Raw genomic sequence first — 103,520 nt, 5'->3', positions numbered from 1 at the left:
ACAATATCTAAGTTAAGTGGCCGATGTAAAATATTCTTAAACAGAAACTAAATACTGTTTATCTGTATTTTTTGGCTTGCTCTAGAAAGTTTACGAATCGCAGGATCGTTAAAAAAGGCGTTAAGTTCCTCATCAGTAATCGAATCGAGCGGTTTATTAAAATAATGACTGAGTTTTAGTAAATGTTCACAGTAGCTTTTACATGTACTTTGCGAATAACCACGATAGGCTATTCCAGTTTTGACTTGTTCAATGAGTGTATTCATGACTTACCTCCAAGTTATGGGATAACCCCAAGGTAAGTGTGGCTCAAATGATAAGAATAGGATCTCCGCGTAGCGGCTTAGTTCAACATTTTAATAGTGCGCTCATCGCGCATATTTCTGCCGATATAACGCTCATTTACCTACTTTATGTAGTTTTAACAAATAACCTAAGGTATTACTATCACTAAGTTTTCTAAAACTTTAAAGAAAAGTTAAATAGAATAATATGCGCGTGCCGCTCATTTTCATGAATATATGCGCAAAAAGCAGTTTAACAAATCAATTAACGACGATATTTAGCCAATCTTAATGATCGCTTTTCGCTCACAGCCGAACTTCGCAAAAGTGTCAACTTTAGTCATTAAGGACTCTCTCGTTTATGCTTAAAAAGTTGTCGAAAATACGACAAGGAGGGCTTTGTACGATATCACAATAACGTGGTCAAAAAGGTTAGCAGGCAAACACAAGGGAATGGACGAAGTGCATATTTTATTCAGGCGCTTAAATGTAGAAATACCATTGTTAATTTAATAAGATAGGCTACAAATTTAGAACCTTAGTTTCTGTTAGCTTAAATTATTGAGTCGACCGTCACTCTTACCTCTCGATCGAAGATGATATTTAAATTTACCAAAAACTGGCTCTCTCCAAATTTTGTTATGGTTGTTTTGTTCTCTATAATATCCATCCTCTCTACCTATTATTTACATGACTCTGAGTCTGTAAAGATAAAGGCTGCTTTGTTTGTTTCTCCTTTTTTTATTTAACAGGGCTCTATTACTTTTTGCATTTATTAACAACTCCCAATGAAATTACTTTAGGCAACAACAGTATCGAAATTGATGGGAAGGTTTATTCGTTAGGCTTAAATACTAAGTGTAGTGTTTTATTTAATAAAGCATCACAGGCTGAATTCGAAATAACCATAAATAATAAAAAGACCGTCACAACGTCTTTTTTTTATAAATGTGATTTTAATGAGGAAGAATTTATCAGCTATTACACTGATAATGAATATGTGTTTGCAGGCTCAATGGTATTTAATTAATGGATAGTATCAAGCTGCTTTTAGTTAAATGCACACCTGTCGGTTCCCGTTGATAGTAATGACAGAACTAACTTAGATTTTGCAGTGACGAGCTAAACTCATCCCTTATGGCCCATACCTACATGCTAAGTTTTGATCTAATAGTCAAAACTCAGCACGTAAATTAAGGGTTATTGCTCATCAGCGTCGCGAATGCGTTCTTTACGTTCTTGTTCTTCATCAAAGGCGGCTTGAATTTCGTCAAGTACTGAGTCTACATCTGCAGCTTCGCTGTCGTCTTCAAATTCGCCACTGAGTTTTGAGTGCGGGGTTAAGTTAGCATCGGCAAACAGTGCCCACATTTCTTTGGCGTATTGCGTGTGCAATAACGCAGGTGCAAATTGGCCATAATAGCGGCGCATGTTATTTACATCGCGAGCAAACATCGCCTCGGCGCTATTATTAGCAGAGGCGTTAACCGCTTGGGGTAAATCAATAATTACTGGGCCGTTGCTATCTACAAGTACGTTAAATTCAGATAAGTCACCGTGAATAATCCCTGCGCACAGCATGAGCTTGATGTAATGCATCATTAATGTGTGCTGCTCAATGGCTTGTTGCTCGGTTAAATCAACCGCGCCAAGTTGTGGTGCAACATCGCCTTCATCATCGCTTACAAGTTCCATTAGCAATACACCGTCAATGCAGCCGTAAGTTTGCGGTACCCGAACACCTGCTGAGGATAAACGCGAGAGTGCGTCAACCTCGGCATTTTGCCAAATTTCTTCTTCTAATTGACGGCCGTAACTTGAACGTTTACCCATAGCACGGGCTTGGCGGCCACCACGTACTTTTCGCCCTTCTTGGTACTGTGCTGCCTTTTTAAAACTGCGCTTACTGGCCTCTTTATAAACCTTAGCGCAGCGAATGTCATCACCACAGGCGACCACAAATACATCGGCCTCTTTACCGCTCATTAAACGGCTGATCACTTCATCAATAAAACCATCATCAACTAATGGCTGTAAGCGTTTAGGTATTTTCACAGTGGGGCTACTAATTTAAATGAGTAAGTAATACTGACGTTGCTTAGTGCTTTTGATATATGAGTATTTATGTGGTTCAAACGAAGTGTTACCTTTGCAGATTATATGCGGTGATTTAGTAGCAGTGCGTTAATAGTTAAATTTAACTGTAATTTTAACCAACTACCTGTATGCCGCTAGAATAAGCGACTCTAGCGTAAAAGCCAAACGCATTTTCTATTTTATAAACAATTATTAGCTAAGGCTGCGCACTATTTTTACTTTAAGCGCGCGGTAATATTACAACTACGGTAAGAGTTAACCAGCGTGCAAACTTGTATAGCAAAGCAGGTTGAGTTGCACGCTGAACACTATTTACTCCGCTTTATTCACTATTTTTTGCAGGTTTTCGTGAATTTTAAACAGTACGATAAGTAGCTCACACCAAATTCTAGCGCCAATAGCACCACCAATAACAATACCTAATCCAGCCCAAAAACCACCACCATAATTAGCAAACATCGTAGTAATACCTGAAACTAGTGCACCCAATAACATTAACCAATACACAAAGGTAATAATTTTAGGTGTCAGCATCGAGTCAAAGAAAAATATATCTTTCATAATTAAACTTCCTTTATAGCTATTTTTGTTTTTAATTGATTTGTTTTACTTATTTAAATTTTCGAGCTCTTTTTCAAGCTCTTTCATCGCTTTTTGCGTTTTAAACTCTTCATAAAGCGCTTCACGCGAGTTCGGATCTAAACGCTTACCTGATTGATCAACAAGATTGCTGAAAGTCTCTTGCGTGTTGTTCATAACTACAAAGGTACATAATTGTTTTACGCCATCTAGCTTTGCAAAAGCAACTTCTTGCGGTACTGCACCCACCAAGCTCTGCTGAGCAACTTGCTTGCTGACTTGTTCAAATGTCCCGCCCGCGTTTAGCTCATCATTACTTTGTGCTTTGCGAAGGTATAGTTTATCCATTACGCTAGCTTTTATTTGTATTTGTTGTGATAAATCAGCGCGTGCTGCTGCAATTGCTTGCGCTCTATCTACAGCCATACTTCCAGACCATGGCACACATGATGATGAAGCTAAGCCTTTTTCTGAAACTGGTAGTAATACCCAGCTAGGTACCGAGTCATTTTTAGCAAGCGGCTGTGATTGTGTGTTTTCAGTGCTTGAACACGCACCTAGCGCCAAAGCGGCGAATACTGGTAATAACTTTTTCATCTTTAAATTCCCTTCAATTGCTGTTGATAATAAGCGGTGCGTTTAACCACTTTTTGTAGATAGTTACGGGTTTCTTGTGCTGGTAAATTATTCACCATGAAATCATAAATTTTATCTGGCGACATAGTGTTCGCTGCTATGCTGGCTTGGTTAAGTGAATTAGAACCACTAAGGGTTTTAGCTACGTTGCCTGGGCCGGTATTATAAGCTGCAATACTCATATAAAGCCGAGATTGCGCGTTACGTACATGTTTAAAGTAGCGATTAGTTAGCAAGTGTATATAGGTGCTACCGGCTTCTACATTGTTATCTGCCTGAAACAAATATTCAGGGCTAAGTAATAACGGTTTACCTTGTAAAAACTGACTAACATCTTTGCCTGCCGATGTTGGCACTATTTGCATTAAACCAAACGCTGGGATTGGCGAGCGTGCCAGCGGATTAAAGCTCGACTCGGTATGAATTATTGCTAACAGTAAGGCAGGCTCTAGGTTATAGCGAACAGCTTGCTGCTTCACTTCAGGTAAGTAACGCTTAGCTTGGCTAGATAAAGTGTTTGTAGGCAATGTGTAGCTAATAGTTACTCTTTCTTGTTGCTTTGTCACTTTAGGTGGTTTGCTGGCAAGTGTTTGTTTAACCATTGCTTTAGTCAGTACACTTTGTTGTGCTAGTTGACTAGTGACTTGCGGTGCTTTTTTGATAACTTTCGCTCTAGCTGCCTGCGGCTGTCCACTGGTGTGCGCCGTCACTTTATTTTTGTTCAAGCTATAATTGGCGGCAATATAAACAGGGTCTTTTGCTAAGGTTTCATCAACACTCACCTGCGACAGCTCCGTTAACTGCTGCTGTGCATAGGCAATGGCTTGTGTGTCGTCTTGATTATTAAGTAACTCGACCGTTACTTCACCACGTTCGAAGTCTACAGTGGTGCGATTATTTAAATCGTCGCTATATTGCACCCACACTTTTGCGCTAGGTAAATTTGGATCTTTCCACTTTTCAGTTACTTGCTTTAAATACGCCGCTTGAGCATCTCGCCAAGCACTCACAAATGCAGCAAACTCTTGCTGTTGCTGCTGCTCATACTGGCTAAATTCGCTATGCCGCTGCTTCAAAAACGCCGCAAAATCACGCTCATCACTGTTATCTGCTTGGCTAGTTAAACTTAACAACAGGCACGTTATTGCTGTTAACCTTAATAAGCATTTACTTTTTACCCACACAGTTTATATCCCTATAAAAATTAAAAATAACTGCTTAAATCATCGGCAGTTTGCTGCTCATACTCAGCCTTTGCTGCAAAGTTTAACCGCTTGCAGTTAATACTTTCACACTGCTGAGTTAGCGTGAGCACTTGTTTATAGCGTTGATTAACAAACCATATTTGTGCAACTGCTGCTTTAGCCGCATCAAGTTTTAATTCGTTAGGTTCTAAGTATTTATCAAGATAGCTTAAACGCTGTTCTTTGGGTGACTGTGCTGCAGCGAGTGCCACCGCATCAGACATTGTGGTAGGGTGATTCATCGCCACACTAAGCAAAGAACGCAAATTAGATTTATCTTTTTGATTACCAACTTGCCAAGCAGCTCTTATTGCTAGCCCAGCTTCGTTAATATCATCCGCTGCGGGGGTAACAATGCCGCTACAGGTGAGCCAGCCTTGTTGTTTTTGCTGCTTAAACTCACTAACTTGCGCTTCAATAAAGCTTACCGACTCAGGCAAGCTAATATTTAGCTTATTCGCAAGTGCCTGCTTTATTTTATGACGTTCAGGCAAGGTGAGAGCATTACGACACGCTTGTTCAAGTGCACTAGTGGCACTGGGCTTTAATGCCATTACACGGGCATATTGTCCAATCGCCTGGCTTTTAAAAAAAGCAGTTTGTTGTTCGATTGTTTGCTCAGAATCAAAGGTGGCCGAAGCCACCATCGAAAGCCCTATAATAGGTGCTAGCATTAAAGTTCCTCTTCACTCGCTACTTTGCCTGACGCACCTTGAGGATTAGCCGCTTTCTCGTTTAAACCACCCACTGCTTTTATTTTTTTGCCCGAACGGCTCATACCATTAACCGTATTGCCGTTATTACCCGCCATTTCTTTTGCCGCTTGGCGTGCCGTCGCTTCTAAGCTTGGCGCATAAACAGCCACACTGTATTGCCACATTCCATCATCACTTGCAAAGCTCTTAACACTCACACCCGGTGGTAATTTACCTTTAGTAATTGTGGCGTATTCATCAGAAGTTTTTAATTGATTTAAAAATGTATTGCGATCTTCTTCAAGCACTTGAACTTGCTGCGGATCATTCAGGTTAGGATCGTCGTACTCAAATTGTTGAGTGCCTTCCATTTGATTTTCATCAAAGCTACCTTGCCAATAAACCTCTTCACCTTGCATCGTGGCAAGTAAAGCTGAACGAGCGCGGGTTTGCGATTGAGACTTAGCCACACCTTTTAGTTTTCGTGCTATTTTATTGTTTTTATTACCACGAATAATCGCTGAACCATACCCTAATACAATAACTTCACCACTATCGGCATGGGTAAGCACCTTAGCACCAACCGGGGGTAATACCCCTGATTTAACATCACTAATTACTTGTTTAAAAATAGCATTGGGCTCACTAGTAACCGCGACGGCACCGCGATTACCTTGAATTTGAGAGCGTGTTTTAGGTGTAGAAATTAGGCTTACGCGTACTAATTTCTCATCATTATTGTCATACACATCATAGGTGACAAAGCCGGCTAACGAGCCTGATACTGACTCTTTACACGCTTCCATCATATTCGTTTGCTCATTAGCAACACCTTCAACACCCGTGTCTATTACATCCATGGAAGCCGTAACTACATTGCCACAACGCTGTTCCACGCCTTTCATGTTTTCTATTAGTTGTTTTTTAGCAATCAAATAAGCTTGATTATATGCACCACGCTTTGAAAGCAAGGTCGCATTCATATTGTCATAGGTGTTATAGCTGGCAGTACCAATAGATAAAATACCGGTGCCACTGCCTACTTGAATCATCTTAATGCCATCTTCGTCGTCATCAATCAGCGACTGATGCGCAACAGCAACAGCAACATTAGTATCTTTTGCTACTACAACATCGCCAGATACTGTTGCTTGTTCAGCACCCGCAACTTGCGCACCAGGGCGTGCAGGGATCATATCGGTTAAGCTAAATTCTTCAGCAGCTACAGGCATAGCTAAAGCCATTGCTAATGTTAATATTTTTAATTTCATCATACTTCCTTATTGGTACCTGAGTGTAAAATCATCTTCTACGATAATTTTTGATAGTGTATTTGCAGTAATGGTTGCCATTGCTTGTTCTACTGCATGAGCGAACTCACCAGTATCACCTTTGTACCTGAGACTTGCTACGGTATAATCACTACGTTTATGAATCGATACATCGCTCACACCGCCTAAGGTGCTAAGTACATCATATAATTTTTCTGGCTGCGTAAGCTTTTTACTCGGTAATAATACCTCTCTGACTAAACCGCCTCGTGCAACGACTTTTGTAAACGCCCCAGTTAATGCCCGATGCAATGCTGCCGATTGTGACTCACTGGCTAAATGCACAGCCATTAAATCAGTCTTAACATTTTCGTCGTTAGGTAATGCCATTAACGAAGGGTCGTTTTGCCACTTCCCATAAATATTGCCAGCTAAATCACGCACATCAACAATTAAACGAAGCTGTCGGTTATTGTCTCGCTTAACTAGCTCAGACCTAGCATACAGTTCTAAACTGGCTGCAGCGCCCACCTCAATACCTTGCTCATTTAGCCATGTTTTAAGTTCTGTTTTTAAAGGCTCAGGTGCAATCACATGCACGCGAGGCGAACCTATCATGCTCAATAATTGCGAAGCTTGTTGAATTAAAGGGGCTTTTTCAACCACCGCCATAATAGTAATTTCCACCCCGCCATTTTCTAACTGCTTACTTTGGAGCGTTTGCCACTCTTTAATCAACCCTTCGCTATGACTTGATAGTTGCTGGCCAATTAACTCTTGCATAGTAGTTGATTCATTATCATCACTAATACTTAAGCTGGTGCTTGATGACTGGGTATGCTGTTGTGTAAGCCAAACCCCAACCACCTGCGATACCGCACGCTGTAATGCATCTTGCTCAGCATTGCTGAGCGCAGTCTTACCTTGCTTTTGCCAGCCTTGTCCTATCACCGTAACGCTAATATTTTGCGTTGCTTGCTGCCAATTTTGCTCTACCGGCTCACCTAAGTTTGATGGATTTAGGCTCACCGTCATGCAGGTATCGTTGCCATTGAGTCTTGGCACGCTGTAATTTAATGGTACCGCCCCCGCATTTAAGCCCTCTAGCATTACACTACGTTGCTGCTCATAAAGGCTTGTCGCGTCATCGGTTAAATCTGTGGTTAACTGCTGCTGCGCACTTTGCATTGTGAGGCTTTTGTTCCCTTGTAAAAAGCGTATCAGCTCTGCACTGGCTTGTGCTTTAGCACCAGTAATAGCGGTACTCCCGCGCCCATAAGCACACGCCTGGGTTTGTAATGTACCATCTGCAAGCACTTCTACTTGTGCTTGTGCACTTAACGAACATAGTGCTAAAACACCAAGCTTTTTTATCATGTACGGCTCTCCAAAAAGTTAGCTGGCGTGCCTACCGATACAGCAAAAATTTTGGCGCCACTGGCGGGGCGATATATGCCATTCTCGGCTTTATTTTTTACGTTATCAGCCATGTTCGAATCTTTCCAGCGAATAATCTCACCATTAGCGCTATTACGTGACGGGTTAACATTTGCAACACCTAGAGGTTCCACAAAACCAGCTTCATAACTAAATATAATCATGGTTTCATTGGGTAATACGCCAGCATTTTGGCCACGGTCAAGGCTAATTTTGTTGCCTTTAATGCCTAACACTTGCGCTGTGGCAGGCATTTCACTGAGCATACGGGTTAATAAAATATCAATACCCCGCGAACCCATATCATTAAATACCGCGTTTACATGCGCGCTATCATCATAATGAAAACCCGTATAATAACGACCACTTAATCTGGTAAATTGAAGCTCAGAACGCTCACGTACGTCTTCTGACTTAACCCGTATTTTACCCAAATTTGGGTGTGAAAGCTTTTCGCGAGTTTGTGGGTTAATCACCCCGGTGGTGAGCTCTAAGGTATAATCTGCCCAATCGCTATAAGCTCCTTCTGTTTTAATGGTTCTCAGGGAATCTATTTTTACAATAAAATCCGGCATTAACGCTTTTACTTCGGCGCGTTTAGCTGCTGCTTTAGCACCTTGTTGCTGTAAAAATATTTGCTGCTCTTTTGAAATAGTGTCGTCATCACGGGTAATAATTCTAAAGCGATTAATGCCGGCAAATTGATTTTCAACCATCAATAGTAAGTTATTATTATCGAACTCTCGCATGGCATCTACGCCAATGCCACTTCCAGTTACTTGAGCTAGGTCAAAATACATACGTACGATAGGCTTTTTTAACGGGCAGCTATCGGTTTCGTTATTAACATCAAACGTACAGCGCTCTAGCCCTTGAGTATCAAAATAAGCAGGAATAGTAATATCGTGGTCTTTAAAGTCGTAGGCGCTTTTAGCCACTTGCGCGTTAGAGGCACGATTACTTACTTTGGCCACTTGTGTGCTACTACCCGGCTTTGTCTGACAACCCGCTAATAAAGCGACAGTGATTGCTGAAAGGGTAATTTTTTTATGAGTTTCATTATTATTCCTAAATATCGAACAGCCATGTACTAGGTGGCGCTTTAAGTTGTTGAACTAAATTTTGAATCACTTTTTGTTTCGCAGCATTCGTTGTTGCCCCCGTTTCTTGGGCGTGTAAATCGTGTTGTAATAACACCTTGAATGGGCTACTACTGCGGGTAAGTGCTAAAGATAAAATCGCTTTTGCGCTGTGGCTATTTTTACTGTTAGCATAGTACCAGCGTAATTGCGGGCGCATCCACAATTGAGTATTACCACTGTGGGGTAGGGCATCGTTTAAAGCCGACTTGATTTCATGGGCGCTCAGTGCACCAACCACATCGCATGCAACGTCATTTAGCGCGCTTGACTGATCCGTTAATAAGGTATTTAAGCGAGTTCTAATTAAAGGTTGAGCCCCTGACAAGTACTCAAGTACCGCGAGCTTTTTTGTTGCATCACTGAGTAAACCACTATACTGCAATGCCCAAATAAAGCGTTGTTCACTATTTTTGTCGCTCGGTGACACGCGGAATAACACTGACAAATCAGCTTTTACCGTGTTAACAATGACTGATTTTTTCACACCGAGTTGTAGGGCAAACAAATTTGCCTGCTCAGCGCTATTAAGCTCCTCTGTGCCCGTAAGGGTAAACGGCAAGCTACTAAGGGACGTAGTTTGCTGAAAATAACCTGTTGATTGAGTATTTTGCTTGCTTGATAGCTGTACTTGCTCGGTACTTACATCAACACTCAGTTGCGTTACTATGTCAGCTAGAGCCGCTTGCTTTGCAGTTAAGCGACTTTCACCAATACCTACAGCTGTAATATATTCATCACTTTGTTGAGACTGAAGTACCCAAGCAGGCCAACTTTGTGCTGAAGTAATACAAGCAAATGCCAGTAACAAGACAAATAGGCTTGTTTTCATTAATTTTTCGCTTCTAGCGTAAGCTGCCGCTCGTTAATTGATGCTATGGTTGCTTGTTCAAGTTCAATAATTTCATTCGCTTCAAGTGCTAACGCAAGTTGATCTTTTGCTTTTAATAATGCGACACCAATATCCTTTGGGTTCTCAGCTTCATTTTCATCATCTGCGAACATACTCATTACACTACTGCCTGCACTTAGTGTTAAAGCCGCAGCAACTTCGTTTCGATACTCTGTTAGTAACAGTGCAGATTTAGCGGCTTCAATAGTTAGCTGTGTGGCAAGCTCAACGTTTTGTTGATAAATCGCTTCATTAGCTTCGTTGTAAGTAGCAAGTTTATGACCTATCTTTTCGTCTTCATTTTTAGCGCCCGCATCAAACTTTACAATGGCTGCCTCTAGCTCTTCAGGTGAAGCATCTTTATTGGCGTATAAGAATTTTCGTGCATCAAGATGATCAGTCGATGTGCGGTACTGCGACATAACTTTATATTGGCGCTCTAGCACCATGGCCGATGCATTTAAAAATTCGTTAATACCAGGCACAACATCTACCGGGTATTGATAGCCAAGAGTATCCATACGGGTAGTTAATTCAGCAACAACTGCGTTGCGGTCTAAGTCACCAGAATTATCTGCAGTAGACACACAGCCTGCGAAAAGAGGAGCAAAAATCAGCGCGGAAAGAATGGTTTTCTTCATGTGGAAATTTCCTATAAGTTTAAAAGGCAAGAAAGCATGTAGCTAAGCTATTGACTTAATTCATTCTTCCTTGAATTGCCCTTATATAGTTGCTGAATTTAAGATGAATTGCAACACGAAATTTCAAAATTTATACGCAGTTTTCGCAAAATAATAACAAATGTAACTACAGCTAGGCATTATTTTAGAAATGATGACTACAAAGTAATTTTAAATCTAAAGAGGTTCATTTTCTAATTACAGCAAATTTAGTATGGTTGATTTAATTATCAATCTATAGCTAACCAAACCCCCACTAGCACCATTAAACTTCCCGCAATACGATTCATCCACTGAATGTTATTGCCTTTGGTTAAAAATAACCGCAGGCTTTTACCACCTGTTGCGTAAATCATCATACAGATAAACTCTGAGAGTAAAATAATGGCCACCAGCACCGCTAATTGGGGCGCAACACTGTATTGTACGCTAATAAAAGGAGGTAATAAGGAAATCATAAACGCCCATCCTTTTGGATTGGCAATGGCGGTTACAAACCCCTGTGAAAATAATGAATATCGGCTCACGGCTGTTGTATTATGCGTATCAACCGACATTTTTCCTTTCGCACGCCACATATTAATGCCAATGTAGATTAAATAAGCACCACCTAGCCATTTTAAAATATCAAATGCACTGGGGTAATTAAGCATAACACTGGCTACACCTAGCACCGCGGCTACCGCAACACTGGCGACACCTAATAGCTCGCCAATCATCATCCATAAAGTTCGGCGCACGCCTATACTCATGCCTAAAGTCATGGCCAGTGTCATGCACATACCCGGAGTAATAGACACAAAAAAGAAGGTAGGAATAAATACCGCAAGTGCAGCTACATCAATCATTTAAAGCTCGCAATAGGTTAAAAAAGTAGTGTTAATTTTGAATAAAAGGGTAAAGGAAAAATAGCTATCGGTAAATTAGAAATAACAGCATCGAGAGTCGGGCTACGGGCAATGGGCAACGAGCTTAGCCCGAGTTAGCAGCGCAGTATTTCGCGCCGCCAAACCTCGAAGCCCTGAGCTCGAAACTCTTAGCAAATTAATTTACTGTTGTTTCAGTGTCTACTTCGTTATCACTTAACAAGTACTTATCAAGCCACTGCTCTTGCTCCCACAGTACATGTAATAAGCTTTTACGGGCACGGTAGCCGTGGGCTTCGTAAGGAAGCATCACTAAACGCGCTTCTTTACCCAAGCCTTTAAGTGCTGCGTACATACGCTCACTTTGCATTGGGAAAGTTCCAGAATTAGGGTCCTCTTGACCGTGGATCATTAACATAGGCTCGTCAATTTTTTCAGCATGGAAAAACGGCGACATGTTAGCGTACACACTTTGTGCTTGCCAAAAATCACGTTCTTCACCCTGAAAACCAAACGGCGTCAATGTGCGGTTATACGCACCACTGCGGGCAATACCTGCCTTAAATAAATCGCTATGCGCTAATAAGTTAGCCACCATGAATGCACCGTAAGAGTGCCCTGCAATGGCAATATTGTTTTTATCTGCAATGCCCTTTTCAACGAGTACATCAACCGCTGCTTTGGCGCTAGAAACCAGCTGTTTTCTAAAGTGATCATTTGGCTCACTGCCATCAACACCTACAATCGGCATTTTAGGATCGTCGAATACTGCAATTCCTTTAGCTAAATAAGGCATTGGACCCCAATAACCAATGTAGGTAAATTCGTATTCTGATTCGCGCACCTGTGAGGCAACCGCTTTATCTTTATATTCAAGTGGGTATGCCCACATCAATACAGGTAAAGGCCCTTGTGTTTTATCATACCCTGGCGGTAAATAAAGCGTACCCGATAGTTCAACACCGTCATCGCGGGTGTAACGTAATTGCTCTTTAGTCACCCCTTTAAATGCTGGATACGGATGCTCAAACTGAGTCAGTTGCGTTAACGTATCTCTATCTAAATCACGAATAAAAAAGTTGGGCTGCTGCGTTTTAGACTCGCGAATAGTAATAATGCGCTTACCTTCATCGTCTAATAAAGCACGCACCCGCTCATAGTAAGGTGCAGCCGATTGCCATAGTCGTTTAGTGCTGTTTGTTTTTACATCGTATTGATCTAAAAATGGAATATTCCCTTGCTCAGATGCACCATCACCACGAAGGTAAATGTAACGTCCGCCTACCACTTTTATAACACGCGAACCTAAATCATTACGCTCATATATGGTACTGCCAGGATCTTTGTAAGCATCATTGTAACTACGCTCTGAAAACAGCACACGGTTGCTATCGGCATTACGGGGTTGAATAACATAAGTACGTACTTGTCTGTCACTAAAGCGCCAATCACTTAGCATGGCAATGTTGTCATTACCCCACTCTATACCCGCAAAACGGCGCTCTACCTTTGCAAATAATTTAGGTTCGCGTTTAAACGGTGCACGTAAACTATAAAGGTAGTCATGGTGCTCAACCTCAGTTTTCATATCGCCGCCATCTTGCGCTTCGGCCCAAATAACCTCTGCGCCCTGATCGGCACGCCACTCAAAATTACGCCGTCCAGTGCGAACACTGTCATACCCTTGTGGAATGTTGTCGGCAAGGGGTTGCTTAGCAAGCTCTAATAATGCAAAACCACGCATCCCCCATATTTCCCATGTGGTTGCAAAGCGGCTGTAAGGTACTTGATACGAAAATGGCTCGTCTATTGTAGCAACCAATAAATTAGTAGAATCAGGAGAGATTGAAAACGATTTAAATAAACCGGCGTCGCCAATCTTCTGCGCTTTACCATCTAAGGTGATATAGGCTAGCTGCCCTTGTCCGTAAAACTTAAATTGCGCTTCATCAAACGGACTAGTTAATAAGTTTTGATAAGTGCGCGCTGGGGCTTTTTCACCGGTACTTTGTTGAATAACCGGTACTGTGCTTTGAGTATCATTGGTTAATCTTGGTTTGTCTAAGTTAACCGCTAAATTAGCCACAATCGCTGTGCTATCGGGTAACCACTCATAAGGGGTACTTGTTAAAGTAGAATTAAGTGGATACTCACTTAACTGCTTTGCTTGTTTACTTTTAACATTGTAAATCCAAAGTCGTGCATTTTCTGGCTGTTCCACAATAAACGCTAAGTACTCGCTAGTTGCAGACCAACGAGGGGAACGAATAATACCCTGCGGCAAGTTATTTACGTTAACCACCGTACCACTTTGTACATGCTTAAGCTCTAAAGCACTGTACTTTGCACTTACCCGTGAGCGAGAAAAGTTAGCAGGGTTTAACTTAATACCCGCTAATTTAAGTTCTTCTTTTGCAAGCTCATCTAACGAGACCACTCTTTTACGTTCAAACAAAGCCAACCACTGGCCATCGTTTGATAAAGAGCTAGTAGGGGCTAACTTAGCATCGACTAATGCAGCCAGTTCTGGGGAAGGAGTTTGATATCCTTGCTCTGCATAGCTTGCAGGTAGCAAAACAATACAGCCAACAAAGGCAATTAACAGCCTAAAAGCATTCATGTTTTATCCTTTTTATTTTTGAATATTACCGGATATATAAACACGTTTTGCACCATTCATAAAGTGTTAAGCTAAGTAATGACTTAAGTAGCCTGAATACGCTAAAATACACGCCTATTTACTCAACGCTAAAATTGGTTGTTTATGTCCATTAATTTGCAGCATTTTAGTTTTTCGAAATCATACTCTGCTTTTTAAATACCGTTACAGCTTTTAAAAATATACCACTGTGTTTGAGTCTGTTTTTCCATCAAATAATTAGAGAATCTAGCCAATGAAAAAAGTGCTGGTAATTGGCTATGTATGGCCAGAGCCCAATTCGTCTGCTGCAGGTACGCATATGATGTCGTTACTTAATGCATTTAAAGCGCAAAACTGGGATGTTGAATTTGCCACGCCTGCACAACCTACCGATCACATGGTTAACCTTACCGACTTTGGTATCACTAGCCAAAGTATTGCCCTAAACTGTGATAGCTTTGATGACTATATAAAAGCTTACAATCCCGATTTAGTGATGTTTGACCGTTTTATGATGGAAGAGCAGTTTGGCTGGCGCGTAGATAAGCATTGCCCTAATGCGCTTAAAATTTTAGATACCGAAGATCTACAATGCCTTCGCAATGCTCGCCATGAAGCGCATAAAGGTGAGCGTGAATTTAACCACAGCGATTTACTATCAGACATAGCTAAACGTGAAATAGCCGCTATTTTACGCTGCGATCTCAGCTTAATTATCTCAAGCTATGAGATGGAGCTACTCAATGAAGTGTTTAATGTTGAGCCTAGTGTGTTGCATCATTTACCATTTATGGTTGATTTAAGCGCCTTACCTGAGCAAACTAAATCGTATCAACAACGCCAACACTTTATGACCATTGGTAATTTCAGACATGCCCCAAACTGGGATGCGGTGCTTTATTTACAAAAAATTTGGCCGCTTATCCGTAAACAACTGCCACAGGCAGAACTGCATATTTATGGTTCATACCCGCCACCAAAAGCCACCGCACTTAATAATCCTAAAACCGGCTTTTTAATTAAAGGCTGGGCCGATGACGCATATGAAGTAATGCAAAGCGCACGTATTTGCTTAGCCCCTTTACGTTTTGGGGCGGGTATTAAAGGTAAACTATTAGAAGCCATGATCATGCAAACCCCAAGCATCACCACGCCTATTGGCAGCGAAGGTATGCACAACACATTACCGTGGCCAGGTGTGGTAACAGCAGATGCGCAAGCTTTTGCAGATGCCGCCGTCTCTTTATACAACAACGAGGCTAAATTTAGCGAAGCGCAAGCCGCTGGCAACCTTCTACTTAATACCCTGTATGACAAAGTGCAGTTAAGTGCTCAATTAATTGAAAAAATCGACTCAATAAGCAGTAATTTAGATGCTCACCGGATGAAAAATTTCACAGGCCAAATGCTCAAACACCATACCATGCGCAGCACACAATATATGTCGCAGTGGATAGCAGAAAAAAATAAAAAATAACATTAAAAATCACTAGACAGGCGGCGATTTGTGTTTAAAATCGCCGCAAATAAACTTGGGCAATTTTAGCATTATTGCCTATATTTTTAGCTTAGTTATTTAATAGTTGGTTCAAAACAAATTTGAAAACCGCAACGTTTACTGAAAAACGCAAATTTATCGTTAAATTGGGCAAGATGCTCCATAAATACGGTACACCTGCCTATCGCTTAGAAGCCCACTTAATGGAAGTGGCGACTTATTTAGGTCTTAAATCCTCGTTTGTTATGTCTCCAACGTCGGTTACCTTTGTTATTTGGACGGATGGTCATGAAGATGAATATACCCATGTTGCCCGGGTTGACCCAGGCGATCACGATTTAGGTTCACTTGCGGATACCGATGACCTAGTTAATAAAATGCTCAATGGTGAACTCACGTTGCAAGAGGTTGATCAGCAACTTGATATCATTTTTGAGGCGCCAAACCCTTATAACAAAATCATAACCGGTATCGCTTTTGCCACCTCTGGCGGTGCATTTGCAATGCTAATGGGCACCAGTTGGAATGATGTTATTTGGTCTGGTTTATTAACCTTTATTGTTTACTTATTTGTATTGTGGTCGGCCCGTTCGAAACGTGTGGCTCACATGCTTGAGCCACTAGTGGCGATAGTGTCGGCCATTCTTGCTTGTGCTATTAGCGTTCATTTAGATGCACACATTAATATTCGGTTAATTGTGCTTTCTGCCATTATTGTGTTTATACCCGGTTTAGCCCTTGCACTTGGCTTAGCTGAACTGGCAGCCCGGCATTTAGTCTCGGGCACAGCACGCGTGATGGACTCGTTTATGTTGCTGTTTAAGCTCTATTTTGGGGCTTTTATTGGTATTGCTATTGGCTTTGCCTTATTTGGTCAAACCGATTTCGTACAACCTGAGCCGTTACCAAAGTGGACTGCATGGTTAGCCATATTCTTACTCTGTAGCAGCTTAATTGTGATATTTAGAACCAAGTTTAAACACGCAGCCTGGTCTATAGCCTCTGGCTTTATTGCCTATGGCACTAGTATTGGCTCTGCCATGTACTTAGATTACACACTGGGTACCTTTGTGGGCGCATTCTCTGTAGGTGTGTTTAGTAACTTATTTAATCGTGTTGCCAATGCCCCGGCCTCTATTGTGGCTATGCAAGGCCTAATTGTATTAGTACCTGGTAGCAAAACGTATATTGGTTTGAACTCACTGATTGAAGGGCAAGATTTTGTTTATGCAGAGCACATTGGTCAACAAACGTTTTTAATCTTTATGTCGCTGGTGGCCGGACTCATTTTTGCTAACGTAGCACTTCCTCCTAAAAAAAGTCTATAACATTAAGCGCGGTTTCACACCGCGCCATAGCATTATTGCCTTCATTAAACGCCCTCTTTTGAGGATTAATCGCATTTTTTAGTATATTGGGAACACCTTGCTATAATGGCTGAAATCTAATAAAGCAAAGGAAATAACAATGCTAAAAACTAGCTTAGCGATAGCAATTGGGCTTTCAAGCTCACTTGCATTTGCGCAATCAGCAATCACTGTTGAAGACATTCCAAAAGTAAAATCGGTAATACAAACAAGCGTTAGCCCCGATGGCGACACTGTTGCATTTACTCGTTCGTTACCTCGCACGCTTTACGTTGACGAAAATGGCAGTAATTACAGTGAGCTTTACGTTGTTGATGATGAAGGTGTTGAACGTCCTTTTATTACCGGCTCGGTTAATATTAAAAGCCTACAATGGTCAAACGACAGCAAAACAATTTACTTTTTAGCGAAATTAAAAGACGACAAATATACTTCGCTTTACCAAATACCTGTTGATGGCGGCCAAGCACAAGCGGTTATGTCATTAAAAGGCACATCTATTTCAAGCTATCAGTTAAGCCCTGATAACAAGCAAGTTGCTATTTTAGCAATGCCAGCTGCTGATAAGTCAGAAAAAGAACTAAAAAAGCTTGGCTTTAAAGCAGAAGTGTACGAGCAAGGCCTTAAAAACAAGCAGCTTTTTATTGTAGATTTAGCTAAAGCCGACAAGCCACTTACTCCAACTGCACTCAATGTTGATAACTACGTAAGTGACGTTAATTGGGCTGCTGATGGTGAAAAGCTACTGGTTAAGACTCAACCTACAGCTTTAATTGACGACAGATACACAAAATCAATGTGGCATTTATTTGATATTGCTAGCAATAAAGTTACCTTGTCATTTAAAACTGAAGGTAAATTAGGCGATGCTGAGCTGTCGCATGATGGTAAATACATTGCTATTTTAGGTGCAGAAGATAAGCACGACCCTGCAACTGGTCGTTTATTTATTGCCGATACTAAAACTGCAGAAATCACAGAATGGTTACCTAACTTTATGGGCCACGTTGTCGACTTTGAATGGTCGCACAAACGTAACACCCTTAACTTTATTGCCAATGTAGGCACTGAAAGTTTTGTTGCGAGCATTAAAACTGGCTCTAACAAATACAAGAAGCTCGTAAAAGAAGGCAAATTTATTGCCTCACAGCTAAGTGTTTCTGATTCAGATAAAACCCTAGCACTTCGTGGTAACACGGCAAAACACCCTAACGAAGTCTTTATTGTGCGCAGTAACAAGGCAAAGCGTTTAACAGATTCAAACAGCTGGTTAAACGACAAACGCTTTGCTAAACAAGAAACAATTACCCTTAAAGCGCGTGACGGTGTAGAACTTGATGGTGTACTAGTTTACCCACTCGATTATGAAAAAGGCACACGCTACCCACTAATTATGTCGGTACACGGTGGTCCTGAAAGCCATGATAAAAACGGCTGGGTAACTAACTACTCGCGCCCTGGTCAAATGGGTGCTGCCCGTGGTTACGCGGTATTTTACCCTAACTACCGTGGTTCAACGGGTAAAGGCGTAGATTACTCTAAACTAGGTCAAAACGATTACGCAGGTAAAGAGTTTGACGACTTAGTTGATTTTAAAAATCACCTTGTTGATATGGGATTAGTTGATACTAAACGTGTTGGTATTACCGGTGGCTCATACGGCGGTTATGCATCAGCGTGGGGCGCAACAAAGCTAACCGAGCACTTTGCTGCCAGCGTTATGTTTGTGGGTGTAACTAATCAGCTATCTAAATTTGGTACTACTGATATTTCAAACGAAATGAACCTAGTTCATGCGCGTTCATACCCATGGGACAAATGGCAATGGTACTTAGAGCGCAGCCCTATTTACTGGGCAGGTCAATCTGAAACGCCACTGCTTATTATGCATGGTAAAGACGATCCTCGCGTTCACCCTGCACAATCTATGGAACTTTACCGTTACATGAAAGTGCAAGGTAAAGATGTACGCCTTGTTTACTACCCAGGCGAAGGCCATGGTAACCGTAAAGTAGCAGCACAATACGATTACAGCTTGCGTTTAATGCGCTGGATGGACAACTACTTAATGGAAGGCAAAAAAGACATGCCTGCATTTGAAATTGACCATGCCGCTAAGTTAAAAGCAGTGAAAGACGCCAATAAATAAGTATTAGCTTAATACCAAAGGCCAACATAAATATGTTGGCCTTTTTGTTTGTATTACCGGGCATGCTTAGTGGCACAGCAAAGCTTATGTTACACTCTGACTCATTATTCTGTTAACTGCTAATCACACCATTGCCATGTCAAACCCTGCTAGCTGCTTTACCACTTTTAATGAAAATATAGATAATCTTGCACTGCCTGATCAGTTTACATTTCCCTTTTATTATAAACCCCATCCGCTGGCCATTGCCGCTGCAAAACAATTACAACTACAGTTAAACAAGCTAGATAAGGCTATTTTAGATACAGATGATATTGATGCCGGTAAAATGTTTGGCGTATTGGTCGTTCAAGATAAGTCGCAACAGCTAGGCTTTATTAGCGCCTATTCGGGGCAAATAGCGGGGATAGATGAGCAACTGCATTTTGCGCCAAATGTGGCACTTAAACATATAGACGATGCAGAATTTAGTCAGCAGAGCCAAGTGATTAACGATATTAATGCGCAAATTACAGCCTTGCAAAACAGTGATAATTATCAACAAATTGAGCAACAGTTAGTGACTGCTCGCCAACACTATGAGCAACAACTTATCGCCAAGCAGCAAGCGATGCAAGTAACTCGAAAACAGCGAAAACAGCAACGGCAAGCCGCCGGCGAACAACTCAATAATGATGAGTTTGAAAAACTGAAGAACCAATTAGCTGGGCAGAGCATTGTTGAGAAAAAACAACTACAAGCATTAAAGCAACAGTGGCAAACACGTATTACTGCACTTGAACAAGCCCAACTAACAATAAATGATGAAATTAACGGATTAAAAAAACGCCGTAAAGTGCTCTCTAAAAACTTACAAAAAAAGCTATTCGCTCAGTACCAGTTTTTAAATGCAAACGGCGAAGTGACCGATTTAAACGCCATTTTTGCCAAACTGCCCGAGCACACACCGCCTTCAGGTGCGGGAGATTGTGCAGCGCCAAAATTATTACAATATGCCTATAAACATAATTTAAAGCCGCTGGCTATGGCCGAATTTTGGTGGGGCGCACCGCCTAAATCGGCAATCAGACATCATTTACATTATTACCCTTCGTGCTACAGCAAATGCCAGCCTATTTTAGGGCATATGCTAGAGGGATTAAATGTTGAAAACAACCCGCTCTTGGTCAACCCTGCACAGGGAAAAGACCTAACGATTGTTTATCAAGACGATGATTTGTTGGTGGTAAATAAACCTGCTGAATTTTTATCTGTGCCAGGCATTAATATTGACGATTCGGTATATATGCGAATCAAAACTCAGTTCCCACACGCTTCGGGGCCACTTATTGTGCACCGATTAGACATGTCGACTTCAGGGCTGTTAATGATTGCGTTAAATAAACGGGTGCATAAAGCACTGCAAAAACAGTTTATAGAGCGTAGTGTAGAAAAACGTTATGTTGCTTTAGTGGCGGGTAATATTGCTGCTGAAAGTGGCAGCATAGAGTTACCTTTAGTGCTTGATTTTGATGATAAGCCACGGCAAATGGTGTGTGACAAAACAGGGAAGCCGTCATTAACAACATGGCAGGTACTGGAACGTAAAAATAATACCACCCGCTTACAACTCTACCCAAAAACAGGACGTACTCATCAGTTGCGTGTTCACTGTGCCCACCACTTAGGGTTAAATACACCCATTGTGGGCGACACTCACTACGGTAAAAAGGCAGAACGACTGCATTTGCATGCCGAGTATTTAGCTTTTACCCATCCTATTAGTCATGAACGATTAGAATTTGAAGTAGCCGCTGATTTTTAAATCAGCGCTGCTTTTAGTCGAATCGGATTCTAAAACAGTGCCATTTTTTCATATTGCAAAGTAGGTAACTTTTACCGTTGCAATATAGAAAAATTTACCTGCATTATGCAAAGCCACAATCCAAAAAATATAAATACCAATGAAATTCAAGTATTTAAAAATTGGCATTAGCTTTGCTTTTATTATTGTACGTATTTGTTACAGCAACTTAAAGCACCAATAAGTGCTTTTAGTCACACACAGTAAATGGCTTGCTAAGCGCTTACTGTGTGCAACAGAACTTCCTACACTCCCTGTGTACTTTATTGGTTATAGGCTAACGCTTATAACCATTTTTTTTGCTTATTATTTAACAGTAAATTTTACGTCTTGATCGCGTAATAAATAAAGCGCAAAACACGCAGCCCACATCGGCCATGCTGCAAAAAACAGTAAATTATTAAAGCCATCAATGTACTGGTTGTAAGAAGACAGCGTTGATAGTCCATGCATTATAAAAATAGCACCGTAAGTAATACGTTTTTTAAAACCGACTAAAAACGCTATCACTAGCGATAATTGCAATGTACCTAAAATATAAGCAATCGTATCGGTAGAGCCACTGATCCCATAAAAATGTTCAAAAATACGGGCGCTATGCCCCGGATTTACAAATTTATCCAGTGTCCACATTACCATCACAATAAAGACCCCTAATCGCAGCGATAAAAGCGACCATTGCAAACGAGTTTGTACATCTGTATTGATTGAATCTGTCATAAAATTTCCTTAAAAAAGATATAAATAAACTAATTGGCAAGTAAGACCGTATAATCGTTTTTTTATTTTCAAATAAATTAAACTCTTTACAATAAAAGCACTATTATTTAACCGCTAAGATAAAAAAATAAAAACATTAGCAATTGATTGAAAGATATTTGTACCTGTCTTGGTCTTTTGTGTACATCAACATAAAACAATAGAGAAACACGATTTGAAATACACGTATTTAGCTTTAACCCTCGCCCCACTATTAAATGTAGCTTTAGCAGCTCAGGCTACAGAGACAAAAAGCCCAGACCCCATTGAGCGAATTGAGGTGGCAGGGCAAGCGCTTAAATATAAAAACCTCTCTATTAAAAACACCACAGTAAATGGCCCTTTTGGCGACAACCTGGCTTTACAAGACATAGCTCGCTCTGTGACCCCTATTTCTAAAGACTTAATTGAGCAATTAAATATAACAACATTGCACGATGTGCTCGCTGTAAGTCCTAATACATACGCGGCCAGTGGTTTTGGTGCACCAAGCTTACCGACTATCCGCGGCCAGTTAGGTGAGTTATTTCAAGATGGTACTCGACGTCAAGCAGGTAATAATGGTTTTGGTGTGCCGTTGTCGTTTAATGCGATAGAACAGATAGACGTAGTTAAAGGTGCACCACCTGTATTGTTTGGTTCAAGCCAACGTAACGGTGGCTTTGTAAACTTACACTCTAAAACAGCCTCAACTGATCAGCGTAAAGGCAATGTGAAAGTGTCTGCAGGAAGTTGGGATAAGTATAGCGCCCAAGTAGATTACAACGCACCGATTGTTGAGGATAAAATTGGCTTACGTGTTAGCTATGAGCATATTGATCAGGGCAGTTATTATGACTACTCAGCCACACAAAGTGATAGCTTGTTTGCGGCATTAAAAATTTTACCGGATGACAAAAGCAGTTGGGACATTAACTTTGAACTGTACCAAACAGAATTTACCGATAACGCTGGTATAAACCGCCCTACCCAAGCGCTTATCGATCATAATCTTTATATTACTGGTCAAGGGTTACAAGCGAATGGCAGCACAGTTCCTAGCGCAGGGTCTATTATATCGCCTACAGGACAAGTCAAAATAGATACCAGCCGTGTGCTTACCGACCCTGATAATCTCAATCAAGCGACCACTTATTTAGTTCATAGTATTTATAAGCGCGCACTGTCTGATGTGATGTCGATTAAAAACATTAGTTACTTTCAGCATTTGCAGCGCGAAGAAATAGCACAAAATAGTTTTGTTGAAATAATTGATGGCGCCGATACCGCACAAAACCGCACTGAACTTACGTATCAATGGAGCAATGAGCAGCAAACCTTATTCGCCGTTGATGTTCGCTACAATAAAGTATTGGGTTACAGCCAATTTACTACTGAAGCCGACACACCTATTGATTTAACCGGCCCACTTTCAAACCGCCGCATTCCATTAACTGATGCACAAAAGGCACGTTTGGTAGAGCTGCGCCCAGGTGTATATGTATCCCCTGGTGGTCAGTACGATATCAACAATGATGGCAGTGGTGATTTTAACTTATCAGACACTACAGATTCACGCTCATGGCAAACCGGCATTGCCATTCAACAAGACTCACAATGGACTGACAGCTTACGTACTAGTGCTGGTTATCGTGTTGATTATTATGATGTAGAAGCACACGACCCCATTGCGCCTCAAGGGCAAATAGCGGCTAGTGATAGCATTAACGATACACTGCAATCAGCGCAGTTGAGCGTTAATTACTCAGTAAATGACGATTTAACCACTTATGCGGCAGCAAGCTATAACGAAGCCACCTCTAACAGCATGGCTGGCGGTAATACGTTAGGTGGTGATAATACAATTAGTGCACAAAATTTTGCTACGGAAAATACTTTAGTCGAGTTAGGGGTGAAATATGCGCCAACACAAAGCGACTGGTATGCAGATGCTGCTGTATTTAGCCAACGCCGCAGCTTACGTAATCGCGATGGTAGCAATACCGGCATTCGTACAACCGGTTTCGAAAGCCAAGTATTTTATGATGCTTACCCTTACTGGGTAAGCGCAGGCTACAGTTACATTGATGCCCGTTATGACAACTCTGCGACAGGCCAAGATTCAGCGCAAATAGCCGATGCGTTTGATAATTCGCGCCCCGACATTATTGCGGGTAACAGCATAGGTGCACCAAGTTACACTGCTTTTGCGCCCTCAAACCGTCAAGTTCAAGGGATCCCAGAGCAATCATTAAGTTTAAACGCTAACTATACAATTACCTCTCAGTGGCAAGCTGGATTTTCTGCCCTGTATACTAAAAGCTACCCTTTAGATTTTTTGGCTACCGTATACATTCGCGATCAGCATACCTTAAATGTTAATACCAGCTATGCGTTTACCTCAGCGACTAAATTAAGACTCGATGTAAATAATATTACCGATCAGCAAAACTGGCGTCCTGTATTTGAAGGTGGCTATTTTGGCGCGACACTTGCGTTCCCAGAATTACCAATTAACGCTAAGCTCACACTTACCCATAACTTTTAAACCGTTTGAGAGATAACATGTTAAAAAAACTAAGTTTGTTATTACTGGCGGCGATAGGTGTCGGCTTATTCTTTTTTTATGACCTAAACCAGCTCCTTACCCTTGACGGGTTAAAAGGATCAATGGCGCAATTTGATCAGTACAAAGCTCAATCACCGTTTTTGGTGATCGGGGGGTTCTTTTTACTTTATATATTAGTGACCGCGCTTTCACTGCCTGGTGCAGCTATTTTAACGCTAGCCGCTGGTGCATTATTTGGTTTGGCTCAAGGGTTATTAGTTGCCTCGTTTGCCTCAAGCATTGGTGCTACGTTGGCATTTTTAGTGTCACGTTATTTATTGCGCGATACCATAAAAAAACGCTTTCCTGAACGTTTAGCCGCTATAGATACTGGGGTTGAAAAGGAAGGCGCATTTTACTTATTTACGCTGCGCTTAGTGCCTGTTTTTCCGTTCTTCTTAATTAATTTATTAATGGGTTTAACCGCTATTAAGTCATGGACTTTTTACTGGGTAAGCCAAATCGGGATGCTGGCGGGTACCTTTGTATTTGTGAACGCTGGTACCCAATTAGCACAAATAGATAGCTTATCGGGTATTTTATCGCTGGATTTAATTTTGTCGTTTGCGTTATTAGGGGTATTCCCGTTAATTGCAAAAAGCCTAATAAATGCAATAAAAAAGCGCCGTGTTTATAAAAACTACACTAAACCTAAAACATTCGACCGCAACATGATTGTTATTGGTGCAGGCGCAGGCGGCTTAGTCACCAGCTATATTGCTGCTGCCGTAAAAGCTAAAGTTACCTTAATTGAAGCCGGAGAAATGGGCGGCGACTGCTTAAATACTGGCTGTGTACCTAGCAAAGCCATTATTAAAAGTGCAAAAGTAGCCCAGCAAATGCGCCAAGCTGAAAAATATGGGCTACAAAACACGACACCGCAGTTTTCGTTTAAAAAAGTAATGGCACGAGTGCAGCAAGTGGTTGCCGATATTGCCCCACACGACAGTGTTGAGCGCTACACAAACTTAGGCGTAGAAGTAATAAAAGGCTACGCCAAACTTATCGACCCGTGGACGGTGGAAATTAAATTAAATGATGGCGGCACGCAAACACTCACTGCCCGTACTATTGTTATTGCCACTGGCGCACGCCCATTTGTACCGCCACTACCTGGGATTGAAGAAACCGGCTATGTAACCAGTGATACGTTATGGAGCAAATTTGCTAAGCTTGACGATGCACCTAAAAAGCTTGTAGTACTTGGCGGTGGGCCAATTGGTAGTGAATTGGCACAAAGCTTTGCGCGTTTAGGTTCAAATGTTACACAAATTGAAATGGCTAAACGCATTATGATCAAAGAAGACTTAGAGGTGTCTAAATTTGCTCACGAAGCGTTAACACAAAGCGGCGTAAACATTTTAACCTCACACCAAGCACTGCGCTGTGAAGCACGCAACGGTAAAAAATTCATTGTGGTAAAACACAACGACAATGAAATCGATATTGAATACGATGAGCTACTTTGCGCCGTAGGGCGAAGCGCACGCTTGGAAGGTTATGGCCTTGAAACGCTCGGCATAGAAACGAGCCGCACTGTAGTCACAAACGAATACCTAGAAACACTCTACCCCAATATTTTTGCCGCAGGCGATATTGTAGGTCCGTATCAGTTTACTCATGTAGCCGCTCATCAGGGCTGGTACGCTGCAGTAAATGGCTTATTTGGTCAGTTTAAAAAGTTTAAAGTAGATTACCGTGTTATTCCTTGGACCACATTTATTGACCCAGAAGTAGCACGGGTGGGCATAAATGAACAAGAAGCGATTGAAAAAGGCATAGACTATGAAATCACCCGCTTTGAATTTGAAGAGCTAGACCGCGCCATCACCGAAAGCGCTAACAATGGTTTTATTAAAGTGATCACCCCTAAAGGTAAAGACAAAATACTCGGTGTTACTGTGGTTTCTGAGCACGCTGGCGATTTAACTGCTGAATTTGTACTAGCAATGAAACACGGTTTAGGGCTTAACAAAATATTAGGCACCATTCATAGCTACCCAACATGGGCCGAAGGTAATAAATACGCAGCAGGTGAGTGGAAACGCGCTCACGCACCTGAAAAAGTACTAAACATGCTGGAAAAATACCACGCCTGGCGCAGAGGCTAATATGTTTAAAACACCTTTAAAAGCGCTATTGTTAGGTTCTGCTTTGCTTGCAACATCGTTTGCAAGCAAAGCTCAAAACATGCATGACAGCTGGAATGCATTATTAAACAATCATGTTGTAGCTATTAATCATGGCCACAGCACAGAGGTTGATTACACAGCAATAAAAGCTAAGCGCAAAGAACTTAAAACCTATTTAGATTCGTTATCGGCTGTTACGCAAAATGAGTTTGATACATGGGAAAAACCTAAGCAGCTGGCGTTTTTAATTAATGCGTATAACGCTTTTACTGTTGAGCTAATATTAACAAAATACCCAGATCTTAAATCAATTAAAGATTTAGGCAGTTTTTTTAGCTCACCGTGGAGCAAAGAGTTTATTTTTCTGCTGGGTAAAACTCGTAGCTTAGATAACATAGAGCATGACTTAATCAGAGGTAGCGGTAAGTACAACGATCCTCGTATTCATTTTGCGGTAAATTGCGCCAGCATTGGCTGCCCTGCTCTTCGAGAGGAAGCCTACACCGCAAAAAAACTAGAGGCCCAATTACACCAACAAACAGTGCGTTTTTTATCTGATACGTCACGCAATAAACTACAAGGCAACACCCTAAAGCTGTCTTCTATATTCAAGTGGTATAAAGGTGATTTTACCAAAGGGTTTGGAGGGGCTAATTCATTATCACAGTTTTTATTACTATATGTTGATGCGCTCAATTTAGGGCCTGCCCAACAACAAAAATTAACAAGCGGCGACATGAAAATAGACTTTTTAGACTATAACTGGGATTTAAATGCGCGTCGTTAAGGCCTTTACAGTGTGCTTGCAAAGGTGTTTTTTTAGTATCGCCATTTTTATGTGCCTACTCACCGCTTTTAGTGTATTTGCTAATGATGCGAGTAATACTGTTTGGCAAAAAATCCAAAACCAAGGCAAAAACCAATCGGTGTATTTTTATGCGTGGGGCGGCGATGCGCAAATAAATGCCTATATTCAGTGGGCTGCGCAGCAGGTAAAAGCTAAATATAACATTAACTTAGTACATGTAAAACTCAGTGATACCAGTGAAGCAGTAAGCCGCGTGCTTGCTGAAAAATCAGCAAATAATCATACCCAAGGCAGTGTCGATTTAATTTGGATCAATGGGGCTAACTTTGCTGCTATGAGTAAACACGGGCTTTTACTAAAAGACTGGGCTGATAAATTGCCTAATTTTATTTACACCAATCCAGAAAACAATCCCAGCGTGCTGTTTGATTTTGGTTTACCCACTCAGGGAATGGAAGCCCCCTGGGGGCAAGCCTCACTGACTTTTTATTACGATACGCTAGCAACGAGCGCTCCACCTCAAACCCTTAATGAGTTATTAAGCTGGAGTAAAGCAAACCCAGGACGATTTAGTTACCCCAAACCCCCTGACTTTTTAGGAATGAGCTTTTTAAAGTATGCATTAGTGGTATTACACCAACATAGCGATGCAATGCTACAAGCAAAATTAAATCAACCCGCTACCGATGAAAACACAGCCCAAGTGCTTGACTCTTTGTGGGCATTTTTAAATAAATTGCACCCTAATCTTTGGCGTAATGGCGAGTACTTTATGCAAAGCGGCGTACAAATGCGCCGTTTAATAGACGATACAGAGCTTAGTATTGGCTTTACGTTTTCGGCACCAGAAGTACCGGCTGCGGTAAAGCGTTATGATTTACCAAAAAGTATACGTAGCTACGCAATGCAAGATGGCAGCTTAAGTAATACTCACTTTGTCGCTATTCCTTATAATGCAAGCCATGCACAAAGTGCGCAATTAGTGGCTAACTTTTTATTAAGCCCCGCAGCGCAAGCGCATAAACAAAAACCCGCTATATGGGGTGACAAAACGGTATTAATTCAAACGAGCTTAACCGCAGAGCAGCAGGCATTATTTAAGGCCGTGAAGCCGCATCCTAGCGCACTACCTCTTAATAGTATTAAACGCACACTCAGTGAGCCACACCCAAGCTGGGTAGAGGCGATTAACACTGGCTGGGAAGCTCGTTATGGAACAAGCCAATGAGTAAAGTACTCCATACAGCTGATTTATTCTCACGCCTAGTCAAAATAACCCCTTACTGTTTGCTGGCACTGTTAACAATACCTGTATTGGGCGGCCTAATTGGAGTAATGTTGCCTGCCTTTGGCTGGGCGCCTGTCTTGAATAAAACCAACATGAGTTTGGCTGGGTTTAATGCTTTATGGGATACGCCGGGGCTTTCACAAATGATAGGCTTGAGTATACGTACCGGACTAATTAGTACATTAATAGCGTTTGCACTCATGATTATTATGCTGGCTGCATTTTTTAATAGTGTATGGCTAAAACGAATTGAACACCTATTGAGTCCCATACTGGTTATTCCCCACGCTGCAGCGGCGATTGCAGTAAGTTTTTTAATCGCACCATCGGGATTATTCACTCGCTTGTTTTCGCCTTGGTTAACGGGCTGGCAATTGGCACCTGAGGGCTCATTACCATATGATACTTTTGGCTGGAGCATTATTATTGGGCTTGTACTTAAAGAGCTGCCTTTTTTATTGCTCATTGCATTGGGTATTTTAGCGCAGCCTGAACTTGGCAAAAAGCTACGAAAGCAGCATCAAATTGCGGTTAATTTAGGTTATTACCCTATGGTGGCTTTTTTTAAGGTGGTGCTACCCAATTTATACCCACTGTTACGTTTACCCATTTTTGCAGTACTTGCTTATGCCAGTGCCAGCGTTGAAATGCCACTCATACTTGGGCCAAATACCCCCCCGACTTTAGCCGTTGCTATTATGCATTGGTTTAATGATGTTGATTTAACCCTGCGAATAAAGGCCTCGGCGGGTGCTCTGTTACAATTAGCGATCACTGTTGGGCTACTGCTAATTTGGCTATTACTTGAAAAAGTCATTGCTATAGTTTTTAGTCAGTCACTCATCAACGGCCGACGCCATTATGCTCACCAACTTGTTCGTACTTTTACTCATGTCTTTACTTGCGTAATTTTAGCCTTTATTGCAGCTGCGTTAATTGGGTTAGTACTATGGTCAGTGGCTGGTTATTGGCGTTTTCCGGATACTTTACCCTCCAGTTTGGTATTACTGCACTTTGAAAATGCTTTTACACACATACACACTCCTTTGTTTAATACTTTTGTTATTGGGCTTGTTAGCACGGGTTTCGCCACTATTTTGGTACTGTTATGCTTAGAAGCAGAACAAATAACAGCTAAACCTTTGTCGAAGTGGGCACAGATAATTATATACCTGCCATTGCTGGTGCCCAGTATTGCTTTTTTATTTGGTATTGTGTGGCTACAGCAATTGCTAAATAGTCAGCATGCTTTTTTTAATGTGATATTTGTACATTTGCTGTTTGTTTTACCCTATGTTTTTTTATCTATTGCGGATAGTTACAGGCGTTTAGACCCAAGATTTGCGCGTGTTGCTGCAAGCCTAGGTGCCAGCCCATGGAAGGTGTTTTTCCAGGTTAAATTGCCACAGTTATTTGCGCCTATATTAATTGCAATGGCGCTGGGGCTAGCAATAAGCTTTGGCCAGTACTTATCAACCCTGTTAGCCGGTGGTGGCCGAATAGCCACCATAACCACCGAAGCCGTAACGCTGGCAAATGGTGCGAGTAGGCGCACCAGTGCTGTGTATGCAATACTACAAATGGGCTTACCCCTACTCGGCTTTATACTAGCGTGGGGATTACCTCGGTATGTTTTTAATAACAAGCAGCTATAATTTCAATATACTAAAGGGCGTTTAATGCAGCCATCATTACAAATTAAAAATTGTCAGCTTTATCGTCAAAACGAATTATTACTGAGTTTAAATGAACAGGTAAAAGGTGGTGAAATTCTTACCATTATGGGGCCATCAGGGAGCGGTAAATCTAGCTTATTAAATTGGCTTACTGGCACATTACCTACGGGTCTTAATGCGACTGGCGAGGTGTGGCTAAATGATACTAATATTAGTTGCTTGCCCAGCCATTTACGCCATGTTGCTGTGCTATACCAAGACCCATTACTATTTTCGCATTTATCGGTTGGCGGTAATATTAGCTTTGCCATGCCAAAAATGGATAAAACACAACGCCAGCAGCAAATAGATCAAGCACTTACACACATAGGGCTAAAAGGTATAGCCAAACGCCATCCAGATACCCTCTCAGGTGGACAGCAAGCCCGTGTTGCTTTATTACGGTTATTGCTGAGTAAACCCAAAGCGATTTTACTCGATGAACCCTTTAGTAAGCTTGATCAGCAATTACGTATTGAAACCCGTCAGCTGGTGTTTTCACAAATTAGGGAATATCAGTTACCCGCCATTATGGTCACCCATGATGAAAGTGACGCAATAGCCACAAATGGCAAAATCATCAATCTAAACGTACAAAGTGATATGAATGTTAGATAAATTTATTACCCCACTTATAAAACCGGTGCTTACTCCGTGCGTAAAACAGCTGCACAAAAAAGGAGTGAGTGCCGATCAATTAACCTTAATAGGTTTTTTAATTGGTTTGCTAGCCGTTCCACTGATTATTTTTGAATATTGGTACGGCGCATTAATCGTAATTTGTATTAATCGCATTTTTGATGGTCTTGATGGCGCACTCGCGCGTTACGCTCAGAGCAGTTCAAGCGCAGGGGGATATTTAGACATTACCCTCGACTTTTTGTTTTATGCGCTTATTCCTTTTGCGTTTATTTTAAGTAGCCCTGAGCAAAATGCATTGGCGGGGTCATTATTACTTGTGACTTTTATAGGCACAGGGTCGAGTTTTTTAGCGTTTGCGATTGCCGCCGAAAAATTTAAACTCGATAAACCGCAATTTAAATACAAAAGTTTTTACTACTTAAATGGCCTAACTGAAGGCACTGAAACCATTGCCTTGTTTATTGCCTTTTGTATTTGGCCGCAGTATTTTTCAATTCTTGCTGTTTTATTTGCCATTGCCTGCGCGATAACTATTTTTACTCGTATATATGGAGGTTACTACACCTTAAAACAGCAAGAAACCGCATTCCACGAGGTAAACCATGAGTCATGAAATGTATTGGCGACTCGGCTTTTTTTTCAGCGTACTGGCAATAATGATGCTGCTTGAATGGCGAAAACCTGCACGCCAATCAATAATTAAAAATAGGTCACGTTGGTTGGCTAATTTTGGATTAACCCTTACCTCTACCCTGCTCTCACGCCTAACCGTACCGGTTGGATTAACCGCAGTTGCTATTTATTACCAGCAGCATGGAGTTGGGCTATTTAATCAACTTAACGTTTCATCACTCATCGCAGTGATACTCAGCTTACTTTTGCTTGATTTAATTATTTACTGGCAGCATCGGCTGTTTCATACCACTGCGTTATTGTGGCGACTACATCGTGTGCATCATGCTGATGCGCATATTGATACCAGTACGGGTCTGCGATTTCACCCTATTGAAATTGTACTCAGCATACTTATAAAATTGATTGCCGTTACTGCTTTGGGTGTACCTGCTATTGCAGTACTCATATTTGAAATTGCACTCAATGGGTTAGCATTATTTAACCACGCAAATATTCGCTTGCCAAACGCAATAGAAAAACCACTGCGCCTAATCCTCATCACCCAAGTGCTGCACCGCATACATCACAGCCAAAACCCCGAAGAAACAAACAGTAACTTTGGCTTTAGTGTAACCTGGTGGGATAGACTTTTTGGCAGCTATAAATCACAGGCAAGTCAACCTGATAAAAATATTGCACTTGGTTTGAGCCAATATCCAAACCCAAAACAAAATTCATCCTTGTGGCAATTGTTAATAATGCCATTTAAAAAATAGCAATACGGCTGAGTAAAAACGCCCATGCATACCTTTTAACCCTTTATTTATAACATTACTTAGGCGTTTAACCGTTCCTGTTAACAAAAAAAAACCGTTAAAAGTAAACCAATTGTAAATTATTTAAACAAATTCTTGACCCAGTTGAGAATCCCCCATATTATTTGTAAGCGCTTACATTTATCACACATGAAAATGTAAGCGCTTACAAAATGAAAAATCAACAAATACACTATATTCTGACAATAATCAGTTGAACGGGGTTCAGTTATGAACATTGAAACAACACGCATTACTCGTCTTTTGGCTGCTATTTCATTAGCATCTTTGGCGGGCTGTGGCGGCGATGCTGCAACAACATCCAATTTTGAAAAAGTAGATCCTGCCCAGCCAGTTTCAGATTGGCAAATGGTTTGGAGTGATGAATTTGATGGCACAAGCATTGATGCTAACAAGTGGAACTTTGAATTAAACTGCGCTGGCGGTGGCAACAACGAAAAACAATGTTACACCGACAGCGAAGAAAATGCCTTCATTAAAGACGGTGTACTAAATATAGTCGCCTTACCTGCAGAAGAAGGTGCAGAAAAACCATACACGTCAGCCCGTTTAAACACCCGTTACAACGCCGACTTTACTTATGGCCGTTTTGAAATGCGTGCAAAGTTGCCTTCTGGTCAAGGTAGCTGGCCCGCATTTTGGATGATGCCAACCGATGAAGTATATGGCACTTGGCCGCGCTCTGGCGAAATTGATATTTTAGAAGCTGTTAATTTAAAAACAGTTGCTGAAGATGGCACCGTTGAAGCAAATATTCATGGCACACTTCACTATGGTCGTGAGTGGCCAAATAACTCAAGTTCAGGTAAAGCTTATGCCTTACCTGAAGGTATGAACCCCGCAGATGACTTTCATACTTATGCAATCGAATGGCAAGAGGGCGAAATTCGCTGGTACGTAGACGGCTATTTATACGCTACACAGCGTCGCTCTGAAGTTCGTTACAACTCTAAAGACGAGCCTGTTGGCCTTAAACATAAAGGCTGGTTTGCTGAATACTTTGAACAAGGTAACGGCGAACTTACTACTCACTGGGATAATGCCCCATTTGATAAAGATTTTTATCTTATTTTAAACCATGCTGTTGGTGGCGATTGGCCTGAGAACGTAAATAATTTAGGTATTGATGCTGCTGCATTTGCACAAGGTCAAAGCTTTGAGATTGATTATGTTCGCGTGTACGAATGTGCCTCAGATCCGGCCACAGGTAAAGGTTGTGAAACAGTTCGTCCTGGTTACGATAGCCTAGACGATGCACTTGTAGAAGGTAAAGCCCCTGTACCTACTCCACCAAGTGATGGCGTTGCAAGAAACCTTGATATATTCAATGGCACATTAAACGCCAACTGGATCGCATGGGATTGTTGTGGTGGAACCACACCAGAAACTATAACCGATGCTGATAAAGGCAACGCTATTAAGTTTAACATTAACGATAATAACGGTACTGTTTTAGGTTTTTCAACTCGTGGTGGTCACTTCCCAGGTGATTTTACAGGCACCTCATCTCCATTTGACGCTTCACTCCTTCTTGATTTAAATGGCCGTGTATCATTTGATATGAAAGTGGTAACCCCGCCAACATCTTCGACAACCTGGCTATTAAAAGCTGAAGCGGGTGATGGTGGCCCTAATACAGGCGACGTAGCCCTTAGCGATAGTGTTGAAGGCGTAACACCGGTTACAGGCCAATGGCAAACCTATACATTCCCGCTTTCTCTACTACAAGAAAGAGGCTTAGATTTAAGTGCTATTGATGTATTAATGGTGTTCCCGGCATGGCAAACAGGTGAAGGCGCAGAATACTTAATTACCAATGTGGTTATTGAAGGCGACTTACCAAAAGTTGATCTTTTCAGTGATGAACAAAACTTAAATTGGCCAATGTGGGATTGCTGTGGTGGTTCAACGCCGGTTGAAGTAGTAGATGATGAAGAGCACGGTTTAACGGCTGAATTTTCTATTGGTGCAACAGCAACAGTAATGGGCTTTAATAATAGGACATCTGCAGGCGGAAGCGGTGAAGCATTCGATGCCACCTCTATATTAGAAAACGGTGTAATAGCGTTTGAGTTAAAGGTGATTTCAAAACCAAATAATCTTGATTCAGTTTGGACTTTCAAAGTGGAGTCTGATAACGGCAGCTCAGCTGTCGAAATTCCATTAACTAACAGCAACGAAGGTATAGAACCTACGGTTGGTGAATGGCAAACATATACCTTTAACCTAGCTGATTTAGCAGGTGCTGGTTTAGATGTTAGTGCGTTAGATGTAGTGATGATTTTCCCAGCTTGGGACACAGGTGAAGGCGCTGTTTATCGTGTAGATAACGCTTTCATTGGCGTTCCATAATTAAAAGTCACTTAATTGTAGGTGTATATGTGCACCTACTTACCGTAAAATTTAGTTAAAAAGCAGAGCAATTATGAACACATTTAATTTTAAAAAAAGCCAATTAGCGGCTTCTGTGTCACTTATCATCACTGCAAGTACGCTTAATATCGCTCATGCAGCAGAACAGAATACTGTTGAACCTGAAATCGAAGTAATACAAGTTAAAGGTATTCGAGGTTCACTTATCCGCTCTATGGATATGAAACGCGATGCATCAGGGGTAGTCGATGCTATTTCTGCTGAAGAAATGGGGAAATTTCCTGATACTAACTTAGCAGAGTCACTGCAACGTATTACGGGTGTGTCGGTGAGTCGTGCAAACGGCGAAGGTAGCCAAATTACCGTACGTGGTTTTGGCCCCTCATTTAATTTGGTAACACTTAATGGTCGCCAAATGCCTGGAACGGGTAACTCACGTTCGTATAATCTGGAAAACATTGCCTCAGAAGGTGTTAGTGCCTTAGAAGTATTTAAAACAGCCCGTGCTGATGTGCCCAGTGGTGGCTTAGGTGCGACGGTTAACATTTCAACAACTCGACCTTTGCAAAGACCTGGACAGCACTTTTCGGCAACAGCTAAAGCTATTCATGATTCATCAAATGAAGCGGGTAGCGATGTAACACCAGAAGTATCGGCTATTTATAGCAATACCTTTAGCGATGAAATGTTTGGGATTGGTTTTTCTTTTTCGCATCAAGAACGTGACTTTCAGAAGCAAAGCGCCAATATTCAAGGTTGGCAAGCTAATGTAGACCTACCAACTCTTGCTGAAGGTGATTTTATTGATCCACGCGCAGTAGATGCGCAAGGAAATCGTGTAGGTAATCACTTTTTTGCAAAAGACATGAACTACTCAATTGAAGATTTACAACGCGAGCGCACTAATGGGCAAGTCACACTGCAATTTGCACCCACAGATAATTTTGTAGCAACCCTTGATTATACAGCAAGTGAGGCTACAACAGGCTCAGAAACACTCGGCTGGGGTATTTGGAACGACTTTGGTAGTAACATCAACGGCTACGAGTTAGATGAAAATGGCACAGCTATTTATGCAGATATAAGTGGTAACGATGCATCATTTACCTCGAGTAAAAACACCACAGAAGTTAAAGCTCGTTCTATTGGCTTAAATTTAGATTGGCAAATTAATGAAACATGGCAAGTTGAGCTTGACTACCACGACTCTAAAAACGAAACAGATAACGGCGCAGACAAAGGCCTGGGTAGTGATGGCCAAGTTATTTTAGGCTCTGATCAACTTGTAAATAAAATTTATGATTACCGCACTGGCGAAATTCCACATGCGCAAGTTAACTGGAAAAACGGTACTAGCGTATTAAGTCCTGGTGAAATTGATTCAAACTTTAGCCAGTTTATTCATTCACCTGGTGAATCGAGTATTGAGCAGCTGCAATTACATACAACATGGATAAACGATAGCTTTGACATTGGTTTAATTGAAGTGAAGTTTGGTGGTTCGCGTACAGAGCAAAATACTGGTGGTTATGAAGCATGGAGTGGCTTAGTTGGCGGCCCGGGTTTTAACCCTTCTTACACCGAGATATTCCCTGATGGTATGTTTACCCTTAACAACACTTCTGGACTATTAGACCAATTTGCCGGTGGTGGTAGCGATTTACAACCTAACTATTATTACAGCTTTGATTTTGATGAAGCTGTAGCAAGACAAATGGCATACCTTACCGCTGATGTAACCGGTGGCGATGCCTATGCGCCTAATGCCTATCTTGATGGTATTGACAGTCAAAGCGCTGTTGAAGAAATTACCAACAGTATTTATGTTCAATCACGTTGGGAATTTGAAGTTAGCAATTACTACATAAAAGTAAATGCTGGTCTTCGTTATGAAGAAACCGATGTAACTAGCTCTGTTCGTCAACGCGTTGAGCAACAAGTAAATTGGATCAGTGCTTCAGAGTGGATCACTCAATATGAAGCTGGCGGCGATGACAACTTCTTAGCTCAAGAAGGAAGTTACGATATTTTACTACCATCAATCGACCTAAGTGTTGACGTAACCGATGACTTAGTTGCTCGCGTATCATGGGGTAAAACTATGTCGCGCGCGCCACTGGGTGATTTAGCCGGTGGTCGTAACCTAACAGGCAGCCCAAAACCAGGGTCACGAGTAGGTAGCCAAGGTAATACAGGATTATTGCCATTTGAATCAACAAACCTTGACCTATCATTAGAGTATTACTATTCAGAAGGCAGCTATGCATCAGTAGGTTACTTTAAAAAGGACGTTGATAACTTTATTCAAACCACCATTACTCCAACCACCATTGAAGGCTTACATGATATTTTAAATGGCCCACGCTATTTACAAGCGGTTAGTGATATTGAAGCTCGTGGTGATCAAGCAACAAGCGATGCTATCTTTGCACAAATGCTTGCTAATGGTGATGGCAATGCAAACGGCCAAATTGAACCAAATAGTAATGATCCACTTATTACTTGGAATATTAGCCAACCACAAAATACCGATAGTAAATCAGTCGATGGTTTTGAAGTAGCAGTACAACACTTAATTGGTGAGACAGGCTTTGGGGTCGGTGTAAATGCAACGTTTGTTGACGGCGATGTTGAATTTGATACAGACAGCCTAGACCAACAAGCTCCATTAACAGGATTAAGTGATTCAGCTAACTTCCAAGCGTTTTACGAAAAAGAAGGTTTATCTGTAAAAGTAACTTACGCTTGGCGTGATGCATATTTAATTGGTGTAGGCCAAGCGCAAGGCTCTGCTGATGCACCACCACAATACGCCAAATCATATGGTCAATGGGATATGAGCGTAAATTATGACGTTAATGAAAATGTGACGGTATTCTTTGAAGGTATTAACCTTAATAATGAAACCGAGCAAGGGTATGGCCGTTACGAAGAGCAGTTCTTATTTGCTCGCCAGTATGGTCCACGCTACGCAATTGGCGCCCGTTATACGTTTTAAACTAACCCCTAGTTAGAAAGTTAAGCCGCCTGTTACAACAAGCGGCTTTTTTTATAACAGTTTAATTTTTTCTAATAGCTTATCGGTTGTCCAATCAATATCGTTATAGGCAATATCAGGTTTGTAGTAATCGCCCTTTCCTCTTGCTCTATTAACATACACTTTATTAGGAACTATCACTTTACCTAACCCTGAGGGTAAATCGGCTAATCGAACATCCATATACAGTGAATCAGCACTACTTGGCGCGCCAAATAACTGAGTGTTTGAAAACTGCTTAAATACATCAATGGCGTCAAGACAGGCACTTGCACACTGTGGCGTTACAATAACATAAACCTGTGTTTTAAAGTCACTCACTGGTAGCGTACTTTCGCTTAGGTTTGATTTATTTTGCAGCTCTTCAATGTAAAATGGCTTATTATTTTCAAGTGACTGCCCCATACCTGCTGCTATTTCTTTAATCAGTTCATGGACTTCAGGTTGATCTTTTATCACGTCAATTAACGATTTAACATAGTTGGTATTGTCTTTTGACGCTCTCCACCACACCCGGCTATTTTGTGAGTAGCTTAGGGTTTTAAAAAACAAAGCGCTGCAATAACGCAGCGCTTTCATTACTTATAGGTTGTTTGTTTAAACTAAAACGCGTTATTAAAAGAAGCCAAGCGGATCTTCACTGTAACTTACTAATAAGTTTTTAGTTTGTTGGTAATGATCGAGCGCGAGTTTGTGCGTTTCGCGACCTATACCAGACTTTTTATAACCGCCAAACGCAGCGTGTGCTGGGTACATATGGTAACAGTTGGTCCATACACGGCCGGCTTCTATTTTGCGACCAAAGTGATAAGCGCGGTTCATATTACGGCTCCATACCCCTGCGCCTAAACCAAATTCAGAGCTGTTAGCCAATTCGAGTGCTTCGGCTTCATCTTTAAAGGTCGACATTGAAATAACGGGGCCAAAAATTTCTTCTTGGAACACGCGCATATCGTTAGTGCCTTTTAATAAAGTAGGTTGAATGTAATAGCCACCATTTAGCTCATCGCTAAGTTGCTCAACATGGCCACCACTAAGTACTTCAGCCCCCTCTTGTTTGCCAATATCAATGTAACTTAAAATCTTATCAAACTGTGCTTTAGAGGCTTGCGCGCCTACCATAGTTTCGCTGTCTAGCGGGTTACCGCGTTTAATTTGCTTAGTACGTTGTAAAATACGTTCTATAAATTGCTCATAAATGTCTTCTTGAATGAACAAGCGTGATGGACAAGTACATACTTCACCTTGGTTAAAGTAGGCAAGAATAGCGCCCTCAATTGCTTTATCTAGGTACGAGTCGTCTTTTTCCATAACATCGCTAAAGAAGATATTAGGTGATTTCCCCCCAAGCTCTACCGTTGAAGGAATAATGTTATCGGCTGCACATTTTAAAATATGTGAGCCCACAGGGGTTGAGCCTGTAAAGGCAATTTTAGCTATACGCGTATTGGTTGCCAGTGCTTCACCAGCTTCTTTACCAAAGCCATTTACTACGTTTAGCACGCCGCCGGGCAGTAAATCACCAATAATTTCCATTAACACTAATATTGATGCGGGAGTTTGCTCAGCAGGTTTAAGTACCACACAGTTACCTGCTGCAAGTGCAGGCGCTAGTTTCCATGCAGCCATTAAAATTGGAAAGTTCCACGGAATGATTTGCCCTACAACCCCTAATGGCTCATGAAAATGATACGCCACCGTGGTTTCGTCTATCTCACCAATGCTGCCCTCTTGAGCACGCAAGCAACCGGCAAAGTAACGAAAGTGATCCGCAGCAAGTGGAATATCCGCCGCGAGGGTTTCGCGAATTGCTTTACCGTTATCCCATGTTTCGGCCACTGCGAGTAGCTCTAGGTTTTGTTCAATGCGATCGGCAATTTTTAATAAAATATTGCTGCGCTCGGTAACTGAGGTGGTGCCCCACTGCGTTTTTACGGCATGCGCTTTATCAAGTGCTAAATTAATATCGTCTTTATCAGAGCGAGGAATTTTACAAAACACTTTGCCATTTACAGGGCTAATATTCTCAAAGTATTGGCCATTAACGGGTTCAACCCATTCGCCGCCAATATAGTTACCATACTGCTGTTTAAATGTGATGAGTGCATCTGCTGAGCCTGGATTTGCGTAAATCATATGTGTGTTCTCTTGTTGTTGTTAGCTAAAAGTCTAAGCCGAAATATCAGCAACTTGTTAGAGTAATGTAGCAAGTTGCTTTATATTTAATCGGTATTGATTGACATTAGACTATTAAGCGCTTAAAAACTTGATTAGCAGTCCAAAAAAATTGCCTGTGAGTCCAAACGATTTAATCATTAAAAAGGCTGATTATGTATTCGTCGCAGTTAAATAAAAAACGCCAACAACTTGATGTGCTTATTGAAAACAAAGTGAGCTTTGCTGCCGATAACAGCGAACTGAGTATTTACGATACTTATAAAAGTGCGCAAAAAGTGGCGCTGCATTCAAACGAATTACTGTTTTGTGCCATGCTAAGTGGCAAGAAAATTATGCATGTTGAGAGTAGTCAGTATCATAAAGCGTTTTTGCCCCACGAATCGTTTGTGTTAGCGCCTGAGCAAGGGGTGCTGATTGATTTTCCACAGGCAACTATCAACTCACCTACCACCTGTTTAGCGATTGAAATTAGCACCGATAAAATAAGTAATGTGGCTAGTGCGCTTAATATGCAGCAAAGCTTTGCTAGTGATACCTTGTTTGAATACAGCCCTAATTTAGTGCACACCCAACATAATACGCAAACACAGCAGTTATTAGAGCGCATGGTGCATTTATTTAGTGAGCAAGGCGCTGAGCGGCACTACTTAATTGATTTATCGTTAAACGAGTTGGTCACCCGTTTACTGCAACAACAAAGCCGTGATTTATTACTGGCAAACTGCAATAAACTGCGCCTAAAAAGTAACGTGAGTGATGCACTGCATTATATCGAAGAGCATTTAAATGACTCACTCGACATAGACACCTTGTGCAAAATAACCTGTATGAGCCGTAGTAAGTTTTACCAGCAATTTAAACTTGCTTTTGGTACAAGCCCTGCGCTTTGGCAGCAACAACTTAGGCTTAAAAAAGCCCGTACGCTTTTATTAGAAGGCCAAGCTATAAGTAAAGTGTGCTATGACCTTGGTTTTAATAGCGCCAGCCATTTTAGCCGCTTGTTTAAGCAAACCTTTGGTATTGCCCCTAAAGCGTGTCGACATTAACGCAACACAACAGTTTTTGTTATATTAAACAGCCTAATATGTTAATTTACTAATTCCCTGCTAAGTAGTTAAGAGTCGCCGATGAGTAAACCCACCCGCTGGACATTAAAAAGTATCGCCAAAGAGTTAGGTGTGTCTAATGCTACGGTATCAAATGCGTTTAATCGCCCAGATCAACTCTCGGCTAAACGACGCGAAGCCATACTTAAAGCTTGCAAAGAGCTCGGTTATTATGGCCCTAACAAAGCGGCGCAATCTCTGCGAAGTGGCACGTTTAATATTGTTGCTTTAGTGCTGCCAGATAGCGTGGAATATATGGTGTCAGACCCTGTCGCCAGTAGCTTTATGCGTGGTGTAACCTCAGTGCTTGAAAAAAACGGCATTAATGTTTTATTGTTTTCAGGCAATAGCGACAATCTCAATAACGTTGTTGATTTTGTTGATGGCTTTATTTGTTATGGTCGCCCGCGAAATAAAGCACTGGTAGAGCAACTAAAAACAGTACAAAAACATGTGGTTACTGTGGATTTTGATATTGCCCGCAACGCATCAATTAACATAAACAACGAACAAGCCAGTTACGAAATAGCCAAACATGTTTTGCACAGGGCAACTGATAACGTGGCAATATTGGGCTTGAGATTACTCGATGAAAATGTATTGTGCCGAGTTTACGAACATCATGAGTTTGAAACGGGTCAATCTATTTCTCACCAACGCTTACGAGGTTATCAGCGTGCGTTAAATGAAGCGAATGTAACGGTAGCCGACGACCGCATTTGGAATATTCCTGAAAGTAGCGAGCGTTTTGCCAGCATAGCTGCAAAAGAAGTATTAAACGCCTCACCACGCCCTGATGTGATTATATGTATGAGTGATTTAATCGCCCTCGCCACCATGCGAGAAGCAATAAAACAAGGGATAAAAATAGGGAATGAGCTACGTATTGTTGGATTTGATGGCATAGAAGAAGCAGCCCGTTTTGTGCCTCGCCTTACGACTATTCATCAAAATAGCCAAGAAAAAGGTGTAATAGCTGCTAACTTATTTATTTCTAAAGAAGAAAAACAACACGAAGTAGGTTACGCACTCGATATTGGTGCAAGTAGCTGAGCGCTGTTAGTAGCTCAGATAAAAAAGCCAAGCTTAAGTTGCTTGGCTTTTTGGTTTTCAACAAATAAAGCTATTTAAACTAATAAACTTTGTAAGTTTAAAGTGTTTTCTTGAGCACCATTAACCTGCGTAATAAGTGCAGTACGGCTAGCAAAATCAATACTCAAAGAAATTGACTGTTGTTCAAGCTTCCACATTAAACAACATACACTTGCGCCACCTTGAGCAGTAAATTCACCAGCAAATGCAGGGTGTTCATTACGTATTTTAATTAACGCTATTAATCCTTTTACTACCGGCTTATTTAGCGCTTCATCTATTTTAGCGGCATCTAAATAAGGGCGATTAATATCACGACCAACGTTCGTGCTCGCCAGAAGCTCCATATCATTTTTGCAAGCAAATAAACCACCGTAATATACTTGTGGTACACCCGGTGCAAAAAATTGAATGGCGCGAGATAATAAGTAATCAAAATCATTTGCGCCCAATGCATCGTAATACGTACAGTTAACTTGATATAGGTCGACGTTACTTGCAGCTGCACCTGTTGCTTTACGGCTCTGGTTATTGCTGTTGGCATGCATGGTTTCTACTAGATTATCTATTTGAGATGCGTTCAACAGCCCAGGTATATCGCCCATTGGACCCGCGTCAATAATGCCAATGCCATCATGGGTGTCTAGTACAGTTAAACAGTTACGCGGTGAAATTTGTAACCACTTAAGCAGTGCGTCTACGTCATTATTAAATAAGCTATGTAAAATAAGCGGTGGTAGGGCAAAGTCGTACACCATGTTTACGCGCTTAGCCACGTCAACTTGAGTTTGATAATGGCTATGAATTTCAGCAATGGTTTCCATGCCTAAATCATTTGCCTGCTTTGAGAGTTTATCTAAATAGGCAAATGTTTCATCCAGCATAAAACAGTTAGTACCTGCTTGCTTAATGGCATAACCCGCTGCATCTAAACGAATAATGTTTACGTTGTTAGCAGAAAATTTAGTAAGTACGTTATTTAAATAGGCAATGCCTGCTTCTACTTTTACATTTATATCAATTTGGTTGTCAGTAAAGGTGGTCCAAAAATCATACGTTTGACCATCACCGCATTTCATTGGTGTAAAACAGCTTCCAGGCCGTGGACGGTAAATGGCTTGTTGTTCTTGGTTGCTCATGCCATTAGGGAATACGTCTTCTTTAGTTAAAAATAAATCCCAAAATTCAGAGGCTTTGCCTTTGGCCAGCACATCCTGAAATTGAAACGATTGCGCCGATACATGGTTCACTATTAAGTCGGCCATTAAATCATGGTCTTTTCCAAGTACTTGAATATCTGACCAAGTTCCTATTCGGGCATCAACTTCACTGTGATCAATTGGGTCAAAACCTGCATCGCTACCATCTATTGGGTTATAAAATGGTAATAAGTGTACCCCTGCAAAAACGTCTTTAAGTGGACCCTTTAGAAGTGCTGTTAATGCGTTTATATCTTTACCGGTGATTCGATCAGCATATGTGATCAATTGAACTTTATTCTTCATCATGTGTGATTACCAAGTTGAAACTTAATCGATTAAGATATATCTTTAACTAGCAAGTGAGAATTTACAAGTAATTTTTAAATATTTTACATACAAATATCGTGGCTCGATTAATACTACAATAAGTTACTGACAACTTAATGTGTGTTACCAAGCATTTAACGAGGAAAAGCAAATGACAAAATCACACACACACGTAAGCAGCGATCCGTTGCAACAAATTCGTTGGCTCACATACATGATGTTTTTTATGTTTGCCATGACCTCTGACGCCGTTGGCATGATCATTCCCGAACTCATAAGTGATTTTGGATTAAGTATGACCCAAGCCAGTGCGTTTCATTATGCGCCTATGGCCATGATTGCAATAAGTGGATTATTTCTAGGCTTTTTAGCCGATAGCCTTGGCCGTAAAAAAACGATTATGCTTGGATTATTAATATTCTCTGCAAGTTGTTTTTTGTTTGCAATTAGTAGCAGCTTTATATTTTTTGTTTTTTTACTGTGCTGTATTGGCCTTGCCATTGGTTTATTTAAAACCGGTGCACTGGCGCTTTTAGGCGATATTTCTAATAGCAACGAAGAACACACCAAAACCATGAATAAAGTAGAAGGTTTTTTTGGCATTGGTGCTATTGTTGGCCCTGCTTTAGTTGGCGTGCTGCTGGTTCAAAATGTAAGTTGGACTTACCTTTATATTATTGCTGGCATTATGTGTTTAATTTTGGCATTGCTTGCTTGGCGTGCCGATTATCCTGCGGTAGTAAAAAGTACAGGCAAACCAGCCTCACTAAAAACGACCATGAAAATGGTTAAAAACCCTTATGCACTGGGTTTTTCTCTTGCAATTGCTTTATATGTTGCCACCGAAGTCGCCATATACGTGTGGATGCCTACCCTACTAAAAGATTACACCGGCTCATGGCCGCTGCTCGCCACTTACGCACTAACAATCTTTTTTGTGTTGCGTGCTGCAGGGCGTTTTATTGCGGTATGGTTACTTAATAGGTTTAGTTGGCAAGGGGTTATGGCTTACTTAAGCTTTGGCATTGCGCTGTGTTACGTTGGCACTCTTTATGGCGGCGTTGACTGGGCAGTGGCTTTATTACCTCTTTCAGGTTTATTTATGTCGATGGTTTACCCTACTTTAAATTCTAAAGGAATATCGTGTTTTCCTGTTCATCAACACGGCGCAGTAGCCGGTGTTATATTATTTTTTACTGCACTGTCAGCCGCCTTAGCACCTTTATTTATGGGTATGATCAGCGATTACTTTGGACACGTGCGCTACGGGTTTTATTTAGCAACGGGTTTTGCAGTCATATTATTTTTGGCTATGTTATTTAATTACTTCCGTGACCCATCAGCAACTGCATTAGAGCAAAGTAACTTAGTCGCTGAATAAACAAACAACGCTAATGCTATAAAAAACATTATAAAAATCAATGCTTGAATAAAAAAACAGCAAATAATTAACAAAACAATTTGCTTATTGTAAAAACTTTGTTATTTTTACTTAATCGATTAAGTAAAAATAACAACTTTCCTTCGGGTTTAAAACGAGGCGTTCACATGACAACACACAACACACCTTTATATCTGATCAGTGCTTTAGCGCTCGCCGTTAGCCAAGGCGTTAATGCACAACAACAAGAGCAAAATACACAAGCGCAAGCCAACAAAGGACTAGAAACAATTGTTGTTACCGGTGTACCCCGTCGTACAACGATAATGGCGTCAAGTTCTTCTGTGAGCAGTGTGTCGCTTGAGCAAGTTGAGGTGTCTACGCCTCGCTCTACTGCAGAGGCATTTAGAATTATTCCCGGGGTTCGTTCAGAATCAACCGGCGGTGAAGGTAACGCCAACATTGCAGTACGTGGTTTACCAGTTGCCTCTGGTGGTGCTAAATTTTTACAGCTCCAAGAAGATGGCTTGCCTGTTTTACAATATGGCGACATTGCATTTGGTAATGCTGATATTTTTATGCGCTTAGATAATACAGTGCAAACCATTGAATCTATTCGCGGTGGTTCAGCCTCTACCGCAGCCAGTAATGCACCGGGTGGCATAATTAATTTCATTTCAAAAAATGGCGAAAACGAATCGGGCAGCGTATCAACTACACTTGGTCTAGATTACGATACTATTCGAACTGACTTTGAATATGGCACATATTTAAATGACACTGTACGCTTTCATGTTGGTGGTTTTGTGCGTCAAGGTGAAGGCCCGCGCGAAACAGGCTATACCTCAAATAAAGGTGGGCAAATTAAAGCCAATCTAACCAAAGATTTTGAAAATGGTTACGTGCGCCTTTATTACAAACATTTAGATGATAAAAGTGTGGGTTACTTACCTATGCCAATGTATGCAAATGGTGACTCAATCCCTGGGTTTGACGCACAATCAGATACCCCACATTCGGCATTATTTACTAAAACAGTGCGCTTAAACGGCGAAAATCAAATAAGCAATGGCGATATTCGCGATGGTATGAATCCGCAAGTTGACTCAATCGGTTTTGAGGCTGCATTTGATTTAGACAACGATTGGCGTATTGAAAACCGTTTTCGTAAATCATCTGTAAGCGGTAATTTTAATTCGTTGATCCCCGCTGAAGTTGGTGATGCATCAGCTATAGCGCAAAGTATTGGTGGTGTGGGTGCAACGCTTAGTAATGCAACCACTGGTGCTGCATTTAACGATGATTTAGCCATGCGCATTCACACGTTTGACGTAACCATGAACGACTTTGACTCGATTGTTAACGACTTCAAACTGACTAAATCGCTAAGCGATGATACTAGCGTTACTTTTGGCTATTATGCGTCAACCCAAAATATTGCCATGTCGTGGTTATGGAATTCCTACCTAATGGAGCTTAAAGGTGATAACGCTGCGCTATTAAATGTAACAGCCGCCGATGGGACTGAATTCTCTGAAAATGGCTTATACGCTTATGGCACGCCTTTTTGGGGTAACTGTTGTCAACGTGATTACGACACAGAATATGACACTCGTGCACCCTATGTTGCATTTTCAACTAAGGTGGGTGACGTAAGTATTGATGCTAGTGCCCGTTATGACAGCGGTGAAGCACGTGGTAACTATGCAGGCGCGGTTACCTCAACCGTTGATATGAATCGCGACGGTGTGATTTCTGTTCCTGAACAAAATGTTGCAGGTATTGACCTTGCAAATGCCAGCCCTGTTAATTACGACTGGGATTACGCATCATATTCAATTGGTGCCAATTACCAAATTGACTCAAGCCTTGCAACGTTTGCACGATTGAGTAAAGGCGGTCGCGCCAATGCTGACCGACTTTTATTTGGTAAAGTTCGCGCCGATGGCTCAGTAGCCGATGAAGATGCCGTTGATGAAGTAAACCAGTATGAGTTTGGTATTAAAAAGCGCTTTGATTCACTGTCAGTTTTTGCCACGGCATTTTATGCACAAACTGAAGAGCAAAACTTTGAAGCGACATCACAAACCTTTTTTGACCGCGAATATGAAGCAAAAGGGATTGAGGTTGAATCAACCTATTTTATTGATGCATGGGATTTTCGTGGTAATTTAACGTGGACAGACGCTGAAATTGCAAAAGATGCACTTACCCCTGAAGTGGTTGGTAATACGCCTCGTCGCCAAGCTGATTTAATTTACTCATTAATGGCACGTTACACTTATGAAAAAGGCTCTGCAGGCCTAAGCTTTATTGGTACTACCGATGCCTATGCTCAAGATAATAACGATCTTAAGTTTGATGGTTACACTCAAGTAAATGGCTTTGTAAGCTACGATTTATCAGAAAATCTTAATATTGCGTTAAACGTAAATAACCTATTCGATACGGTAGGTATTACTGAAGCAGAAGAAGGCTCAATACCTGATAACAACATTATACGCGCACGTGCTATTAATGGCCGTACAACGTCATTGACGTTTAAATACGCGTTTAACTAACCAACTTTAGTATAACAATCGCTGAAGCTATGTTTGTTCAGCGATTGTTACACTAGTTTTAATAATTCTCCCTTGAATTTTGACCTAGCCATGCTAGGTTTTTTAGGATTTACACTATGACCAAATTACTTAGCCTTGGTGAACTGCTTATTGATATGCTGCCTCAAGACTCTCAAAACAGTGCTTATTTGCCCATTCCAGGAGGTGCTCCAGCTAATGTGGCAGTAGGTTACGCAAAGCTCGGCGGCAAAGCTGCGTTTTGTGGCGGTATGGGAGATGACTATTTTGCTAAACAATTAACTAATGCGCTTGAGCAATATAACGTAGATACTGAGTATTTATTTACCATAGAAGGCGCGCAAACAGCTATGGTTATTGTCAGCCTAGATGAAAGCGGCGAACGCAGCTTTAACTTTTATCGTCATCAAACAGCCGATTTACTGTTAACGAATGAGCATTTAAAGCTTATTAATTGGGATAAATTGAGTACCCTACACTTTTGTTCAAACACCTTAACCAATACAGCTATAGCAAAAACTACTGTGTGTGCTTTAAAGCAGGCTAAAAACAACCAAAAAATCGTTAGCTTTGATGTAAATTTACGCTACAGTTTATGGCAAAATAGCAATGACATTGAGCAAAACGTGCATGCATGCTACGCGTATTGCGATATTGTTAAGCTCTCAAGTGATGAGTTAAATTTTTTAGCAACGCAACGCCAACAATCAGTTGAAGCCTACTTACAATCACTGCTTGAATTAGGCGTCACGCTGGTGTTTTTAACCGATGGTCCGGCACCAGCGACTGTTTACCATAACGCTTTTACCCTCAGTGAAGCAGCTCCAACAATTACCGCTGTAGATACCACCAGCGCCGGTGATGCTTTTATTGCTGGCGTACTGTACTACTTAAACCACAGCGATAATGCAGTGCCACTTACTGATAAGCTAAATGATGAGTCAATAGTAAAAAAAGCGCTTCACTTTGGTCTTCGCTGTGGCTCAAAAGCTTGCTTAGCTAAAGGCGCTTTTCCTGCGCTTCCCACGCAGCAAACACTTTCGCAATAAACCAAGATACTTACAAAAAAGGCCACTGTTGGCCTTTTTTATTAAGCGTCATACATTATTGGTTTTTAACCACTCTAGAGCGGTAGTGGCATTTTCAAAGTATTGTATTTCACCCGACATAAACCAACTGCCTAACTTAGCTATGGTTGATTGCCACTCTTTATTGCCGTAAATCGCTATTTTTTTAAACTCTTTGTTGTGCTTTAAGCCAAGTTTTAAATCATCCCATGCAGCTCTAAGCTCCCAACCATCTAACTCGGTGCCATCTATTAATACATTAACAATAGGATGTTTAACTTCGCCTAACGCTGAATCGATCATCGGGGTGATCACTTCATAGTCTTTGTGAGTTAAGGTACCAATTGCCTTAAGTGTTAAGAAAAACTCACTGCCTGAGCGCTCAATACCAATCGACAAACCATGTGTTAAATTAACCATAACTCAACCCTTTAATGAAAAGAGCTTAAATTATAGGCAATAGTTAAAAGCTTTTACTTGAAGCAGATCAAAAAACAGCCAGTTAATGCTGACTTATCCTTTGAGCTAATTATGTTTCTTTAATCGATTAACTTGGTTTTCTACATCATTTAAATAGCCGGTCTTTATCCATACTCTTGCGCCATTGTTACCCGCTGTGGCGTTAATTTGACTATTAACAGGCACTCTAAGCCAACTGTGTTTTTCAAGTGTGTCGTTATGCTCTTGTAAAGTGCCATCCAAAACCAACAACTCAGCGCCACCACTTACCGTGAGCGTTAAAGATTGATTAGCATTAAACTGCACAATACTCACTGTTTCATATGCATCTTGATATAACAAAATGGCATTTAGGTCATTAAATTCGGGATTTTTCTGCCCTTGCATATGCTGTGTGTGAATACACACGTGCTGGCGATCTTCTGGCTGAAACTGCCACAGTTTTACAAATATAATGCAACCGTCTTTTGAGCCTGGAGTATGTTTTGATTGCGGAGGATTACGAATATAGGCACCTTCTGGGAAATCGCCATGCTCATCTTGAAATACCCCATCGAGTACTAAAAACTCCTCGCCCCCAGTATGAGTATGTGGGCTAAAGTGGCTGTTTGGCGCATAGCGTACAATACTAGTGGCACGAGCAACTTCGTCGCCCACTCTGTCAAGTGGACGTCTATCAACACCTGGCATGGGCGAAGCTATCCATTCAAGTGACTCGCTATGTACTACGACACGTTGACTAAAGTCGGCAGCAATTTTCATAGTTGGCTCCAAATTATTAATTTTTAGCAGCAATACTTGGACGCTGAGCGACCTTTTGTTGCCATGCAATTAAGTGCGTGAGTTCAGTAGGAATAGCAATTTGTGCAAAGCCTGCAAACACAAGTCCTGCGTATAAGGTAATATCTGCAACACTAAATTGTTCACCTGCCACATAAGTTGAGTTTGCTAATACGCTATTAAAATAAACCAAGCCTTGCTGTGCTTTTTCAGCTTGCTTTTCACCCCATGCAACATTTTGATAGGTTTCAAGTTCAGGTCCTAATCCATCAGTAGCATGATGAAAGTAAGTGGCAATTGCATCAAGTACCATCGACTCAGCACGTTTTTGCATCATATTAATTACCGCGCGTTCTTTTGCCTCAACACCAGTTAATGAAGGGCCTGCAAAAGCGGTATCAATGTATTGTGTAATTGCAGTGCACTCGGCAATAAAAGTACCATCATCAAGCTCTAGTACAGGTACACCTGCCAACGGATTCTTTGCCAAGAAAGCCTCACTGCGGTGCTCCCCATTTAATAAATCAACAGCAACAAACTCTACTTTATCAGTCGCATTTTTTTCAGCAAGTGCAATACGAACCCGTAATGGGTTAGGGAAATTTTCTACGTCATAAATTTTCATAATTATCTCTTATATTTTTAACAACAACCTAGGGTCTGTTGACCTTTGCGGATTATAATTTGTTCAAACTAAGGGCGGTTTAATCGCGGCGCGAGATTTGTAACCTAGTGGGCTAAGTAAAAACCGAGTAACAAAGAGTAAATCGCCCTTAGGCAGAACCCTTCGGGCAGCGCCTGTTTGGTATTGATGCTGCGTTATCGCCTATTTATGGGGAACAACCACACCACATAGGCGCTGCCTTGCCTAAATGCCAAACAGACTGCTGCAAATTTAACCTTGAAAGGTCAACAGACCCTAATTAATATTAGCAAATCAAGCCTACCTACTGATAGGTAATTTATAGCAAGCGCTTAGTGTTTGCAAACTAAAAATAAAAGAGCTTGAAAATAACTACCTACTGGTTGATAATTTTTTCAGATAACAGCAAGGAAATATCAAAATGAGTAAAAAAGCAGCCCTCCTACAAGCCGCAGAAAATAAAGTGCGACTGGGTGGATATAGCAACTTTAGCTTTAGAGAACTTGCTACTGAAATAGGTATAAAAAGTGCCAGTGTACATTATCACTTTCCAACCAAAGCTGATTTAGGTGCAGAGCTTGCGCATCAATACACCAACGCTTTTATGTTGGTACTTGGCGATCCTGACGCCCTAAAAGCCAATGGTAAAAATCCTATTGATATTTATACTCAGTTATTTAGAAATGCACTCGTGATAGACAAAAAAATGTGCTTATGTGGCTTGCTCGGCGCAGAAAGCGACAGTCTCCCTGATAAAGTGCGGGTTGAAGTTCAGCGGTTTTTTAATAAAAATCTAGCGTGGTTAACCCAAGCACACGCTGCGAATGGTGAAGAAAACCCTGCTCGCGCGGCAATACAAACAGTGAGCTTATTAGAGGGTGCGATGATTATTAGTAAAACCCTAGATGATATTAGCTACTTCGAACAAGCCACTTTTTAAATGCTTATATAAAAAAAGCGAGCTTAAATAAAGCTCGCTTTTTACATTAGTAGCTATGTGGTTTTAAGCTGGACGCACTTTATGTTTTGAATGCACAAAGGCTAATACAATAAAGCCTATAACCGCCACTACTACTCCAATTGGCTTACCTAAATCACTTGATAAGTTTAACCCAATTGCCGCAGTCATAATGTAAGATAAGGTCACTGCGGTTGCGATCACGGCGGGTATACTCGTGATCCAGTGGAATGTACCACGGTCAAATAGGTACTTGGTTGCAAGCCACAACACACTGGTAGAAAGCAGCATATTTGAAAACGCAAAATAACGCCAAATAACAGAGAAGTCGAGCTTAGTCATAAAATAAGCAATGGTTAAAATTGGCAGTGCTAACAACAAACGATTGCGTAAACTTTGCGGAATACTAAACGCATCAACCACCGTTAAGCGCAGAGAGCGGAACGCCGTATCACCTGACGTGATAGGGAAAACAGCAACAGCAATAATAGCCATGATACCGCCAAATACACCTAAGTAGCTATTTGCGATATGGTTAACCACTAAGCCAGGACCGCCTAAATCAAGCATCGATTTTAAACCCGCGTACCCTTCTGGGAAGGCTGCAATACCAGCAAGTGCCCAAACACAACCTACAATACCTTCACACATCATCGCGCCGTAATAAACTGGGCGTACATATTTTTCATTAGTTAAACAACGGGCAATAATAGGTGCCTGCGTAGAGTGAAAACCACTAATAGCACCACAGGTAATGGTTATAAATAGCAACGGCCAAGTGGGCAGTCCATCAGGATTGGGTGCTAAAAAGTCGTGAGCATGATCGGCCTCAAAGTATGCTAAAAAGTCGCCAGCCACAGGTAAATGAGGTGCATTAATTAACAGTGATACCGCAATAGCTACTGTCATTACAATCATTAACAAACCAAAAATAGGGTAAAACTTAGTGATGATTTTATCGATTGGTAACAACGTGGCTAAAAAGTAATACGCTAAAATAGCCAAAACCCAAAATGTATTGCTAGCAAAAATGGTGCCTTCAAATGCATCTAAGTTACTCAATAAGCCTGCAGGGCTCATAATAAATACTACGCCAACAAAAAATAACAACATAGCGGTAAATATAAGCATAAAGCCTTTAAATACAACGTTGTAATAATGGCCTGCAATTTCAGGTAAACTTTTACCATCTTCTTTAATGCTCATAACGCCAGAAAAGAAGTCATGTACTGCACCGCCTAAAACGTTACCCAGTACAATCCACACTAATGCTACGGGGCCATACAATGCGCCCAAAATAGGGCCAAATATGGGGCCTACTCCTGCAATATTCAAAAACTGAATTAAAAATGCACGAACAGGGTGAATAGCAACGTAGTCAACACCTTCGCTAAAGCGCTTTTGCGGTGTGTCTACGGTTGAATCTAAACCCGCTTGTTTTGCAACAAACGGGCTATAAAACTTATAGCCTAATATTAAAATAGTCAGGCAGATAAAAAAGATGATCATAAAGCACGCTTCTCTTTTTGTATGTGTTTATAGAGCGCTATTTTGCCGCCCCACTTTTTAAAATAACAATTGAACGTAGCATATGAAAAAGTAGCCAACAATGAGACGTTTGGCTAATGCGCTCGCCAAATCAAATTCATTCGAAAAGGTAAAACTAGGTAACAGCATTCGTTACTCATAAAAACAGGATTAAAAAACACTAAAAATGCTTATATTGCGACTAAAATCTATACGCTAATCTACAACATTAGCTACACCTGAGTTGTTAATTAGCCTACGATAAACATTATTACTACTTTAAATTTACTGCTTTTGCCGTACATGGCTTTGCCAAAAAACAAGGATGCCCTCAATGACACCGTTTACTACGCCCGATTTATACGATGAACATCGCGATAATGTGCAAGTTGCTGATAGTGGCTTGCAACACTTTGGTAATAAAACTCACTTTTATGGTCAAGTAGTGACCGTCACCTGCCCTGACGATAACTCGTTTGCTGGTAAAATATTGCATGAAAATGGTGACGGCAAAGTGTTAGTTGTTGATGGTTTTGCCAGTAAGCGTTTTGCTTTTATTGGCGATATGATTGCAGAGCGCGCATTAAAAAATGGCTGGCAGGGCATAATTATTAATGGCTGCTGTCGCGATATTGAAATTCTTGCCACACTTGATTTACCTGTAATGGCGCTAGGCGCAACACCACGCTGCACCACTAAGCGCGGTTTAGGTGCTAAAGATCACCCGGTTAATATGTTAAACACCACAATTAATACCGGTGATTGGGTATATGCTGATGTAAACGGCTTAATAATTAGCGCTAACAAGCTGCTGTAATTTCTGAAAACAATATTTATTTTAGCTGTTTTATTATATTGAAGATCTGATTTGTGAGCCGTTTATGGGCAATTGCATCAAAGTGAATTCCTTCCTTAACACACGGACTTATTCTTGGGTAGCAATCGACTAGTTTGCAATCAAATTTGCTTACAACGTCAGAAAATAGTGCGCCTAAGTATTTTAACTTTTTAGCGGCACCTGAATATATGTTTTTGTAATTACCAACTTCATAGACTCTAGCGGGACTTAAAATAATAATTTTGGGAGCAGGATTCACTGATTGATAAAAATCCTTAATATCAATTAGTAACTGAGTTAAGCCCTGCGAAATTTGCTCTGGTGTTAAATCAAAGCGCGCTTTTAAATCATTGGTGCCAAGCTGAATAATAACAACGTCAACGGTGTGCACTTCAAGATAAGGTTTTAAATATTTAATCCCTGACTTATCACCATCAAAAGGCGGATCGTTGACTAGGGTTCTATTCGGTTGCCCCGCTTCAATCACAAGGTGATCTGAAGAACCCAATAGCTCTGCCAGCATACCTGGCCATCGCTCACACTCAGCAAGCCTTTTCCCATCAACAGGAGAAATACCAAAGGTATTGGAATCACCAAAACACAGAATATTCATTAAAACGGATTCAATGTATAGCCTTGCTGCTGTAACTGGGCGTGAGCGGTCATCGCTGAAAGCGCCATTTTCACTCCAGGGATAAGCTGCTTTGATGCTACCTTCATATGCATTGCCGACTGCCCGCACACATATACCTGCGTGTTATTAGCTAGCAGCTGTTTAATTAAAGATTCGGTTTTGTTATCAACATCAAATCGTGCTTTATACACGCTGTTTTGAAGTACATCAACACTGGCTCCACCATGTACCACTAGCGCCAGCTGAATACTTTCCGGCTTAACGCCATGAGCCACATGCATATTGATAAAGCGCGCTAACGAATTAATATGATTATTTTGCGCGCCTTTTTCAGCGCCTTCACCTACGTCAAAAGCTATCTTAAACTGCGTTTGGCTTAAATCAGACACATGCTCGGGCACATTATAAAAATAGCCATAGTCTTTAATAACAGGCGCAGGATCTGCAGCAAGAGTGCTAAAGCTAGCTAAAAGTAAGCTTGAGCCAATAAGTAACGTTTTCATACATCCTCCTTTTTACTTTTTGTTTAGCCTAACGCTATTTAACGTGATTAACTAGCCTGAACATGTGAATGTGCTTTAAAAGTCATTCCTAAATAATTAAAGGTATGTTTAAACATATCGATAAATGCGTCTGGCGCAGAGGGAGATGCGGCATTAGACAACAGTGAAAACTGTTTTTGACGTAAAGTTCTAAGCTTCGGTTTTAACGCCTCATCATCCATGTAATCTGTGATCCTATCTATAAATGCTTTCATTTGTGGCGTGGTGTTATACCAGTACACAGGCGATGCGAACACCCAATGTTCGTAGCGAAGTAACACTTCAAACAAATTATAAAAATCATCATTGTGATACTGCTTATCGTAGCGATAAGGTGAAATAACATAATCATCTAAGCAAAAAATAATGCCGCTTTGTTGCTTACTATAGGCATTAACTTGCGCGGTAGTGTTGCCATTTTTACGTCCACTTGAATATATGATTGCGATATTGTGTGCTGATTTTTCTTGCATTGGGCTAGCTCCTTTTCTTATGATGGAGCAAAGCTTAAAACCTCAAGTTAAGTTTAGGTCAATAAGCAATAATGAAATTTTTAAAAGGAATTAAAGTGATGGCGGTACAAAAAAAGCTCACTGAAGCCAACTTAACAGTTGGGTTTGTCGCTAAACGAAGTGGCGTTAAGGTATCTACACTGCACTTTTACGAAAATAAAGGACTAATACGCAGTTGGCGAAACAGTGGCAATCAACGGCGCTTTAAACCAGATGTACTAAGGCGAGTCGCAGTTATAAAAGCAGCACAAGCGATGGGGATCACGCTTGAAGAAATTAAACAAACTCTGGCAACGTTACCAGAGCAGCGTACACCAACACAAAAAGACTGGTCTGCACTTTCAAAACAATGGCAAGCACAGCTTGATGAGCGCATTGCTTATATGCAACGTTTACGCGAACGGGTAGATGGCTGTATTGGCTGTGGGTGTTTATCAATGAGTAAGTGCCCTATTTACAACAAAGACGACCACTTAGGTGAAACCCAAAGTGGTGCCATTTTGTTAGAGCGAGATTAGTTAAATTTCACATGCACCATATATCGTAAAAAAATGCTCTGGCGCTTCTTGTATAGGTATGTCATATGTTTTTAGCTCTTTGCCAATATCACATTGTAGATCTGAAAGTAGCCTTTTTAGCGTTTCACTATCGCCATGAATCGACACAATTAAATACCATAAAACGACCCCATCAGGCGTGCCATTTTCTAAATAGATATGCTGATGCAATGATTCGTTATCAAACATGTTAGACGGTTTACTTGTTCTAATGGTTTTTGCTTTGAAATTAAAAAAGCCATTGCCATCAGTTATTGTTTCATCTTTATATTCATCGCCATAAGTGAGTAAACGTACCACTTTAGTATTTGCAACCGGCTGCCCTTTATCGAGTAACTGCCCCTTTATCGGAGGCGATAAAACAAAATTCTGTTTATTTAAAAAACCAAACATATTTGCACAAACCTGTGTTGTAGTAATACTAAATAAAATTACTAATAAAATAGCTTTGACTACTGACATCAAGGTCCCTCCTTGGTTTAAGCCCTAAAATACAGTTATTATTCATAAGGTATTCGAAGCCGTGTAGCAAAAATTTAAATACATTAGCAAAAAATATCAAGAGAGCTTTGAAAGAGACCTCAGTTAATGGCTATGTCTTTTCATAGTAGTTCTCCTATAGCCTATTAATGCTGCCTAATACAGATACATTAATGGCAATACACAGCCACAATACCAATATAAATACACGTTTTTGTGACTTATGTCGTAAGGTTTGCTGAGCGATAAGTGCTCCAGGCCATCCTCCAAATAGAGCCAATAGATGTAAATGCCGTTCGGGTATACGATGTACTTGTTTACGGTTTGACTGCACTGCTTTTCGTTTATCCCACGCGTAGTATAAAAATGTGATACCACTGAGAAATGAAATATATATTGGTATAAACATCTCAATTTTATGATTTAAGTAAGCAAGCCATAATGCGACTATAAACACGCTCGAAAATATAATTAAGGTACTTTTTATCAAAAAATAATCGCCTATAATAAGAATAATAAAAATAAACACTCGGGTTAAATTATGACATATTTAAAGGCTGTGATGCTGCTGTTATCACTATCTATATTTAGTATTCAAGCAAACAACAAAACAGACTCACTAGCGCCAGAACTTGAGATATTCGCGCCTTACTTAGGTACGTGGCAAGCTGATTTTAATACCGAAAAAGGTAAGCCAAGCATTCAAGATGTGAGTAAATGGCAGCGCGTACTCAATGGTAAAGCCATTCGTACTACACACTCTATCAATGAGGGTGAGTATGGAGGGGAATCAATGATTTTTTACGATATTAAAAAGCAGTCTTTGGTGTTTTATTACTTTACTACCGCAGGCTTTTACACCAAAGGAACAATAAAGGTACTCAGCCCGACTCAGTTTGTTGCCTATGAAGATGTTACTGGTAGCAAAGAAGGGATCACTAAAGTTAAATCAACCAGTGAATTTAAAGATCAACAGTTTGTTGTTTCTACCTCTTATTTAAAAAAAGGGGAATGGACTAAACCGGAACAGCGTATTTACACTCGCAGTACAAAAACCGTTAAATTTAAATAACTTTGGACTTAAAACTCAAAAGGCAGCCTAGGCTGCCTTTGTTATTTATAATAACCGCTATTATTTTGCGAATTTTTTAAATGGTTCGTCAACTGGTGTATCAGCTAAGTGATTGGTGTAATTGCTCATTACTTTTTGCGATAAACCAACAATTATTTCTAGCAGTTGCTGTTTACCGTAACCTACTGCAAAAAATTTCTCAATTTGCTCATTGCTAATTACGCCGCGATTGCGTGTCATTGCAAGCGTAGTTTCACGCAGCGTTTCAAGTTTTGCATCTGCAAGTGGTGTTTCATTAGCGAGTGCATCAACAATACCTTGATCAACTTTCATTGAAGCGGCAATTGCGCTGTGTGCTGGTACACAGTAATGGCATTCGTGCTCAACATTAATTGACTGCCATACCACTGTTAGCTCTTCTGCGTTAAACGATGTTTTTTGAAATAAGTCGTGCAGTACTTGGTAGCCTTTAAGTAGCGTAGGTGCTTCTGCCATTACTGCATGAAGGTTTGGCACCATACCAAATGCAGCTACTGAATCAGCCATAAGCGATTTTGATTCTTCAGGTGCGTTGTCTTGAGTATATAACGTAAATTCTGCCATGTTCTGCTCCAATAAATTAATGTAATTAACTAACTTCGAAACACATACTATTTGATTTTGAGCGACTGCTCAATTTAAAATTGAACAGTCGCTCAATTTAATAGAAACAATTATGGCCAATAAAGTAAAATTTGAACGCGAGCAAGTTGTTCGTGCCGCTAGTCAATTATTCTGGGAGAAGGGCTTTCATGCTACATCCACTCGCGATTTGCAAGATGCAATTAATATGCGCCCAGGCAGCATTTATGCGGCATTTAGCTCAAAGGAAGGTTTATATTGTGAAGCGATAAAAAATTATGCCAAGCAGATGCAAAGCCTAATAGATGAACGTTTAGCATCGTGCAGCAGTATTCTTGGGGCACTTCAAGACTTTGTAGAGTATGTTGTTATTTCCTCAAAAGGTCATACTCCAAGTGCTATCTGCATGTTAGTAAAGGCCAATAATGAATTTATTGAGAAAGACAGTTACCTTTACCAAATCAGTGCAGAGCTGATGATAAACTTTGAACATTACCTTACTGAACTATTTACACTCGCTGTAGCTGATAAAGAGTTAAGTGGGAATATTTCACCCGTAGAGTATGCTCGCTTTTTCCAAGTACAATTGACTGGATTACGTAGTTATTTTAATCGACCAAATGTAGAGAAATTAGCCAAACCAATGATCGAAAATATGTTTTCACTGATGAAAAGTCTTTAGCTGAAAACTAATGACAAATAAAAAGGCAGCTAATCGAAGTTAGCTGCCTTTTTTATCTAAAACCAAAATTCGACATTTAAGTTTTTAATTTATTAAGCTCAGAATCTTGCTGTGCAACCAGTTTGTTCAACTCTTCACTGCTATCACCTGCTTGAGCAGATAAATCAGAAAGCTGAGAAGCCGCATCCGAAATTATCGTCAAGTTACGATTTATTTCTTCGGTGACTAAGCTTTGCTCTTCAGCAGCCGTTGCAATATGGGTAATTTGATTGGTTATTTCATCTACTTTCACAACCACACTGTGCAGTGCATCAAAAGCTGTTGAGGTTTCATCTACTGCAGTTTCGGCACGTACTACGCCTTTTTCAATAACAGTTGATGCATTACCCACTTCTGAAAGTAAGCTATCGATTAAACTGCTAATGTCATCGGTAGATGAACGCGTTTTAGATGCTAAAGCTCTAACCTCATCAGCAACAACGGCAAAACCACGTCCGTGATCCCCAGCTCGTGCAGCCTCAATAGCTGCGTTTAGTGCTAGTAAGTTAGTTTGCTCAGAGATAGTTCGGATCACATCAAGTATCTGGGTAATATCATTACTACGTGATGCTACTTTTTCAACCGCCTGATTAGCTTCTTTAATTTCTTCAGACATGGTTTTAACTTGCGTCATAGCCGATGATAAGCTCGATTCGCTACTAACCACTAAGGTGTTAATTTCATCAGCTTGTTGCGCCGACTGCTCTGAAGCTTTTGCCACTTCAAGTGCTGTCGCGCTCATTTCGTTCATTGCAGTAACTACACTTTCAATTTCTTTAAACTGTGCTTGCACATTATGCTTGGTTTCTATCGCAATATTAGAGGTAACTTCACCTTGGTGCTTGGTTTGATCTGAGACCGCTTTCAGCTCACTGATCAATTCACGAAGTTTTGATAAAAACTTATTAAATCCTCCAGCCAGAGCTATAAGCTCAGCGTGAGTATCAACATGCAGAGTTTGTGTTAAATCACCTTCCGAGCTTGCTAAATTGTCAACCCGCTCCTGAATTTTTTTAAGCGGCGCAACAACACTACCTACAACAAGCTTCATTACTACAAATGCTAATACAGCAATCACTGCACCCGTGATCAAAATAATCACGCCGAGTTCTTTTGCTGCCTCAGACATGCCCGCAGTTAATTGAATAGGCCCCTCAAAAGCAAGTTCAGCGGGTACTTCAATTAGCAACATCCATTTCACATCAGCAAGCTTAATTTCAATCGGGTAAGACACCATTATCTCTGCGCCTTGCTTGTCTATTCCCTGAGTGCCTTTTAGTGCTTTGTAACTCTCATAACTTTTATCACTAACAGCTTCTTTTAGCGGGCGGCCTAATTTTTCTTTATAATGGCTCGTGCCAACAATTAAGCCCAAATGGCTGAGTAACGTTACCTTTGCTTTGCCATCATAAAGCGCTTTTGAAAGCTCTTCTGTTAATTTTTGAAATACAGGTAAGGTAATATCGGCCCCTGTTACGCCAACAAACTTTCCCGACTTAACAATGGGTACAACGAGTGAAGTCATCATTTCTGAATAACCCGGTGTTATCTCATAAAGGTAGGGTTCCATAATGCACGGTTTTAATTTATCTTTCGCACACAAATACCATTCGGCTTCACGTAAACCAAATTCATTTACTGTATCAGCGTATTTTTCTGCTGCGTCTTCCACAACCTGTTGTTCAACCATACCGTTGCTGTTTTTGGTAAAATATATTTCTAATGAACCGGCACCGGCAACAGAGTGGTCATAACCTTGGGTAAATTCGCTATCTTTACCGTCAAAGCCATTTTTTTCAAACTGCGAATATATAGAAGAAATAACGTCATTACTTTCTAATATTGAACGATTTAGTAAAACAACCGACTCTCGGTCTAGTGATGTTTTCTCAGCATCCTCTAAAATACTACCCAAAGAGAAAGGCACTCGGTAGGCTTCGTTAATAAAGGCAGCAATTTTTTCACCATAAGCTGCTGCGTTTGCTGTTAGCCGCCCATCGACCTCATTTACAATTAAGGTTTCAGCCTCAGCAGAGGTGTTGGCATTACTCGACGATAGTTTAGACCAAAGTATGCCTGAAAATAGTATTACCGTTAAAAGTATACTTCCGACGCTTATCCACAATAACTTTTTTGCTAACGCTATTTCCCGCATTTATAACTACCTTGCTTTACTTATTTATTTTTTAGTTTAGACCAAATTAAACAACATATTATTAATTATTTTGAAATAATCTAATTAACTTAAATTTCACAACTAACCATCGTTTAACTTTGCTTATTTAGTCGCTTGGTCACTAGCACAACAATCAGAAGCAAGCTAACACTTACCCACAAGCAAGCCTGTAGCCCATATAGTTTATACATTAATCCCGAGAATACTGTCCCAACCAGTCGACCGGTTGCATTAGCCATATAATAAAAACCCACATCTAATGATACTGCATCGCTTTTAGCAAGGCTGACTATCAGGTAACTATGCAAAGAGGAGTTAACCGCAAAAGCAGCACCAAAAATTAACAAACCGGTGATCAAACTGATATGAATAGCAATATTAAACTGCATGAGCACTGCTAATATAAAAGTAACCCCCGTTAAAGCAATGGCCCAGTAGTATGCCTTATTAAGCACATCGATTTTATTAGCCGAATTACCGGTTATTTTAGGGGCTTGTGACTGCACAGCTCCATAGGCAATAACCCACAGTGCCATAAAACCACTTACCCACCAATGATCCCAGTTAAACTGGGCGGCCAAATAAACAGGCAGCGCAACTACAAACCATACATCACGTGCCGCAAATAAACATAATCGCGCAGCACTGAGTAAATTAATTGCTCTGGATTTTGAAAATAGCTCCTTAAATTTAGGCTTATTTTTGGCTTTACCCATATCACCTTTTAAGTAAATTAGGCTAACCAGCCAAGCAATACCTAACAGAGCAATCAGTGCAAGTAATGCGCCTTTAAAACCCACTAAAGTTAATAGTAACCCTCCTAAAAAAAAGCCTATGCCTTTGAGTGCATTCTTTGAACCAGTTAGTAGCGCAATCCATTTATATAATTTACTTTGCCCTGTTTCGTCATCAGACACTAAATACTTAATTGCGCTTTTAGCACTCATTTTATTCAAATCTTTGGCAATACCACTGAGTGCTTGTGCAGCCATAACGTAAAAAACGCCCAGCCAATCACTAGGTACACATAACATAGCTAAAGCAACAAGCTGTATGCCTAAGCCAATATTCATGGTTTTATTTAGGCCTAAATGCGCGCCAAGCCACCCCCCTACTAAGTTAGTGATCACCCCAAACACTTCATAAAACAAAAACAGCATAGCGATGGCAAGTGCATCATATCCTAGCTGATGGAAATACAGCACCACCAGCATTCGCAGCGCCCCATCGGTTAAAGTAAACGCCCAATAATTACCGGTAATAATTAAATATTGTTTTATCGCTTGAGGTAAATCACTAAGTTGAGCAAACATGGTTAATACCTTGGGCTAATTAACTACATCACTTTTTGCTACTTTTAGCATAAGTTCGGCGGTACGGTTTGCATATCCCCACTCATTATCGTACCAAGCATATAATTTAAGCTGGGTATTATTAATCACCATGGTAGAAAGCGCGTCGATAGTACAACTACGCGGATCGGTTTTATAATCAATAGACACAAGTGGCTTCTCTTCATAACCTAAAATCCCTTTTAATGTGCCCTCTGCAGCCTGATAAAACCACTCATTTACTTCATCTTGCGTAACACCGTGCTCAAGCTCAAATACACAGTCGGTAATTGATGCATTAGTAAGTGGTACACGAACAGCATGGCCATTAAGTTTTCCTTTAAGCTCAGGGAAAATATGCGTAATAGCCGTAGCACTGCCTGTTGTGGTGGGAATTAAACTGGTACCACATGAGCGAGCTCGACGTAAGTCTTTATGTGGGGCATCAATAATAGTTTGGGTGTTAGTTATATCGTGAATAGTAGTCATAGAGCCGTGTTTAATACCCACTTTTTCTTGTAGTACTTTAACAATTGGCGCTATACAGTTTGTTGTACATGATGCCGCTGTAACAATTTTATGCTCATCAGGATTATATAAATCATCATTTACGCCCATCACTACATTTAAAATACCGTCTTCTTTCACCGGTGCAGTCACTACCACACGTTTTACACCTTGAGCTAGGTAGTGATTTAATAATTCGGTGGTTTTCATCACACCGCTGGCTTCAATGACTACATCGCAATCAGACCAATCAGTATCATCAATGTTTTTATTGTTAGTTACAGCAATAGTGTGTTTTCCTACACTAAAGCTGTGCGCTGATGCTATTACATTGTGTGCCAAACGCCCATGTACTGAATCAAATTCGAGTAAATGTGCATGCGTTTTAGCATCGCCAGCAACATCATTAATTTTAATAAATTCAATTTCTGGCCAATCAAGTGCTGCACGCAATGTTAAGCGCCCCATACGGCCAAAACCATTAATCCCTACTTTAATTGTCATAATAAATACCTTTAAAAGTTAATTAACAGCAGTTTGCTGCACGCTCAGGGCGGTTACCCATTGCATTGAGTCGATTTAAATCATCGTTATAAAATTCAATATTAGCGCTACGGGTTTGTGCTAGTACATTTTCAGCCCACTCTGGTAGGGCTTTATTAATACTGTAATACACCCATTGATTTTGCTTACGATCGCTCAATAAGCCACATTGCCTAAGCTGGGCTAAGTGACGAGATACTTTAGGCTGGCTAAGCTCAAGGGCTGCCACAAGCTCGCATACACATAATTCTTGCTCATGGCTAATTAGCAGCATGGCTTTTAAGCGCGTATCGTCAGCTAAGCATTTATAAAACTGTAGTGGGTTGAGTTGTTCCATAGCGTCCTCGTTTGGTTTATGCACATACAATAAAACAAAAAACAAACATATGGAATAGTGAATATATGAAATTTCGAATGTAACTAGATTTATCTATTTTCAATTCATTTATAAATATAGTAGCGAATAAAAAACACGCGATGATCACTCATGGCGTGTTTTTATAAACAATATAAAGAGGTAAATTAAATAACTGAAAGTTCTACCTCAATATTACCACGTGTTGCGTTTGAGTATGGGCATACTTGATGTGCTTTATTTACAAGCTCTTGCGCCGCGGCTGTGTCCATATCACCTAGTGATACAGCAAGCTTTACAGCAATACCAAAACCGCCTTCAATAGCACCAATAGACACTTCAGAGTTAATGTAAGTATCGCTTGGTAAAGCAACTTTTTCGCTACCGGCTACAAATTTAAGTGCACCAATAAAACAGGCGGCATAACCTGCTGCAAATAATTGCTCTGGATTAGTGCCTTGACCATCATCACCACCTAACCCTTTAGGCGTTGATAAGTTAACATCTAAACGACCATCATCTGATTTAGCTACCCCTTCACGTCCGCCTGTTGCCGTTGCTTTTGCTGTATAAGCTACATTTTGTAATACATTCATAGTGAACTCCTAAGATTTAAAATTTTCACACTAGTTACTTTGTATGCAAAATAATAGAGCAACTAAATTCTGATTGCAAATACTTTGCATGCAAACTAAAATACTCTGTATTGAAATGAGGATAAAACGATGTCGTTTGAACAGTTAAAATTAAAAAATCAGCTATGCCATCGTTTATACATGGCGTCCAACAGCATAGCCCGTGCCTATCGAGAACCTCTAGCTGAGCTTAACCTTACCTATCCTCAGTATGTTGTTATGATGGCGCTGTGGGAACAAGATGAAGTAACCATCGCCGAACTAATCGATAAAACCGCAATTGATGGTGGCGCGCTTACTCAAATATTAAAAAAGATGACCAGCAAGTCACTACTTAACGTTATAAAGGACGAACACGATAAGCGTAAGCGTTTGGTGCAATTGACTCACACGGGTCAATCTTTAAAACTTAAAGCTGCTGATATTCCAAAAACAATTTTCTGTAAATTTGACAGTATCGACACTAACCAAGCACAGCAATTAATGCAGTTACTCGATTTAATCGTTAGCGACTTAAGCACCCAGACTGAAGATGAAAGTGTCGATGCTAAAGACAGTCCCAAGTTAGTGCAAACCTAGCGTAAATTTATCCAATGTGGTGCTTAAGCTTTTTTATAGTTTAGTTATAAAAAATTAACTTATTGATTATTATTCATAAAATATTCAAATAACAATTGGCATACTTCTTCCTACTCTCTTATTGACGTTAGCAACACCAAGGAACAAGCTATGTTTAATTTTTATAATACTTTGTATTTTTTGTGGCGTTTGGATATTAGCGTTTGGCAAGTAAACGAGCCAACAAATACGCATACCACCAGCGAAAAAGAGCGAATGTACTCTCGTTGAACTATTTTTGAACAGACTTTGCAAGCTGAGTCATAGCGTTGTATTGTAAAAGACTATTTAACCGGATAGTGGAACGTGTATGCATGCTTTAGAAGTTAATTTTGACGGCTTAGTCGGCCCTACTCACAACTACGCAGGTTTGTCGTATGGCAATGTTGCCTCGTTAAATAACGCGGCGAGCTTTTCAAATCCGCAAGAAGCTGTATTGCAGGGCCTGGCTAAAATGAAAGCCATGCACGATAAAGGCTTAACCCAAGGGGTATTTGCGCCTCATGCTCGCCCTGATTTAAATGTACTTCGCCGTTTAGGATTTACTGGCAACGATGCGCAAGTCATTAATAAAGCTTTTAAAGCTGATCCTATTTTATTGCGCGCCTGTTACTCTGCCTCTGCCATGTGGACCGCTAATGCAGCCACCGTATCGCCTTCACCTGATACTAACGACGGCAAGGTACACTTCACTGCGGCTAATCTAAATAATAAATTTCATCGCTCTTTAGAGCCAAACACCACTACACGTTTGCTCAAAGCGATGTTTAATAACGAACAATACTTTGCACACCATTCACATTTGCCTGAGCAAGGTTTTTTTGGTGATGAAGGCGCAGCAAACCATACTCGGCTGTGCGACAGCCATGGTGAAACCGGCTTAGAATTATTTGTATTTGGTGCAAGTGCTTTTAACAGTCAGCTTGTTAAACCCGTTAAGTTCCCTGCAAGGCAAACTTTGGAAGCGTCTGAAGCCATTTGTCGATTGCACAATATAAAAGATACCAGCCAAATACTATTACAACAAAACCCTGATGTAATTGACCAAGGAGTGTTCCATAATGATGTAATCGCGGTGGGTAACGCCAATGTTTTATTATGCCATCAGCAGGCGTTTTTAAATCAAACGCAAGCATTAGAAGATATCCGCGAAGCTTATGTAGGTAACAAACAGCTTTATATTATTGAAGTGCCAACCAGCAAAGTGAGTATTCAAGATGCTGTTAGTAGTTATTTATTTAATAGCCAACTGGTTAGCCTTAGTGACGATGCAATGTTGCTCGTTGCCCCACAAGAATGCCAGCGTAATCCTGCTGTAAAAGCGTATATTGAAGAGCTAATTATTGCTGATAACCCAATAAATCAAGTGCAATTTTTTGATTTGCGCCAAAGTATGCAAAATGGCGGCGGACCTGCTTGTTTGCGTTTACGTGTGGCGCTTAATAGCCAAGAATTAGCAGCGGTAAATCCTGATGTTATTTTAAATGACGAAAAATATAGCCAATTATGTGATTGGGCTACTCGCCATTACCGAGATAAGCTTGGTGCCAACGACTTTGCAGACCCTGCTTTACTAACCGAAAGCTACCAAGCCCTTGATGAGTTAACACAATTACTGAGCTTGGGGTCAGTTTATCCCTTCCAATTAGAAGCCTAAGCTTTATTTTTATAGGGGGAAGATACACAGTATTTAAATCTTCTTCCTGTAATTAATAACTTTAATTCAATTTAGGTTAAGTTTTTGTATCTATAATAAGAGACACTTAATTACGTTTTGGAAACCTAACATGAACTTAAAATCAACATTACTTAGTAGCGCCGTCTTATTAGCATTAACGGGTTGTGGTTCATCAAACGATGACTCTCCTATTACTCCTACCGATCCGCAAAAATCAACGTTTAGTTTAGGGGTTTCAGATGCACCAGTCACTGGTCTAAAAGCGGTTAATGTAGTTTTTGACTCTATCATCCTTCGTTCACAAGGTGGCGAAGATTTTAGCTTCGAAACCCGTGAAGCCAGCGATTTAACCAAAGCTGAAATGGTTAACTTATTGGATTACACTGGCGATGATATTTTTTCCTTACTAGAAGGCGAAGACGTACCTGCAGGTGAATACGCGTGGATACGTGCTGATGTAATCAATGGTGATATAAACAACCTAACTGAAACTTCGCATGTTGTTTATGAAGATGACAGCACTGCACCGTTAATCGTAAAACGAAAAGGCAATGACGGAATAGGCGAAATTCAACTTGATGGTTTTACTCTGAATCAGACGGACAACACTTTTGTACTTGAATTTGACCTTAAAAAATCGTTAGTTGCGCCACAAAGCGGTAACGAAATAGTATTAAAACCACGTGGAGTTCGTCTTGAAAACCTCGCTGAGTCACAAGATATTGAAGGTACAGTAAGCGAATCACTTTATGCAAATTGTGAAACCGATAACATTGAGGTTGCCGCCGAAGATGGTTCATTTGGCCATGCTGTTTACTTGTATAACAGTGATGTAGAGCAACCACTTGATAATTACGAAGTCACTGAGGGTGAAACCCCTTTAGACGCACCATTGGCTACTGCAAATGTTGTACTTAACAATGAAACTAGCCAATATGAATTTGAACTAGCATTTATTACGCCTGGCGATTATCAGCTAGGTTATACCTGTAACGCGCATATTGATGATGCCGAACTACAAGATGAAGCGTTTACCCTATATCAAGTTAAGCCGGTGGCGGTTGTAGCCGGTGAAGATACCGAAGTGACATTTGATATTGCTCAGTAAGCATCAACTTTATAAATTCTAGCCCGCACCTGCGGGCTTTTTTTTTGGAGGAACTATGACACATAAAGTAATTTTAATTACCGGTGCATCTAGTGGTATTGGCGAGGCGACCGCTAAAACATTAGTTAATAATGGTCACAAAGTAATATTAACTGCGCGCAGTGAAGATAAACTCAATAAACTAGTTGATGAGTTAGGCCATGAAAGTGCATTTAGCGTTTCAGCCGATGCCACTCAGTTTAGCGAGCTTGAGAGTGTAGTAAGTAAGGGCATTAAAAAATTTGGGCGATTGGACGCAGCATTCGCTAACGCGGGCATGGGTGTGTCATCACCTGGCACCGAAAATGGCGACCCCAATGAGTGGTCAACCATGGTTGACCTTAATATTAAAGCGTTGTTGTGGACCGCAAAACTCACTTTGCCTCACTTACGTGAAAACCAAGGGCATTTTATTTTAACCAGCTCTGCAGCAGGAAGAAGACCCATTGACGGCTCTATATATGGTGCTACTAAATGGTTTGCACATGGCTTTGGTCAAAATTTAGCAGAGGAAATGAAACCATGGCATGGTCGCTGTACCACTATTGCACCAGGCATGGTGAACACGCCTTTTTTTGATGAAGCAAAACCAGATAAGCTCGACCCTCAAGACGTGGCCGATGCGGTATTATTTGCCATTGAAGCTAATCAGCGTAATAGCGTGCGCGAAATCTATTTAATGCCCACCAACTAATAAAATATAAAGGCCAATATTTATTGGCCTTTGCTTTAAAAGTACTTAATTGTGCTTTGTTAAAATTACTTTCGACTAAATCAATGAAAAGTCACACATTGAAACCTCCCTTACCATGCTAAATCACAACTTTATGTCTACTATATAAAGAAAGTAATTCAATAACTGGAACCCATTTAATGGCTCCCAATAAAACTAATAATATGTCGACTCATCAATATGTTACTAATGACCCGTTACACCAGCTTTTTGATGCTGTCGATTCAATATCAGTGCAAGGTTATGATGAGCAACGACGTGTAATTTATTGGAATAAAGGCAGTGAATTGCTTTATGGGTATTCACAGCAAGAAGCCATTGGCAAAAAACTCGAAGATTTAATTATACCCACACCAATGCGAGAGCCCGTAATTGAAGCCCATAGTAATTGGATTAAGCATGATATTGAAATTCCCGCCTCAGAACTTATCCTCAAACATAAAGAAGGTAATGATGTGGCTGTATTTTCAAGCCATGTTATGTTTACCAATCAATACGAAACAAAACAAATGTATTGTATTGATGTTGACCTGTCTGAGGTGCATAAAGCGCAAGCTGAAGCCACATTTAATGCCAGTATGTTGAAGACTATCTTTGAAGCCATTCCTGACTTATTTTTTGTACTAGAGCAAGATGGCACTATTGCTGACTATCACGCAAACAATAACAACGATCTGTATGTCTCACCTAAGCAGTTCATTGGTAAAAAAATGATTGATGTACTACCTGAAAAAGTAGCTCATAAGTTTCAACTTCATATTGAAAAAGCAACAACGCAAGGAAAGATGGTCAGCTTTGAATACGAATTAAACATGCCTGAGGGCATAAATTATTATGAGGCGAGGGTACGTTTATTAGCTAAGAAAAGCCAAATGATGGTGATAATTCGTGATATTAGTGAGCCACACCGCTCCGCTGAACTAATTCGCCGTCAGGCACATTTTGATAGCTTAACGGCTCTACCTAATCGCTTTTTATCGCTTGATCGATTATCGCAGATATTAATGGAAGTACAAAAAAATCATGTAAAAGCCGCTGTATTCTTTTTAGACCTTGATGATTTTAAAAAGGTAAATGACTCTTTAGGCCACGAAGTCGGCGACAAATTGTTAATTGAAGCGGCACATAGATTACAACAAGCACTGAAAAAAAATGACACGGTTGGGCGTTTGGGTGGTGATGAATTTATTGTTTTAATATCCAGTTTAGATGATGAAAGCGATGCCTTAGTAATTGCTGATCGGTTACTTAAAGCATTTAGAAAGCCCTTTAAACTCGAAGGCAGAGACTTAATACTGACATTAAGTATTGGTATTGCAATTTCCCCTAAAGATGGCACCTCTGCGTCGGTATTATTACGAAATGCGGATACGGCTATGTATCAAGCTAAAGCTTTGGGTCGCAATACCTCTTCTTTTTTCACCCCGCAAATGAACGTTGCAATGCGCCGCCGTTTTGAAATAGAAGAGCAAATGCATGGTGCACTGGAGCGAAACGAATTTGAGCTTTATTACCAACCGCAAATAGATGTAAAAACAAACACTATCATTGGCGCTGAAGCTTTGCTACGTTGGCATAATATTGTGTTAGGGGAAATTACCCCTGATGAATTTATTCCTATTGCTGAACAAACTGGCTTAATTGCACCTATTGGTGTGTTTGTTATTAATCAAGCTTTACGTTTCTTAAATGAATGGCAAACTGTCAACAACCAGCAATACACCATGGCTGTTAACTTATCGCCGCGTCAGTTTAGAGAACCAGAGCTGGTGAATATAATTATTCATGCTCTTAATGAAAACACCATTAGTAACGAATGTTTAGAATTAGAAATTACCGAAGGGGTACTAATGAATAGCCAAGCCTCAATTCATGATGCCTTAGTGCAAATTGATGAGCTGGGCATAAAACTGTCAATGGACGACTTTGGCACAGGCTATTCATCATTAAGTTACTTACGAGAATACCCTTTTGATGTGCTAAAAATTGACCGTAGCTTTATTGCAGGGATAACAGATAACAAGGCCGACTGTAATTTAGTAAAAGCGGCCATAGCGATGTCACACAGCCTAGAAATAAAAGTAGTTGCAGAGGGAGTAGAAACCAAAGAGCAGCTAGATTTACTCAACGAGCTAAACTGCGATATTGCTCAAGGATTTTATTTAAGTAAGCCCTTGCCGGCCGCCAAGCTGCTCAATTTTTCATTGCGTTACTTAAAAGCACTTTAGTTAAAAAGTGCTTTTATAGTTATGTTTTAGCTCATGATTTTAAAGAGTAAATCGCGCACAGTAGCGGGCTCAAACGGTTTGTCACATATTGCGTCCACACCCGCTTGAGCAATGTTTGCTAAATGGGTATCGTTGGCCTCTGAACTCACCATAAGTATTGGAATATGTGAGTACGCATTCGACTGCCTTACCGTTTCGGTTAGTTCTTTACCATCCATTTCTGGCATATTGTAATCTGTAACAATTAAATCAAATGATTGATTATTAAGTATTTCAATCGCTTGTTTACCGTCTTCTGCCTCTACAGGTTCAGGAATACCCATCCCCGCTAGCACTCGTATTATATGTTTTCGCGCAAAACGACTGTCATCAACCACCAATACGCGAAGTAAAGTGACATCAAAGTGCTCTAGCTCCACCTCTTGCTCGCTAATAATATCCAAAGTCGCTTTTAGCGCACGGGTGATCTCGTCGGCACTAAACGGTTTTGGTAAAATAGCTAATACACCCGACTGCCTAAGTTGCTCTAAATGGCGCTTATTACGCTCGCTCGACACCAGCATAAACGCCTGCTGCTCAGTATTGCTGTTACTGCGTATTACCTGCAATAAAGAATCTGCAGTACCGTCACTAAAATACATACTACTGATCACTAAATCTGGGTGGAAATTTGATAAAGCAGCCAGCGCGCTTTCTTGAGTACTGGCCGTTTCAATTTGTGTAACCCCACACTGAGCCAGTGATTTTTTTATTAGCTTTTGTTGCACTTCAGAAGGCTCAACTAATAAAATAGATAAGTTAGCTATTGCCGTTAAATCACTCATTTCAATCCTGTTATTAGTCTTTATATAATTTTTTATAACCTTCATTATAAAGCAATAACTTATAAGAAAAAGCTAAAACAGCAACAAAACAACTTGTTTACCCAAACTCAACAAACTCAGCTTAAAAACGATAGTTTATCCCCGCATAATAACGTCTGCCTGAATAGCTTGAGTTTAATAGCCGAGACTCTGTGTCATTACCTAGGCGCTTTACCGACTCAGATTTAGTTAAATTAATCACCGCGGCTGTCAGGCTCAAGTCCTCTAATAAAGTAATTGATGCATTTACATCAACTTGCTCGTATGGGTCTTGATACACGTTTAAACCACTATTTAAACCCAACACGGTTTCACCCCGCTTGTTGTAAGAAGCACGAATATTAAAAGCATCTCCCTCATAATATATCGAGGTATTGTACTGGTACTTAGCACTGCCAATTAAAGGCGATTTACCAAACTCTTTACCATCTACTTCTACATCGGCCTTATTGGTTTTGTTATAGGTGTAATTTGCATAAAAGCCAAAGCCACTATCAAAGGCATGCTGTATAAATACTTCCGCCCCTTTAGATACGGCATCAGTGCCATTGCCTACGGTGCTATATGGCGATACTGTAATATTTCCCGCATCAACTATGCCCTCTTTGCCGGCAAAGTTTTGCTGTGAATCAATCACCAAAGGCACGACGAAGTTATCAACAGTTTTATGAAATAGTGCTAAACCAATGGCAGAACCTTCGCTATAGTAATACTCAATCGATAAGTCAGCTTGTATTGACTCAAATGGTTTTAAGTTTTTATTACCCCCGCTACCACTAAAACCCGGAATTTCATTAAATTCAGCTCTGTCGTCGGCCCACTCATCTGAGACAAACGTAATGCGTTGTTGTGCGCCTAAATCGGCATAATCAGGGCGAGACATTACTTTAGCAATCGCGCCGCGCACAACAATATCGTCGCTGGCATCCCATGCAATATTAAAGCTAGGTAAAATTTGGGTATCGGTATTCTCTTGAGTAATGAGTTGATAATCTTCAACAAATCTATCATCTCCCGTTACCGGCTCGCCGGTGTCATCATTGGTATGATCCAATAAATAAGTATATAGGTCGGTTGATGATGTCATGGTTTTCGTGCGCACAACCCGTACGCCTAAATTACCGCGCACGCTATCAAATTCAAAATCACCTTGTAGATAAAATGCCGCTATTTGTTCTTCTATATCATAAATGAAGTTATCTTCTTTGCGTGTATACGGCACATAATTACTGGTCACAATATCACGGTATTTATCCCAATCAATGCCGGGCATTTGGTTTATATTAAAGCCACCAGCAATGTTAGCTTCGTTGATAAATACATCTTGTGCTAGTGGCATGCCGTTGTTCCACTGGTAACTATCAAAGCGTGTGATCCCACCCTTACTGGCTTCTGCTGCGGCAATATCAAAATTAGGATCTAAAAAGAAGGTATTACCGGTTTCGCGGTGAAGCGTAGCTTCTCGATACTTAACCCCAGTTTTAATTGTTCTTAAAATGCCCCAATCGGTATAAATATCGAAATCAGCTTGGTAGTAATCTTCTTCAAGTTCACTACGCACAAAACTTGAATTTGACGAACCCGGATCGCGACCACCGCCCACACCATTGAGTAAGTTAGCTAACGTATTTGGATCTATATTTAAACTAATATCGTTCTCATTAATTTTCCAACCCGCTGTTTGCGCGGCATTTTCTATGCGGTTTTCATTTTCACCCGCGTTAGAACTTTTATAGGCTGCTTCCCAACTCTCTTTCGGGCCACCTTCAGAACGTGTATTACCCGCCACAAAACGGGCTTTGAAGTAATCACCTTCGTAGGTTAAGTTGAGATCAAAAGTGTCAGAGGTTGACTCTTCACGCACATAGCTGCCTCGCATCCACGGCAATTGCATATCATTTTCTATACCACTTGCAGCTGCATCAAATTGCATTCCATTAACTATCGTGCCTGACTCATCCAAACTTACATCGGTTAAAAAGTCAGGATTTAAAGACCACTCAGGTATATCAATCACCGACTCAGTTCTATTTTTATCAAGTGAAAATCCAAAATAGTTAAAACCAATTTCTACTCGGCTAGTTGGGCGCCACTGCGTGCTAAATTGTACCCCTTCTCGCTCACGTAATTCGTTTACAATTGAACCTCGAACCACTTGAGGGAACCAGACATTGTCATAGTTATTGCCCCGAGCATCGCTTATTGAACCCCACTGATTATTATTTTCAACCGGTGCGCCATTAACATCAACCGGGTTTTCACCAATAAAGCGCCACACATTTGCATCGGTGCCACCCGAAAGAGTTCGGTTAGTGCGTTTTTGTGAGGTGTAACCAAACAACACACCAAAAGTATCAGCATCGTTCTTCCAAGAATAAAGTGCGGTTACTTGCGGCTCAGATTCTTCAGTCACATCGGCATAAGTGCTTTCAATATTAATCACCCCTGAGTTTGCATCCATACTTAGCGGCTTACGACTATGCATTAATACCGTGCCGCCCACTCCACCTTCATCTAAACGTGCCTCTGGTGATTTATACACTTCCACGCTTTCAATCATGGCTGAGGGGAGTAATGCATAATCAAACGAACGAGATGGCTCGCCTGGTGATGACGCAATAAAATTACCATTTAACTGAGAAAAGGTGAGTTCAGATGATAACCCTCTAATACTTACCGATGAGCCCTCGCCTCCGTCACGGTCAATCACTACCCCTGGTACGCGTTGTAATGAGTCTGCGACGTTTTTATCAGGAAACTTACCAATATCTTCCGCTGTAATCGCATCAACCACAGAGCTAGACAAACGTTTTATATCTAAATTAGCTGCCATACTGGAACGGATACCGCGTACCTCAATTACTTCCATATCTTTACTTTTTAATGCTTTATCTGCTGCTTCATCCGCATATGCATGATTAATCACAGACAAAATAGACATACACAGGGTTGATTTAATAAAAAGTGGGAGTGAGTGATGTGAAGCGTTGGTTTTCCGATGAGCGGTCATAGTTTTAACAGTTCCATTTAAAATACAGTTAATACTTAAAGATGATCGTACTAGCTAAAGATGGTACGAAAAAAGTAGCTGTATTTTACATAACCAAGCTTAATAGCTTGTTAATGCAAACTGATGAGTAACTGAATACCTTGTCAATAAATAGTCAATTCAAATATAAACAAGAAGTTAAGCAGCAAAATAACTATTTAGCTGCTTAGGAAGGAGTAACTAGATCAAACAACAAACACTATTATTTTTTATCACTAATAGCCTGAATATAATAACCTAAACTCGCATGAGAAAGTTCTCCCATATGACTGGTGACTAACTCACCTTGGCTATTATAAAACAAAGTGGTTGGTAAGCCCGCAGCACCTGATTCGCGACTCACATTACTGCTTTGGTCAAAAAACACATGGTTTAGGTCGAGTTGCTGTTCATTAAGGAACGCTTTTACCGTGTGTAAGTCTTCACCTTGATTGACAAACGCCACCGTAATATTTGGATTATTTTTTTGAGCCGCTTGTAGCACCGGCATTTCTTTTCGACACGGCGGACACCACGACGCCCAAAAGTTAATCACCACCGGCTTACCTTTAAAGTTTTGTAAGTTAACTTGCTGGCCTTGCATATTATGCACAACCGATTGCGGTAATTGCACACCCGTTTGGTAAATAGACAGCGCAAAATTAGGAATAATCATTGAACAAAAACCTACAAACCCAGCAATAGCGTAGTTTTTCATTACCGCTTTTTTACCACGCGCATAAAATGCTAAAACCACTATGCCGCTGAGCCAACCATAGTAACCAATAAAGCCACCGTCGCTAATATTAAAAAGCTGCCACCAATTACCTTGATAAGCATCCCACATAGTAAACACAAACGCTAAACGCGAGGCTAAAAAGCCCACTACAACTGCTTTAAAAACCGTATCTAAAATCGCTTTTTGTAATAGATGTTGGCGCGTTAATAAATAGGTAAGCCCCCAAAAAATGCCTAACCCTAAAAAAATAATTAACTGAGAAATGGAAATAACTAAAGGCCCAAGAGAAATACTTAACATTGCTACCGTCTTCTTATAATGAATTTAAGTACCTAAAATAACGGGTACCAGCATGAATTAAACGCCAACAATAACATAGTGTAAACTGTACTGATTATTAATAACGCATAATAGGTTATGTATACCAGCAGCAATACAAAAGCTATTTACCTAGTTAACATTGTTGCTGTATGTACTCCAATGCAGTCATTTTTTTATAACTTACATTTGAGTGCAATACATGAGTAGGTTCAGGGTCAACAATTTCAATTGGAATAGCATAATTACGTGCAATCTCTAGTGCCATCTGGGTAATGTTTACACTAAACGAAGTACCCATAAATACCATTTTATCGGCATTTATTATTCGCTGCTGCGCCTCAGTAATGCGGTATAGCTCGGTGTAATATTCATCAAATAACAGCACAAAGGGCTTTAAAGAATAATTAAGCTTAGGCTGGTTATTTTCAATATTGAATAGCTCCAGTAAAGAGCGATGTAAGTTACTCTCATCTACATTATTCCATAACGTAGCTTGTGGTGTAACGTCATCACCTTGATGATGAAACACGGTCATTTGATCAAGCCGACCATGAATTGCAATGTAATTTTTATTACCCGCCTTACCATCTAGCCCATCAATATTTTGAGTTATTAGGTTTTTGTCGCTTAGCCAACTATGCACTTCATTAGGACCATGATGACGATAAGTTGCGAAGCGATGATAATACCAAGCTAAAAACTCACTTGGATTATTTTCATACATTGCGCGAGTGGCCATTTCCATAGGCGTATAATTTTTACTACCAATGGTCCAAAAACCATCTTCACCACGAAAAGTAGGAATACCGCTAGCAGCACTCACACCCGCCCCAGTAATGTATAACGTATTCATAAAGCCATCCCTTATATTCAGTTTTATAAACCTATAATACTTTATAAAACTGAATATTTAAGACTTTTACTCTTTAACTATTAAGCCATGAACATTTCGCTGAAAATAAAAGACAGATAACAAAGAAGCTCTTTACATTGTTAATTTAATTCAATTACGCTACAGCCTTTTTAATTACTGATACGTTGGGAACTATAGCAACAATCAACAAAAACTAATTTGTTACAATGTATTTAGCTTTCTAAAAAAATATGGGTAATCTACTTATTAAGTAACTAACCCATCAATCTCACATACTTTTCCGCCAGTTCATCTAAGCTCTCACGATGATTTGGATCGGGCTTTATACAATCAATGGGGCATACACTGACGCAGGTCGGCTTGTCGTAGTGGCCTACGCATTCAGTACATTTTGTTGGGTCGATTTGGTAAATTTTAGCGCCCATATAAATTGCTTCATTTGGGCACTCTGGATCGCACATATCACAGTTAATGCATTTACTATTTATGAGTAAAGCCATGATTTAACCACTAACCACGGCTTTTTTAAACGGATTGCGGGTATCTTGGTTTTCATCCAAATTGCGCATCAGTATGGCGTGCTCTAAATCGATAGTGTCAGGCAGTGGAATTTTTACAATGTGGCCTGAACCTTTGGCATCGGTAATGCTTTCGCCTTTTTTATTTTCCATACTTTCTAGGGTAAAGCTAATATTGCCTTTCGGCGTCATTAGCTCTAATGAATGGCCGACACAAAACTTATTTTTTACATCTATTTCAACCAAACCATTAGCATTACGCCCTAATACCTCACCTACAAATTGCTGCTGAGTTGATACAGAGTGACCATATTCATAATTTTGATAATCTTGATGAGCATGGCGCTTTAAAAAACCTTCGGTGTAACCACGGTGTGCTAAGTTCTCAAGGGTTTTAAATAAGTCTGCATCAAATGGTTTACCTGCAACGGCATCGTCAATTGCTTTACGGTATACTTGTGCGGTACGGGCTACATAATAAAATGACTTAGTGCGCCCTTCTATTTTAAGGCTGTGCACCCCCATTTTTGTTAGTTGCTCTACGTATTGCACGGCGCGTAAGTCTTTTGAGTTCATGATATAAGTACCATGCTCGTCTTCAAATGCAGGCATATATTCACCCGGGCGACCTTGCTCTTCAAGCATAAAAACATCGTTGCTTGGTGCGCCTTCACCTAACGTAGGTATAACCGTTTTAGGGTCAATTTTATGTACCATTTCACCGGTTTCATTCTCAGTACCGGGTTTAACATCGTACTCCCAACGACACGCATTGGTGCACGTCCCTTGGTTAGGATCGCGTTTATTAATATAACCTGAGAGTAAACAGCGCCCTGAATAGGCCATACACAGTGCGCCATGAACGAATACTTCTAGCTCGGTTTCAGGGCACAGTGTGCGTATTTCATTTATTTCCTCAAGTGATAACTCACGAGATAAAATTACCCGCTCAATACCCTGCTTTGCCCAAAACAGTACACTGGCATAATTTACTGCATTAGCTTGTACTGAAAGGTGAATTGACATATCAGGCCATTTTTCACGCACTAACATAATTAAACCCGGATCGGACATGATCAATGCATCCGGCTTCATAGCAATTACCGGTTCTATATCTCGTAAATACGACTTAACTTTTGCGTTATGCGGCGCAATATTAGATACCACATAAAACTTTTTATTTAATGCATGGGCTTCGTTAATCCCTATTTGTAATGTATCTAAATCAAATTCATTATTGCGAACCCTTAAACTGTAACGAGGTTGGCCGGCATACACAGCGTCGGCACCATAAGCAAAGGCATAACGCATATTTTTTAAGCTACCAGCAGGGCAAAGTAGTTCAGGAATAAACGGGGTTGAGGAAGTAACAGCTGACATGTGCGCTCCATACATCGAACCGGGTTCAAGCCGGTTGCATGAATAATTAAGGGAAATAAAGCGCGCAAGTATAATGAGTGGTCAAAAGAGAAACTTTGATCAAGATCATCAAAATTTCTCTTCTGTGCTAAAAATGAAGAGCAGCAAATTTAAGTTATTTTTTACTACTTAATTGATTAGAAAATTGGCTAACCGCATCAACAACTTGTTGTGCGCCTTTTTTAATATCATTCATCACATGGCCTGACTCGTTAGAAAGATCTAATCCTTGCTGAGCTTTGTGTTTGCCTTGCTCTATTACAGCCACCGTTGATTGGGTTAAATTTTGGTTTTGCTGTACAACATCCACAATCTCTTCAGTTGCTTTACTGGTTCTTGAAGCAAGTAAACGCACCTCATCAGCAACTACAGCAAAACCTCGGCCTTGCTCACCTGCTCTTGCAGCTTCAATGGCAGCATTGAGTGCTAGCAAATTCGTTTGATCAGCAATGCTGCTGATACTTTGCACTATGCTGGCAATAAGTTGCGATTGTTTATCTAATGCTGAAATTTCTTTACCCGCTTGCTCCATTTGTACCGACAACTCATTCATAACTTGAACTGTTTTTTGTACCACCTCCGCGCCTTTATCCGCGTTATTATCGGTTTCGATAGAGGTTCCATGGGCAATACTCGCCGCTTGCTCTATAGCCAGCTCTCTTTCTACCTGGTCGGTGATCACCGTGGCAAATTTAACTACTTTGTAAAGCTCATTAGCTTCATTAAAAATCGGATTATACGACGCTTCTAACCATACTGAATGACCGTGTTTATCAATTCGCTTAAATCTGCTCGCAATAAACTCGCCATTACGCAATCGTTGCCAAAATGCTTGATATTCTTTACTGCTGGCTTCTTGCTCATCACAAAACATTCCATGGTGCTTACCTATTACTTCTTGCTTTGAATAGCCCATACTTTTTAAGAAGTTGTCGTTAACACGCAGCACCATACCTTGGGTGTCAAATTCAATCACCGCCGTAGAGCGGTGCAATGCTTTTATTAAATCTTCATTCTCTCTTGAGCTTTCAATTATTTGTGTCAGCACAGTACAGTGCATAGTCAAATACTCAAGCTGACCTTGCTCATTTTTTATTGGGTGTAAAATGCAGCGTAACCAATCTCGTTGGCCGTTTTGGTGGGATACTTGAATGGCGCCCGCATAATGCTGAGCTTTACTTATCGCTTTTTTAAAAGCATGGAAATCGGCGTTATTTCTAGCATTTTCAGCAATGAAGTCTAAAATATTTTTATTAATTATTTGGTTATTCGAGTAGTTAAACTCTCGTTCAAAGTTTTTATTTTGTCTTAAAATAGCACCTTGCTTATCAAGCTCTAATACCAGCATTTCACTGTCTAAACTTTGTTTAACCTGCTCCCTTACAGAAAGCTTACTTTGTAAATCAGCTATTTGATTTTTTAAAGATTGGTTAAAAAACATATTGTTACCTTAGTATTTGCATGCTTACAGCATACTTTCGGGGTCTATACGCATTTATGAAAAATGAGACTTTAAACGATGTAAATCAGAGTATAGCGCAAGTTTATAAAAGTAAATGAACGTAAAAATATCGTTTTTGGTTCATAAATAGAGGCTTGATAAATTAAAAAGGACAGCAAAGTAGAATAAATTAGGTTTTTTCGACTAAAACGCGTATAATTCGCGCCCGTTAATATTCAACCTTTTATTTAAATTATTGGAGCACAAAGATGGCTTTAGAGCGTACTTTTTCAATCGTAAAACCTGATGCAGTTGCTAAAAACCACATCGGCGCTATCTACAACCGTTTCGAAACTGCGGGTCTTAAAATCGTTGCAGCTAAAATGGTTCACCTTTCACAAGAGAAAGCTGAAGGTTTCTACGCTGAACACAGCGAACGTCCTTTCTTTGGCGCTTTAGTATCTTTCATGACATCTGGCCCAGTAATGGTTACCGTTCTTGAAGGCGAAAACGCTGTTCTTAAAAACCGTGAAATCATGGGTGCTACTAACCCTGCTGAAGCACTAGCTGGCACTTTACGTGCAGACTACGCTGATAGCATCGACGAAAATGCGGTTCACGGTTCTGACGCTGTTGAATCTGCTGCTCGCGAAATCGCGTACTTCTTCGCTGACGAAGAACTTTGCCCACGTACTCGTTAATTCGAGTTCACAGCTAACCCTGTGATGCAAAGTATGAAAAGGGCTTTCGAGCCCTTTTTTAGTCATTACGTAAAGTATTAACCGTTTATTTATGATGTTTTACTTAATGATTATAGTGGGTAAATTGTGTACAATTCTCCCTTGTAAATTTTTACCATCACCGCCACCGATTGAGGTTGTTACATGACCGAGCAAAAAAAGATTAATTTATTAGATTTAAACCGAGATGCAATGCGAGAGCTATTCGTATCATTCGGTGAAAAGCCATTTCGTGGCGATCAGGTGATGAAATGGATTTATCATTTCGGCGTAGATAATTTCGACGAAATGAGCAACGTAAACAAAAAACTCAAAGAAAAGCTTAAAAATGAGTGCGAAATTGTTGCGCCCGAAATTTCAGTTCGCCAGCAAGCCAGCGACGGTACTATTAAATATGCATTAGTACTAGAAGGCGGCCAAGAAGTTGAAGCCGTGTGGATCCCAGAAAAAGATCGCGCCACGTTATGTGTATCATCTCAAGTGGGCTGTGCACTGGAATGTACTTTTTGCTCAACGGCACAACAAGGCTTTAACCGTAACTTAAAAGTATCTGAAATTATCGGACAAGTATGGCGTGTAGCCAAAGATATTGGCCTTGATGGCAACAGCGAAAAGCGCCCTGTCACTAACGTTGTGATGATGGGTATGGGCGAGCCGCTACTTAATGTTAAAAACGTAGTCCCAGCAATGGAACTGATGATGGATGACTGGGGCTTTGGTTTATCTAAGCGCCGCGTCACATTAAGTACTTCAGGTGTGGTACCTGCCCTTGATTTATTGAAAGAAAAAATAGACGTAGCGCTGGCAATTTCACTGCATGCGCCAGATAACGCCCTGCGTGATATTTTAGTACCGATCAATAAAAAATATCCAATTGAAGAATTTTTAGCGGCCTGTCGTCGTTACATTGACGGTTCAAAAGCCAATAAAGATGTGACAATTGAATATGTAATGCTTAACGGCGTTAACGATAGTACCGATCAGGCTCATGAACTTGTTAAAACGCTAAAAGGTACGCCATCTAAGGTAAACCTTATTCCGTTTAACCCATTCCCAGGTAATGAATATACCCGTTCAAGTAACAGTCGAATTGACCGTTTCTCTAAAGTATTACAAGCTGCGGGTATTACCTGTATTGTTCGTCGTACTCGCGGGGATGACATTGATGCTGCATGTGGTCAGTTAGCTGGCGATGTTGTAGACCGTACTAAGCGTATGGCTAAAAAGAAAATGCGCGATGAAAACGCGATTGCAGTGAATATTCATCAAGCTTAATATTTGCTGAGTAATCAGAAGCCTTTGTGATATGTCGTTTATTTTTAAATAAATGATGCAACACAAAGGCTTTGAGGTAAGATAGAGGTTATGGATATAAATAAAGAGACAAAGTAATGCGATCTTTACTTACGTTAGCACTATCAACACTGTTTTTGAGCGGTTGTGTTACTGAAAATAGTTACAACGGCAGCGATAAACCAGTTCTCGAAAATAAAATTAATAACGATGGTGCTGCTCGCACGCGCATTGCGTTGGCGTTACAGTATTTAAGTACAGGTAATAACTCTCAAGCAAAATATAACTTAGAACGTGCTAATGAGTACGCTCCTAACTTACCCGAAGTACACTACTCTTTAGCATACTATTATCAACAAGTTGGCGAAAATGGATTGGCCGACAAAGCCTATCAAAAAGCACTGGCTATTAAGCCAAACGATCCTAACACCTTGAATAACTATGGCACGTTTTTGTGCAGCATTAATCAGTATGATCGCGCCACCGATCAATTTTTAAAAGCGATTGAAATACCCAGTTATATTCGTGTAGCACAAAGCTATGAAAATTTAGCCCTATGCGCCATTGAGTTTAACGATTTCACTAACGCCGAAAGCTATTTTCAGCAGGCGCTAAACCATAGCTCACAACGCGCGTCTACATTAATAAGTTTAGCCGCTTTATATTATGCAAAAAGTGACTTATACAAAGCCAGTAACTTAATAAAACGTTATGACGACACCGCGCAAGTTTCTTCTCGCGCCTTGTTGCTTGGTTATTTAGTTAAACAGCGTATGGGCAGAATTGAAGAAGCAGAAAAAATTGCGGCAACTTTATTACAAACTTATCCGAGTAGTATGCAAGCTAACGCAATTCGCGATAACCAGTTAAGACAAACAGAATTTGAAGTACTGCGTGAAAAATACCGCCAAGCACAGCTAGATGAATTGCAAGAAGGCAGTCAATCCAATCAAATTATTGCTGAGCCAAAAATAAAGGTTATTCGTAAAAAGAGCCCCGTGCAGGCTTCAAATAGCGAAGCGTCAATTGAGCAAACTAAAACAAATACGCAAGATGATTAACCCCCTTTAACTGTAAACAAAAATATAGCGTAAAGGGTGACGCGTAAATGCGTGTTTTAGGGTAAAGCAATTTAGCATTTCAGTGTGATAAAATGCTAAACTGCTACGGATAAGGTGTATTAAAGCACTTAAAAACAGATAAGCTTTAGCTAAACGCCACAAAGTTATTATAGTATTGCATGTAGTACCTTTTTTAATGCGCCTTAGCAACAAGAATTAACTAAAAATAAAAACGCAGTCTTACTCTTGTTGTTAAGCTAAAACATAAACTTTTACTAGTGGATCCAAACTGATACACATTATGAATGAAGATAATACACAACCGCAGAGCGATGAACCCTCTGTAGGTCAAATACTAAAAACACATAGAGAAAATGCAAATATTAGCCTTGCTAAGATTGCCTCGTTATTAAAATTAACTGAATCACAAGTTCAGCATATTGAAAACGATGAATATCATTTACTGGGCGCAAAAACATTTGTTAAAGGCTATATAAAAAATTACTGTCGCACACTAAACATTGATAGCACCGCTATTTTAGCCATGCTGCCTGCTTTTAGCACATCAGATAAGCCAGTAGATATGCAAAGCTTTTCAAGACGTACAGAAAAAGAAGCGCATGACAGTCGACTGATGACGGTAAGCTATTTAATACTAGCCATTGTTATTGGCTCATCAGCTGTATGGTGGTGGCAAAATGCAACGCCTATTGATGAACAAACTAACACTATTAATGCTAATAATTCATTTATTACTCAGCAACAAGAAAATACAAAACGACTTGCTGAAGCGGCTGATGAAGTGCAATTAGATGATGTTGAGCCTGCGCAACAAACAAATTCAGCATTACAAAATGAGCAACAAACTATTCAGGCTGCTCCCCTAAACGACGCACAAAGCCCGAGCGAGCCAACAAACACTGATTTAAGCACTATTTTTATGATGTTTAATGACGAGAGCTGGGTAGAAATTCACGATGCCAACGATGAAAAAATTGCATTTGGTGTAAAAAAAGCAGGCTACGAAATGACCTTAACTGGTGTAGCGCCTTTTTCAGTGGTTTTAGGCAAGCATGATGTTGTAAGTATTACCCTAAATGGTGAGCCAGTTGATATTTCGGCTTTTCCTAAAAACCGTTTAGCTAAATTTAAATTACCCTTAGCAGAGTAGTCGCTATGTTTTCAGAATCTCCTATAAAACGCAGAAAATCCACCCGTATTAACGTGGGTAATGTTCCAATTGGTGATGGTGCACCAATTGCCGTGCAGTCAATGACTAACACAGACACAATGGACATTGATGCCACTGTAGCTCAAATTCAAGCAATTCAAGATGCCGGTGCTGACATAGTCCGTGTATCTGTTCCAACTATGGATGCCGCTGAAGCATTTAAAAGTATTAAAGAGCAGGTATCGATACCGCTGGTTGCTGATATTCACTTTGACTACCGCATTGCATTAAAAGTAGCAAAGTATGGCGTTGATTGTTTACGTATTAACCCAGGAAACATTGGCAGTGAAGAGCGTATTAGAGCGGTTGTCGACTCAGCTCGAGAGCACAACATTCCAATTCGTATTGGCGTAAATGGTGGATCACTTGAGCGCGACCTACAAGAAAAATACGGCGAGCCAACACCTGAAGCCTTACTTGAATCGGCTATGCGCCATGTAGATATATTACGTCGCTTAGACTTTGACCAATTTAAAATTTCGGTGAAAGCGTCAGACGTATTTTTAGCGGTAGGAGCGTATCGTCTACTTGCAAAAGAAATTGACCAGCCACTGCATTTAGGTATTACCGAAGCAGGCGGCATGCGCTCTGGTTCAGTTAAATCAGCCGTTGGTTTAGGCATGCTATTGGCTGAAGGTATTGGTGACACACTGCGTGTATCACTAGCAGCGGATCCGGTACAAGAAATAAAAGTAGGCTTTGATATATTAAAATCATTGCGTATTCGCTCTCGCGGCATTAATTTTATTGCCTGCCCTAGCTGTTCACGCCAAGAGTTTGATGTAGTGAGCACCATGAATCAACTTGAAGAGCGCTTAGAAGATATTATTGAGCCAGTTTCAGTGTCAGTCATTGGCTGTGTGGTTAACGGGCCAGGCGAAGCATTGGTTAGTGATATAGGCCTTGCCGGCGCAAACCGTCGCTCAGGTTTATACATTAATGGTGAGCGACAAAAAGCACGCATTGATAACAACAATATTGTTGATCAACTCGAAGGCTATGTACGCGACTTCATTGAACAGAAGCAACAACAAACACCTATTGATATAAAAATCGTAGAGTGATGTGTTGTTGCAGCATTATGTATTTAATTGACCTTTTTTAGTCGCGGCACTCACAGCGTAGTATAAATTACGTACACCCCGCTACACTCGCAATTACCTTATAGTTAAGGTTATAATGCAGGGTCGATTTTTTAGTTTTACGTGGTTGCAGCCCAGAGCTGCACATAAACAGATTTAGGATTTATCAGTGGCAAAACAAATTCAGGCAGTTCGCGGTATGAACGATTGCCTGCCAGGCGATACGCAAGTTTGGCAGAAAGTAGAACACATTTTACGCGAGACCGTATCATCGTTTGGTTATCAAGAAATTCGTTTTCCAATTGTAGAATCAACCGACCTATTTAAACGCTCTATTGGTGAAGTGACCGATATAGTTGAAAAAGAAATGTACACCTTTGCCGATCGTAACGGCGATAATTTAACTCTGCGCCCAGAAGGCACTGCAGTGTGTGTACGTGCAGGTAACGAAAATGGCCTGTTATACAATCAAGAACAACGCCTTTGGTACATGGGTCCAATGTTTCGCCATGAACGACCACAAAAAGGTCGCTACCGTCAATTTCACCAATTTGGTTTAGAGACCTTTGGTATTGCCAGTGCCGATATTGACGCCGAAGTTATTTTACTCACGGCGCAACTTTGGGAAGCATTTGGCATTACTGACCATGTGCGTTTAGAGCTTAATTCATTAGGTTCAAACGAAGCACGTGCACAGTACCGCGATGCCTTAATCGCCTTTTTAGAACAACATACCGATGTACTAGATGAAGATTCAAAGCGTCGTATGTACTCTAACCCACTGCGCGTTTTGGATACTAAAAACCCAGATATTCAGGCAATCTTAGTCGATGCACCAAAGCTATCTGAACATTTAGATGCTGAATCAAAAGAACATTTTGAAAATTTATGTGAACGATTAGATGCCGCAGGCGTCAAATACACGGTTAATGAAAAGCTGGTACGTGGCTTAGATTACTATAACCGCACAGTATTTGAATGGGTAACCGACAGCTTAGGCGCACAAGGGACAGTGTGTGCCGGTGGTCGTTATGATGGTTTAGTAGAGCAATTAGGTGGTAAATCAACCCCTGCGGTAGGGTTCGCAATGGGTTTAGAGCGTCTGGTTTTACTACTTCAAGCACTTGAATGTGTAGGTGACATACGCCGTAGTGCTGATGTATATTTAGCAGCCATGGGCGATAAAGCCAGTATTCAAGCCCCTATTATTGCTTCTACCTTACGTCGTGACGTCCCTGGATTGCGGGTTATGGTGCACGCAGGTGGTGGTAACTTTAAAAAACAACTTAAACGTGCTGATAAAAGCGATGCTCTTGTTGCAGTCATTATCGGTGAAGATGAATTAGAGCAAGGCGTTGTGACTATTAAATATTTACGTGAGCGTAAAGAACAAGTCACACTAGAATTAGAACAAGCTAAAACGTTACTTGCAGAACTAATTAATAGCTAAATTATATAAAGCGTAAGTAGTTAAGCGCTTTAACAGAGGTAAGCATGGAAATTTATTCAACAGAAGAACAACAAGCAGAAGCAATTAAACGTTTTTTTCGTGAAAACGGCCTTTCACTAGCCTTAGGCGTTATTGTAGGTTTAGGTGGTTTATATGGCTGGAAAGCATACAACCAAAATCAAATTACCACTGCAGAGCAAGCATCTGATGCATACACTAAGCTTGTTGAAAGTGACAGCGTATTAGCGTCTGCTGATGCATTTATGAGTGAAAACAAAGACACTCAGTACGCAACTTTAGCGGCATTTGTTGCTGCAAAAGAAGCAGTAGATACACAAAAACTAGATGTAGCAAATGAAAAACTAAGCTGGATTGTAACTAACGTTGATAACGCCCAGCTTAGAGCCATTGCAACAACACGTTTAGCGCGTGTGCAAATTGCTCAACAGCAATACGATGATGCATTGAGCACATTAAATGCTCCTCTTCCTGAAGCGTTTAACGCAAATGTGGCTGAATTAAAAGGTGACATTTACACTCAGCAAGGTAATAAAGAGCAAGCACGCGTAGCTTACCAAGCTGCTGTTGATGCCGGTGGATTAACGAGTAATCCTCTTTTACAAATTAAGTTAGATGACCTAGCAGTAACTAGCCCAGCGGCATAAGGTTTTAGGCATGAGAAAAATAACAACAGCAACGCTCGCCCTATGTATGGCAACCCTAATGGGGTGTTCTTCAAGTGATGATGAAGAAGAACTGGTGCTTCCAGAAATAGCCAATCAATTTGAAACTGATGTGGTATGGCAAGAGTCAATTGGTAGCGGTGTAGAGCATTACTTTTCACGCCTATCACCCGCTGTTTATAAAGAAACAGTGTACGTTGCTAACCGTGAAGGCCAAGTAGAAGCCTTATCACTTGCCAACGGCGATACCCAATGGGAAACCGACGTTCGCCAAGATTTATCGTTTTGGCCTTGGAGCGATAACGATAGTGCAAAATTATCAGGCGGAATATTACAAGCTTATGGTAAAATCTATTTAGGCTCTGAACATGGTTACGTGATTGCGCTTGACCGTGAGACTGGTAAAGAAGTTTGGCGTAAAAAAGTACCTGGCGAATCACTCTCTAAACCCGCTGCAGGTGATGGCTTAATTTTTGTAAATTTAGCTTCAGGTAAGTTACTTGCGCTTCACCCAGATACTGGTGAAGAGCGCTGGAGCTTTGAGCAAGAAGTGCCACCGCTAACTTTACGCGGTCAAAGTTCACCTACTGTGGCTAACGGTGGGGTGTTACTAGGCTTAGAAACAGGTAAGTTAAGTGTTTTAATTTCTGAGAGCGGCTACTCGGCATGGAGTGCAGAAATTGCAGTGCCAAAAGGCGCATCAGAGTTTGAACGTTTAGTTGATGTAGACACGCAGCCTATTATTAGCGGTCCATTTGCTTATGCTATTGCATACAATGGTAACTTATCAGCAGTAGATATTCGTTCAGGTAATGTTGTATGGAAACGTGAATACAGCAGCTACCGTGAAATTAGCATGGATTTGCAAACAATTTACGTTGTTGATAGTAACGGCGTTGTTTATGCACTTGATAAAGATTCGGGCATTGAACGCTGGAGCCAACCCGCTCTACGTGGCTGGTACTTAACAGGTCCAGCGATTGCCGGTAATTATTTAGCGTTAGGTGACCAAGAAGGCAATTTGCATTGGTTAAATAAAGACACTGGCGAGCTAGTATCTCGTGAAGACTTTGACAGCTCAGGTTTTTTTGTTGAGCCCGTTGTCGCTGACGATAAATTGATTTTATACACCCGCGATGGTGAAGTTAGCGCGGTAAAAATACCGAACTAACTGTCTACTATTAGTGTAAGGCACTAATAGTTAATTATTTTTTGTAAGGCTTCGCACTGCGAAGCCTTTTGTTGTTTTTTAAAGAGGTAGTTTATGCTTCCCGTGATCGCTCTTGTAGGGCGACCCAATGTGGGCAAATCCACATTATTTAACCGTTTAACACGTACTCGTGATGCACTCGTTGCCGACTTTCCTGGCTTAACGCGTGATAGAAAATATGGCCAAGCAAATTACGATGGCTTTGAATTTATCGTGGTAGATACGGGCGGTATTGATGGCTCAGAAGAAGGTATCGAAACCGAAATGGCTGATCAGTCATTACTAGCCATTGAAGAAGCGGATATTGTTTTATTTTTAGTTGATGCTCGCGTGGGTATGACTGTGGCTGACCAAGCTATTGCTAACCACTTACGTAAGCAAGAAAAGAAAAGCTTTGTTGTTGCCAATAAAACAGACGGCATTGATGCCGACTCAAACTGTGCTGAGTTTTATCAACTTTCACTTGGTGAAGTTCATCATATCGCTGCCGCACATGGCCGTGGCATCACTTTACTACTTGAAAAAACACTTCAGCCTGTTATTGCTGAACTTGCTGCACTTGATGAAGATGTAGCCGATGACGATGAAGAACTTATCGACTTATATCAAGAAGGTGAAGAAGATGACACCGATCACCAAGCGTTTGCCGACAAGCCGGTAAAGCTGGCGATTATTGGTCGCCCAAATGTTGGTAAGTCAACCCTTACTAACCGTATACTAGGTGAAGATCGCGTTATTGTATACGATATGCCAGGTACAACCCGCGACTCAATTTACATTCCGATGACCCGTAACGACAAAGAATATATTCTTATCGATACCGCCGGTGTGCGTAAGCGTAAAAAAGTAAGTGACGTGGTTGAGAAGTTCTCAGTCATTAAAACACTTCAAGCAATCGAAGATTGTAATGTGGTGTTATTAGTGGTTGATGCCCGTGATGGTATTTCTGATCAAGACTTAAGCCTGTTAGGTTTTGCGCTTAACTCAGGGCGCTCATTGGTTATTGCCGTGAATAAGTGGGATGGTCTAGATAATTACGTTAAAGACCGTATTAAGACTGAACTTGATCGTCGTTTAGGCTTTATTGATTTTGCCCGCCTACACTTTATCTCTGCTCTGCATGGTACCGGTGTTGGTCATTTATTTGAATCAGTTGACGAAGCGTATGAGTCGGCAACTAAGCGAATTAGTACTGCTATGTTACGTCGTATTATGGATATGGCACAAGCGGATCACCAGCCACCACTTGTTCGTGGACGTCGTGTAAAGCTTAAGTATGCGCATGCTGGGGGCTACAACCCGCCACGTATCGTTATTCATGGTAACCAAGTACATGACTTACCTGATAGCTACAAACGCTACTTAATGAACTACTACCGTAAAGCACTTAAGATTATGGGTACGCCAATCAAAATTGAATTTAGAGAAGGTGATAACCCATTTGCAGGGCGTACGAATAAAGTAACGCTGTCGCAAAAACGTAAAATTCGCGCGTTTAGTAAAGAAAACCGCAATAAATCGTAATGGCTTTAATTTAGTCAATTGAAAAAACGGCGTACTTTATAGGACGCCGTTTTTTATGATTCAAAATTAAGTAATGCCAATTGCACCAGCCGTTCAACTGTAGTGCCTTGAACGTTTTTAGGCGCTTTAGGATAATATTTCGATTTTGGCGTTTTAATAGATATGAAACCATGGTTTGTTGCCATCTCATTAGCTAATAACTTACGCTCTTTGGGTGTTAGATGATTTTCGTGTATTTTGCTTAATTCGCCACTATCAAGCCATATTCCTGCACAGCTTGGGCACTCATCTATTTCAACCACTTTGAGCGGTGAAAAAAACCGGCGCATCATCACAACTTTTTTGCACTTTGGGCAATTAATTCGTAGCGATACATCGTATTCACCCTCGGCATAATTACTCAAATACTTAAGTAAAACCTGACCATGCTTTAACTCCGGCGAGCTAAATTTAAAAATTTGGCTATTATCAAAAAATACGCCGCCTAAAAACGATGTATAAACAGTGATGCCGCCAACTAATATAGGCTCCAATGGTGTATTTGTACGAGGGCACAACATTTTCAAAAATCCTTTTTATTTTAATACCTAAAGTTAAATAGTTATTCTAATGCTTTGTGTATCAGGCCAATTAATGGTGGTAGCAATGTAGTGTGACCTGCCAATACAAACTCATGTGCATCATCTGGCATTTTTTGTCACGTGTGGCGAATAATCCCAATCCATTTTTCTTCATCATAATCAGGTTTTGAACCTGCAAAGCTAAACAAGTAAAGCTCAATAAATATATGGGTGTTGGCTATTCGCCGGATCGATTAACGAAATTACATTATTAAACATGGCTACTACAGTATGTTTTATTTTTTCATTTTAAACACCAGTAAAACAATAAGCTAGGCTGTTGTTAAAAACCAACGCATTAATTGAGTGAACTTGTTATTATCATAAAATCAGCGCACATAAATAATAATTAAAATTTTAAAAAGTGAAATTCAACATGCTAAAAAAAACAATCTTAGCTATTGCCTTAGCAGCCACCTCGCTGCCAAGCTTAGCCGACAGTAACAGCGATTTAAAAACCATTATTGATAATCACTGGCAAAACGCCAAAGCTGAAAAAATATTTTTTAGAACCGATCCAGACGGTTGGAAACCAAACGGCACATTGCCAAATTGGAGTGAACAAGCCATTGCTAAGCGCCAAGCTTACAACAACAGCGTACTAAAAAGCTTAGCCAACATTGACCCAAAAACACTCAATAGCGAGCAGCTAATGAACTACCGCTTATTTAAATATGAGCGAGAAACAGAGCAACAAAGCTACCTTTATCAAGATAAGTATTTTCCGGTTAATTTTTTAAGTGGCTGGCATACTTACTTTGCAGAAGCGCCGGCTAACATGGCCTTTTTAACCGCTGATGATTACAACGCATTTTTAGTTAGCCTTAGTGACTACCCGCGCTTTAATCAGCAAAATATTGATTTAATGAAACAAGGTATAAAAACAGGGTTTACTCATTATTGTAAAACCTTTGAAAATTACAGCCAAAGCATTAGCGCTCATATAGTTAAACAACCTGAGAATAGCGCCTTATATGAGCCATTTACTCGCATCCCTAATACATTTACTGCAGCGCAAAAAGAAACTTACCAAAATAAAGCTAAAACATTAATTGAAGAAAAAGTAGTTCCTGCTTATCAGCACTTTTACGACTTTTTTAAAAATGAATACATGCCACATTGTAGAGCTCAGCCGGGTATTGCAAGTATTAAAGGGGGCCTTGATTACTACAATTACACGGTTAATTATTACACCACCACTGATGCTACCCCTAAACAAATTCATGAACTTGGTCTAAAAGAAGTGGCGCGCATTAAAGCACAAATGCAAGCCATTATTGATAGCGTTGGTTTTGATGGCAGCTACAGTGACTTTTTAGAATTTTTAGCAACCGATGAGCAATTTTACGCAAAAGACGCCCAAGATTTGCTAGAAAAAACCGCTTTTATAACCCAAAAAATGTATGGCAAACTCCCTACTTACTTTGGCCATTTGCCGCGTAACACTTTTACTATAAAAGGCTCAGCGAGTCGCGGTGCGTTTTATATGCCACCTGCTGATAACCGTTCACCTGGCACTTATTTTTTAGCCTCAACTCCAAAACTGCAGCCTTTATATAATTTAGAAGCACTTAGCCTGCACGAAGCTATTCCTGGGCATCATTTACAAAACGCCATTGCAATGGAGTTAGACGTTCCTGAATTTAGACGCACACTGAGTCACTCAGCATTTGGCGAGGGCTGGGCACTTTATACAGAGCGTTTAGGTAAAGAAGCGGGCTTTTACCAAAGTCCATACAGTGACTTTGGTCGTTTAGGCTACGAAATGTGGCGCGCAGTGCGCTTAGTGGTTGATACCGGCATTCATGCCTTTGGCTGGAGCCGCCAAAAGGCGATTGATTACTTGGCTGATCATACCGCCTTGCCACAAAGCGCCGTGGAAGATCAAATAGACCGCTATATTTCATGGCCAGGCCAAGCGCTTTCATACAAAATGGGCGAAATTAAAATACGCGAACTGCGTGCAAAAGCCGAAAAACAGCTAGGCGCTAAATTTGATATACGCAGCTTTCACGACACCGTTATTGGTCAAGGTTCACTTCCTATGGCGGTACTTGAAGATGTAATTAACGACTGGATAGCACATCAAGAATTAGCTATCTAAGATACAACGGAAACAAATTGAGAGGCGGTATTATTATCGCCTCTTTTTAAAGCCCTATTAAACACCTCATAACTAATCTCTGCTCGCTTTTGCTTCGTAAAATAAATGATTTTAAAAACCAGAGCATAAGTATGAAAAAACGTATTCTGTATTGGCTGCAAAATGACTTGCGCATTGACGACAACCCCATACTCAATGATTTATCACAGCAACAATGTGAGTTGGACCTGGTCTTTGTGATTAACCCTGCTTGGTTTAAAAGCAATAGCTACCAACAAAAACCCTATGGTGTCCACAAACAACGCTTTTTAATGCAAAGCCTATATGAGCTACAGGAGTCTGTTTTAGAGCTTGGCCAAACTTTACATATTATTGAAGGCGATCCAGTTGAGGTATTAACACAGCGTATTAATGAGCTTAGCATTGACGAAGTTGTATATAGCCAGCAAATAGGTGTATATGAACAGCGCCAAATTAGTGCTCTTAAGTCAAAATGCACGACTGTGGTATTTAAATCTGTGATGCAAGATACTTTATATCAACAACAGCAACTGCCCTTTGAACTAGCTAATTTACCAACCGGCTTTACACCTTTTAGAAAAAAAATTGAAGCGGCAGAAATTAGTTTAGCCACACATACATTTTCAGCGGCAAGATTGCCTCCACCTATTATACTTTGCGCAAAACAACCGATAGAAAAGCCAGCAACAGGGAATACACAATTACTTGGTGGGCATCAGGCTGCGCTTGAGCACTGCCAGCAGTACTTTTCATCGGCTTTACCGAGTAGCTATAAAATCACTCGCAATGAGCTGGATGGCTTTGATAACTCAACAAAATTTAGTAGTTGGCTGGCTTTTGGCTGTATTAGTGCCAAGCAAGTTTTTTGTGCTGTAGATGCTTATGAAGCGCAGTATGGAGCAAACGAGTCAACTTACTGGATCAAGTTTGAATTGCTCTGGCGTGAGTATTTCAAGTGGCATGCAATTAATGTTAAGCATCAGTTATTTACCTTTAAAGGTAAGAAACAAAGCTCGCCACTGACCACGTTTAGCCCGAATCGTTTTGCTAAATGGTGCCAAGGCAGTACACCTTACCCGTTAGTTAATGCCATTATGAAAGAGCTAAACGCAACAGGCTTTATTAGCAATCGCTCAAGACAAATCGTTGCTAGCTGTTTAGTGAACGAACTACAACTAGACTGGCGCTATGGTGCGGCTTACTTTGAGCAACAGTTAATCGATTACGATGTGGCGTCGAATTGGGGTAATTGGCAATATATTGCTGGAGTTGGTGTAGATCCGCGCGGCGGACGTCACTTTAATTTGCAAAAACAAACCCAGCAATATGATCCGCACGGTGTATACATTGCCAAGTGGCAAGGAAATGAGCATTGCGATGCACAATTAGATGACTTAGACGCCGCTGATTGGCCAGTGTAAAAATAAAACCTCGAACATGATATTGGCTAGCTGACTCTCGTTATAAGCCTAAGGTTAAACCTTGGGCGAGAGTGCCGCTGGGTTTTTCTACTACGCGGTTAACTTCAACCCCGTTATGCTTAACAATAAAAGTGGGGGTATATTGTAAGTCATGCGCTAGAGCAATACCTGCCTCATCACGTTTATCATAACCGACTGTAACAAAGGTTATTTTCGAGAGTTTAACCTTAGACTCATCGAGTAACTTTATTAATCGAGGTACTTCACGGACACTGTCATGGCACCACGTACCTAAAAGCACTAACACCTCTTTACCTGCTAATTTTTGCATCAATGCAACGTCTTGCGGTGTCGGCGAAAATGTTTGGTATTGCTTAGCAAATTTATCGTGATAGCTTAATAAACGCTTAGCAGTAATAGCGTCCGAGTGTGGTTTGAGCGTTGCATTCAATGCCAGTGGTAAACTCAACATTAAAAGTAAAATTAATTGTTTAAACATAATCTTATACTTAAAAAGCATTTTAGCTACTATACCCATAATCGAATTTAAGTGAATACATTTACTTACTTTTGTCCATAAAATTATTCACCTGAGATAAAACAGCTAAATACTCACGTTTGGCTTCTTTGTTTTGTTCTAATTTATCTAAGTCACCGATTAACGTCACTAATTGCGTATGTGAATAACTCGATGTTGTTCTAAACTCGTTTGTCGCCCCCACACCACTGAGTCGTTTTCTTTCATCCATACTATGACTATCTTCATTTTTCTCAAGCCAAATATCGTTAATAAGGCGAATATTACTCTCACTGGTGGTGGTTTCTTTCAATTCTTTTTTTAGCTCGTATTGAGATATTTCGGGATTAAACTGATACACTTTTTTATCTACATCCACCTCATGAGCCTGATCAAGGGCAACCAATTCGTTATTTTTTACAGCGGTACCAATAGTGTAATTTTCTTGTTTATCATAATAATCAGGGGGGATGTCTGAGCGGTTACCTTCTTCATAATTAAAACGCGTGCTCGCCGTTTTATCTTGAGTGACCCCAGTTAACCCTGCTGATTTTTGGTGTTCTGTATTTTGACTCAGCTTTGTGGTGCTTGTTGCTATGTAATCTCCCTGATCCATTGCAAAAGAGAATTTTGCATCAAAATCAGCTAACTTAGAAATCCCATCGCCTAAGGAATTTTTATCACTGCTTCCTAGCCCTTGGTAGCGTGGATCTTTGGTGATCATATTGTCAACTAAATTAGCGACAAGCTCGCGTCCATTAGTAAACTGCTTTGTAGCAACCGACTCAATTTCACTATAGCGTTCAGCGGCTGATGACATACTACTAAACGCACTTTTAAATACAGCCAGCCCTTGTCTCATCACTTCGTCACTTTTGTGGCCAAACGCAGAGCGTGTACTTTTCTCAGAGCTATTGAGCAGGCTATCTTCTAAGCTTTTATCGAGCGCTTTTATGTATTGTTGCATTTGGCTTTTGTCTTGAGCACCAATGGTTGACATATCAAGCGAAAAATCAATATTGTTTTGTCCGTTTACCGATTCAAACTCCAGTATTTGCTGCTCAGAATCCTCATCAAGGGTATAACTTAAATTAAGCTCATTATCTGTTCCAAGGAGCGCTCCATCAGCATCGGCAGTATTTCCCTCTGACGTTGAAAAATACAAATCAAAACCCGAAAGTTCTTTATTATCAAAATTGCTCAGAAAACTTAAATCTAAATCAGCTTGGTTTGCGGGTACGTAACGACTGTAAGCGCTTTGTTTAGCCTTAAAAAATTCATCCGCCATTTCGCCAACACCAGAAAGTACTTGCGTTAATGCTTGGTGTTCAGACTCTGATAAGTCGCCATCCACTTTATAACTTACACTAAATTCATCAGTGGTTTCGCCGCTTTCTTCATCGTAACCTTGTGCAGAATGAAAGGTGATTTTAATAACATCACCTTCTTTGGTTTTTACCGAAAGCTCAAACCCATAGTTATCATCGTCTTCATATCGCTCACGGTTAAAACTTTCCATGAAAGGGTTAAGTGAGCGTTCAACACGCTGTTGGCTAGATGCTAAAAATGTTTTTTGATTAAATCCCAGTTGCCCCAAGTTTGATAAAATAACGCTAGTGTTGGCATAAGCACCTTGGATATTTTTTACCGAAGAATTTAAGCGCTCAATTAACTGATCACTGCGTTCGTTTTTTAATAAGCCCTCTTGCTGAGAGCTTATTACCGTACGTAGTGCAACCTCTTCACTAGAGAGCTTATAATTTGAGCCACTGGGTGTGCTGGAAATCGTGAGTAACGAGGATAATTGCTGATTAAGTATTTCATCGACTTGTTGGTCACTAAACTGACTGAGCATTTCATCAGTGATTGTTGCCGAACTTGGCGCTAAGTGAGCACGCGATTGCAAGCCTGTGGGCACCGTGGTTTGGTTTGAATTATTGACCGATTGGGCAAGCAACGCATTTAGGTTAGCATAATTGCCTTGTAGTTTATTAACCATGATTATCCTTAATCTTCAGTACAATGACTTATTGTATCGGCCATTTAGCACAGAACTTTAAGGTTAATAATTCAACAGACACAAAAAAATACCTTAAAAGTAATTAGCAGGTTTTGGCAAGCAGTGACTTTAATATGTCTGGTACAAATTTTCGCTGCGCGGTAATGGCATAAAAATGCTCAAACGCATCGGGTAAACGCTGATACTCAACCAGTATTCCTTGTTCTATTTCATCTTTTACTACAACTGATGGCAATACCGATAGTGCACCACTATCACGAGCAAGTAATCGCAGCATAGCCATATCATCAGCCTCTGCTTTTATTTTTGGCTGATATTGCCAGCGAGCACATAAAGCATTAAATGAGTCTCTAATGGCGGAGGTTTTAGCGGGTAACACCCATTGTGCATCCGTGTAACCTGATGGAAATTGGCCGCGTGTTTTTTTATCAGCTGGACCAACTATAGCTAATGGCTGACGAGATACCAACTGACTTTGCCAAAGCTGATCGTAGTGCTCAAGCCCGATGGGTTTATTGGTTAAAACTAAATCCAGTTCGTGCTCTGCCAAACCATTTAGCAGCCCATCCATACGACCTGCAGTCAGTGAAAATCGTACTTCGTCATTACTCATTAAGGGATTAACAAATTCTTCGATAAAGTTACGAGAGAGCGTATTGAGCACCCCGATTGATAAATGCTGAGTTTGCGAAATCACCCCTTTATGAATAAAAGAAGACAGTTCTTCCCCTTTGGTGAATATATCGTTGGCGTACATTTGCACCCGCTTTCCCATATCGGTTAATGCGAGTGTGCGGCCTTTACGTTCAAATAACTCAATATTAATGGTGTGCTCTAATTGTTTTATTTGCGTAGAGAGCGCTGACTGAGACAAATGCAGCTCTTTCGCAGCTTGGGTTAAGTTACCAATACGAGCAACCGACCAAAAATAATATAAGTGATGATAATTTAAACGGCTCATTATTGTTCTCTTTTATAGAACGTTTATATGCATTATATCTATTTTTATTTAGTTATCTAGTTTGCCATACTTTGATCACTAAATAAGGAGCACTGAATGAGTGAGTATATTATTTCGTTGTTACTGCTAATAATGCCTTTGAGCACATTTATAGCAGCCTGGTTAATTGGCCAACAATCGCGCGCTTCAAATGGTCATGTGCTGTTTAAAGTAATGGTGTTTAATAGCATTGCATTTATAACAGCTATTACGCTTCATCAAATTTATGCTTTTAATTTACTCAGTTTCTTATCGCTGACCATGACCCGAATTATTATGCTGGGGCTTATATTATTTATCACGCTGATATTAATTCGCTTTTGTAAGCACTATATGCAAGGTGAGCCACGTGTAAACTACTTTTGGCGATGGCTACTACTTACCATCACTGCCGTATTAGTTGTGGTTATGAGCAACCACTTAGCGCTATTTTGGCTAGGCTGGGTGGCGATAAGTTTAGCACTACATAAACTTTTAATGTTTTACCCTGAGCGCCCACGAGCGGTGCTTGCCGCCCATAAAAAATTTATTGTGGCACGTGTTGCCGAATCCTTATTACTAATTGCATTAGGTATTTTGTGGTTCATTCACAATAGTCTGTACATAAGTGATATAACCGCCTTTTATCACACCACCACACAACCACTGTCTTTTGCAGAGCAAGTCGCCGCTTTTTTAATTGCCTTTGCGGCTTTAATAAAATGTGCTCAACTTCCAATACACGGTTGGCTAATTAAAGTGGTTGAAGTACCGACACCGGTGAGCGCGTTATTGCATGCGGGAGTCATTAATTTAGGTGGCTTTTTATTAATTTTATTTGCGCCTTTGTTTATTCAAGCTAGCGCAGCACAATGGTTAATTTTAATTGTTGCAGGTTTAACTACGGTGATCAGCGCATTAATAATGACCACCCGAATAAGCGTTAAAGTAAGGCTAGCTTGGTCTACAAGCGCACAAATGGGGTTAATGCTGGTAGAGTGTGCGTTAGGTTTATTTGAACTGGCTTTACTTCACCTTGTTACCCATTCAACTTATAAAGCTTTCGCATTTTTAAACTCAGGTAACGGCGTAAATGAAGATCTGATCCGTCGCCATATGCCAAAACAATCACCCGCATGCTTTGCTTGGTTAACCGGTGCGTTTGTTTCAATAATAATCGTTGGCGCAGCATGGTTTATTAGCTCTTATCAGGGAGCGGTAAGTATTTGGTTGCTTTTAGCATCAGCGTTAACCATTTTGCTTGCCAATCAGCATGGTACAGCTACGGCTAAAACACGTAGTAAAAAGCTGTTAATTGCACTATTAGTGGTCTTTAGCTATGTGGCGGCTAAAAATATTTTTGCGTTTGCACTTCCCCTTGAGCAGTGGCGCGAACCTGCATTTAGCCTAGCCGACAGTTGGGTAATAGCCCTTATTTTAACCTTAATGATAGCAAGCTATTGTTTGCGCTATCAGTCTTGGCGCCCTCAGGTTAAATCATTGTCTACTTTATTATTTGCAGGCTTGTATTTAGATGAGTGGTTTACACGATTAACACTAAAAATATGGCCGATAAATTTGCCTAATAATGGCCACACTGATTTAAAAAATCATGCCGCTGGGATCACTATTGAGGAATCAAAATGAGCACTCTAACGCCTTCAGATAATAGAGCACTCTCGCTAAGCGAGAGTCAAAATAGCCTACTTAATAAAGTATGCGGTTACATAGCACCAAACTGGCCGTTAGATCAGATGATTGCAGTTAACCCATTTTGGGAAATGCGCCATATGCCAATTGAAGATGTAAGCGCACGACTGGATACCTTATGTAATGCCAACATGCTAATGCCTAAAGATTTTTATCTGCAAAAATATAACACCGGCATAATTACCGACAAACATTTAGCCGATGCCGCAACGCTACTCAATAGTGACTTTAATAAAGAGCAACTATTACAAAGCCTTAAGATTGATGTGCCATTAGTAGACTGGCACAACATTGCTGATTTACTCGACCAGCAACGTAATAAGCATAAAATGGCATGGCATGATGAAATTACTCATCAGTTAAGTCAGTTTTGTGCTGCGCACTATCAACAACTCGGCCCTATGCTGCATCGAAATGATACTAAAGCCCCATCTGAATTATATCGCCATTGGCTAACTGTTATTCAAGCAGATAAAGGCATTAGCATTGTTATGGATGAACGGCATTTAAATGGCTACTTTAAGCAATTACCCACATGCGCAGATGAACTGATTGCACTGACCCTTAAAACGCTTAACATAGATAATGAATCGTTAGAATTATATGCACACTCACTGCTTTTAGATATTAACGGCTGGGCATCGTGGCTTGCGTATTTACGTTTTCAAGGTCAGCTATACAACACCCCAACAGATGAGATGAAGCAACTTCTGGCCATGCGCATGGCATGGGACTTAGTGATTTGGCAGTATATAGCCAATCATGATAGTGCTACATTTAAACAACTACAAAGCCAGTGGCAACAAGAAAAGGCGCTTGTCGTTGAGCGCCTACATGCACATAAACTAGCACAAAAGCCATTATGGGTATGGGCAAAAGCACTAGAACTCAGCTTTCAATACCCGCTTAATGATGCGCTGCAAAACGCGACTAAAGCCCCGGTGAAAAACGCTCAATTACAAGCTGTTTTTTGTATTGATGTACGCTCGGAAGTGATTCGCCGTGCGCTTGAATCTCAAAGTCAACATATTGAAACGTTTGGCTTTGCTGGTTTTTTTGGTTTACCGCTGGAATATCAAGAAAATGGCAGTGCTATTACCCGCCCACAGCTCCCTGGGCTACTTAAACCGGCTATACATGCCACGCAAACTCACAAAGACGCGACCCTTGAAGCATCACGCCAAAATAGTGCAACATGGCAAAGCTGGTCAAAATCGGCTCCTTCATCGTTTTCTATGGTTGAATCAGCAGGTTGGCTATACGCATTTAAATTAATAAAAAATACCTTTTTATCTAAAGGCGATGCTAAAAAGTGCACTCCGACTGATTGGCAATTAACACAAAACCAACAGCAACTTACCCTAAAAGACAAAACCGATTTAGCCCAAAAAGTGCTTACAACTTTAGGTATAAAAGCGTTAGCGCCTCAGGTAATGTTAGTGGGTCACGCTAGCCATACAACCAATAACTTACACAGTGCAGGCCTAGATTGCGGCGCCTGTGGCGGGCAAAGTGGTGAAGTTAATGTGCGAGTACTCGCAAGCCTACTTAACGATGCTCAAGTACGTCAAGCGCTTAAAACTCGAGGACTCACACTGCCAGAAAACACCCAGTTTATTGCAGCCATTCATAATACAACCACAGATGTGATCACCACCTATAATGCTCAATTGGATGATAATCTAAAAAAATGGCTCAGTGTGGCAACACAAACAGCTCAGCAAGAGCGCTTAGTTAATATAGAACCAACACTGGTTGATAAATCAGCGGATGAAATTAATCACGCTTATCATCAACGTGCCCGCGATTGGTCGCAGGTACGTCCTGAATGGGGGCTTGCAAATAATGCCGCCTTTATTGTCGCGCCGCGCGCATGGACGCGAAATATTAACTTACAGGGACGCTGTTTTTTACACGATTATGACTGGGAAAGCGATAACGACTTTGCAATATTAGAGCTTATTATGACCGCGCCTATGATAGTCACCCATTGGATCAATAGCCAATACAATGCCTCAGTTAACGACAATCACAAATACGGCAGTGGTAATAAAATACTTCATAATGCGGTGGGCGGTAACATAGGCTTATTTGAAGGTAATGGCGGCGACCTGCGCATTGGCTTAGCTATGCAATCGCTACACAATGGCGATAAATGGATGCACGAACCTATTCGCCTCAATGTATATATTGCTGCGCCGCAAGCAGCAATCTCAGCAATTTATAACAAGCATACGATGGTGAAGGAACTAATTGATAACCATTGGCTAACACTCATTCGTTGGGGCGATGACAATACGCTAGAGCGCTTTGAAAATGGACACTTCACTACAGTTGTCCCCTCTAAATAGCGAGCATGATCAATGTTAAAAGCCGTCATTGCCACTAAACATAAAAAGGCACCTTTGATCGCTCCTGCATTAGAACCACTTGGCTATAATGTGGTAACAACCAGTCTATTTGATACCGATACGCTTGGGATGTTTACTAATGAGGTGCAGCGTGATTGCAGTGCCCAAACAGCGGCACTAATAAAAGCTCAACGCGCATGTGAACTCACTGGCGAGCAATATGGGCTTGGAAGTGAAGGCAGCTTTGGAGGTGGCCCACACCCTGGGTTAATGAACTGGGATGAAGAAGTAATTTGTTTTTACGATAAGCGCACTAATACTGCTATTTATGGACACGCTGGCGGGCCATTTTCACCCAGCAGCTTAGCCATTAACAGCGAGACTAATGTTGAATCGATCACGGCTGCATGCCAGCGCTATAAAAAGCAACACTGGATACTTGATGACACTCAAACACTTTATAAAGGGCTAAGCTTTGAAGGCTTGGTTGCTTTATTTACAGAAAAAGCGCCCAAAGCCGGCATAATCACGCCTGATTTAAGAGCTATGTATAGTGGGCAACGCCAAGCTATTATTCGCCTCGCTGCCGAGGACTTAGCAAGGCGGTTGGCATCAAAATGTCCACAATGCCAGTGTGCTAACTTTGTTGCCAAACAACTCACTAAAGGCTTGCTCTGTGAGCTGTGTAACATGCCCACACAACAAGTAAAATCAACAACCTCTTTGTGTGATAGCTGCGGCTACAACCATATTGAAGCGAATGAAAAACACGTTGCCGATGCAACATATTGCCAGTTTTGTAATCCTTAAGAGTTATTATGACATCATTACAACCAACTCAATTATTAAATACTGAAGAGCGTATTAACCAAGCCGTTGCATTATTAAAAGCCGGCGAATGCGTCGCTTTACCCACAGAAACCGTTTATGGCTTAGCCGCAGATGCGACTAACAGTGATGCCT

85 protein-coding genes and 2 pseudogenes are annotated in these 103,520 nt (G+C 40.6%); 44 read left to right on the top strand and 43 right to left on the bottom strand.

The window, feature by feature from the left end; genetic code table 11:
* Nucleotides 1-47 precede the first annotated feature (47 nt).
* From P20439_RS17235 to P20439_RS17170, 13 genes are all read right to left on the bottom strand, one after another.
* Complete coding sequence (locus P20439_RS17235) at nucleotides 48-266, bottom strand: phage integrase N-terminal SAM-like domain-containing protein (RefSeq protein ID WP_008109149.1); 219 nt, start codon at nucleotides 264-266, stop codon at nucleotides 48-50.
* 1,218 nt (nucleotides 267-1,484) lie between these two features.
* Nucleotides 1,485-2,339, bottom strand: coding sequence for a PA4780 family RIO1-like protein kinase (locus tag P20439_RS17225; protein ID WP_008109146.1), 855 nt, complete (start codon nucleotides 2,337-2,339; stop codon nucleotides 1,485-1,487).
* A gap of 354 nt (nucleotides 2,340-2,693) precedes the next feature.
* Nucleotides 2,694-2,942 carry a DUF4282 domain-containing protein gene (locus tag P20439_RS17220; protein WP_008108849.1) on the bottom strand — a complete coding sequence of 83 codons (249 nt, stop codon included), beginning with the start codon at nucleotides 2,940-2,942 and terminating at the stop codon, nucleotides 2,694-2,696.
* Nucleotides 2,943-2,987: 45 nt separating this feature from the next.
* Nucleotides 2,988-3,557 carry a hypothetical protein gene (locus P20439_RS17215; RefSeq protein WP_008108850.1) on the bottom strand — a complete coding sequence of 190 codons (570 nt, stop codon included), beginning with the start codon at nucleotides 3,555-3,557 and terminating at the stop codon, nucleotides 2,988-2,990.
* 2 nt (nucleotides 3,558-3,559) lie between these two features.
* On the bottom strand, nucleotides 3,560-4,729 hold the full coding sequence (locus P20439_RS17210) for a murein transglycosylase domain-containing protein (RefSeq protein WP_008468687.1): 1,170 nt from the start codon (nucleotides 4,727-4,729) through the stop codon (nucleotides 3,560-3,562).
* Between the two features lie 71 nt (nucleotides 4,730-4,800).
* Nucleotides 4,801-5,514, bottom strand: coding sequence for a hypothetical protein (locus P20439_RS17205; RefSeq protein WP_008108855.1), 714 nt, complete (start codon nucleotides 5,512-5,514; stop codon nucleotides 4,801-4,803).
* On the bottom strand, nucleotides 5,514-6,806 hold the full coding sequence (locus P20439_RS17200) for a hypothetical protein (RefSeq protein WP_008108857.1): 1,293 nt from the start codon (nucleotides 6,804-6,806) through the stop codon (nucleotides 5,514-5,516). Before P20439_RS17200 ends, P20439_RS17205 begins: the two co-directional genes overlap by 1 nt.
* Before the next feature lie 9 nt (nucleotides 6,807-6,815).
* The gene (locus tag P20439_RS17195; protein WP_008108860.1) at nucleotides 6,816-8,183 is read right to left on the bottom strand and encodes a hypothetical protein; all 1,368 of its coding nucleotides are present in this window, start codon (nucleotides 8,181-8,183) and stop codon (nucleotides 6,816-6,818) included.
* Nucleotides 8,180-9,217 carry a hypothetical protein gene (locus P20439_RS17190; RefSeq protein WP_008468686.1) on the bottom strand — a complete coding sequence of 346 codons (1,038 nt, stop codon included), beginning with the start codon at nucleotides 9,215-9,217 and terminating at the stop codon, nucleotides 8,180-8,182. Before P20439_RS17190 ends, P20439_RS17195 begins: the two co-directional genes overlap by 4 nt.
* A gap of 94 nt (nucleotides 9,218-9,311) precedes the next feature.
* Complete coding sequence (locus P20439_RS17185) at nucleotides 9,312-10,214, bottom strand: LPP20 family lipoprotein (RefSeq protein WP_008108863.1); 903 nt, start codon at nucleotides 10,212-10,214, stop codon at nucleotides 9,312-9,314.
* Complete coding sequence (locus P20439_RS17180; RefSeq protein ID WP_008108865.1) at nucleotides 10,214-10,915, bottom strand: hypothetical protein; 702 nt, start codon at nucleotides 10,913-10,915, stop codon at nucleotides 10,214-10,216. The genes P20439_RS17185 and P20439_RS17180 overlap by 1 nt, the downstream gene beginning before the upstream one ends.
* A 269-nt stretch (nucleotides 10,916-11,184) precedes the next feature.
* Nucleotides 11,185-11,802, bottom strand: coding sequence for a LysE family translocator (locus P20439_RS17175; protein ID WP_008108867.1), 618 nt, complete (start codon nucleotides 11,800-11,802; stop codon nucleotides 11,185-11,187).
* Nucleotides 11,803-11,998: 196 nt separating this feature from the next.
* The gene (locus P20439_RS17170; protein ID WP_008108869.1) at nucleotides 11,999-14,440 is read right to left on the bottom strand and encodes a prolyl oligopeptidase family serine peptidase; all 2,442 of its coding nucleotides are present in this window, start codon (nucleotides 14,438-14,440) and stop codon (nucleotides 11,999-12,001) included.
* Between the two features lie 274 nt (nucleotides 14,441-14,714).
* Between P20439_RS17170 and P20439_RS17165 the strand changes: the two genes are divergently transcribed.
* The 4 genes from P20439_RS17165 (at nucleotide 14,715) to P20439_RS17150 (ending at nucleotide 21,279) form a co-directional block, all read left to right on the top strand.
* Nucleotides 14,715-15,938, top strand: coding sequence for a glycosyltransferase family 4 protein (locus P20439_RS17165; protein ID WP_008108871.1), 1,224 nt, complete (start codon nucleotides 14,715-14,717; stop codon nucleotides 15,936-15,938).
* Between the two features lie 122 nt (nucleotides 15,939-16,060).
* Nucleotides 16,061-17,287 carry a threonine/serine exporter ThrE family protein gene (locus P20439_RS17160; RefSeq protein ID WP_008108872.1) on the top strand — a complete coding sequence of 409 codons (1,227 nt, stop codon included), beginning with the start codon at nucleotides 16,061-16,063 and terminating at the stop codon, nucleotides 17,285-17,287.
* Between the two features lie 139 nt (nucleotides 17,288-17,426).
* On the top strand, nucleotides 17,427-19,475 hold the full coding sequence (locus P20439_RS17155; protein WP_008108875.1) for a S9 family peptidase: 2,049 nt from the start codon (nucleotides 17,427-17,429) through the stop codon (nucleotides 19,473-19,475).
* A gap of 136 nt (nucleotides 19,476-19,611) precedes the next feature.
* A complete protein-coding gene (locus tag P20439_RS17150; protein ID WP_008108877.1) occupies nucleotides 19,612-21,279 on the top strand; it encodes an RluA family pseudouridine synthase in 1,668 nt (555 codons plus the stop codon).
* A gap of 345 nt (nucleotides 21,280-21,624) precedes the next feature.
* Here P20439_RS17150 and P20439_RS17145 read toward each other — a convergent pair whose 3' ends face one another.
* Entirely contained in the window at nucleotides 21,625-22,038 is a 414-nt protein-coding gene (locus tag P20439_RS17145; RefSeq protein WP_008108879.1) for a hypothetical protein, read from the bottom strand.
* 214 nt (nucleotides 22,039-22,252) lie between these two features.
* On the opposite strand from P20439_RS17145, the gene P20439_RS17140 reads away from it, so the two are divergent.
* From P20439_RS17140 to P20439_RS17095, 10 genes are all read left to right on the top strand, one after another.
* Nucleotides 22,253-24,604 carry a TonB-dependent siderophore receptor gene (locus P20439_RS17140; RefSeq protein ID WP_008108881.1) on the top strand — a complete coding sequence of 784 codons (2,352 nt, stop codon included), beginning with the start codon at nucleotides 22,253-22,255 and terminating at the stop codon, nucleotides 24,602-24,604.
* Between the two features lie 17 nt (nucleotides 24,605-24,621).
* Complete coding sequence (locus P20439_RS17135; protein WP_008108883.1) at nucleotides 24,622-26,775, top strand: FAD-dependent oxidoreductase; 2,154 nt, start codon at nucleotides 24,622-24,624, stop codon at nucleotides 26,773-26,775.
* Between the two features lies 1 nt (nucleotide 26,776).
* The gene (locus P20439_RS17130) at nucleotides 26,777-27,583 is read left to right on the top strand and encodes a DUF547 domain-containing protein (RefSeq protein ID WP_008108885.1); all 807 of its coding nucleotides are present in this window, start codon (nucleotides 26,777-26,779) and stop codon (nucleotides 27,581-27,583) included.
* Nucleotides 27,584-27,632: 49 nt separating this feature from the next.
* A complete protein-coding gene (locus P20439_RS17125; protein WP_008108887.1) occupies nucleotides 27,633-28,832 on the top strand; it encodes an ABC transporter substrate-binding protein in 1,200 nt (399 codons plus the stop codon).
* Nucleotides 28,829-30,547, top strand: coding sequence for an ABC transporter permease (locus P20439_RS17120; protein ID WP_008108888.1), 1,719 nt, complete (start codon nucleotides 28,829-28,831; stop codon nucleotides 30,545-30,547). The genes P20439_RS17125 and P20439_RS17120 overlap by 4 nt, the downstream gene beginning before the upstream one ends.
* Before the next feature lie 24 nt (nucleotides 30,548-30,571).
* Nucleotides 30,572-31,225 (top strand): ATP-binding cassette domain-containing protein, encoded by a 654-nt coding sequence (locus P20439_RS17115; RefSeq protein WP_008468684.1) that lies wholly within the window; start codon nucleotides 30,572-30,574, stop codon nucleotides 31,223-31,225.
* Nucleotides 31,215-31,862 (top strand): CDP-alcohol phosphatidyltransferase family protein, encoded by a 648-nt coding sequence (locus P20439_RS17110; protein WP_008108891.1) that lies wholly within the window; start codon nucleotides 31,215-31,217, stop codon nucleotides 31,860-31,862. Before P20439_RS17115 ends, P20439_RS17110 begins: the two co-directional genes overlap by 11 nt.
* Nucleotides 31,852-32,640 carry a sterol desaturase family protein gene (locus P20439_RS17105; RefSeq protein ID WP_008108893.1) on the top strand — a complete coding sequence of 263 codons (789 nt, stop codon included), beginning with the start codon at nucleotides 31,852-31,854 and terminating at the stop codon, nucleotides 32,638-32,640. Before P20439_RS17110 ends, P20439_RS17105 begins: the two co-directional genes overlap by 11 nt.
* Before the next feature lie 270 nt (nucleotides 32,641-32,910).
* Nucleotides 32,911-35,052, top strand: coding sequence for a glycoside hydrolase family 16 protein (locus P20439_RS17100; RefSeq protein ID WP_008108895.1), 2,142 nt, complete (start codon nucleotides 32,911-32,913; stop codon nucleotides 35,050-35,052).
* Nucleotides 35,053-35,125: 73 nt separating this feature from the next.
* Nucleotides 35,126-38,071 carry a TonB-dependent receptor gene (locus tag P20439_RS17095; RefSeq protein ID WP_008108898.1) on the top strand — a complete coding sequence of 982 codons (2,946 nt, stop codon included), beginning with the start codon at nucleotides 35,126-35,128 and terminating at the stop codon, nucleotides 38,069-38,071.
* A gap of 51 nt (nucleotides 38,072-38,122) precedes the next feature.
* On the opposite strand, the pseudogene P20439_RS17090 reads toward P20439_RS17095, so the two are convergent.
* Both P20439_RS17090 and P20439_RS17085 read right to left on the bottom strand, forming a co-directional pair.
* Nucleotides 38,123-38,644, bottom strand: a pseudogene (locus P20439_RS17090) (hypothetical protein); the annotation flags it as partial.
* Nucleotides 38,645-38,725: 81 nt separating this feature from the next.
* A complete protein-coding gene (locus P20439_RS17085; protein ID WP_008108901.1) occupies nucleotides 38,726-40,246 on the bottom strand; it encodes an aldehyde dehydrogenase family protein in 1,521 nt (506 codons plus the stop codon).
* A gap of 194 nt (nucleotides 40,247-40,440) precedes the next feature.
* Here P20439_RS17085 and P20439_RS17080 point away from each other — a divergent pair, with 194 nt between their 5' ends.
* Together P20439_RS17080 and P20439_RS17075 are read left to right on the top strand one after the other, a co-directional pair.
* On the top strand, nucleotides 40,441-41,334 hold the full coding sequence (locus P20439_RS17080; protein ID WP_008108903.1) for an AraC family transcriptional regulator: 894 nt from the start codon (nucleotides 40,441-40,443) through the stop codon (nucleotides 41,332-41,334).
* Nucleotides 41,335-41,415: 81 nt separating this feature from the next.
* The gene (locus P20439_RS17075; RefSeq protein WP_008108904.1) at nucleotides 41,416-42,447 is read left to right on the top strand and encodes a LacI family DNA-binding transcriptional regulator; all 1,032 of its coding nucleotides are present in this window, start codon (nucleotides 41,416-41,418) and stop codon (nucleotides 42,445-42,447) included.
* Between the two features lie 74 nt (nucleotides 42,448-42,521).
* Here the strand turns inward: P20439_RS17075 and gtfA are convergent, their stop codons facing one another.
* Nucleotides 42,522-43,994, bottom strand: coding sequence for a sucrose phosphorylase (gtfA, locus tag P20439_RS17070; protein ID WP_008468683.1), 1,473 nt, complete (start codon nucleotides 43,992-43,994; stop codon nucleotides 42,522-42,524).
* A 172-nt stretch (nucleotides 43,995-44,166) separates the two neighbouring features.
* Between gtfA and P20439_RS17065 the strand changes: the two genes are divergently transcribed.
* From P20439_RS17065 to P20439_RS17055, 3 genes are all read left to right on the top strand, one after another.
* Complete coding sequence (locus P20439_RS17065; protein WP_008468682.1) at nucleotides 44,167-45,396, top strand: sugar MFS transporter; 1,230 nt, start codon at nucleotides 44,167-44,169, stop codon at nucleotides 45,394-45,396.
* A gap of 167 nt (nucleotides 45,397-45,563) precedes the next feature.
* Nucleotides 45,564-47,957 carry a TonB-dependent receptor gene (locus P20439_RS17060; RefSeq protein ID WP_008468681.1) on the top strand — a complete coding sequence of 798 codons (2,394 nt, stop codon included), beginning with the start codon at nucleotides 45,564-45,566 and terminating at the stop codon, nucleotides 47,955-47,957.
* Between the two features lie 116 nt (nucleotides 47,958-48,073).
* Nucleotides 48,074-49,024: a carbohydrate kinase gene (locus P20439_RS17055; RefSeq protein WP_008468680.1), complete on the top strand. Its 951-nt coding sequence runs from the start codon at nucleotides 48,074-48,076 to the stop codon at nucleotides 49,022-49,024.
* 48 nt (nucleotides 49,025-49,072) lie between these two features.
* On the opposite strand, the gene P20439_RS17050 is transcribed toward P20439_RS17055, so the two are convergent.
* The 3 genes from P20439_RS17050 to P20439_RS17040 form a co-directional block, all read right to left on the bottom strand.
* Nucleotides 49,073-49,462: an STAS/SEC14 domain-containing protein gene (locus tag P20439_RS17050; protein WP_008468679.1), complete on the bottom strand. Its 390-nt coding sequence runs from the start codon at nucleotides 49,460-49,462 to the stop codon at nucleotides 49,073-49,075.
* A 105-nt stretch (nucleotides 49,463-49,567) separates the two neighbouring features.
* A complete protein-coding gene (locus tag P20439_RS17045; RefSeq protein WP_008468678.1) occupies nucleotides 49,568-50,263 on the bottom strand; it encodes a cupin domain-containing protein in 696 nt (231 codons plus the stop codon).
* A 16-nt stretch (nucleotides 50,264-50,279) separates the two neighbouring features.
* Nucleotides 50,280-50,906 (bottom strand): glutathione S-transferase family protein, encoded by a 627-nt coding sequence (locus P20439_RS17040; RefSeq protein WP_008108917.1) that lies wholly within the window; start codon nucleotides 50,904-50,906, stop codon nucleotides 50,280-50,282.
* A 439-nt stretch (nucleotides 50,907-51,345) separates the two neighbouring features.
* Between P20439_RS17040 and P20439_RS17035 the strand changes: the two genes are divergently transcribed.
* Nucleotides 51,346-51,864, top strand: a complete 519-nt coding sequence (locus P20439_RS17035; RefSeq protein ID WP_008108918.1) for a TetR/AcrR family transcriptional regulator — start codon at nucleotides 51,346-51,348, stop codon at nucleotides 51,862-51,864.
* A 63-nt stretch (nucleotides 51,865-51,927) separates the two neighbouring features.
* Here the strand turns inward: P20439_RS17035 and P20439_RS17030 are convergent, their stop codons facing one another.
* A complete protein-coding gene (locus tag P20439_RS17030) occupies nucleotides 51,928-53,391 on the bottom strand; it encodes a carbon starvation protein A (protein ID WP_008468677.1) in 1,464 nt (487 codons plus the stop codon).
* Between the two features lie 352 nt (nucleotides 53,392-53,743).
* Here P20439_RS17030 and P20439_RS17025 point away from each other — a divergent pair, with 352 nt between their 5' ends.
* Nucleotides 53,744-54,226 (top strand): putative 4-hydroxy-4-methyl-2-oxoglutarate aldolase, encoded by a 483-nt coding sequence (locus P20439_RS17025; protein ID WP_008468676.1) that lies wholly within the window; start codon nucleotides 53,744-53,746, stop codon nucleotides 54,224-54,226.
* 16 nt (nucleotides 54,227-54,242) lie between these two features.
* Here the strand turns inward: P20439_RS17025 and P20439_RS17020 are convergent, their stop codons facing one another.
* From P20439_RS17020 to P20439_RS17010, 3 genes are read right to left on the bottom strand one after another with little or no spacing between them, the layout of a single operon-like run.
* On the bottom strand, nucleotides 54,243-54,860 hold the full coding sequence (locus P20439_RS17020; RefSeq protein ID WP_008468675.1) for an SGNH/GDSL hydrolase family protein: 618 nt from the start codon (nucleotides 54,858-54,860) through the stop codon (nucleotides 54,243-54,245).
* On the bottom strand, nucleotides 54,860-55,384 hold the full coding sequence (locus P20439_RS17015; RefSeq protein ID WP_008468674.1) for a DsrE family protein: 525 nt from the start codon (nucleotides 55,382-55,384) through the stop codon (nucleotides 54,860-54,862). The genes P20439_RS17020 and P20439_RS17015 overlap by 1 nt, the downstream gene beginning before the upstream one ends.
* A 47-nt stretch (nucleotides 55,385-55,431) precedes the next feature.
* Complete coding sequence (locus tag P20439_RS17010; RefSeq protein ID WP_008468673.1) at nucleotides 55,432-55,896, bottom strand: flavodoxin family protein; 465 nt, start codon at nucleotides 55,894-55,896, stop codon at nucleotides 55,432-55,434.
* Between the two features lie 98 nt (nucleotides 55,897-55,994).
* Between P20439_RS17010 and soxR the strand changes: the two genes are divergently transcribed.
* Nucleotides 55,995-56,453, top strand: coding sequence for a redox-sensitive transcriptional activator SoxR (gene soxR / locus P20439_RS17005; RefSeq protein WP_008468671.1), 459 nt, complete (start codon nucleotides 55,995-55,997; stop codon nucleotides 56,451-56,453).
* Here the strand turns inward: soxR and P20439_RS17000 are convergent, their stop codons facing one another.
* Nucleotides 56,454-56,954, bottom strand: a complete 501-nt coding sequence (locus P20439_RS17000) for a DUF6795 domain-containing protein (RefSeq protein ID WP_008468669.1) — start codon at nucleotides 56,952-56,954, stop codon at nucleotides 56,454-56,456.
* Nucleotides 56,955-57,108: 154 nt separating this feature from the next.
* The gene (locus P20439_RS16995) at nucleotides 57,109-57,462 is read right to left on the bottom strand and encodes a DUF1294 domain-containing protein (protein WP_008108927.1); all 354 of its coding nucleotides are present in this window, start codon (nucleotides 57,460-57,462) and stop codon (nucleotides 57,109-57,111) included.
* 51 nt (nucleotides 57,463-57,513) lie between these two features.
* On the opposite strand from P20439_RS16995, the gene P20439_RS16990 reads away from it, so the two are divergent.
* Nucleotides 57,514-58,044: a hypothetical protein gene (locus tag P20439_RS16990; RefSeq protein WP_036934595.1), complete on the top strand. Its 531-nt coding sequence runs from the start codon at nucleotides 57,514-57,516 to the stop codon at nucleotides 58,042-58,044.
* A 60-nt stretch (nucleotides 58,045-58,104) separates the two neighbouring features.
* On the opposite strand, the gene P20439_RS16985 is transcribed toward P20439_RS16990, so the two are convergent.
* Nucleotides 58,105-58,647 carry a carboxymuconolactone decarboxylase family protein gene (locus tag P20439_RS16985; protein WP_008468667.1) on the bottom strand — a complete coding sequence of 181 codons (543 nt, stop codon included), beginning with the start codon at nucleotides 58,645-58,647 and terminating at the stop codon, nucleotides 58,105-58,107.
* A gap of 112 nt (nucleotides 58,648-58,759) precedes the next feature.
* Here P20439_RS16985 and P20439_RS16980 point away from each other — a divergent pair, with 112 nt between their 5' ends.
* Nucleotides 58,760-59,347 carry a TetR/AcrR family transcriptional regulator gene (locus tag P20439_RS16980; RefSeq protein ID WP_008468665.1) on the top strand — a complete coding sequence of 196 codons (588 nt, stop codon included), beginning with the start codon at nucleotides 58,760-58,762 and terminating at the stop codon, nucleotides 59,345-59,347.
* A 76-nt stretch (nucleotides 59,348-59,423) separates the two neighbouring features.
* On the opposite strand, the gene P20439_RS16975 is transcribed toward P20439_RS16980, so the two are convergent.
* From P20439_RS16975 to P20439_RS16955, 5 genes are all read right to left on the bottom strand, one after another.
* On the bottom strand, nucleotides 59,424-61,541 hold the full coding sequence (locus P20439_RS16975) for a methyl-accepting chemotaxis protein (protein WP_008468663.1): 2,118 nt from the start codon (nucleotides 61,539-61,541) through the stop codon (nucleotides 59,424-59,426).
* Between the two features lie 113 nt (nucleotides 61,542-61,654).
* The gene (arsJ, locus tag P20439_RS16970; RefSeq protein ID WP_008108938.1) at nucleotides 61,655-62,875 is read right to left on the bottom strand and encodes an organoarsenical effux MFS transporter ArsJ; all 1,221 of its coding nucleotides are present in this window, start codon (nucleotides 62,873-62,875) and stop codon (nucleotides 61,655-61,657) included.
* A 15-nt stretch (nucleotides 62,876-62,890) separates the two neighbouring features.
* Nucleotides 62,891-63,904, bottom strand: a complete 1,014-nt coding sequence (locus tag P20439_RS16965) for an ArsJ-associated glyceraldehyde-3-phosphate dehydrogenase (protein WP_008108940.1) — start codon at nucleotides 63,902-63,904, stop codon at nucleotides 62,891-62,893.
* A 22-nt stretch (nucleotides 63,905-63,926) separates the two neighbouring features.
* A complete protein-coding gene (locus tag P20439_RS16960; protein ID WP_008108943.1) occupies nucleotides 63,927-64,280 on the bottom strand; it encodes a metalloregulator ArsR/SmtB family transcription factor in 354 nt (117 codons plus the stop codon).
* Between the two features lie 185 nt (nucleotides 64,281-64,465).
* Nucleotides 64,466-64,894 carry an organic hydroperoxide resistance protein gene (locus P20439_RS16955; protein WP_008468661.1) on the bottom strand — a complete coding sequence of 143 codons (429 nt, stop codon included), beginning with the start codon at nucleotides 64,892-64,894 and terminating at the stop codon, nucleotides 64,466-64,468.
* 129 nt (nucleotides 64,895-65,023) lie between these two features.
* Between P20439_RS16955 and P20439_RS16950 the strand changes: the two genes are divergently transcribed.
* The 5 genes from P20439_RS16950 to P20439_RS16930 all read left to right on the top strand — a co-directional run bounded on the left by P20439_RS16950 (nucleotide 65,024) and on the right by P20439_RS16930 (nucleotide 71,337).
* Nucleotides 65,024-65,512 carry a MarR family winged helix-turn-helix transcriptional regulator gene (locus P20439_RS16950; RefSeq protein ID WP_008468659.1) on the top strand — a complete coding sequence of 163 codons (489 nt, stop codon included), beginning with the start codon at nucleotides 65,024-65,026 and terminating at the stop codon, nucleotides 65,510-65,512.
* A 349-nt stretch (nucleotides 65,513-65,861) separates the two neighbouring features.
* On the top strand, nucleotides 65,862-67,208 hold the full coding sequence (gene astB / locus P20439_RS16945) for an N-succinylarginine dihydrolase (RefSeq protein WP_008468657.1): 1,347 nt from the start codon (nucleotides 65,862-65,864) through the stop codon (nucleotides 67,206-67,208).
* A gap of 130 nt (nucleotides 67,209-67,338) precedes the next feature.
* Nucleotides 67,339-68,337, top strand: coding sequence for a DUF4382 domain-containing protein (locus P20439_RS16940; protein ID WP_008468655.1), 999 nt, complete (start codon nucleotides 67,339-67,341; stop codon nucleotides 68,335-68,337).
* 55 nt (nucleotides 68,338-68,392) lie between these two features.
* Nucleotides 68,393-69,070: an SDR family oxidoreductase gene (locus tag P20439_RS16935; protein WP_008468653.1), complete on the top strand. Its 678-nt coding sequence runs from the start codon at nucleotides 68,393-68,395 to the stop codon at nucleotides 69,068-69,070.
* A gap of 179 nt (nucleotides 69,071-69,249) precedes the next feature.
* Nucleotides 69,250-71,337, top strand: a complete 2,088-nt coding sequence (locus tag P20439_RS16930; RefSeq protein WP_008468651.1) for a bifunctional diguanylate cyclase/phosphodiesterase — start codon at nucleotides 69,250-69,252, stop codon at nucleotides 71,335-71,337.
* Between the two features lie 26 nt (nucleotides 71,338-71,363).
* On the opposite strand, the gene P20439_RS16925 is transcribed toward P20439_RS16930, so the two are convergent.
* The 7 genes from P20439_RS16925 to P20439_RS16895 form a co-directional block, all read right to left on the bottom strand.
* Nucleotides 71,364-72,161, bottom strand: coding sequence for a response regulator (locus P20439_RS16925; RefSeq protein WP_008468649.1), 798 nt, complete (start codon nucleotides 72,159-72,161; stop codon nucleotides 71,364-71,366).
* A gap of 121 nt (nucleotides 72,162-72,282) precedes the next feature.
* Nucleotides 72,283-75,210 (bottom strand): TonB-dependent receptor, encoded by a 2,928-nt coding sequence (locus P20439_RS16920; RefSeq protein ID WP_008468647.1) that lies wholly within the window; start codon nucleotides 75,208-75,210, stop codon nucleotides 72,283-72,285.
* Between the two features lie 241 nt (nucleotides 75,211-75,451).
* On the bottom strand, nucleotides 75,452-76,267 hold the full coding sequence (locus tag P20439_RS16915; protein WP_008468645.1) for a TlpA disulfide reductase family protein: 816 nt from the start codon (nucleotides 76,265-76,267) through the stop codon (nucleotides 75,452-75,454).
* 154 nt (nucleotides 76,268-76,421) lie between these two features.
* Nucleotides 76,422-77,141, bottom strand: a complete 720-nt coding sequence (locus P20439_RS16910; protein ID WP_008468642.1) for a Sir2 family NAD-dependent protein deacetylase — start codon at nucleotides 77,139-77,141, stop codon at nucleotides 76,422-76,424.
* 275 nt (nucleotides 77,142-77,416) lie between these two features.
* A complete protein-coding gene (locus tag P20439_RS16905; protein ID WP_036934592.1) occupies nucleotides 77,417-77,662 on the bottom strand; it encodes a YfhL family 4Fe-4S dicluster ferredoxin in 246 nt (81 codons plus the stop codon).
* A gap of 3 nt (nucleotides 77,663-77,665) precedes the next feature.
* A complete protein-coding gene (gene yegQ / locus P20439_RS16900) occupies nucleotides 77,666-79,060 on the bottom strand; it encodes a tRNA 5-hydroxyuridine modification protein YegQ (RefSeq protein ID WP_008468639.1) in 1,395 nt (464 codons plus the stop codon).
* A gap of 154 nt (nucleotides 79,061-79,214) precedes the next feature.
* Nucleotides 79,215-80,540 carry a PAS domain-containing methyl-accepting chemotaxis protein gene (locus P20439_RS16895; protein WP_008111333.1) on the bottom strand — a complete coding sequence of 442 codons (1,326 nt, stop codon included), beginning with the start codon at nucleotides 80,538-80,540 and terminating at the stop codon, nucleotides 79,215-79,217.
* A gap of 269 nt (nucleotides 80,541-80,809) precedes the next feature.
* On the opposite strand from P20439_RS16895, the gene ndk reads away from it, so the two are divergent.
* From ndk to der, 9 genes and pseudogenes are all read left to right on the top strand, one after another.
* The gene (ndk, locus tag P20439_RS16890) at nucleotides 80,810-81,241 is read left to right on the top strand and encodes a nucleoside-diphosphate kinase (RefSeq protein ID WP_008111339.1); all 432 of its coding nucleotides are present in this window, start codon (nucleotides 80,810-80,812) and stop codon (nucleotides 81,239-81,241) included.
* Nucleotides 81,242-81,424: 183 nt separating this feature from the next.
* A complete protein-coding gene (locus tag P20439_RS16885; RefSeq protein ID WP_008111342.1) occupies nucleotides 81,425-82,555 on the top strand; it encodes a bifunctional tRNA (adenosine(37)-C2)-methyltransferase TrmG/ribosomal RNA large subunit methyltransferase RlmN in 1,131 nt (376 codons plus the stop codon).
* Between the two features lie 116 nt (nucleotides 82,556-82,671).
* Nucleotides 82,672-83,619: pseudogene (gene pilW / locus P20439_RS16880) on the top strand (type IV pilus biogenesis/stability protein PilW); the annotation flags it as partial.
* Nucleotides 83,620-83,935: 316 nt separating this feature from the next.
* The gene (locus tag P20439_RS16875; protein ID WP_008111346.1) at nucleotides 83,936-84,805 is read left to right on the top strand and encodes a RodZ domain-containing protein; all 870 of its coding nucleotides are present in this window, start codon (nucleotides 83,936-83,938) and stop codon (nucleotides 84,803-84,805) included.
* 5 nt (nucleotides 84,806-84,810) lie between these two features.
* Nucleotides 84,811-85,929 carry a flavodoxin-dependent (E)-4-hydroxy-3-methylbut-2-enyl-diphosphate synthase gene (gene ispG, locus P20439_RS16870; protein WP_008111348.1) on the top strand — a complete coding sequence of 373 codons (1,119 nt, stop codon included), beginning with the start codon at nucleotides 84,811-84,813 and terminating at the stop codon, nucleotides 85,927-85,929.
* Nucleotides 85,930-86,116: 187 nt separating this feature from the next.
* On the top strand, nucleotides 86,117-87,397 hold the full coding sequence (gene hisS, locus P20439_RS16865; protein ID WP_008111350.1) for a histidine--tRNA ligase: 1,281 nt from the start codon (nucleotides 86,117-86,119) through the stop codon (nucleotides 87,395-87,397).
* Between the two features lie 44 nt (nucleotides 87,398-87,441).
* Nucleotides 87,442-88,062 (top strand): tetratricopeptide repeat protein, encoded by a 621-nt coding sequence (locus tag P20439_RS16860; protein ID WP_008111352.1) that lies wholly within the window; start codon nucleotides 87,442-87,444, stop codon nucleotides 88,060-88,062.
* 10 nt (nucleotides 88,063-88,072) lie between these two features.
* Complete coding sequence (gene bamB, locus P20439_RS16855; protein WP_008111354.1) at nucleotides 88,073-89,251, top strand: outer membrane protein assembly factor BamB; 1,179 nt, start codon at nucleotides 88,073-88,075, stop codon at nucleotides 89,249-89,251.
* A 93-nt stretch (nucleotides 89,252-89,344) separates the two neighbouring features.
* Nucleotides 89,345-90,814: a ribosome biogenesis GTPase Der gene (der, locus tag P20439_RS16850; protein WP_008111356.1), complete on the top strand. Its 1,470-nt coding sequence runs from the start codon at nucleotides 89,345-89,347 to the stop codon at nucleotides 90,812-90,814.
* A 53-nt stretch (nucleotides 90,815-90,867) separates the two neighbouring features.
* On the opposite strand, the gene P20439_RS16845 is transcribed toward der, so the two are convergent.
* Complete coding sequence (locus tag P20439_RS16845; RefSeq protein ID WP_008111358.1) at nucleotides 90,868-91,374, bottom strand: zf-TFIIB domain-containing protein; 507 nt, start codon at nucleotides 91,372-91,374, stop codon at nucleotides 90,868-90,870.
* Between the two features lie 436 nt (nucleotides 91,375-91,810).
* Here P20439_RS16845 and P20439_RS16840 point away from each other — a divergent pair, with 436 nt between their 5' ends.
* Together P20439_RS16840 and P20439_RS16835 are read left to right on the top strand one after the other, a co-directional pair.
* Nucleotides 91,811-93,538 carry a DUF885 family protein gene (locus P20439_RS16840; protein WP_008468634.1) on the top strand — a complete coding sequence of 576 codons (1,728 nt, stop codon included), beginning with the start codon at nucleotides 91,811-91,813 and terminating at the stop codon, nucleotides 93,536-93,538.
* Between the two features lie 131 nt (nucleotides 93,539-93,669).
* Complete coding sequence (locus tag P20439_RS16835) at nucleotides 93,670-94,980, top strand: DASH family cryptochrome (RefSeq protein WP_008468632.1); 1,311 nt, start codon at nucleotides 93,670-93,672, stop codon at nucleotides 94,978-94,980.
* A 40-nt stretch (nucleotides 94,981-95,020) separates the two neighbouring features.
* On the opposite strand, the gene P20439_RS16830 is transcribed toward P20439_RS16835, so the two are convergent.
* From P20439_RS16830 to P20439_RS16820, 3 genes are all read right to left on the bottom strand, one after another.
* Nucleotides 95,021-95,479, bottom strand: a complete 459-nt coding sequence (locus tag P20439_RS16830; protein ID WP_008468630.1) for a thioredoxin family protein — start codon at nucleotides 95,477-95,479, stop codon at nucleotides 95,021-95,023.
* A 61-nt stretch (nucleotides 95,480-95,540) separates the two neighbouring features.
* Nucleotides 95,541-97,496 (bottom strand): hypothetical protein, encoded by a 1,956-nt coding sequence (locus P20439_RS16825; protein ID WP_008468629.1) that lies wholly within the window; start codon nucleotides 97,494-97,496, stop codon nucleotides 95,541-95,543.
* Nucleotides 97,497-97,599: 103 nt separating this feature from the next.
* Nucleotides 97,600-98,478: a LysR family transcriptional regulator gene (locus P20439_RS16820; RefSeq protein WP_008468627.1), complete on the bottom strand. Its 879-nt coding sequence runs from the start codon at nucleotides 98,476-98,478 to the stop codon at nucleotides 97,600-97,602.
* Between the two features lie 96 nt (nucleotides 98,479-98,574).
* On the opposite strand from P20439_RS16820, the gene P20439_RS16815 reads away from it, so the two are divergent.
* The 4 genes from P20439_RS16815 to P20439_RS19115 all read left to right on the top strand — a co-directional run.
* Nucleotides 98,575-100,143 carry an NADH-quinone oxidoreductase subunit L gene (locus P20439_RS16815; RefSeq protein ID WP_008468625.1) on the top strand — a complete coding sequence of 523 codons (1,569 nt, stop codon included), beginning with the start codon at nucleotides 98,575-98,577 and terminating at the stop codon, nucleotides 100,141-100,143.
* Nucleotides 100,140-102,557, top strand: a complete 2,418-nt coding sequence (locus P20439_RS16810) for a YbcC family protein (protein ID WP_008468623.1) — start codon at nucleotides 100,140-100,142, stop codon at nucleotides 102,555-102,557. Before P20439_RS16815 ends, P20439_RS16810 begins: the two co-directional genes overlap by 4 nt.
* Before the next feature lie 12 nt (nucleotides 102,558-102,569).
* Nucleotides 102,570-103,367, top strand: a complete 798-nt coding sequence (locus tag P20439_RS16805; RefSeq protein WP_008468621.1) for a DUF6671 family protein — start codon at nucleotides 102,570-102,572, stop codon at nucleotides 103,365-103,367.
* An 8-nt stretch (nucleotides 103,368-103,375) separates the two neighbouring features.
* On the top strand, nucleotides 103,376-103,520 hold a 145-nt coding region (locus tag P20439_RS19115), incomplete at its 3' end, for an L-threonylcarbamoyladenylate synthase (protein ID WP_193371998.1).

Source organism: Pseudoalteromonas sp. BSi20439, from assembly GCF_000241165.1.
Taxonomy (GTDB): domain Bacteria; phylum Pseudomonadota; class Gammaproteobacteria; order Enterobacterales; family Alteromonadaceae; genus Pseudoalteromonas.
Note: the sequence above shows the minus strand (reverse complement) of the source record. Positions and strands in the feature narration are given on the sequence as shown.

Excerpts from the sequence above, each read along its gene's own strand:
- P20439_RS17235 (WP_008109149.1), bottom strand. The coding sequence starts at position 266 with ATGAATACACTCATTGAACAAGTCAAAACTGGAATAGCCTATCGTGGT.
- P20439_RS17220 (WP_008108849.1), bottom strand. The coding sequence starts at position 2,942 with ATGAAAGATATATTTTTCTTTGACTCGATGCTGACACCTAAAATTATT.
- P20439_RS17215 (WP_008108850.1), bottom strand. The coding sequence starts at position 3,557 with ATGAAAAAGTTATTACCAGTATTCGCCGCTTTGGCGCTAGGTGCGTGT.
- P20439_RS17205 (WP_008108855.1), bottom strand. The coding sequence starts at position 5,514 with ATGCTAGCACCTATTATAGGGCTTTCGATGGTGGCTTCGGCCACCTTT.
- P20439_RS17200 (WP_008108857.1), bottom strand. The coding sequence starts at position 6,806 with ATGAAATTAAAAATATTAACATTAGCAATGGCTTTAGCTATGCCTGTA.
- P20439_RS17195 (WP_008108860.1), bottom strand. The coding sequence starts at position 8,183 with ATGATAAAAAAGCTTGGTGTTTTAGCACTATGTTCGTTAAGTGCACAA.
- P20439_RS17185 (WP_008108863.1), bottom strand. The coding sequence starts at position 10,214 with ATGAAAACAAGCCTATTTGTCTTGTTACTGGCATTTGCTTGTATTACT.
- P20439_RS17180 (WP_008108865.1), bottom strand. The coding sequence starts at position 10,915 with ATGAAGAAAACCATTCTTTCCGCGCTGATTTTTGCTCCTCTTTTCGCA.
- P20439_RS17175 (WP_008108867.1), bottom strand. The coding sequence starts at position 11,802 with ATGATTGATGTAGCTGCACTTGCGGTATTTATTCCTACCTTCTTTTTT.
- P20439_RS17170 (WP_008108869.1), bottom strand. The coding sequence starts at position 14,440 with ATGAATGCTTTTAGGCTGTTAATTGCCTTTGTTGGCTGTATTGTTTTG.
- P20439_RS17165 (WP_008108871.1), top strand. The coding sequence starts at position 14,715 with ATGAAAAAAGTGCTGGTAATTGGCTATGTATGGCCAGAGCCCAATTCG.
- P20439_RS17155 (WP_008108875.1), top strand. The coding sequence starts at position 17,427 with ATGCTAAAAACTAGCTTAGCGATAGCAATTGGGCTTTCAAGCTCACTT.
- P20439_RS17150 (WP_008108877.1), top strand. The coding sequence starts at position 19,612 with ATGTCAAACCCTGCTAGCTGCTTTACCACTTTTAATGAAAATATAGAT.
- P20439_RS17145 (WP_008108879.1), bottom strand. The coding sequence starts at position 22,038 with ATGACAGATTCAATCAATACAGATGTACAAACTCGTTTGCAATGGTCG.
- P20439_RS17135 (WP_008108883.1), top strand. The coding sequence starts at position 24,622 with ATGTTAAAAAAACTAAGTTTGTTATTACTGGCGGCGATAGGTGTCGGC.
- P20439_RS17130 (WP_008108885.1), top strand. The coding sequence starts at position 26,777 with ATGTTTAAAACACCTTTAAAAGCGCTATTGTTAGGTTCTGCTTTGCTT.
- P20439_RS17125 (WP_008108887.1), top strand. The coding sequence starts at position 27,633 with ATGTGCCTACTCACCGCTTTTAGTGTATTTGCTAATGATGCGAGTAAT.
- P20439_RS17120 (WP_008108888.1), top strand. The coding sequence starts at position 28,829 with ATGAGTAAAGTACTCCATACAGCTGATTTATTCTCACGCCTAGTCAAA.
- P20439_RS17115 (WP_008468684.1), top strand. The coding sequence starts at position 30,572 with ATGCAGCCATCATTACAAATTAAAAATTGTCAGCTTTATCGTCAAAAC.
- P20439_RS17110 (WP_008108891.1), top strand. The coding sequence starts at position 31,215 with ATGTTAGATAAATTTATTACCCCACTTATAAAACCGGTGCTTACTCCG.
- P20439_RS17105 (WP_008108893.1), top strand. The coding sequence starts at position 31,852 with ATGAGTCATGAAATGTATTGGCGACTCGGCTTTTTTTTCAGCGTACTG.
- P20439_RS17100 (WP_008108895.1), top strand. The coding sequence starts at position 32,911 with ATGAACATTGAAACAACACGCATTACTCGTCTTTTGGCTGCTATTTCA.
- P20439_RS17095 (WP_008108898.1), top strand. The coding sequence starts at position 35,126 with ATGAACACATTTAATTTTAAAAAAAGCCAATTAGCGGCTTCTGTGTCA.
- P20439_RS17085 (WP_008108901.1), bottom strand. The coding sequence starts at position 40,246 with ATGATTTACGCAAATCCAGGCTCAGCAGATGCACTCATCACATTTAAA.
- P20439_RS17080 (WP_008108903.1), top strand. The coding sequence starts at position 40,441 with ATGTATTCGTCGCAGTTAAATAAAAAACGCCAACAACTTGATGTGCTT.
- P20439_RS17075 (WP_008108904.1), top strand. The coding sequence starts at position 41,416 with ATGAGTAAACCCACCCGCTGGACATTAAAAAGTATCGCCAAAGAGTTA.
- gtfA (WP_008468683.1), bottom strand. The coding sequence starts at position 43,994 with ATGATGAAGAATAAAGTTCAATTGATCACATATGCTGATCGAATCACC.
- P20439_RS17065 (WP_008468682.1), top strand. The coding sequence starts at position 44,167 with ATGACAAAATCACACACACACGTAAGCAGCGATCCGTTGCAACAAATT.
- P20439_RS17060 (WP_008468681.1), top strand. The coding sequence starts at position 45,564 with ATGACAACACACAACACACCTTTATATCTGATCAGTGCTTTAGCGCTC.
- P20439_RS17055 (WP_008468680.1), top strand. The coding sequence starts at position 48,074 with ATGACCAAATTACTTAGCCTTGGTGAACTGCTTATTGATATGCTGCCT.
- P20439_RS17050 (WP_008468679.1), bottom strand. The coding sequence starts at position 49,462 with ATGGTTAATTTAACACATGGTTTGTCGATTGGTATTGAGCGCTCAGGC.
- P20439_RS17045 (WP_008468678.1), bottom strand. The coding sequence starts at position 50,263 with ATGAAAATTGCTGCCGACTTTAGTCAACGTGTCGTAGTACATAGCGAG.
- P20439_RS17040 (WP_008108917.1), bottom strand. The coding sequence starts at position 50,906 with ATGAAAATTTATGACGTAGAAAATTTCCCTAACCCATTACGGGTTCGT.
- P20439_RS17035 (WP_008108918.1), top strand. The coding sequence starts at position 51,346 with ATGAGTAAAAAAGCAGCCCTCCTACAAGCCGCAGAAAATAAAGTGCGA.
- P20439_RS17030 (WP_008468677.1), bottom strand. The coding sequence starts at position 53,391 with ATGATCATCTTTTTTATCTGCCTGACTATTTTAATATTAGGCTATAAG.
- P20439_RS17025 (WP_008468676.1), top strand. The coding sequence starts at position 53,744 with ATGACACCGTTTACTACGCCCGATTTATACGATGAACATCGCGATAAT.
- P20439_RS17020 (WP_008468675.1), bottom strand. The coding sequence starts at position 54,860 with ATGAATATTCTGTGTTTTGGTGATTCCAATACCTTTGGTATTTCTCCT.
- P20439_RS17015 (WP_008468674.1), bottom strand. The coding sequence starts at position 55,384 with ATGAAAACGTTACTTATTGGCTCAAGCTTACTTTTAGCTAGCTTTAGC.
- P20439_RS17010 (WP_008468673.1), bottom strand. The coding sequence starts at position 55,896 with ATGCAAGAAAAATCAGCACACAATATCGCAATCATATATTCAAGTGGA.
- soxR (WP_008468671.1), top strand. The coding sequence starts at position 55,995 with ATGGCGGTACAAAAAAAGCTCACTGAAGCCAACTTAACAGTTGGGTTT.
- P20439_RS17000 (WP_008468669.1), bottom strand. The coding sequence starts at position 56,954 with ATGTCAGTAGTCAAAGCTATTTTATTAGTAATTTTATTTAGTATTACT.
- P20439_RS16990 (WP_036934595.1), top strand. The coding sequence starts at position 57,514 with ATGACATATTTAAAGGCTGTGATGCTGCTGTTATCACTATCTATATTT.
- P20439_RS16985 (WP_008468667.1), bottom strand. The coding sequence starts at position 58,647 with ATGGCAGAATTTACGTTATATACTCAAGACAACGCACCTGAAGAATCA.
- P20439_RS16980 (WP_008468665.1), top strand. The coding sequence starts at position 58,760 with ATGGCCAATAAAGTAAAATTTGAACGCGAGCAAGTTGTTCGTGCCGCT.
- P20439_RS16975 (WP_008468663.1), bottom strand. The coding sequence starts at position 61,541 with ATGCGGGAAATAGCGTTAGCAAAAAAGTTATTGTGGATAAGCGTCGGA.
- arsJ (WP_008108938.1), bottom strand. The coding sequence starts at position 62,875 with ATGTTTGCTCAACTTAGTGATTTACCTCAAGCGATAAAACAATATTTA.
- P20439_RS16965 (WP_008108940.1), bottom strand. The coding sequence starts at position 63,904 with ATGACAATTAAAGTAGGGATTAATGGTTTTGGCCGTATGGGGCGCTTA.
- P20439_RS16960 (WP_008108943.1), bottom strand. The coding sequence starts at position 64,280 with ATGGAACAACTCAACCCACTACAGTTTTATAAATGCTTAGCTGACGAT.
- P20439_RS16955 (WP_008468661.1), bottom strand. The coding sequence starts at position 64,894 with ATGAATGTATTACAAAATGTAGCTTATACAGCAAAAGCAACGGCAACA.
- P20439_RS16950 (WP_008468659.1), top strand. The coding sequence starts at position 65,024 with ATGTCGTTTGAACAGTTAAAATTAAAAAATCAGCTATGCCATCGTTTA.
- astB (WP_008468657.1), top strand. The coding sequence starts at position 65,862 with ATGCATGCTTTAGAAGTTAATTTTGACGGCTTAGTCGGCCCTACTCAC.
- P20439_RS16940 (WP_008468655.1), top strand. The coding sequence starts at position 67,339 with ATGAACTTAAAATCAACATTACTTAGTAGCGCCGTCTTATTAGCATTA.
- P20439_RS16935 (WP_008468653.1), top strand. The coding sequence starts at position 68,393 with ATGACACATAAAGTAATTTTAATTACCGGTGCATCTAGTGGTATTGGC.
- P20439_RS16930 (WP_008468651.1), top strand. The coding sequence starts at position 69,250 with ATGGCTCCCAATAAAACTAATAATATGTCGACTCATCAATATGTTACT.
- P20439_RS16925 (WP_008468649.1), bottom strand. The coding sequence starts at position 72,161 with ATGAGTGATTTAACGGCAATAGCTAACTTATCTATTTTATTAGTTGAG.
- P20439_RS16920 (WP_008468647.1), bottom strand. The coding sequence starts at position 75,210 with ATGACCGCTCATCGGAAAACCAACGCTTCACATCACTCACTCCCACTT.
- P20439_RS16915 (WP_008468645.1), bottom strand. The coding sequence starts at position 76,267 with ATGTTAAGTATTTCTCTTGGGCCTTTAGTTATTTCCATTTCTCAGTTA.
- P20439_RS16910 (WP_008468642.1), bottom strand. The coding sequence starts at position 77,141 with ATGAATACGTTATACATTACTGGGGCGGGTGTGAGTGCTGCTAGCGGT.
- P20439_RS16905 (WP_036934592.1), bottom strand. The coding sequence starts at position 77,662 with ATGGCTTTACTCATAAATAGTAAATGCATTAACTGTGATATGTGCGAT.
- yegQ (WP_008468639.1), bottom strand. The coding sequence starts at position 79,060 with ATGTCAGCTGTTACTTCCTCAACCCCGTTTATTCCTGAACTACTTTGC.
- P20439_RS16895 (WP_008111333.1), bottom strand. The coding sequence starts at position 80,540 with ATGTTTTTTAACCAATCTTTAAAAAATCAAATAGCTGATTTACAAAGT.
- ndk (WP_008111339.1), top strand. The coding sequence starts at position 80,810 with ATGGCTTTAGAGCGTACTTTTTCAATCGTAAAACCTGATGCAGTTGCT.
- P20439_RS16885 (WP_008111342.1), top strand. The coding sequence starts at position 81,425 with ATGACCGAGCAAAAAAAGATTAATTTATTAGATTTAAACCGAGATGCA.
- P20439_RS16875 (WP_008111346.1), top strand. The coding sequence starts at position 83,936 with ATGAATGAAGATAATACACAACCGCAGAGCGATGAACCCTCTGTAGGT.
- ispG (WP_008111348.1), top strand. The coding sequence starts at position 84,811 with ATGTTTTCAGAATCTCCTATAAAACGCAGAAAATCCACCCGTATTAAC.
- P20439_RS16860 (WP_008111352.1), top strand. The coding sequence starts at position 87,442 with ATGGAAATTTATTCAACAGAAGAACAACAAGCAGAAGCAATTAAACGT.
- bamB (WP_008111354.1), top strand. The coding sequence starts at position 88,073 with ATGAGAAAAATAACAACAGCAACGCTCGCCCTATGTATGGCAACCCTA.
- der (WP_008111356.1), top strand. The coding sequence starts at position 89,345 with ATGCTTCCCGTGATCGCTCTTGTAGGGCGACCCAATGTGGGCAAATCC.
- P20439_RS16845 (WP_008111358.1), bottom strand. The coding sequence starts at position 91,374 with ATGTTGTGCCCTCGTACAAATACACCATTGGAGCCTATATTAGTTGGC.
- P20439_RS16840 (WP_008468634.1), top strand. The coding sequence starts at position 91,811 with ATGCTAAAAAAAACAATCTTAGCTATTGCCTTAGCAGCCACCTCGCTG.
- P20439_RS16835 (WP_008468632.1), top strand. The coding sequence starts at position 93,670 with ATGAAAAAACGTATTCTGTATTGGCTGCAAAATGACTTGCGCATTGAC.
- P20439_RS16830 (WP_008468630.1), bottom strand. The coding sequence starts at position 95,479 with ATGTTTAAACAATTAATTTTACTTTTAATGTTGAGTTTACCACTGGCA.
- P20439_RS16825 (WP_008468629.1), bottom strand. The coding sequence starts at position 97,496 with ATGGTTAATAAACTACAAGGCAATTATGCTAACCTAAATGCGTTGCTT.
- P20439_RS16820 (WP_008468627.1), bottom strand. The coding sequence starts at position 98,478 with ATGAGCCGTTTAAATTATCATCACTTATATTATTTTTGGTCGGTTGCT.
- P20439_RS16815 (WP_008468625.1), top strand. The coding sequence starts at position 98,575 with ATGAGTGAGTATATTATTTCGTTGTTACTGCTAATAATGCCTTTGAGC.
- P20439_RS16810 (WP_008468623.1), top strand. The coding sequence starts at position 100,140 with ATGAGCACTCTAACGCCTTCAGATAATAGAGCACTCTCGCTAAGCGAG.
- P20439_RS16805 (WP_008468621.1), top strand. The coding sequence starts at position 102,570 with ATGTTAAAAGCCGTCATTGCCACTAAACATAAAAAGGCACCTTTGATC.